86 protein-coding genes, 2 tRNA genes and 1 pseudogene are annotated in these 86,372 nt (G+C 70.3%); 51 read left to right on the top strand and 38 right to left on the bottom strand.

From position 1 onward, the window contains the following. Positions 1–78: 78 nt before the first annotated feature. From ACFV2X_RS26790 to ACFV2X_RS26815, 6 genes are all read right to left on the bottom strand, one after another. Entirely contained in the window at positions 79–1,272 is a 1,194-nt protein-coding gene (locus ACFV2X_RS26790; RefSeq protein WP_385620951.1) for an ABC transporter permease, read from the bottom strand. Continuing rightward, a complete protein-coding gene (locus ACFV2X_RS26795; protein ID WP_385620954.1) occupies positions 1,269–2,060 on the bottom strand; it encodes an ABC transporter ATP-binding protein in 792 nt (263 codons plus the stop codon). The genes ACFV2X_RS26790 and ACFV2X_RS26795 overlap by 4 nt, the downstream gene beginning before the upstream one ends. Beyond that, on the bottom strand, positions 2,057–3,193 hold the full coding sequence (locus ACFV2X_RS26800) for a peptidoglycan-binding protein (RefSeq protein WP_385620957.1): 1,137 nt from the start codon (positions 3,191–3,193) through the stop codon (positions 2,057–2,059). The genes ACFV2X_RS26795 and ACFV2X_RS26800 overlap by 4 nt, the downstream gene beginning before the upstream one ends. Beyond that, positions 3,193–3,801, bottom strand: a complete 609-nt coding sequence (locus tag ACFV2X_RS26805) for a hypothetical protein (protein ID WP_385620959.1) — start codon at positions 3,799–3,801, stop codon at positions 3,193–3,195. The genes ACFV2X_RS26800 and ACFV2X_RS26805 overlap by 1 nt, the downstream gene beginning before the upstream one ends. Before the next feature lie 161 nt (positions 3,802–3,962). Next, a complete protein-coding gene (locus tag ACFV2X_RS26810) occupies positions 3,963–4,586 on the bottom strand; it encodes a hypothetical protein (RefSeq protein ID WP_385620961.1) in 624 nt (207 codons plus the stop codon). A gap of 138 nt (positions 4,587–4,724) precedes the next feature. Next, a complete protein-coding gene (locus ACFV2X_RS26815) occupies positions 4,725–5,567 on the bottom strand; it encodes a DUF1963 domain-containing protein (RefSeq protein ID WP_385620963.1) in 843 nt (280 codons plus the stop codon). Between the two features lie 130 nt (positions 5,568–5,697). Between ACFV2X_RS26815 and ACFV2X_RS26820 the strand changes: the two genes are divergently transcribed. The 5 genes from ACFV2X_RS26820 (at position 5,698) to ACFV2X_RS26840 (ending at position 10,056) form a co-directional block, all read left to right on the top strand. Then, entirely contained in the window at positions 5,698–6,294 is a 597-nt protein-coding gene (locus ACFV2X_RS26820) for an RNA polymerase sigma factor (RefSeq protein ID WP_385620965.1), read from the top strand. Then, positions 6,291–7,280, top strand: a complete 990-nt coding sequence (locus ACFV2X_RS26825; protein WP_385620967.1) for a CU044_5270 family protein — start codon at positions 6,291–6,293, stop codon at positions 7,278–7,280. The genes ACFV2X_RS26820 and ACFV2X_RS26825 overlap by 4 nt, the downstream gene beginning before the upstream one ends. A gap of 175 nt (positions 7,281–7,455) precedes the next feature. Then, entirely contained in the window at positions 7,456–7,764 is a 309-nt protein-coding gene (locus tag ACFV2X_RS26830) for a hypothetical protein (protein ID WP_385620969.1), read from the top strand. A 55-nt stretch (positions 7,765–7,819) separates the two neighbouring features. Beyond that, entirely contained in the window at positions 7,820–8,764 is a 945-nt protein-coding gene (gene sigJ, locus ACFV2X_RS26835) for an RNA polymerase sigma factor SigJ (RefSeq protein WP_385620971.1), read from the top strand. A gap of 101 nt (positions 8,765–8,865) precedes the next feature. Next, the gene (locus tag ACFV2X_RS26840) at positions 8,866–10,056 is read left to right on the top strand and encodes an NAD(P)/FAD-dependent oxidoreductase (protein ID WP_385620973.1); all 1,191 of its coding nucleotides are present in this window, start codon (positions 8,866–8,868) and stop codon (positions 10,054–10,056) included. Between the two features lie 25 nt (positions 10,057–10,081). Here ACFV2X_RS26840 and ACFV2X_RS26845 read toward each other — a convergent pair whose 3' ends face one another. Together ACFV2X_RS26845 and ACFV2X_RS26850 are read right to left on the bottom strand one after the other, a co-directional pair. Further along, on the bottom strand, positions 10,082–11,017 hold the full coding sequence (locus tag ACFV2X_RS26845; protein ID WP_385620974.1) for a tetratricopeptide repeat protein: 936 nt from the start codon (positions 11,015–11,017) through the stop codon (positions 10,082–10,084). 11 nt (positions 11,018–11,028) lie between these two features. Next, positions 11,029–11,490, bottom strand: a complete 462-nt coding sequence (locus ACFV2X_RS26850) for a MarR family winged helix-turn-helix transcriptional regulator (protein WP_385621268.1) — start codon at positions 11,488–11,490, stop codon at positions 11,029–11,031. Positions 11,491–11,782: 292 nt separating this feature from the next. Here ACFV2X_RS26850 and ACFV2X_RS26855 point away from each other — a divergent pair, with 292 nt between their 5' ends. Further along, positions 11,783–12,853, top strand: coding sequence for an alkene reductase (locus ACFV2X_RS26855; protein WP_385620976.1), 1,071 nt, complete (start codon positions 11,783–11,785; stop codon positions 12,851–12,853). Between the two features lie 116 nt (positions 12,854–12,969). Here ACFV2X_RS26855 and ACFV2X_RS26860 read toward each other — a convergent pair whose 3' ends face one another. Then, positions 12,970–13,935 (bottom strand): tetratricopeptide repeat protein, encoded by a 966-nt coding sequence (locus ACFV2X_RS26860; RefSeq protein WP_385620978.1) that lies wholly within the window; start codon positions 13,933–13,935, stop codon positions 12,970–12,972. Positions 13,936–14,016: 81 nt separating this feature from the next. Between ACFV2X_RS26860 and ACFV2X_RS26865 the strand changes: the two are divergent. Next, positions 14,017–14,202: pseudogene (locus tag ACFV2X_RS26865) on the top strand (hypothetical protein); the annotation flags it as partial. Here ACFV2X_RS26865 and ACFV2X_RS26870 read toward each other — a convergent pair. Further along, positions 14,168–15,205 carry a LacI family DNA-binding transcriptional regulator gene (locus ACFV2X_RS26870; RefSeq protein ID WP_385620981.1) on the bottom strand — a complete coding sequence of 346 codons (1,038 nt, stop codon included), beginning with the start codon at positions 15,203–15,205 and terminating at the stop codon, positions 14,168–14,170. The pseudogene ACFV2X_RS26865 and the gene ACFV2X_RS26870 sit on opposite strands and share 35 nt — an antisense overlap. A 177-nt stretch (positions 15,206–15,382) precedes the next feature. On the opposite strand from ACFV2X_RS26870, the gene ACFV2X_RS26875 reads away from it, so the two are divergent. The 5 genes from ACFV2X_RS26875 (at position 15,383) to ACFV2X_RS26895 (ending at position 21,090) form a co-directional block, all read left to right on the top strand. After that, positions 15,383–16,684 carry an ABC transporter substrate-binding protein gene (locus ACFV2X_RS26875; RefSeq protein ID WP_385620983.1) on the top strand — a complete coding sequence of 434 codons (1,302 nt, stop codon included), beginning with the start codon at positions 15,383–15,385 and terminating at the stop codon, positions 16,682–16,684. Between the two features lie 105 nt (positions 16,685–16,789). Beyond that, positions 16,790–17,701, top strand: a complete 912-nt coding sequence (locus ACFV2X_RS26880) for a carbohydrate ABC transporter permease (protein WP_385621271.1) — start codon at positions 16,790–16,792, stop codon at positions 17,699–17,701. After that, on the top strand, positions 17,685–18,632 hold the full coding sequence (locus tag ACFV2X_RS26885; protein WP_385620985.1) for a carbohydrate ABC transporter permease: 948 nt from the start codon (positions 17,685–17,687) through the stop codon (positions 18,630–18,632). The genes ACFV2X_RS26880 and ACFV2X_RS26885 overlap by 17 nt, the downstream gene beginning before the upstream one ends. 146 nt (positions 18,633–18,778) lie before the next feature. Further along, a complete protein-coding gene (locus ACFV2X_RS26890; RefSeq protein WP_385620988.1) occupies positions 18,779–20,416 on the top strand; it encodes a beta-xylosidase in 1,638 nt (545 codons plus the stop codon). 260 nt (positions 20,417–20,676) lie between these two features. Continuing rightward, a complete protein-coding gene (locus ACFV2X_RS26895) occupies positions 20,677–21,090 on the top strand; it encodes a PPOX class F420-dependent oxidoreductase (protein ID WP_385620991.1) in 414 nt (137 codons plus the stop codon). Positions 21,091–21,114: 24 nt separating this feature from the next. Here ACFV2X_RS26895 and ACFV2X_RS26900 read toward each other — a convergent pair whose 3' ends face one another. Next, a complete protein-coding gene (locus ACFV2X_RS26900; protein ID WP_385620994.1) occupies positions 21,115–21,795 on the bottom strand; it encodes a VOC family protein in 681 nt (226 codons plus the stop codon). A gap of 140 nt (positions 21,796–21,935) precedes the next feature. Between ACFV2X_RS26900 and ACFV2X_RS26905 the strand changes: the two genes are divergently transcribed. Continuing rightward, positions 21,936–22,121 (top strand): hypothetical protein, encoded by a 186-nt coding sequence (locus ACFV2X_RS26905; protein ID WP_385620996.1) that lies wholly within the window; start codon positions 21,936–21,938, stop codon positions 22,119–22,121. 119 nt (positions 22,122–22,240) lie between these two features. Here ACFV2X_RS26905 and ACFV2X_RS26910 read toward each other — a convergent pair whose 3' ends face one another. Further along, complete coding sequence (locus tag ACFV2X_RS26910) at positions 22,241–23,095, bottom strand: class I SAM-dependent methyltransferase (protein WP_385620998.1); 855 nt, start codon at positions 23,093–23,095, stop codon at positions 22,241–22,243. Between the two features lie 76 nt (positions 23,096–23,171). On the opposite strand from ACFV2X_RS26910, the gene ACFV2X_RS26915 reads away from it, so the two are divergent. Next, positions 23,172–23,756, top strand: coding sequence for a TetR/AcrR family transcriptional regulator (locus tag ACFV2X_RS26915; RefSeq protein WP_385621001.1), 585 nt, complete (start codon positions 23,172–23,174; stop codon positions 23,754–23,756). Positions 23,757–23,789: 33 nt separating this feature from the next. Here the strand turns inward: ACFV2X_RS26915 and ACFV2X_RS26920 are convergent, their stop codons facing one another. Next, entirely contained in the window at positions 23,790–24,050 is a 261-nt protein-coding gene (locus tag ACFV2X_RS26920) for a YciI family protein (protein ID WP_385621003.1), read from the bottom strand. A gap of 291 nt (positions 24,051–24,341) precedes the next feature. Here ACFV2X_RS26920 and ACFV2X_RS26925 point away from each other — a divergent pair, with 291 nt between their 5' ends. The 3 genes from ACFV2X_RS26925 (at position 24,342) to ACFV2X_RS26935 (ending at position 28,050) form a co-directional block, all read left to right on the top strand. Then, positions 24,342–25,016: an L-2-amino-thiazoline-4-carboxylic acid hydrolase gene (locus ACFV2X_RS26925; protein WP_385621005.1), complete on the top strand. Its 675-nt coding sequence runs from the start codon at positions 24,342–24,344 to the stop codon at positions 25,014–25,016. Between the two features lie 116 nt (positions 25,017–25,132). Continuing rightward, positions 25,133–27,298, top strand: a complete 2,166-nt coding sequence (locus ACFV2X_RS26930; RefSeq protein WP_385621007.1) for a HelD family protein — start codon at positions 25,133–25,135, stop codon at positions 27,296–27,298. A gap of 17 nt (positions 27,299–27,315) precedes the next feature. Next, positions 27,316–28,050 (top strand): Crp/Fnr family transcriptional regulator, encoded by a 735-nt coding sequence (locus tag ACFV2X_RS26935; protein WP_385621009.1) that lies wholly within the window; start codon positions 27,316–27,318, stop codon positions 28,048–28,050. On the opposite strand, the gene ACFV2X_RS26940 is transcribed toward ACFV2X_RS26935, so the two are convergent. The 5 genes from ACFV2X_RS26940 to ACFV2X_RS26960 form a co-directional block, all read right to left on the bottom strand. Then, a complete protein-coding gene (locus ACFV2X_RS26940) occupies positions 28,038–28,838 on the bottom strand; it encodes a polysaccharide deacetylase family protein (RefSeq protein ID WP_385621011.1) in 801 nt (266 codons plus the stop codon). The genes ACFV2X_RS26935 and ACFV2X_RS26940 overlap by 13 nt on opposite strands. Before the next feature lie 75 nt (positions 28,839–28,913). After that, complete coding sequence (locus tag ACFV2X_RS26945) at positions 28,914–29,600, bottom strand: formylglycine-generating enzyme family protein (protein WP_385621013.1); 687 nt, start codon at positions 29,598–29,600, stop codon at positions 28,914–28,916. A 5-nt stretch (positions 29,601–29,605) separates the two neighbouring features. After that, positions 29,606–29,680 (bottom strand) — tRNA-Cys (locus tag ACFV2X_RS26950). Positions 29,681–29,820: 140 nt separating this feature from the next. Continuing rightward, positions 29,821–30,693, bottom strand: a complete 873-nt coding sequence (locus tag ACFV2X_RS26955) for an alpha/beta fold hydrolase (protein ID WP_385621015.1) — start codon at positions 30,691–30,693, stop codon at positions 29,821–29,823. A 123-nt stretch (positions 30,694–30,816) separates the two neighbouring features. Then, positions 30,817–31,563, bottom strand: a complete 747-nt coding sequence (locus tag ACFV2X_RS26960) for a Clp protease N-terminal domain-containing protein (protein WP_385621017.1) — start codon at positions 31,561–31,563, stop codon at positions 30,817–30,819. 125 nt (positions 31,564–31,688) lie between these two features. Here ACFV2X_RS26960 and ACFV2X_RS26965 point away from each other — a divergent pair, with 125 nt between their 5' ends. The 3 genes from ACFV2X_RS26965 (at position 31,689) to ACFV2X_RS26975 (ending at position 34,677) form a co-directional block, all read left to right on the top strand. Further along, positions 31,689–32,594 (top strand): LysR family transcriptional regulator, encoded by a 906-nt coding sequence (locus ACFV2X_RS26965; RefSeq protein ID WP_385621019.1) that lies wholly within the window; start codon positions 31,689–31,691, stop codon positions 32,592–32,594. 75 nt (positions 32,595–32,669) lie between these two features. Next, positions 32,670–33,302, top strand: coding sequence for a cysteine dioxygenase (locus ACFV2X_RS26970; RefSeq protein WP_385621022.1), 633 nt, complete (start codon positions 32,670–32,672; stop codon positions 33,300–33,302). A gap of 64 nt (positions 33,303–33,366) precedes the next feature. Next, positions 33,367–34,677, top strand: coding sequence for a putative sulfate exporter family transporter (locus ACFV2X_RS26975; RefSeq protein WP_385621025.1), 1,311 nt, complete (start codon positions 33,367–33,369; stop codon positions 34,675–34,677). A gap of 73 nt (positions 34,678–34,750) precedes the next feature. Here ACFV2X_RS26975 and ACFV2X_RS26980 read toward each other — a convergent pair whose 3' ends face one another. Then, the gene (locus ACFV2X_RS26980) at positions 34,751–35,296 is read right to left on the bottom strand and encodes a hypothetical protein (protein WP_385621027.1); all 546 of its coding nucleotides are present in this window, start codon (positions 35,294–35,296) and stop codon (positions 34,751–34,753) included. Positions 35,297–35,619: 323 nt separating this feature from the next. Here ACFV2X_RS26980 and ACFV2X_RS26985 point away from each other — a divergent pair, with 323 nt between their 5' ends. The 6 genes from ACFV2X_RS26985 (at position 35,620) to ACFV2X_RS27010 (ending at position 44,879) form a co-directional block, all read left to right on the top strand. Then, entirely contained in the window at positions 35,620–37,122 is a 1,503-nt protein-coding gene (locus ACFV2X_RS26985; RefSeq protein WP_385621029.1) for an MFS transporter, read from the top strand. 156 nt (positions 37,123–37,278) lie between these two features. Further along, positions 37,279–39,078 (top strand): DEAD/DEAH box helicase, encoded by a 1,800-nt coding sequence (locus ACFV2X_RS26990; RefSeq protein WP_385621031.1) that lies wholly within the window; start codon positions 37,279–37,281, stop codon positions 39,076–39,078. Positions 39,079–39,547: 469 nt separating this feature from the next. Continuing rightward, positions 39,548–40,189, top strand: coding sequence for an IclR family transcriptional regulator (locus tag ACFV2X_RS26995; protein ID WP_089512356.1), 642 nt, complete (start codon positions 39,548–39,550; stop codon positions 40,187–40,189). A gap of 86 nt (positions 40,190–40,275) precedes the next feature. Beyond that, positions 40,276–41,064: a S16 family serine protease gene (locus tag ACFV2X_RS27000; RefSeq protein WP_385621035.1), complete on the top strand. Its 789-nt coding sequence runs from the start codon at positions 40,276–40,278 to the stop codon at positions 41,062–41,064. Positions 41,065–41,167: 103 nt separating this feature from the next. Further along, positions 41,168–42,052, top strand: a complete 885-nt coding sequence (locus ACFV2X_RS27005; RefSeq protein ID WP_385621037.1) for a DUF4132 domain-containing protein — start codon at positions 41,168–41,170, stop codon at positions 42,050–42,052. Beyond that, positions 42,042–44,879, top strand: coding sequence for a hypothetical protein (locus ACFV2X_RS27010; RefSeq protein ID WP_385621040.1), 2,838 nt, complete (start codon positions 42,042–42,044; stop codon positions 44,877–44,879). Before ACFV2X_RS27005 ends, ACFV2X_RS27010 begins: the two co-directional genes overlap by 11 nt. A 23-nt stretch (positions 44,880–44,902) precedes the next feature. Here the strand turns inward: ACFV2X_RS27010 and ACFV2X_RS27015 are convergent, their stop codons facing one another. From ACFV2X_RS27015 to ACFV2X_RS27025, 3 genes are all read right to left on the bottom strand, one after another. Further along, complete coding sequence (locus ACFV2X_RS27015; protein ID WP_385621041.1) at positions 44,903–45,130, bottom strand: hypothetical protein; 228 nt, start codon at positions 45,128–45,130, stop codon at positions 44,903–44,905. A 22-nt stretch (positions 45,131–45,152) separates the two neighbouring features. Next, positions 45,153–45,749, bottom strand: coding sequence for an ArsR/SmtB family transcription factor (locus tag ACFV2X_RS27020; RefSeq protein ID WP_385621043.1), 597 nt, complete (start codon positions 45,747–45,749; stop codon positions 45,153–45,155). 94 nt (positions 45,750–45,843) lie between these two features. Continuing rightward, positions 45,844–46,311 (bottom strand): Lrp/AsnC family transcriptional regulator, encoded by a 468-nt coding sequence (locus tag ACFV2X_RS27025; protein WP_385621045.1) that lies wholly within the window; start codon positions 46,309–46,311, stop codon positions 45,844–45,846. Positions 46,312–46,453: 142 nt separating this feature from the next. Between ACFV2X_RS27025 and hppD the strand changes: the two genes are divergently transcribed. The 3 genes from hppD (at position 46,454) to ACFV2X_RS27040 (ending at position 49,441) form a co-directional block, all read left to right on the top strand. Then, positions 46,454–47,611 carry a 4-hydroxyphenylpyruvate dioxygenase gene (gene hppD, locus ACFV2X_RS27030; RefSeq protein WP_385621047.1) on the top strand — a complete coding sequence of 386 codons (1,158 nt, stop codon included), beginning with the start codon at positions 46,454–46,456 and terminating at the stop codon, positions 47,609–47,611. Between the two features lie 173 nt (positions 47,612–47,784). After that, positions 47,785–47,982, top strand: a complete 198-nt coding sequence (locus ACFV2X_RS27035) for a hypothetical protein (protein ID WP_385621049.1) — start codon at positions 47,785–47,787, stop codon at positions 47,980–47,982. Between the two features lie 88 nt (positions 47,983–48,070). Continuing rightward, positions 48,071–49,441, top strand: a complete 1,371-nt coding sequence (locus ACFV2X_RS27040) for an FAD-binding oxidoreductase (protein ID WP_385621051.1) — start codon at positions 48,071–48,073, stop codon at positions 49,439–49,441. Between the two features lie 16 nt (positions 49,442–49,457). Here the strand turns inward: ACFV2X_RS27040 and ACFV2X_RS27045 are convergent, their stop codons facing one another. Together ACFV2X_RS27045 and ACFV2X_RS27050 are read right to left on the bottom strand one after the other, a co-directional pair. After that, the gene (locus ACFV2X_RS27045; RefSeq protein WP_385621054.1) at positions 49,458–49,865 is read right to left on the bottom strand and encodes a hypothetical protein; all 408 of its coding nucleotides are present in this window, start codon (positions 49,863–49,865) and stop codon (positions 49,458–49,460) included. Continuing rightward, positions 49,862–54,562 (bottom strand): putative T7SS-secreted protein, encoded by a 4,701-nt coding sequence (locus ACFV2X_RS27050; protein ID WP_385621057.1) that lies wholly within the window; start codon positions 54,560–54,562, stop codon positions 49,862–49,864. The genes ACFV2X_RS27045 and ACFV2X_RS27050 overlap by 4 nt, the downstream gene beginning before the upstream one ends. A gap of 227 nt (positions 54,563–54,789) precedes the next feature. Here ACFV2X_RS27050 and ACFV2X_RS27055 point away from each other — a divergent pair, with 227 nt between their 5' ends. Then, positions 54,790–55,974, top strand: coding sequence for an epoxide hydrolase family protein (locus ACFV2X_RS27055; protein ID WP_385621059.1), 1,185 nt, complete (start codon positions 54,790–54,792; stop codon positions 55,972–55,974). Between the two features lie 104 nt (positions 55,975–56,078). Further along, positions 56,079–56,258, top strand: coding sequence for a hypothetical protein (locus ACFV2X_RS27060; RefSeq protein ID WP_385621062.1), 180 nt, complete (start codon positions 56,079–56,081; stop codon positions 56,256–56,258). Positions 56,259–56,267: 9 nt separating this feature from the next. Here the strand turns inward: ACFV2X_RS27060 and ACFV2X_RS27065 are convergent, their stop codons facing one another. After that, positions 56,268–56,702, bottom strand: a complete 435-nt coding sequence (locus ACFV2X_RS27065; RefSeq protein ID WP_385621064.1) for a hypothetical protein — start codon at positions 56,700–56,702, stop codon at positions 56,268–56,270. Between the two features lie 196 nt (positions 56,703–56,898). Between ACFV2X_RS27065 and ACFV2X_RS27070 the strand changes: the two genes are divergently transcribed. Together ACFV2X_RS27070 and ACFV2X_RS27075 are read left to right on the top strand one after the other, a co-directional pair. Then, positions 56,899–57,297, top strand: a complete 399-nt coding sequence (locus ACFV2X_RS27070) for an SseB family protein (protein WP_089512370.1) — start codon at positions 56,899–56,901, stop codon at positions 57,295–57,297. A gap of 25 nt (positions 57,298–57,322) precedes the next feature. Continuing rightward, positions 57,323–58,240 carry an endonuclease/exonuclease/phosphatase family protein gene (locus ACFV2X_RS27075; RefSeq protein WP_385621066.1) on the top strand — a complete coding sequence of 306 codons (918 nt, stop codon included), beginning with the start codon at positions 57,323–57,325 and terminating at the stop codon, positions 58,238–58,240. A gap of 45 nt (positions 58,241–58,285) precedes the next feature. Here ACFV2X_RS27075 and ACFV2X_RS27080 read toward each other — a convergent pair whose 3' ends face one another. The 4 genes from ACFV2X_RS27080 to ACFV2X_RS27095 form a co-directional block, all read right to left on the bottom strand. After that, on the bottom strand, positions 58,286–59,029 hold the full coding sequence (locus ACFV2X_RS27080) for a methyltransferase domain-containing protein (RefSeq protein ID WP_385621067.1): 744 nt from the start codon (positions 59,027–59,029) through the stop codon (positions 58,286–58,288). 45 nt (positions 59,030–59,074) lie between these two features. Next, positions 59,075–60,229, bottom strand: coding sequence for an abortive phage infection protein (locus ACFV2X_RS27085; protein WP_385621069.1), 1,155 nt, complete (start codon positions 60,227–60,229; stop codon positions 59,075–59,077). Between the two features lie 217 nt (positions 60,230–60,446). Beyond that, positions 60,447–61,496 carry an NAD(P)-dependent alcohol dehydrogenase gene (locus tag ACFV2X_RS27090; RefSeq protein ID WP_385621071.1) on the bottom strand — a complete coding sequence of 350 codons (1,050 nt, stop codon included), beginning with the start codon at positions 61,494–61,496 and terminating at the stop codon, positions 60,447–60,449. A 1-nt stretch (position 61,497) separates the two neighbouring features. Then, positions 61,498–62,442, bottom strand: a complete 945-nt coding sequence (locus ACFV2X_RS27095) for a helix-turn-helix transcriptional regulator (protein WP_385621074.1) — start codon at positions 62,440–62,442, stop codon at positions 61,498–61,500. A gap of 299 nt (positions 62,443–62,741) precedes the next feature. Here ACFV2X_RS27095 and ACFV2X_RS27100 point away from each other — a divergent pair, with 299 nt between their 5' ends. The 3 genes from ACFV2X_RS27100 (at position 62,742) to ACFV2X_RS27110 (ending at position 66,066) form a co-directional block, all read left to right on the top strand. Continuing rightward, positions 62,742–64,631, top strand: a complete 1,890-nt coding sequence (locus ACFV2X_RS27100; protein WP_385621077.1) for an RDD family protein — start codon at positions 62,742–62,744, stop codon at positions 64,629–64,631. Between the two features lie 148 nt (positions 64,632–64,779). Beyond that, positions 64,780–65,499, top strand: a complete 720-nt coding sequence (locus tag ACFV2X_RS27105) for an RDD family protein (RefSeq protein WP_385621080.1) — start codon at positions 64,780–64,782, stop codon at positions 65,497–65,499. 66 nt (positions 65,500–65,565) lie between these two features. Continuing rightward, positions 65,566–66,066: an RDD family protein gene (locus tag ACFV2X_RS27110; protein WP_055414011.1), complete on the top strand. Its 501-nt coding sequence runs from the start codon at positions 65,566–65,568 to the stop codon at positions 66,064–66,066. Between the two features lie 25 nt (positions 66,067–66,091). Here the strand turns inward: ACFV2X_RS27110 and ACFV2X_RS27115 are convergent, their stop codons facing one another. Further along, positions 66,092–66,424, bottom strand: coding sequence for a hypothetical protein (locus tag ACFV2X_RS27115; protein WP_385621083.1), 333 nt, complete (start codon positions 66,422–66,424; stop codon positions 66,092–66,094). A 331-nt stretch (positions 66,425–66,755) separates the two neighbouring features. Between ACFV2X_RS27115 and ACFV2X_RS27120 the strand changes: the two genes are divergently transcribed. Then, the gene (locus tag ACFV2X_RS27120) at positions 66,756–69,149 is read left to right on the top strand and encodes an immune inhibitor A domain-containing protein (RefSeq protein ID WP_385621085.1); all 2,394 of its coding nucleotides are present in this window, start codon (positions 66,756–66,758) and stop codon (positions 69,147–69,149) included. A gap of 131 nt (positions 69,150–69,280) precedes the next feature. Continuing rightward, positions 69,281–69,592: a hypothetical protein gene (locus ACFV2X_RS27125; protein ID WP_089512381.1), complete on the top strand. Its 312-nt coding sequence runs from the start codon at positions 69,281–69,283 to the stop codon at positions 69,590–69,592. Positions 69,593–69,635: 43 nt separating this feature from the next. On the opposite strand, the gene ACFV2X_RS27130 is transcribed toward ACFV2X_RS27125, so the two are convergent. Beyond that, a complete protein-coding gene (locus ACFV2X_RS27130) occupies positions 69,636–70,220 on the bottom strand; it encodes a nicotinamidase (protein ID WP_385621087.1) in 585 nt (194 codons plus the stop codon). A gap of 428 nt (positions 70,221–70,648) precedes the next feature. Next, positions 70,649–71,983, bottom strand: a complete 1,335-nt coding sequence (locus ACFV2X_RS27135) for a nicotinate phosphoribosyltransferase (RefSeq protein WP_385621090.1) — start codon at positions 71,981–71,983, stop codon at positions 70,649–70,651. Between the two features lie 83 nt (positions 71,984–72,066). Here ACFV2X_RS27135 and clpS point away from each other — a divergent pair, with 83 nt between their 5' ends. The 8 genes from clpS (at position 72,067) to ACFV2X_RS27175 (ending at position 77,777) form a co-directional block, all read left to right on the top strand. Then, positions 72,067–72,378, top strand: a complete 312-nt coding sequence (gene clpS, locus ACFV2X_RS27140; RefSeq protein ID WP_179285593.1) for an ATP-dependent Clp protease adapter ClpS — start codon at positions 72,067–72,069, stop codon at positions 72,376–72,378. Beyond that, entirely contained in the window at positions 72,378–73,031 is a 654-nt protein-coding gene (locus tag ACFV2X_RS27145) for a DUF2017 domain-containing protein (protein ID WP_385621092.1), read from the top strand. Before clpS ends, ACFV2X_RS27145 begins: the two co-directional genes overlap by 1 nt. A 198-nt stretch (positions 73,032–73,229) precedes the next feature. Further along, positions 73,230–74,687, top strand: coding sequence for an amino acid permease (locus ACFV2X_RS27150; protein WP_385621095.1), 1,458 nt, complete (start codon positions 73,230–73,232; stop codon positions 74,685–74,687). 80 nt (positions 74,688–74,767) lie between these two features. After that, a complete protein-coding gene (locus ACFV2X_RS27155) occupies positions 74,768–75,193 on the top strand; it encodes a Mov34/MPN/PAD-1 family protein (RefSeq protein ID WP_089512387.1) in 426 nt (141 codons plus the stop codon). Positions 75,194–75,284: 91 nt separating this feature from the next. After that, positions 75,285–75,398 (top strand): putative leader peptide, encoded by a 114-nt coding sequence (locus ACFV2X_RS27160; RefSeq protein WP_385621098.1) that lies wholly within the window; start codon positions 75,285–75,287, stop codon positions 75,396–75,398. 111 nt (positions 75,399–75,509) lie between these two features. Then, complete coding sequence (locus ACFV2X_RS27165) at positions 75,510–75,788, top strand: MoaD/ThiS family protein (RefSeq protein ID WP_358706574.1); 279 nt, start codon at positions 75,510–75,512, stop codon at positions 75,786–75,788. Next, on the top strand, positions 75,788–76,738 hold the full coding sequence (locus ACFV2X_RS27170) for a PLP-dependent cysteine synthase family protein (RefSeq protein WP_385621101.1): 951 nt from the start codon (positions 75,788–75,790) through the stop codon (positions 76,736–76,738). The genes ACFV2X_RS27165 and ACFV2X_RS27170 overlap by 1 nt, the downstream gene beginning before the upstream one ends. 286 nt (positions 76,739–77,024) lie before the next feature. After that, complete coding sequence (locus ACFV2X_RS27175; RefSeq protein WP_014179255.1) at positions 77,025–77,777, top strand: MBL fold metallo-hydrolase; 753 nt, start codon at positions 77,025–77,027, stop codon at positions 77,775–77,777. A 122-nt stretch (positions 77,778–77,899) separates the two neighbouring features. On the opposite strand, the gene ACFV2X_RS27180 is transcribed toward ACFV2X_RS27175, so the two are convergent. Next, complete coding sequence (locus ACFV2X_RS27180; protein WP_385621105.1) at positions 77,900–79,150, bottom strand: PTS transporter subunit EIIC; 1,251 nt, start codon at positions 79,148–79,150, stop codon at positions 77,900–77,902. 233 nt (positions 79,151–79,383) lie between these two features. Here ACFV2X_RS27180 and ACFV2X_RS27185 point away from each other — a divergent pair, with 233 nt between their 5' ends. From ACFV2X_RS27185 to rdgB, 4 genes are all read left to right on the top strand, one after another. Next, positions 79,384–79,623, top strand: a complete 240-nt coding sequence (locus tag ACFV2X_RS27185) for a glucose PTS transporter subunit EIIB (protein WP_089512391.1) — start codon at positions 79,384–79,386, stop codon at positions 79,621–79,623. Between the two features lie 63 nt (positions 79,624–79,686). Next, positions 79,687–80,418 (top strand): ribonuclease PH, encoded by a 732-nt coding sequence (gene rph / locus ACFV2X_RS27190; RefSeq protein ID WP_385621107.1) that lies wholly within the window; start codon positions 79,687–79,689, stop codon positions 80,416–80,418. Between the two features lie 137 nt (positions 80,419–80,555). Beyond that, positions 80,556–81,008: a hypothetical protein gene (locus ACFV2X_RS27195; RefSeq protein WP_385621109.1), complete on the top strand. Its 453-nt coding sequence runs from the start codon at positions 80,556–80,558 to the stop codon at positions 81,006–81,008. Between the two features lie 23 nt (positions 81,009–81,031). Then, complete coding sequence (gene rdgB / locus ACFV2X_RS27200) at positions 81,032–81,634, top strand: RdgB/HAM1 family non-canonical purine NTP pyrophosphatase (protein WP_385621112.1); 603 nt, start codon at positions 81,032–81,034, stop codon at positions 81,632–81,634. A gap of 50 nt (positions 81,635–81,684) precedes the next feature. On the opposite strand, the gene ACFV2X_RS27205 is transcribed toward rdgB, so the two are convergent. The 4 genes from ACFV2X_RS27205 to ACFV2X_RS27220 form a co-directional block, all read right to left on the bottom strand. After that, positions 81,685–81,768 (bottom strand) — tRNA-Leu (locus ACFV2X_RS27205). A 53-nt stretch (positions 81,769–81,821) separates the two neighbouring features. After that, entirely contained in the window at positions 81,822–82,835 is a 1,014-nt protein-coding gene (locus ACFV2X_RS27210) for an HNH endonuclease signature motif containing protein (RefSeq protein WP_385621114.1), read from the bottom strand. Between the two features lie 138 nt (positions 82,836–82,973). Continuing rightward, positions 82,974–83,738 (bottom strand): ABC transporter permease, encoded by a 765-nt coding sequence (locus tag ACFV2X_RS27215; RefSeq protein WP_385621116.1) that lies wholly within the window; start codon positions 83,736–83,738, stop codon positions 82,974–82,976. Continuing rightward, positions 83,722–84,600 carry an ABC transporter ATP-binding protein gene (locus tag ACFV2X_RS27220; protein ID WP_385621118.1) on the bottom strand — a complete coding sequence of 293 codons (879 nt, stop codon included), beginning with the start codon at positions 84,598–84,600 and terminating at the stop codon, positions 83,722–83,724. The genes ACFV2X_RS27215 and ACFV2X_RS27220 overlap by 17 nt, the downstream gene beginning before the upstream one ends. Before the next feature lie 92 nt (positions 84,601–84,692). On the opposite strand from ACFV2X_RS27220, the gene ACFV2X_RS27225 reads away from it, so the two are divergent. Continuing rightward, on the top strand, positions 84,693–85,361 hold the full coding sequence (locus tag ACFV2X_RS27225) for a TetR/AcrR family transcriptional regulator (protein WP_385621121.1): 669 nt from the start codon (positions 84,693–84,695) through the stop codon (positions 85,359–85,361). 30 nt (positions 85,362–85,391) lie between these two features. Here the strand turns inward: ACFV2X_RS27225 and ACFV2X_RS27230 are convergent, their stop codons facing one another. Next, the gene (locus tag ACFV2X_RS27230) at positions 85,392–86,207 is read right to left on the bottom strand and encodes an alpha/beta fold hydrolase (protein WP_385621124.1); all 816 of its coding nucleotides are present in this window, start codon (positions 86,205–86,207) and stop codon (positions 85,392–85,394) included. Between the last annotated feature and the right edge of the window lie 165 nt (positions 86,208–86,372).

The following is an 86,372-nucleotide window of genomic DNA, read 5'->3' on the forward strand; positions in this document are numbered from 1 at the left end:
GTATGGGACAGCTACACGCCGACGCTAACGCGTTTCTATGTCACAAACACACCGCAACCCAGGCTTCGGGCGCTCCGCTCAGGGCCCGGCGAGGGCCTGGGTCGGGGCCAGCCGTCCGGCCCGTATCGCCGGATACAGCCCGGCCAGGGCCCCGATGGCGAGCGTCACCCCGACCCCGGCCCCCGTGGCCCACAGCGGCACCTCGGTCGGCCAGCCCCGCACCCCCGCGTACACGGCGGTGATACCCGTACCCAGCACCGCCCCGGCCGCCCCGCCCAGCGCGCACAGCAGCAGCGATTCGGTGACGAACTGCCCCCGGATCTGCCCGCTGGTGGCGCCCAGCGCCCTGCGCAGCCCGATCTCCGGGCGGCGCTCCAGCACGGAGATGACCATGGTGTTGCCCACCCCCACGCCCCCCACGAGCAGAGCCACCCCGCCGAGCCCCAGCAGCAGCCCGGTCAGCGCCGACTCGGCCGCCTCGCGCGCGGCCAGCGCGTCCGAGGGCCGCGAGACCACCACCTGATTCGGATGCTCGGGGTTCGCGGTCGCCGCGAGCACGTCCCGTACGGCCGTCACCCGGTCTTCCTCCGTGCGGACATACACGGTCGACGGGTGGCCGTCGAAGCCCAGGTACCGCTGGGCCGCGGGCCAGCCGACCAGCGCCGCCTGGTCGATCTCGGGCGCGAGCGGCACCGGGTCCACGATGCCCACCAGCGAGAACCACGTGCCGCCCAGCCACAGCCGGGTGCCCGGGGTGTGCACGTCCAGCCGCCGGGCCGCCTGCCGGCCGAGCACCACCCCCGGGTACTCGGCGGTGGCCGAGTCCAGCCACCTGCCCGTACGGACCTTCCCGCCCACCGACGCGAGCAGCCGCGGTTCGGCCGCCAGCACCTCGATGCTGCCGGTGCGCCCGCTGGGCATGTGCTCGTTCCGGTACACCCTGGCGTCCTTGACCGCGCCCGTCGCCGCGACCTGTAGCACCGGGCCGATCCGCCGGATCATCGCCGTGGACTCCTCGGGCAGCTGGGAGCTTTGGCCCGTGGACTGGCTGGGGGAGACGCGCAGCAGATTGGTGCCGAGCCGGTCCAGACGGCGGTCCACCTCGGCCCGCCCGGACATGGAGATCCCGACGACCGCGAGCATCGCGGCCACGCCGATCGCGATGCCCAGCGCGGACAGGAGCACGCGCAGCGGGCGGGTGCGCAGACCGGTGCCACCCAGGCGGACGACGTCGGCGGGCCGCAGCCGGGCCGGTCGCAGTCCCCGGCTCATGGCCGCCTCCCGAAGACCGCCGGGTGGACCGGGCCCGCCGCGTCCATCCCGCCGGGCTCATCCGCCCCGCCGGGCTCATCCGCCCCGCCGGGCTCATCCGCCCCGCCGGGCTCATGTGCCCCGCTGTCGGCGACGATCCGCCCGTCGTGGATCTCCACCCGCCGGTCAAGCGCCGCGGCCAGCTCCCGATCGTGGGTGATCACCACCACCGTCGTACCGGCCGCGTGCAGCTCGCGCAGCAGCTCCAGCACCGCCGCGCCCGAGGCCGAGTCGAGATTGCCGGTCGGCTCGTCGGCCAGCAGCAGCGCCGGCTCCCCGATCACCGCCCGCGCCACGGCGGCCCGCTGGCGCTCGCCGCCGGACAGCTGATGGGGCAGATGGCCGGACCGGTGGGCCAGCCCCACCCGGGCCAGCGCCGCCGAGGCCCTGCGGCGGCGCTCGCGCAGGGGCACCCCGGCGTACAGCAGCCCGTCGGCGACCGTGTCGAGCACCGGCACGCCCACCGCCAGGTGGAACTGCTGGAACACAAAGCCGATCCGCTGCGCGCGCAGCGCGGACAGCTCCCGGTCGGACAGCCGCGCCACGTCGTGGCTGTCGATGGTGACCCGCCCGGCGGTCGGCCGGTCGAGCGTGCCCATCAGGTGCAGCAGACTCGACTTCCCGGAGCCGGACGGGCCCACGACGGCGACCAGTTCCCCGGAGCGGACGAGCAGATCGGCGTCACGGACCGCCGCGACCCCGCCGGGGTAGGTCTTCGTGACCCCCTCGAAGACGACGACGGGCCTCATTCGGGGATCCTCACCTTCAGGCCCTCGCGCACGGTGGACCCGCTCACCTCGACCTTGCCGTTCGCGAACAGACCGGTCTTGACGGCGACGAAGCGACCGCCCTTCCCGTCCCCGTCGGCACCCCCGGCGTCGGCGATTTCCAGCCCGTGGCCGCCCTCGGCGAGCGCCACCAGGGCGGCCACGGGAACGGTCAGGACGTTCTCGCGCTTGCGGCCGACGTAGCGGACGGTCACCGGGGCGCTGTTCAGCTGCCCCAGGGCCTCCTGGTCCTCGATGCGGATGAGGACCGGAACCTTGGCGTTCTTGGCCGCGTCCCCGTCGCCGCCCCCGTCTCCGCCCTCGCCGCCCCCGTCGCCCTGGGCTGGGGAGGCGTCCTGCCCGACCTCCGCCACCCGGCCCTTGACCGTATGCCCGTCCGGCAGCTCGACGGCCACCCGATTGCCGCGCTCCGCCCAGCCGGTCTCCCCGGCCGGTGCCTCGACGGTCACCGAGCGTGCGGTGCTCGTGTAGCTCAGCACATTCCCCGTGGCCTGGGCGCCCACCCGGACGCTCGTGCGGGCGATCCGGATCGGCCCGGACACGTACGCGATGTCCCCGGTCCCCACCTTGCCGGTCCTGGGTCTGCCCAGGTCCTTCTGCCAGCGCTTGACCGCATCGGCGGTCAGTTGAGAGTACGTGTCGTCCACCGTGAAGCCCGAGTAGCCGAGCATGGCCAGGTTGGACTCGAACTGCTTGACGTCCAGGCCCCGGAGGGGACGGTCCGGGTCCCGGCCGACTGCCAGCTCCCGGTACATCGGCAGGTCCCCGTACAGCGACACGACGGGCTTCTCGTCCACCCGCAGCAGCGTCTGGCCGCGCGTGACGGTCTTCCCGGCCTTCGGCAGCCAGGTGATGGTGCCCTCCGCCCGTGTCTCGAACGGCACCTCAGGACCGTGGTCCAGTGTCCCGTCGACCGCCGTCTCCTCGACCAGCGTGCCGCGGGTGACCCGTACCGTTCTGTCCCCGCGCCCGGAGTCCGGCCCGCCGGAGTCCGAGCCGTCCCCGCCGCCGAGCCCCAGCGCGCCGACCACCGCCACGGCGGTGACCGCCACGGCCCCCGCCGCCACCAGGACGGACCTGTGCCCGATGCCCATCAGCCCTTGCCCTTACCGGGGTTGACCGGGTCCCCGATGATCGGCGCACAGATGCGGATGGCCCGTTTGGCGCGGGCCGACGTCGGGTCCCACGACATCTTTCCGTCATTCTGGAAGTCCTCGTCGGAGTAGCCGTCGTCGCCCACGTCCGGGGCCTCGGGAACCCCGTTCTCCTGCATGCACTCCGCGTAGCGCTTCCTGGTCGCGATCTCCTTGGCGGACAGCTTCGGCCTCTCCTGCCGCTCCAGCTCCTCGGGCACCGGGAGCGAGAACTTCTCGCACTTCACCTGGGCCCGGGTGAACTTCGGGTCCGCCTTCAACTCCCGCGCGTCGCCGAAGTCGATATGGCCCTTCGCATCGGGGTCGGGGACCTCGAGCCCCTCCTCGCGCAGACATTTGACGAACCTGCGCTGCCCCTCGACGTACCGCGCGATCTCGCCGTCCCCGGCCTTCGACGAACCGGCCCTGGTCCTTCCGTCCCCCGCCGAGGCCACCTCGTCCCCGCCTCCGCCGCCCCCACCACACCCGCTCAGCCCCAGCGCCACCACCGACACCACCACGGCCGGCCACGCCCGAGCCGCGAACCGTCGCCGCGCACATGCCTTCATGGACACAGATCCCTCAATCACTCGTGACCGCCCGGACGCCGGTGCGGCCGGGCGGGCTCGAACGTATGAGGGGCCCTATGAAGAACCTATGAAGAAGCCATCAAGAACCGACGCGGGAGCCGCCACCGCCACGCGTCACCGCCGTACATCGCCGCCGTACATCACTGCATCCAGGCGCTGAAGGCATGCTGGGTCGCCGTGCGCAGCAGCTCGTCCTGCACCGCCCGCAGCCTGCTTTCGCCGGCCACCGGCGACGCCCCGTACGGCCGCCCCTTGGCGCGCCACAGCTCCTTGGCGTCCGGCGTGGCGACCAGGCACGCCGAGCGCAGGTCCCCGGCGATCCAGAGCATGCCGCGGCCGTCGGGCGTACCGTGCCATACGGTGTCGGGCACGGCCGAGTCCAGCTCCCGGGCGACGCTGCCGTCGGGCGCCAGCAGCAGGATCAGCCGCTGGTGGTCCTTCGTCTCCTCCAGCTGACACGGCCAGGCCTGGAAGGGGTGGCTGAGGGCGACGGTGAGCTTCGGCGCGGTCACGGCGAGGCCGACCGCACCGCCAAGACCGGAGAAGACCGCCAAGGTCCCCGCCAGGCCGGCCACGACCACGCCCGCGTTCAACGAGACCGGCACCACCCACTTCACGGCGGCGACGGTCACCGCCACCATCACCACGGCGAACAGCAGGACATTGCGGGCCGCGGTCTTCTCGCGCCGCAGCCGCTCGTAGACCCCCGGATAGGTCGCCGCCGTTCCGCCCGACACTTGGTATCCGTACTCGTCCGCCAGCATGATGCCCCTCCGTCCGCCGCCTTGCGGCCCTGGAGGGGATGTTGACGGGGCGCGGCGGCGCCCTGCCAGGTCTTCAGGCGTCCCGGACAGTCCCGGACGCCCTCCCGGACATCCCAAGACCTGTCAGGGCGCCTGGTGTCACCAGATGTCCGGGGTCGGGACCGCCTGGCCGAAGTCGCCGATCCGCAGCGCGTCGGTGGGTATCGCCCAGTGCATCCAGCCGCCGTCGCCGCCGATGGACCACTCTTCGTGCCCGGACAGCTGAAGCAGATGGTGGTAGCGGTTCGGGTCCTTGCCGAACGGCACCATCGGCGAGCTGCCGGTGGGGAACTGGGGCCTGCCGAAGGCCATGTCCTCGGAGTCGAGCGCGCCCGGCCGCTCCGACCACTCGGTGAGCTGATTCTCCACATGGTTGCCGGGCATGGCCCTGGCCATGTCGTCGGCGTCGGGCCCCACATCGAAGCCGTTCCAGGCAGGATCCCAGGTGTCGGGGAACGCGAACCCGGGCTTCGCCGCCCACGGGATCGGGTCGAAGACGCTCGACCGGGCGGGCGGGTCCGTCTCCACGGCGTGCGCGAAGCGGGCCGGGATGACGCTGCTCACCTCGGCCCCGTAGTGGCTGTATTTCTGCATCAGATCGTAGGAAACGGGATCGTGCTGTTCGGATTCGGTGTCGAGATAGAAGAAGTTGAGCAAGCCCGTCCCGGCGGGGAGGGCACCGCCGAGCCAGGGGGAGAGGGTGTCGGCGTCGAGGACGGCGATCAGGCTCAGCGGAAAGCCGTCACAGGTCGGCCAAGGAGCGCCCGGTTCGAGCATCGCTCTGCCCCCGAAGCGACTGTGCCCGGCGGCCTCCCCGGGGTTCTCGGCCGCGGTGAGCGCGAAACCCGGCCGGGCCAAGTCCACGTAGCGGGCGGCGAGTTCCGGGCCCAGGCGCTCGGCGCAGAAATCACGAAGGGCGGAGAGTGTGCTCTCTGGATCCATGGCCGCATTCAAACACCCGCCCCCGACAGGCCGCCCTCAACAGGCCGGTGTCCCGGCGCGAACGCTTTCGGCTCCGCCCGACAAGTAGGGGGTGTGACCGCCTACTTCGGCGGTCGGAGACGGAGGCCCTGTGACCAGGGAACAACATACGGACGATACGGACGGTGAGCTGCTGCGGCGCTCGCAGCGGGACCCGACGGCGTTCGAACCGCTGGTGGCCCGCCACTCGGCGGCGCTGCACGGCTATCTCGTACGGCGTGCCCCGGGCGCGGCGGACGACCTGCTGTCGGAGCTGTGGCTGCGCGCGTACGCGAGCCGGGACGGCTTCGACGCGGCGCGCGGGACGGCCAGAGCCTGGCTGTTCGGGGTGGCCCGACACGTCCTGGCGGCGCACTGGCGCCGACTGGAGACCGAGGCCCCGCCGGGCTCGGCGCGGTTCGCGGAGGGCATCGCCAGCGACCCGTGGCAGGCCGTCGACCAGCGGCTGGACGCCGCGGCGGTCGCGCCGGTGCTGCGCCACGCGCTGACCAAGCTGCCCGCCGCCGAACGGGAGTTGCTGCTGCTCATCGCCTGGGAGCAGCTCACTCCCACCGAGGCCGCCTCGGTCATCGGTGTCCCTCCGGGCACCGCCCGCTCCCGGCTGCACCGCGCCCGTACCCGGCTGCGCGAGCGGCTCGACGCCCTCGTCACCTCCGCCCAGATGTCCAAGACAGGAGAATCCGCATGACCCGCACCGACACCTTCAGCAGCGACCACCTCGACTTCCCCGGAGCGGAGACCCTGATGGCCGCCGGCCGGGTGGCGCCGCCGAAGGCCGAGACCGTGGCGGCGGCGCAGGCCGTCGTCCGCGCGGCGATCGAGCGGGACGCCGAGGTCGCCGCTCTCACTCCTGCCACCGCCCTCACCCCTGCCGCCGGCACCCCGTCGGCCGCGCGCCCCCGCCGCCGCGCGGGCTTCGCCGGGCTGTTCTTCCGCCCTCGCGTCGTGGCCACGGCGCTGGCCGCGGCCGTCGCCGCCGGAGTCATCGCGTACCCGGCCCTCACCACGACCGACAGCGCACCCTCGCAGCCCCCGCAGCCCCCGCGGGCCGTCTCGGCCAAGGCGTTCCTCAACGACATGGCACAGGTCGCGGCCGCCACCCCCGCCGCCAAGGCCCCGTACTGGAAGACCAGCCTCACCGTCACCGTCCCGGCGGACGGCGAGAAGGAGCGCACCCACACCAGGTATCTGGACCGGAAGGGGAAGTCCACCGAGGTGAACCCGGACGGGTCCACCCAGGTCGCCGTCAGGGCCCGCGCGTACGCCGTCGGTGACCGGACCCTCGGCTGGAACCAGCTCGACAAGCTCCCCACCGACCCCAAGGCCCTCGCCGCGCTGCTGCCTTCCCCCAACTCCGCCGACGGCAAGGCCAAGAGCACCTTCGACAACGCCACCGCCCTCCTCGGCGAGTCCCCGGCGCGCCCCGACCTGCGCGCCGCGCTCTACCGCGTCTTGGCCGGCCTTCCCGGCGTCGAGGTCGCCGGCCCCGCCAAGGACGCCACCGGCCGCACGGGCACGGCCCTGGAGTGGACCACCGACTCCGGCACCCTCCGCCTGATCGTCAACCCCAAGACCGGAGACCTCCTGGAGGAGACGGAGACCGCCCCCAGGACCGGCGCCCTCCAGGCCCGCTACACCTACCTGTCCAACGCCCCCGCGGACAGCATCGGCTGATCCTGGCCCGCCTGCCGCGCCGGGGGGCTCACAGCGCGGCGAGGTGCCCCTGGCCGGAGTCGGTGGATCGCGGGGGTATGCCACCGGCGACGGCCAGGGCGCGCCGCCGGCGTGACGTTCGTACGGGGCGCACCTGACCGCGCGGACGGACGCGCCGGCCGTGAGAATGTGCTCCATGCCGCCTCACCACCTGCGCTTCTTCTTCGAAGCCGGCGTCCCGCACACCCCGCTGTGGCCGGACGACGTCGACAGCCCGTACGGCTCCCCCTGTGAGCTGGAACGACTGCCGATCAGCCCGGCCATCCAGGCCGAATTGGCGAGGCTGTGCGAGTGGTACCAGTCGTCCATCGACTGGGACTACCCACCGGACCCGTCCCCATGGCCCCAAGAGGAACGGGAGAGGTTCACCCGGCAGGCGGACGCGGCATTGGCCGCCCTGCGCCGGGAGTTGGGCGCCGGATGGACGGTCGAGGACCGACGCTGACCGGCCGCCCGGGTCACCGGCGCCCGCTGGTGGGCCGCTAGTAGGATCGGGGCCCATGCCCCTGAGCATGAGCGACGTGGACCGGTTCGAGGCCTTCAGGTTCCGCCTGGAGGCCATCGCCTACCGCCTCCTCGGTTCCGCGAGCGAGGCCGAGGACGCCGTGCAGGAGGCGTTTCTGCGCTGGCAGGCTGCCGACGTCGACCGTATCGAGGTCCCCGAGGCATGGCTGACGAAGGTCCTGACCAACCTGTGCCTCAACCAGCTCACTTCGGCCCGCGCGCGGCGCGAGACCTATGTGGGCCAGTGGCTCCCCGAGCCGCTGCTCGCCGGGGACGTGATGCTCGGCCCGGCCGACACCGCCGAGCAGCGCGAGTCGGTTTCGTACGCCGTCCTCACCCTCATGGAGCGTCTGTCCCCCAACGAGCGGGCGGTGTACGTGCTGCGGGAGGCCTTCGACTACCCGCACCGGGAGATCGCCGAGATCCTCGACATCACCGAGGCGTCCAGCCAGCAGATCTTCCACCGCGCCAAGAAGCATGTCGCGGACGGCCAGGCCCGTACCGAGGTCGACGAGGCCACCGCCCGGCGGATCGTCGAGGAGTTCCTGGCGGCCGCCACCAGCGGCCGGCCCGAGCCGCTGGTGCGGCTGCTCACCCAGGACGCCGTCGCGATCGGCGACGGCGGCGGGAAGATCCCGGCCCGTGCCAAGGCGTTCGAGGGCGCCGTCGCGGTCGCGAAGTTCATGTGGGGCCTGTTCAAGCCCAGCAAGGCCAAGCGCGCCTTCGCCGGCGGCTCACCAGAGGTCTACGCCACGACCGCCAACGGCGACCCCGCCGTCGTGGCGGTCGTCGACGGCCGGGTCGTCGGCGTCGTGTGCCTGGAGGTCACGGCCGAGGGCATCGCCGCGTTCCGTAACCAGGTCAACCCCGACAAGCTCGAACGTGCGAGCGAGCAGTGGGCGGCCGTCGACCACGGAGAACCCCTGCTCCACGCCTTCTGATCCGATGTGAGCTGCTTCACATCGCCTTCCTGTCAGGAAACGGCGGGCCGCCCGGTTCAAGGGGCGACTCGCTGAAGACAGGAACAGACAGGAGCAAGGACATGCAGCACCGCATCATCGTCCTCGGAGCCGGATACACCGGAGCCAGCGCCGCCGGGCGCCTCGCCAAGCGGCTGCACCGCGAGGACGTCACCATCACCCTCGTCAACGCCGAGCCCGACTTCGTCGAACGCGTCCGGATGCACCAGCTGGCGGTCGGCCAGGACCTCAAGCCCCGGCCCTTCGGCGAGATGTTCGCGGGCACGGGCGTCGAACTGAAGCTCGCGAGGGTCACCGGTGTCGACGTCGACCGTAAGACCGTCGCCGTCATCGATGCGAACGGCGCCGAGGAAGGGGAGCTGGAGTACGACACCCTCGTATACGCCCTCGGCAGCGGCTGGAACGACCAGGGCGTCCCCGGCACCGCCGAGCACGCCCACGAGATCGCCAGTCGCCCCGGAGCGCTCCAGCTGCGCGAGCGCCTGGCCCGCCTGGACGCCGGACAGCCCGTGGTCGTCGTCGGTGGCGGCCTCACCGGTCTGGAGGCCGCGACCGAGATCGCCGAGGCCCGCCCGGAGCTCGATGTCGCCCTCGCCGCCCGTGGCGGCCTCGGCGACTGGCTCTCGCCCAAGGGCCGCGAGCACCTGCGGAAGGTCTGCGACAAGCTCGGCATCACCGTGCACGAGCACAGCGCCGTCACCGGCGTCGAGGCCGACCGCGTCGTCACCGCCGACGGCAAGGCCATCCCGGCCGCGGTCACCGTGTGGACCACCGGCTTCGCGGTCCACCCGATCGCGAAGGCCACCACCCTGGAGGCCACCGGCACCGGCCAGATCGTGGTCGACGCGACCATGCGCTCGGTCTCGCACCCGGATGTGTACGCCGTGGGTGACGCGGCCATGGTGATGGGCCCCGGCGACAAGCCGCTGCGGATGTCGTGCGCCTCGGGCGTCCCCACCGCGTGGCAGGCCGCCGACGCCATCGCGGCGCGCCTGACCGGCGGGAAGCTCCCGAACGTGTCGCCCCGCTACTTCAACCAGTGCATCTCGCTGGGCCGCAAGGAAGGCGTGATCCAGTACGTCACCGCCGACGACCGAGCCGTCCGGGCGGCCCTGACCGGACGGCTCGCCGCCGTCTACAAGGAGCTGGTCTGCAAAGGCGCGGCCTGGGGCGTCGCCAACCCGACGCTCGGGATGCCGAGCCGGCGCCGCCGCGTCGTACGGGAGCGGGCCCAGGCGGCATCGGCGGTCTGAAGGGTGGTGGTCCGAAGGCTCCCGGCTACCGAAGGGCGCCGTGGAAGCAGGTCTCGCCGTCGATCCGGACCGGCCGGCCGGGCGGCAGGGGCGGGTCCAGGGGCTCGCCCTCCGGAAGCCCCGACCAGTCGATGAGGAACGACGCGTCCAGGGGCTCGGCCGGGAAACGGGTGATGGGCTGTCCCGGTCGGTGGATCTCCAGGGTCAGCTTCAGCATGGTCGGGAGGTCTTCAGGGTCGAAGCCCCCGTTGTCGCAGGATTTCAGGGTCTCGTCGGCGTCGCGCCGCGCGGCGTCGACGGACCCGAAAACGCACGCTGTCGAGGACCACTCCGAGTTGCTGATCCGGGCCTCTTCGCGGACCAGGGCGAACGCGTAGCGGTCCGGGGACTCGGTGCCGTCGAAGTCGTCCTCCTCGGGTACCTCTTCGCCGAGTCCGCCGAGGCTGTCGCGTGCGACATGGTCCCCCGGGTCGCGCCGCAGCGCCTCGGCGTACGCGGCGACGGCGCCGTCCCGGTCGCCGGACCAGCACAGGGCGTGGCCCAGCTGAAGGGGTACGAGAGGGTCGCCGGGGTCGGCGTCCAGGGCGGCGCGGGCCGTCTCGACCGCCCGCGCGGTCAGCTCCTCGCTGAGGCCGTCCTCGTCGTACTCCTCCATGTCGCCCAGCCATGGCCCGTCCTCCCCGTCCGTCCAGGACCAGTCGCAGGACAGCTCCTCAAGGACGCACTGCTGCAGGGCCAGCCCCGCTGTCGTCGAGCGTCCCACGGCGACGGTGGCGGCGGTCTCCGCGTCGTCGGCGCTCAGCTGCCGCGCGACGGCGTCGTAGCAGCAGGTCGCCTCCGCGAGCAGGTGCGGGACCTTGTCCGTGTCCGTCTCGGCGCCGTACGTCAGCTGCTCACTGCTCTCGAGGAGCAGCGAACCGGCCTTGAGCAGCAGGGCGTTCGTCGCGTCATCGTCCTTCATGGACCGGCACGTTACTGCTCCGCGGAGGCGTGCCGTGCGGTGGCGTGGACGAGGCTGTGTTCGATCCGGGTCAGGGCGTCGATGGCCTCGGTCTGCTGGTCGGGGGTCAGGCTGTCGGCGACGGAGCTCTCGAGTTCGGCCCAGACCTCCTCGACCTGGCGGCGCAGGGCGAGGCTGGCGGTGGTGGGTTCGATGATGAAGGCGCGTTTGTCGGCGGCGCAGGGGTGGCGGCGGACGAAGCCGGCGTGTTCGAGGCGTCGGATGGTGCGGGTCATGGTGGCCGCGTCGGAGCCGAGCAGGCGCACCAGATCGGCCTGGCGCTGGGGGCCGAGGTCCCACAGCTGCATCATGACCAGTTCTTGGCCGGGGTGGAGGCCGACGCGGCGCAGCAGCTGCGCGGCGAGCATGCGGTGCAGCCGGGCGACGCGGAAGATCGCGTGGGTCATGGCGCCGGCCTGGACGGAGGGTGGCATCGGCATCTCGGCCGTTGCCGCGGCTTCAGCTTCGGCTGACCGGCTGCCGGCCGTGTCCTTCGGCTGACTCATACGTCCCTCGCTGCGATGTGTAGCTGCCCGAGCAGGAACGAGCCTATCGCGCTCGATGTCAATACGGCGGTGAGCCCATATGCGCTGCAGATCGCGGCGGAGCGGGGTGTGTGGTGACGCAGCTCACAGCGCAGCGGGAATGCCATGCCGCCATTTACTTGTTCGGACAGGTAATTGCGCCACGCCCCGTGGCGCTCCTCCGTGACCAAGGAATGTGATCATGGCGACGGCATTCGATCCGTACCACCTGGGCGGCAAGCCCCTGGCCAACCGCATCGTGATGGCCCCGATGACCCGCAGCCGTGCTTACGGTCCCGGGGCGACCCCCACGGACCTGATGGCGACCTACTACGCGCAGCGGGCCGGCGCCGGGCTGATCGTCACCGAGGGCACCCAGCCGTCGGTGGTCGGGCAGGGCTACCCCAACACCCCGGGCCTGCACTCCACGGGGCAGGTCGCGGCCTGGCGCAAGGTGACCGACGCCGTGCACGACGAGGGCGGGGTGATCTTCGCGCAGCTGATGCACACCGGCCGTATCGGCCACCCCAGCCTGCTGCCGGACGACCAGCTGCCGGTCGGCCCCTCCGCGGTGGCGCCGCAGGGGCAGGTGTTCACTCATGAGGGCCCCAAGGACTTCGTCACCCCCAAGGAGCTGACCGAGGCCGAGATCGCCCGGACCGTCGAGGACTTCGCCACCGCCGCGCGCAACGCGGTGGCCGCCGGGTTCGACGGCGTGGAGATCCACGGCGCCAACGGCTACCTGGTCCACCAGTTCCTCGCCCCCAACGCCAACCGGCGCACCGACGCCTGGGGCGGCTCGGTCGACGGCCGCATCCGCTTCGCCGTCGAGGTGGCCACCGCGGTGGCCCAGGCCATCGGCGGCGAGAAGGTGGGCTTCCGTATCTCGCCCGGCAACCCCTACAACGACATCGCCGAGGACGACCTCCAGGAGACCTACGGCGCCCTGGTGGCACGGCTGGCCCCGCTGGGCCTCGCCTATCTGCACCAGATGGAGGCCCCGGGCGTACGTGACCTGGTCCTCCGCCTGCGCAAGGAGTGGCCCGGCACCTTCATCCTCAACCCGTTCACCGGCACCGACCCGACCGGCCCGGAAGAGCTGGGTCTGGTGGAGGACGGCACGGCGGACCTGATCGCCTACGGCGCGCTGTACCTGGCCAACCCCGACCTCCCGGCCCGCCTCGCCGCCGGCGGCCCCTTCAACACCCCCGACCCGACCACCTCCTTCGGCGGCGACCACCGCGGCTACACCGACTACCCCGCCCTGGGCTGATACCTGCCCGAACAGCTAAGCGTGTCGTGCGCGGCGGGCGCCCGCTGGGTGGTCAGTCCCGGAGCGGAACACCCTCGGGCGCCCGTACTGCCGCGGCACGGCGCCGACGGACACGGCTACGGCTGTGGCCACACCGGACCGCCGTGGAAGCAGGTCCGGCCGTCGATCCGGACCGGCCGACCCGGCGGAAGGGGCGGGTCCAAGGGCTCGCCCTCCGGGATGCCCGACCGGTCGATGAGGAACGCCCCGCTGCGGGGCTCGGCCGGGACGTGGTCGATGAGGTCGAAGCGGGTGACGGGCTGGCCCGGGTGGTGGATTTCGAGGGTCAGCCTCAGCATCTCGGCAAGCTCTTCTCGGGTGAGATCCGCGTCGGCAAGGCTGCTGAGGACCCCGTCGGCGTCGCGCCGCGCGGCGGCGACCGTGCCGGAGGCGAGCGCGATCGAGGACCATCCCCAGCTCGCGTTCCCGGCCTCTGCACGGATCAAGGCGAACGCGTAGCGGCCCGGGGACGGGGACCCGGTGCCGCCAGAAGCGCCTTCCTCAGGCACCTCTTCCCCGAGCTCCGCGAGCCTGTCGCGCGCGACAAGGTCCCCCGGGTCGCGCCGCAGCACCTCCGCGTACGCGGCGACCGCGCCGTCCCGGTCGCCGGACCAGCACAGGGCGTGGCCCAGCTGAAGGGGCACCAGAGGGTCGCCGGGGTCGGCGTCCAGGGCCGTCCGAGCCGCCTCGATCGCCCGCGCGACGAGTGGTTCGCTGATGCCTTCCTCGTCGAACTCCCGCATGTGGCCCAGGTACGGCCCGTCGCTCTCGTCCTCCCACGACCAGTCGCAGTCCAGCTCATCCCAGGCGTACTGGTGCAGGGCCAGCGCCGCTGTCGTCGAGCGTCCGACGGCGACGGTGGCGGCGGTCTCCGCGTCGTCGGCGCCCAGCTGCCGCGCGACGGCGTCGTAACAGCGGGACGCCTCGGCGAGCAAGCGCGGGACCGCGTCCGTCTCGGCGTCGTCCATCAGCCGCTCGCCGCAGGCGCGGAGCAGCGCGCTTGCCTTGATCAGCAGGGCGGGCGTCGCGTCATCGTCCGTCATGGTCCGGCAGGTTACTGCTCTCCGGATGGAGCAGTTTGCCGAGGATCGCACTCAGTCGGCCGCGCTCGTCGGGTGTGAGGTATGCAGGCCGCCCGGGCGCGTGGCCTGGGCACGGTGTGGACCACCGCGCAGGGGCCGCTGGAGCGCGAGCCGGCCCAGGTGCTCGGCGTGCCGTACGAGGAGGTCATGCTGGCGGCGTTCATCCCGCTGGCCTTCACCATCGGCACCGCCTTCATGTGGCAGGGCCCGTGGAGTCACGGACGTTGAGGGTGGTCGCCAGCTGGAGGTGCCAGGAGGCGGGCTGGACGCCGTTCACCATGCCGAGGGCGGTCTCGACGGCCATCCGGCCCATGCCGACGAGAGGCTGCGCGACGGACGTCAGCCGGGGGGTTGTCCATTGGGCCTGCGGCGTGTCGTCGAACCCGGTAACCGATAGATCCCCCGGGACGGTGATCTGGAGTCCATTGGCCGCGGCGAGCACCCCGACAGCGATTTCGTCGTTGCCCGCGACGATCGCGGTTGGCTGCTCGTCGAGCGCCAGCATGTCATGGGCGTGCTGAAGTCCCGCTTCGACGGAGAACGCGCCGTGGCGGATCATCACGCCGTCCGGCGTGATGCCCGCCGAGTGCAGCGCGGCCTGGTACCCGTGGAAGCGCTCTGCCGAGGGAGAGGAACTCAGCGGGCCGCCGATCCAGGCGATCCTGCGGTGGCCCAGCCTGATGACGTGCTCGGTCGCCGAGCGACCCCCCGCCCAGTTGGTGGAACCGATGCTGACGACACGCGAGTCGGTGGTGTCGATCGGGTCGATCGTCACCACCGGCAGCTCCGCATCCTCCGCGGCGAGGAGCACCGAGTCGGGCACGGCCGCGGCGAGCACGATGATGCCAACGACGCCGGACGCTTGCAGGTCCGCGATCCAGGCACGGGCCGCTGTACGGCTTGTGTCGATCCAGTCTTCGGGCGGCAGGCGCAGGAGGAGCTCGGCCTGTGCGGCGGTCGCGGCCGCGAGGATCCCTTGGAGCACCGTCGCGGCGTAGCGGGACTCGACGATGTCGAGCACAGTGACGAGCGTGCCCTCCCGCCGCACATCCCGTCGCGCCGTCGTCGGCTTGTAGCCGAGCTCGGCGATGACGCCAAGGACACGGTCGCGCGTGTCCGCCGCCACGTCGCTGCGCCCGTTGAGGACCTTCGAGGCGGTCGCCGTCGAGACCCCGGCCAGCCGGGCGACATCCGCGAGGGTGGCTCGATCGGAACTGGATCGCCGACTCATCGTGACTCCGTTTCGTGGTCGAAACTTTTTCGAACTCAAGCATAAGTTACACATGTGCTGACCTTGGCATCGATTGCGTCCAAGTCCTTGACGTGAGCGGATCGCGCCGATTACGTTGCCGCGAGTTCCGAAAAGGTTCCGAAAAAGTTACGGGTCATCTCAAGGAGGAGGCGGCTCATGACGTTCCGCAAGAAGGCAAGGCTCTCTTCTGCGGCGCTCGTGCTGACGCTCGTACTGGGCGCCTGCTCGAGTGGGTCGGCGGACGGCGGCGGCGACGGTCGGGTGAATCTCACCGTCTGGAGCTGGGACGACACGGTCGCGAAGGCCGTGCCTGGTTTCGAGGCGGCGAACCCGAAAATCAAGGTCAAGGTGGTCAACGCCGGCTCGTCATTCGACGAGTACACGGCACTCGACAATGCGATCCAGGCCGGATCCGGCGTGCCGGACCTCGCGATGTTCGAGTACTTCGCGGTGCCCTACTTCGCCATTCCTGGCAAGCTCGACAATCTCGGGGGATTTGGCGCCGATAAGCTCAAGAAGGACTACGTCGAGGCCGCGTGGAATGACGTGACAGTCGATGGCAAGGTCTACGCGATGCCTTCTGATTACGGTCCGTCGGTCATGTTCTACAACCAGGCCACTCTCGGAAAGGCCGGGGTGAAGAAACCTCCGGCCACGTGGGACGAGTACTACGAGGACGCCAAGAAGGTTCGCGCGCTCGGTGGCGATCACTACATCGCCCAGGACACCGGGGACCTCTTCTTCCTGCTCTCGCTCATCTGGCAGGCAGGCGGTCGCCCCTTCCAGGTGGATGGCACCAAGGTGCACATCGACTTCACGGATCCTGGCACAACCAAAGCCGTGGCGTTCTGGCAGAAGATGCTCGACGAGGGCTTGCTCAACACCAAGGTCACGGCGTGGTCCGACGACTGGAACCGCACCCTCAACGACGGAACTCTTGCCTCGCAGATCATGGGCGGCTGGCTGACCTCGTCACTGCCTCAGCGTGCACCCAAGGTCGCCGGTGACTTCAGGGTCGCGTTGATGCCGCAGTGGAAGCAGGGCGACGAGGTCGGGGCTGAGAACGGCGGAAGCGGCTTCGGTATCCCCGCGGCTGCCGCGCACAAGGACGCGGCGTTCAAGTTCCTCGAGTACTTCACGCACGGTGGCGGCCTCTCTTCCCGCGTCGAAGCGGGCGCCTTCGTCCCGAACACGTCGGTGTTGGCGAGCACGGACTCCCCGAGCAAGGTCGACAAGTACTTCGGTGGTCAGAAGGTCGGCCCCGTGCTGGCAAAGGCCTCGAAGATCGTCGCGCGCGGCTGGCAGTACCCACCTTTCTTCGAGTGGGCACGATCGACCTACGCCGACCTCGTATCGAAGTACTACACCACAGGAAAGGGCTCACTCGCGGGAATCCTCGAGGAGTGGAGGAAGCGCATGACCAAGTACGGCAATGAGCAGGGTTTCGAGGTGGACTAGCGGTTCCCCGTCAGGGCAGCGTGAGGAAGCGAGCCCGGGCAAGGCAACGCACCGAAAGGAACACCGGGAATGGGCCACGCAGGCCGTCTCGACGTCACCGCTGTGATGTCGTCAGATACAAAGCAGCGCCGGAGACCGGCCAGAAAGCGCGGCAGGAAACAGATCGGACTGGCGTTCATCGCGCCTTTCGGGCTGTTGTTCATGTTCGTGTACATAGTGCCGATCGTCTACGCCGGCTACCTAAGCCTCTTCCAGCAGAAGCTTATCGGAGGCAACACGTTCACCGGGCTCGCCAACTACACCAAGCTGTTCCAAGATGCGCAGTTCTGGGACGGTGTGGGCCGGGTCTTCTGGTTCACACTCGTCCAGGTGCCGATCATGTTGATCCTCGCCATGGCGTTGGCGCTGGCGTTGGACTCCAGGCGTCTGCACGGCACCAAGTTCGTGCGGGTGTCGATCTTCCTCCCCTATGCGGTGCCGGGGGTCGTGTCGACTCTCATGTGGGGATTCATGCTGGGCGTCAAATACGGCCTGTTCGGCAGCCTCAACAATGCCCTGGGCACGGATCTCAACCCCTTCACCCCCAGTACCACGCTCATCTCCATCGGGATGATGGTGACCTGGGCCTTCACCGGCTTCAACATGCTCATCTTCTACGCCGTGCTCAAGGCCATCCCACGCGAGTTGTACGAGGCTGCGGCACTCGACGGGGCGAACGAGTTTCAAGTAATCCGCAGAATCAAGCTACCGGCACTGCGAAGGTCCCTGGTCATCGCGGTCATCTTCTCGATCATCGGCACGTTCCAGATTTTCAACGAGCCGCAGATCCTGCCGTCAATGGTAGCCAACAGCGGCATCACCAGCGACTACACGCCAAATCTGTACGCGTACAACCTGGCCTTCACCGGATCTCAGCAAGGCTATGCGGCAGCCCTCGCGCTCGTCATGGCTGCGATCACGATCGCGGTCGCCTACGCCGTCCAAATCAGAGGACTGAGGAATGCCTTCGATCGCTAGTACGCGAGCTGAATCCAGGGAAGTCGCGACCTCCGCTACATCTGTTCGTCATGACCGCAACCGCCGTCGCCTCTACAGCGTGGAAAACCCCAAGAAGAGCGTAACTCTCACCGTCATGGCAGGGTTGACCGCCCTGTACTGTCTGCTGCCGCTGGTGTGGCTGGTCATCAACGCAAGCAAGTCACAGGCCGACTTCGTCTCCACGTTCGGGCTCGCGCCCGGTCACAAGTTCGCCCTGTGGGACAACATCGTCGAGGTGTTCAGATACCAGGACGGCATTTTCTCCCGGTGGCTGCTCAACACCGTCATCTACGTCGTCGTGGGCGCGGTCGTGTCGACGTTTCTGGCGGCCCTCGGCGGATATGCCCTGGCGAAGCTCCACTTCAGCGGCAAGCGCGTGTTCCTGTTCGTCATCCTGGGATCGATCGCGGTGCCGGGCATCGCCCTGGCGATCCCACAGTTCTTGCTGTTCGCGCATCTCGGCATCACCAACACCCCGTGGGCCGTTCTCATACCGAGTTTCATCAACCCCTTCGGGCTGTACCTGATGTGGGTGTACACGGCCGAAGCCGTGCCGACGGACCTGCTGGATGCCGCAAAGGTCGACGGCGCCGGTGAGCTCAGGACCTTCATTCAGATTGCGCTCCCGATGCTCGCACCGGCAAGCGTGACGGTCCTGCTCTTCTCGTTCGTATCGATCTGGAACAACTACTTCCTACCGCTGGTCATGCTCAAGGATCCCAACTGGTATCCACTGACCATCGGACTCAACGGATGGAACAAGCTGGGATCGACTGCGGGGAACGGCGCTCTCGTCCAGAATCTCGTGCTCACAGCCTCGCTGCTGACGATCATCCCGCTGATCATCGCGTTCCTCAGTTTGCAGCGGTATTGGCAGTCAGGCGTGTCGCTCGGCGCCGTCAAGGGCTAGGGGCGACGCTTCAGCGGCCTGATATCGACCTCGGGCCGGCATTGAGAACCCGGCCGCGCGCGGCCTGGCGTTCAGACTGGCGCGGCCGTCGGCACCGCGGCGAAGTCGACCGTCTTCCATGAACGACTCTGCGAAGAAATGAGACCATGACAAACGATGCTCTGAGCGAACCTCGGTTCCGGATCGACGGCGACCTGCGCGACGAGAGCGCGCTGCCGCACATCTGGGCAGAGTGCGTCGGCGCCGGACGAGCGAATGAGGCATTGCGCGCGGACTGGCAACAGCAGTTCGGCGAGGCTGTCGATGCCTGCGGATTCCGTTACATCCGCTTCCACGGCATCTTTCACGACGACATGTTCGTGTACCGGGAGACCTATGGTCACGGGTTCGGCCCGAACACGCCCCTGGCCTCCCCGATGTACACCTTCAGCTACGTCGACAAGGTGTTCGACTTCATCCTGGAGTCCGGCGCCCGTCCCTTCGTCGAGCTGGGATTCATGCCACGCGAGTTGGCGACGGTACACGAGACGGTGTTCTGGTGGGGTGCTCACTGCAGCCCACCCAAGGACATGGCGCGCTGGGTCGAGCTGGTGACGCGTTCGGTCGAACACTGGATCGACCGGTACGGTCTCGCGGAGGTGCGCGAATGGCGATTCGAGGTGTGGAATGAACCCAACCTCGTTCCGCACTTTTGGACAGGAACGAAGACGGAGTACTTCGAACTCTACGAACATACTGTGACGGCGATCAAGAATATCGATCCCGAATTGAAGGTGGGCGGGCCCGCAACGAGCGTCTTCGTGCCCGACGACCGCTACAAGGGCGAAGTCGAGGACCGTTCGGCGACGCACGAAACGGCCATCGCGTCCGACGTGGACGCCCTCGACTGGCGCCCGGTATGGATCGAAGACTTCATCGACTGGTGCGCGAAGCGCCAACTTCCGATCGACTTCATCTCGACTCACCTGTACCCGACCGATTTTGCGTACGGCGCCGACGGCCAGGCGGTCCACATCTCCCGATACGTCGATGCGACGTTCGACGACCTGGTCCTCCTCCGCGATCTTGTGGCGAACAGTGCCTATCCGGATGCGGAGATCCATATCACGGAGTGGTCGACCTCGCCGTCTGCCCGCGACTTCATCCATGACACACTGTTCGCGGCGACGTACATCACGCGGGCGTACCTGAAATGTGCCACCCTCGCCGACTCGATCGCCTACTGGACCTTCACGGACGTGTTCGAGGAGGGAGGAGCCGGGCTCGGGCCGTTTCACGGCGGGTTCGGCCTAGTGAACGAGGCCGGAATTCACAAACCGACATTCCACGCGTTCACCATGCTCCGACGGCTGGGTGACCGACTGCTCCTCGCGACGTCCGACGGCGTCGTGACCCGGGACAGCCAGACATCGGCTGTGTCAGCGCTGTTCTTCAACTACCCCGATGAGATGGCCATGAGGGCTGTCGGCTCGGCGAACTCGTATCCAGCGACGCGCGCGCTGGCCGAGATGGGGCCGAACCGAAGGATCCGCCACTCGATCGGTGAACTCAAGCCGGGGACCACGTTCCTCGTCGAGATCATGGACTGGGAGCACGGGAACGTCGCCGAAGCTTGGCACCAGCTCGGATCTCCCCTCAATTTGTCTCGGGCCGACAGCAGTTACTTGAGGGCTGTCGCCGACGCACTCCGCACTTTCACGCTGACTGTGCCCGACAATGGCGTGCTCGAGATCGATGTGGACCTCTCGCCGTGGGCGGTGATGTCGGTGAGGCAGGCGGCGTGAGGTCCGCCCGCCGAGGGGGCACGGCAGGGACTGGCTTGCGTCGCCGCCGGTGCGGAGCTGGTCCAGCCACTCGTCCCGGGTGTAGGTGCCCTCCCAGTCGAACCGCCGCGACGCCGACGTCGAGGCCTTCACCATCGGCACCGACTTCGAGCCCGCGCCCCGCATCCCGCGCGAGGAGGTCCAGCACTGGCAACGCTGGTGAGCACATCGGCCGGGCAGCGCCCGAGGCGGACAGCTGAGTGGACAGCTAAGGTGAGGCCGTGGCCTCTCCTGACGCTGAACTCGCCCGGCTGGGCGCGAGCAAGTACGTGCTGGTCACCACCTATCGCAGGGACGGGCGTACCGTGCCGACCCCGGTGTGGGTTGTCCGTGACGGCGACACCTTGGGTGTGTGGACGCGGGCCGACTCCGGCAAGGTCAAGCGCATCCGCAATCGGGGCGATGTCCTGGTCGCGCCGTGTGATCTGCGCGGCAACCGACGCGGCGACGACATCCCCGGCCGTGCCGAGGTCCTGTGCGGGGCCGACGTCGAGCGCTATCGCGGGCTCCTGCGCCGCAAGTACGGCCTGACCGGGCGGCTCACCGTGTGGGGGAGCGTGCTGCGCCGTGGCCGGGAGGGCACGGTGGGCATCCGCATCACGCTCGGCGACGGCACCGGAGATCAACCCCGCTGAGCGCTGCGGTGAGCGCTGATTTCGTCAGGAGTTCTCATCGCGTCCCAGGGCGGTGCAGATACAGACCTTGTTGCCCTCTGGATCTGCGAGCACGGTGAACGACGGGGCCCCGGAATCGTCGATCAACGTCCCGCCTGCGGCGACGGCAGCCGAAATGCGCTCACCCGCGACCTCGGGAGCCAGCCACAGATCCATGTGCCAGCGTTGGCGTGGGGTCTGGTGCGTGCCGGTCCGCTGAAACCACACGCTGGGGACGCGGTTCATCGGGTCGAAGACCGTGTCGGACACGGTGTGGGCGGCGTTTCCCGTCAGCAACGCCGCCCAGAAGGGGCCTGCCGCCGAATCGTCAGCGGTGTCGAGGGCAAGCTCAAGCTGTGTCACCTCGCCGGGAACGGCAATGAGGTCGAGCTCGCGGGCAAGCCCGGTGATGACACCGGCCAGTTCGAGGTCCTTGGCGGTAACCCACCGGCCACCGGTCTCGTCGACGCTGAACAGGGTCACGTCGACGACTCCGTGCCCCAGCCGGATCTCCGGTACGTCGTAGCCGGCGGCGGCTGCCGCCCGCGCGACCGCTGCCACAAACGCGGCCCCGGCCACGGCATCCGTGGCGCGGTAGCGGGCAGCGAGAGGCTGAGCGAGCTTGCGCCAGTCGTCGAGCTCGCCCGCGATCTTCGCGAGGATCTCCGAGTTGCTGACCGTATCCATGATGCCCATGGTTCCAGCCATGGGGCCGCACAGCACTCGAAACGCGACGGGCCGTCAAAGCGGCCACGTCTCGGGCTGACAATGCCCCGCCCGACAGATGGGAGGATTGCGCGGACCGCAGGAGAGGGAGGGGCAAGGACATGACCGTGCTCGTTTTGTCCGGCATCGTCGTGCTCGCCGTCGGAGGGTGCGTCTGCGTCGTGTGGGCGGCGCGGGGCGGTCCGCGCTGGGTGCGCGCGGCGGCCACCACGACGCTGGCGGCGGGCGAGTTGGCGCGCCGGGCCGGCCGCCGGGACCGCGGCCCGAGCCGCAGTGGCGACGACTGAGCCGAAGGCCGGTCACTTTGCGGTGAGTTTGGGACACGGACACGCCGTGGCGTCGGCGTGTCCGTGTCCGTGTCCCAAACTCACCGCAAACTCAGGCGTCGTATGCCCAAGTCGCCGGGTCAGGCGGACCCGGTGCGCGCCGCGGTGACCACCACCGCGGCGTACCGCATCGTGAAGCCGCCTCCCATCGCGTCGATCGCGGCCCCGGTGCCCGTCAGCAGTTCCGCCAGCTCGGCCGGTGGCATCTGGCCCGCGTCGCCGCCGGTACGGAGCTGATCCAGCCACTCCTCCCGGGTGTAGCCGCGCTCCCAGTCGAACCGCCGCTGCTCCGGTTCGCCGAACGCGCCTGTTTGCCGTATCCCGTCGACCGCCCTGGTGAAGAGCGTCGAGTAGGGGTCGAGCGCGGGCTTCGCCCAGGGGTTGCGGGGCGAGTCGGGCAGGACCCGGCGGTAGACCTCGGCGAAGGCTTCCGCGATGTCGGGGGAGGGCTGGAACACGTTCCAGAACACGGCCAGTCGGCCGCCGGGCCGCAGCGCCTCGGCCGCCTTGACCGCTCCGGCGACCGGGTCGATCCAGTGCCAGGTCTGAGCGGCGATGACCGCGTCGAAGGTCCGGCCGGCCGGGTCCCAGGACTCGAAGGCCGCCACCTCGACCTCGAGCCCGCCGCCGTGGAGCCCGCCGCCGCGGCGGGCGAACTCGGCCATACGGGCGTCCACGTCGACGCCCAGCACCGTGCAGCCGGCCGCTTGGAACTGCCGGGCCGCGATGCCGGTCCCGACGCCGACGTCGAGGACGTCGGGCCTGGGGGTCGCAGTGGCGATCGCGGCGGTGATCGCTTCCACCATGGCGTCGGGGTAGCGGGGTCGGGCCCGGTCGTAGCGTTCGGCGTCGGAGCCGAACGACTCCGCCATCTCGCGGGCGTGATGGGGCTCGCGTTGCGCATGAGGGGCTTGCTCGGATTCGTTAGTGGGCATGCGCCCACTATGAGTGGGCGGTTGCCCACTCGTCAACCGGGTACAGTCCCCCGGAGGCGAGAAGGAGGTGCGGTCCATGCCGACCGGGGTGGCCCTGCGCGATGCGCGCGAGCAGCTGTTCGGCGCCGCCGAGCGCGTACTGCTGCGGGACGGGCCCAGCGCGCTGACCAGCCGGGCGGTCACCACGGAGGCGGGCTGCGCCAAGGGGGTCCTGCACCGGCACTTCGCCGACTTCGACGCCTTCCTCGCCGAGCTCGTGCTCGACCGCATCGCCCGGCTCGACCACCAGGCCGCCGCCCTGCGCGAGTCCGCCGGGACCGGCTCCGTCGCCGACAACCTCACCCGTGCGCTGACGGAGCTGTTCGAGTCGGTCGCCGTGGCCGTCGTCGGCCTCGTCATCTCCCGCGACGACCTGCGCGCCCGGCTGCGCGAGACCAGGCCGACGACCGGGCTCCCGGTGCTGACCGAGGCGGCGGCCATGGTCGCCGGCTACCTCGCCGCCGAGCGCGACCTGGGGCGTATCGCGGCGGACGCGGACCTCGACACGCTCGCCCCGATGCTGATCGGGGCCGCACATCTGCTGTTCGCCGACCGGAAGGGCACCCCTCCCGAGGCCGACGCCGTCCGCAAGGTCGTGACCACGGTCATCGCCGGGGCCTGAATCGCCCAGGCCCTGAACCCCCGCCCGGCGGCTCTACGGCCCGACCACCGGCGTCCACTCCCGCACCCGTACCACCTCGACCCCCGCCACGCCGTAGTACGGATCCGCCTCCAGGATCCCGTCCAGGCGCTCCCGCTCCACGTCAAAGACGAGGAGCGCGCCCGTGTCGTCCGCCCACGGCCCGGCCGCCACCAGTTCGCCCGCCTCGCGCAGGGCGGCGAGGCGTTCGCGGTGGGCGGGGCGGGCGGCCAGGCGTTCGGGGGCGGGGGTGAAGGCGAGTTCTGCGACCAGCATGGGGCCGTCCCTTCTCGGTGTTGTTCGGTGTCCGGCGGAACGTATCGTCGGCGCGGGCGGGCGGGCTGTATCAGCTGATACACGGGGCCTGACGAGAGGTGAATGACGCGTCGTTCGACACTCCGCCCGCGCCTGTGCGACGATCCCGGCGACAGAATCCATGAGGTTCGTCGACGCCAGGTAGGTCGGTGGAGCGCGTCGGCGTGCTCGCTCGTCGCGAGCACGGCCCGGCTCCGCCCTGCGCGTTGTCAGGTCGTTCTCGGGACTGAGCCCGTCCCGAAAGGGCTATTCGTGACCACCGACCAGTTCGAAATGGCCGACGGCGACTACGTTCCCGATCCCGAACACGACACAGCGCTGCTGATCGCCGGTTTCTTCGATCACATCTCCGCCACGCTGCAAAAGCAGGCGCTTCCCGGCGAACTAGTCTCCGCGATGCGTGAGCGGCACGCGGAGCTGGAAGCGGCGAACGCGCATATGGTCGTCGACGAGGCCTCGCGCTACAACCTCCGTATCACCCTCGCGGTGGTCGCGGCGTACGAGAAGCTGCTCCCGCGGCTGGGCCGCGACGCCGCCACCCGCGCCGTACGGGACGCGCTGGTCGAACCGCTCGGCGAGGCGGTGTACGCGAGCACCCGGGCCATGCTGGACGGCGCGCCGGATCCGTTCCGGGCGATGGTGGACGTGTCGAAGGCCCGTGAGGAGTACGCCTTCGGCAAGACCTTCACCTTTCAGCGCCCCGCCGACGACGATCAGCGATATCTGCTGGACATTCACCGCTGCTTTTACCACGACGTGCTCACGGCGAATTCCGCCGCGGAGCTGACCCCCGTCATGTGCGCGTTCGACGGGAACTGGATCGAGGCGATCGACCCGGAAAGGCACGGGTTCCGCTTCGACCGTGCCACCACCATCGGCCTGGGCGGCGCCACCTGCCCATTCCATTTCACCCGCACCGCGCCCTGAGCGACGTCCCGGGTCGGTAGCTTTTGAGGGCCGATCCGCCCAAGTAAGTCAAGACTTACTTTCTCGGGAATTCAGCCGCATAGTGGTGCGGCTGAATTCCCGAGAGGAGCCATGTGTTGTCGCAGGTCACCGATACCGCCGCGCGGTGCCAGGTCGAGTTGGAGCAGACCCATGTGTCCGCCCTGTACGGACTGATCAGCGAGCGGATTGCCGAGGCGCGGACGCAGTTGGCCGATGTGCTGAAGGCATCGGCCGGGCGGAGCGACAGCGCGGGCGAGGTGTACGAGCGCGAGGTCGCCGCCGGGCGGCTGGCGAGGGAGGTGCGCAGGCTGGAAGGGGCCGAGGAGGGGCTGGTCTTCGGCCGGATCGACGGTGTGGACGGCATGGCCCTGCGCATCGGACGTCTCGGCCTGCACACGGACGAGGACGATCTGCCGCTGCTCGTGGACTGGCGCGCGGACGCGGCGCGCCCCTTCTACGAGGCGACCCCGATCCATCCGATGAGCCTGCGGCGCCGCCGTCATCTGCGGCTGGAGGGGCGTGCGGTGGCGGCGGTGAGCGATGAGCTGCTGGACGGCTCCGCCCCCACTGCCGACGACATCGTCGGCGACGGCCCGCTGGCGGAGGCGCTGCAGGCGCGGCGTACGGGACGGATGCGGGCGGCGGTCGCGACGCTGCAGGCGGAGCAGGACGACGTCGTCCGGTCCCCGCACCGGGGGGTGACGGTGGTGCAGGGCGGCCCCGGCACCGGCAAGACGGTGGTGGCGCTGCACCGGGCGGCCTATGTGCTGTACGCGTTTCCGCGCGCCGCCGAGCGCGGGGTCCTGGTGCTCGGTCCCAACACGCGGTTCCTGGACTACATCTCCCAGGTCCTGCCCTCGCTCGGGGAGAACGATGTCGTCCTGGCGACCTGCCAGGAGCTCGCAAGGGCAGGGGTCGTTCCGGAGGCCGTGGAGCCGATCGACACGGCCCGCCTGAAGGGCAGCACCGCGCTGGCCGACGCCCTGGCGGGCCTGGTCCGCGCCAGGCAGGCGCCGGGCGGTGACTTCGCCGTGCGCGTGGGACAGGAATGGATCCGCCTGGAGGACGGGGATGTCGCCAGGGCACGCGACGCGGCCGTGGCAGCCGACGTGGGACACAACCGGGCGCGCCAGGTGTTCAAGGAGCTGTTGGCCGACGCCGTCACACACGCGCTGGAACGTGGCACGGCCGAGACCCTGGAGCGCATCGACGCCGAGGTCGCGCAGAGCACCGGCCTCGACCTCGACCGGGCCGCGGCGGCCGACCTGCGCCGGCTCGGCCTCGACGACGGACCGGCCGAGGGGCCGGCCGATGAGTTCGACGCGCGGGCCGTCCGGGCGAACCTCCTGGACGACGCCCACTTCGACGGTGCCGTGGAAGCGCTGTGGCCACGGCTCGCGCCCGACGACCTCGTACGGGCCCTCCTGACGGATCCCGACGCACTCGCCGAGCATCTGCCGCGGCTGACCGATGAGGAACGGTCCCGGCTGCTGCGCACTCCGCACACCGAGGGCCAGCGGCGGACCGACGCCTGGACCGACGTGCCGAGCGACGCGCGGTCCGACGCGTGGACCGACGCGGATGTGCCGCTGTTGGACGAGGCGGCGAGCCTGCTCGACGGCCCGCCGGAGCGGACGTACGGACACGTCGTCGTCGACGAGGCGCAGGAGCTGACCGCCATGCAGTGGCGGATGGTCGTGCGCCGCTGCCCGGCCAGGTCGATGACCCTGGTGGGCGACTTCGCCCAAGCGGGCCCGGCGTCGACCGCACACGACTGGCAGCAGGCCCTGAACCCCCATGTCGGCTCGCGGTTCAACCTGCACACCCTGACCGTCAGTTACCGCACCACGCAGGAGATCCTGGCCACCACCCGGGATCTGCTCGCACGTATCGCCCCCGGTCAGACCCTGAGCCGCTCGATCCGCCGCGGCGAGGTGCCCCGTACCCGCACCGCGCCCCCGCACACGCTGGCCGCCACCGTCGAGCAGGAGCTCCGGGCCCAGGTCGCGGCGCACCCCGGTGAACTGCTCGGGGTGATCTGCGCGGACACCAGGCTGGACGAGCTGACGTCCGCGGGGATCGCGCGGCAGGCGCGGCTCGTACCGGTATCCGAGGCGCGCGGTCTGGAGTTCGACGAGGTCGTCGTCGTGGACCCGGAGGAGATCATCGCGGCACGCTCCGGTGGCGAGCGGGACCTGTACGTCGCGCTCACCCGGGCGACGAAGCGGCTCTGCACGATCGCCGTCCGGTCCGATCAGTGACGTCGAGGGAGGTGGCCATGGCCATGGCCGGGGACGAGCCCGAGCCGTTGACGTGGCGCGCGCTGGGCGCCGTGCCGCTGTTCGCGTCGCTGCCCGAGGCGCGGCTGCGGGAGCTGTGGGCCGCGTCCGTGCCGCGCGGCCACCCCGTCGGCAGCGTGCTCAGGTCGGCGGGCGCCCCGGCCGACCACCTCCTGGTGCTGCTGCGCGGCCGGGTCGCGGCGACGGGCACGACCGGCGGCGGACGCGTGGTCCGGTACGGGCAGTGGGACGGCCCGTGCGCGTTGGACAAGGTCGCGCTGCTCGACGGCCGGGGGCATACCGCCACGTTCACCGCCCTGACGTGCTGCGCGGTGCGCAGTGTGCGGCGCGACAGGTTCCTCGGGCTCGTCGACGACACGGCCGCCGTCCGGGCCCATGTGTTCGCCGTGCTCGCCCGCCAGGCACGCGCGCAGCAGCAACGGCTCACCGAAACCGCCACCCTCCCGGCCGAGGCCCGGCTGGCCGGCTGGCTACTGGCGCAGGCCGCCGCCTCGGCCCCGGGAGTTGTGTCCGTACGGATCCCGGGTACGCAACAGGAGCTGGCGGACACCCTCGGCGTGACGAGGGTGACCGTCAACCGGGCACTGGCCCGGCTCCGGCGCGACGGGCTGATCCGCGTCGAGCGGGGCTGCGTCCACCTGCTCGCCCCGGAGTCCCTGGCGCTGCGCGCGGGGGACGAGCACGGGAACGAGAACGGAGCTCAGGGCTTGTAGACCTTGCCGGCCTCGGGCTTCCCGGGGGCCATCAGCTGGGAGACGGTGACGACCGTGTAGCCGCGCTTCTTGAGCCCTTCGAGGATCCCGGGAACGGCGGGCACGGTGCCCTTGTAGATGTCGTGCAGCAGGATGATGCCGTCGCGGTCCACCTGGTCGAGCACCCGCTTGGTGATGAGCGCGGAGTCGGTCGTCTGGTAGTCCTTCGCGGTCACGCTCCACAACACCTGCGCGATGCCGAGCTCGCGGCAGATCTTGGTGACCCGGTCATCGGTGCGGCCCTGCGGCGGACGCATCAGGAGGGGCTGCTTGGAGCCGGTGATCTTGGCGACGGCGTCCTGGGTGCGGGTGATCTCGTCGCGCACCTCGTCGTCGTCGGACTTGGTCAGGATCTTGTGCGTCCAGGTGTGGTTGGCCAGTTCATGGCCCTCCGCCGCGATGCGGCGCACCATGTCGGGGTGCTTGAGGACATGGTTCTTGCCGAGCATGAAGAAGGTCGCGTGCGCGTTCTCCTTCTTCAGGATGTCCAGCAGGCGGGGCGTGTTCTCGCTGGGCCCGGCGTCGAAGGTGAGGGCGACGCACTTGGCCTTCGAACAGTCGACGGCCCCCGCCTTGACCTCCTTCCCGTCAGCCGAGGCGCGCTCGCGGGCGCTGCTCGGCGCGGTCGCGTCGTACGAGGCGCCGCCGCAGCCACTGAGGGCGAGCGCGAGGGAGGCGGCGGTCAGAAGCCCGGCTATCGGCTTGGCCTTGCGCTTCCGGTCCGTCGATATGCTTTTACGTCTATACACGCGGTGTAGATGTCACGACCAGCACAAAGGTTCGCACCGTGACCAAAAAGCGATCAGGCAGCTACCTCCGCGACATCACAGTGTCAGCGACCGGGCCAGCCGGAAGCCGAGGTCGTCGATGCGCAGGGTCGGATGGCTCTTGCGGCGGCACGACGCCCGGCACCCCCGAGGCGGGTCGTACGCGCCTCCGCCGCGGAAGACCCGGTACGGGCCGTAGACGCCGGGGTCGTAGAGATCCCAGCACCACTCCCATACGTTGCCGATCATGTCGTGGAGACCCCAGGCGTTCGGCGCCTTGGCCGCGACCTCGTGCACCCGGTCGCCGGAGTTCCCGCGATACCAGGCGATCTCGTCGAGTTCGCCATAGCGCACACCGGAGTCCCCGGCCCGGCACGCGTACTCCCACTCCGCCTCGGAGGGAAGCCGATAGCCGTCGGCCGTCCAGTCGCAGTCCACGTCCCGCGCGTCGGGGTCCTGCTCGTCCTGCTCGCTGCCCAGCGAGTAGCAGGGCGTGAGCCCGCTCGCCTCCGACAGCAGATTGCAGAACCGGATCGCGTCCCGCCAGGAGACCTCGGTCACCGGCGTCCGCGCCCCCGCCGCCCCGCCCGCGGGCGCCTCGCCCCGTACGGCGCCGTACAGCTCGCGGGTCACGGGGTACGGCGCCAGCCGGAAGGACGCGACCTTCACCTGCCAGTCGGTCCGCGTGCCCTCGTCCCGCAGGACGATCTCCCCGGCGGGGATCTCCACCATGTCTGTGCTCATGTTCATGGAGGCCGTGGCGGGAATCGAACCCACGTAACTCGCTTTGCAGGCGAGCCCCTCAACCACTCGGGCACACGGCCGATGTCGTGCTCTCGTGCCTTCGACGATAGGGACGGGGCAGGAGGGGCACAACGGCCCGGCGGGCGCTGCCATGCGACTGACATACGGCGTTCATGATGCGTGTTCGTGTTGGGCGTTCGTGTTGGGCCGGGGGCCGGGTTCAGGTGTGGGTCAGGAACTCCTCGACCACCGGGCGGAAGAGCTCCGGCTCGTCGACCCACGGGTAGTGCCCCACGCCGTGCAGCGGCCGCACCCGCCCGTGGGGAAAGGACTCCGCGACCAGCTCACCGGCGCGCATACCGGTCACCGCGTCCCGGTCCCCGGTCACCACCAGCACCGGGCACCGCACCTCCCGCAGCCGCACCAGCACCGCCCGCCGCGCCGCCTCGTCCACGCCCTGCCAGAAGCCCGCGCGCGGCACCGGGCCCAGTTGTTCGCCCTCGCTCGCGGCGTGTGCGCGCTGGGGTTCGTCCCAGCGGCCGTACGCCATGGGGGCGGCCTGGAGCAGCAGTTTGCGCACCTCGGCCAGGTCCGTGGTGTCGGGCAGCAGCTGGACCGCGGCCGAGGCGTCGGGCCACCATGGCTCGGTGGCGCGGGCCTCGAAGATCTCGCGGGCGTCCTGGGGGAGTTCGCCCTGCATCCGCGCGCCGGGGCAGACCAGGATCAGGTGCGTCAGCCGCTCGGGGTGGGCGGCGGCGTACGCCTGAGCCGTCGCGGCGCCCGCGTCGTGGGCGAGCAGCGCGAACCGTTCGAGTCCGAGGTGGCCGCGGAGCGCTTCGAGGTCTTCGGCGAGGCTGGGGAAGGCGTAGCCGCTCGGTTCGGCGGCCGGCGGGGAGTCGCCGGTGCCCCGGCTGTCGGGGATGACCAGGGTGCGCTCGGCGTCGAGCCCGCCGAGGTCGCCCAGATACGCGGCGTTCCGCCCCGGCCCGCCGGCCAGGCAGACGAGCGGCGGCCGGGCGGCGCCGCCGCCGGTACGGGACTCAAGGAGGCGGTAGGCGAGTTCGGCGCCGTCGTACGAGGTGTAGTGGGGCATGGGGCCAGCTTGCCTGATTACGGCGGGCATACGGCGCCCGTCACGCGGCGTCGGCCCGTCGCGTGGCTTACGCGGCGCCGGGCGCCGCCGCGTCGAGCGGATCGCGGCGGCGGGGCGTGAGTTCTACGGTGCGTAAGTCGCCTGGCTCTCGGCGGGATTGGCCGCTGCGCTGAGGGTTTCCGCGCTCAGGCCCGCCTCGTCGAGCACCGTCGCGGCCACCCCGCGGCCGATCCGGGCGAGCCCCAGGAGCAGATGGTCGCAGTCGATGTGAGCCGAGCCCGCCTCCTCCGACCGCTCCTCCGACCGCTCCTCCGCCAGTTCCTCCGCGAGGGCGATGGCCTTGCGGGAGTAGGGGGTCCAGGCGATTCGTTCGGCCGCCTGTGACGCTCCCATGCTCAGCCGGTCGCCGACGGCCCTGTGCAGGGTCTCGGGCGATGCGCCGGCGGCGCTCAGGAGGCGGGTGGCGCTGTTGTCCTCGGCGGTGAGGCCCCAGAGCAGGTGCTCGGTCCCGATGTAGTTGTTGCGGTGCTGCACCGCGGCCCGTTTGACGTGCGTCATGGCCTGGCGGAGTTCTTCGCTCATCGTCTCGGGGCCGTAGCGCTTATGGGGCGCGTGGAAGCGCTGCTGCACGGCCTGCCGGGTCACGCCGAGGGCCGTACCGATGTCCGTCCATGAGCAGCCGTGCATCCGGCAGTGCTCGACATAGTCCTCGACCAGGTCGTCGGCGAGGGCCTGCAGCCGGCCGGCCAGGTCGGCCGCGGTGGTCAGGAGGGCCAGCCAGTCGGGCTGCTCCTGTCCACCCGGGCGGTGGGCGGTGGCGCAGGTCCGGTCGACTTCCGCGATGAGGTCGTCAAGATCGGGAATCGTCATGAGGCAAGTACGCCTTGACAGTTTGGATTTGTCAAGGCGTACTTGCGTAGGCGGGTTTCGTGGGTGATCCAAAAGCGAGGGAGGGGAGATGTGCCCGAACCCCAAGTTGCGCTTATGATTCGAGGGTGTTCGACTCCCGGCACATCAAGACGTTCCACGAGGTGGTCCGCGTCGGCTCGTACTCCGCCGCGGCCCGCTCCCTCGGCTATACGCAACCGGCGATCACGCAGCAGATGAAGGCGCTGGAACGAGAGGTCGGCAGCCCGCTCTTCGTCCGCGTCGGCCGTGGCATGCGGCTCACCGAGGCAGGGGAGACCCTGGCCCGCCACGCGGACGTCATCCTCGACTCCATCTCCGCCGCCCGGCAGCAGCTCAACGCCATCACCCGGCTGCGCGCCGGCCACGTACGCCTCTGCGGCTTCCCCAGCGCCAACGCCACCCTCATCCCCGAGGCCATGGCCCGCCTCGCCGCCGCCCACCCGGGCGTACGGGTGGAACTGCTCGAAGGCGAGCCGCCCGAGTCGCTGGGCCGGGTGGTGCGCGGCGAATGCGACATCACGCTCGCCTTCACCTATCCCGGCCTGCGCGAGCAGGCCCCCGCCGAACTGGTCGAGATCCCCCTGCTCGAAGACCAGCTGACCGTGCTGCTGCCCACCGGCCACCCGCTGGCCCGGCGGCGGGCCGTCAAGCTCACGGAGCTGAGCGGGGAGCGCTGGATAGCGGGGTGTCTGCGCTGCCGCGCCAACTTTCTGCACGAGTGCGCGGAGCAGGGCTTCGCCCCCGATATCGCCTTTACGACGGACGACAACCTGGTCATCCAGAGCATGGTCGCGGCGGGGCTCGGCGTGGCGATGATGCCCGGGCTCGTCCTGTCCTTCCTCTGCCACCAGAAGGTCACCGGCCGCGCCCTGGAGCCCGCCTCGCGCCGCCATGTCTCGGCGTATGTGCTGCGGGAACATCTGCGGGTGCCGGCGACGGAGATGGTGCTGGAGGAGCTGAAGGCGGTGGCGGCGAACCGGGTCGGCTGCTGACCCATAAGCAGCTGTTGAGGTTCGCGAAGAAACCGTCGTTGGACGTGATGGTTCCGGCGGCAGGACCCTGCGGCCATGACCACTCCGACCGCCTCCGCGCCGCCTGTCCCCGCGTCGCCTGTCCCTGCGTCGCCTGCCTCCGCGCTGTCTGCCCCCGCGTCGTCCGCCTTGCGCCGGACCGCGCGTATCAGCACGTTCGTCGACGAGGTGCGCGAGGCCGTCGGGCGTGGCCTGGCACCGGACCTGACCGCCCAGCTGGTCGCCGACCGCCTCGCCCCCCACCTCGGCGCGCCCGACCTGCTCACGGCGGCCCAACGGCAGGGCGACGCCGCGAGCTACCGCCAGCACCTCCTGCACGCCGAACCCGACGGCAGCTTCTCCGTCGTCGCCCTCGTCTGGCTGCCCGGCCAGCGCACCGCCATCCACGACCACGTCTCGTGGTGCGTGGCCGGCGTCCACGAGGGCCAGGAACGCGAGCGCCGCTACGACCTCGTCCCCGACGGCACCACCTCCCGCCTGGTCGCGGTGGCGGAGGTGACCAACCCGCTCGGCTCGGTGGCCGGGTTCGCGCCGCCGGGAGATATCCACAGGGTGTGGAACGCGGGTGCGGGCATGGCGATCTCCATCCACGTCTACGGCGCGGATGTCGCCCGGCTGGGCAGCAGCGTCCGGCGCGTGTACGCCGTGCCGGAGAGTGAGGACCTGTGAGCGCGTGGCGCCGCACCGGAATGGCTGTTATGTCTGGCCGAGGCCGATGCGGGTGGGCCGGTCCATGGCGCTGACGGATGCGCGCGGCGGCTCGCCGGGTGCCGACGGCGTGCCGGACGTCGGCGGCTCGCCGGGCGTGCGCGGCGCGGCCGCGGGGCCCGGGGCGACTGTGTGTCCTGCGGCGGGCGGCGCGGCGCCTGAGTACCCCGCGCCCGGCACTCCGACGCGGCCGTCGGGCGCGCCCGACGCGGGCACGGGACCGCACGGCACAGCGTCCGCGCCTTGCGCACCCGAGGCCGTGGCGCCTCCGGCGTCCCGCCGCGCGGCGCGGATCCGCGTCCTCTTGCCCGGGTTGGGGCTCGGCGGGCTTGGCGTGGCGGGGGCCTGGGCGGTGCACCTGGCGGTGCCTGGCGTGCCGATGCTGACCGTTGCCGTCGTGCTGGGCATCCTCGCCGCGCATCTGCCGGGCACGCGCGGGGTCGTACGGGGCGGTGGCCGGGCCGGGCTGTCGTTCGCGGGGAAGCGGCTGATGCGCCTGGGCGTGGTGCTGCTCGGGCTCAAGCTCAGCCTGGACGATGTGCTGGGCCTCGGCTGGGCGAGCGTGGCGATGGTGTGCGGCGTGGTCGCGGCCACGTTCTTCGGCACGTGGTGGCTCGGCCGCCGGATGGGTCTGCGCGGCGACCAGCCGCTGCTGGTCGCCACCGGCTACGCGATCTGCGGCGCGTCCGCGATCGGCGCGGTCAGCGAGGTGTCGGACAGCGATGAGCGCGACGTCGCGACGTCCGTGGCCCTGGTGACGCTGTGCGGGACGCTCGCCATCGCCGTACTGCCGCTGCTCCAGCACCCGCTGGGGCTCAGCGACGCGCGGTTCGGCCGGTGGGTCGGGGCGAGCGTGCACGATGTGGGGCAGGTCGTGGCCGCCGCGCAGACGGCCGGGCCGTCGGCGCTGGGCGAGGCGGTGCTCGTTAAGCTGATGCGGGTGGCGCTGCTGGCGCCGCTCGTCGCGGCGGTCGCCATCTCCGTACGGGCCCGGCGGGCGCGGGGGGCCGAGCGGGCCCGGTCGGCCCAGCTCGGTCTCGGCGAGGAGGCCGGACGTACCGCCCCCGCGACCCGGCGGCCACCCCTCGTGCCGCTGTTCGTCCTCGGCTTCCTGGCGATGGTCGCCGTGCGCAGTACGGACCGGCTGCCGTCCGCCGCGCTCGACACCGCCGCGACCGCCCAGGAGCTGCTGCTCGCCGCCGCCCTCTTCGGCCTCGGCAGCGCGGTGCACCTGCCCTCGCTGGCCCGTACGGGCGGGCGCGTGGCGGCGCTCGGGCTGTGTGCGTGGGTGGTGGTCGCGGGCGTCGGCTACGGCGGGGTGCTGCTCACGACGTAACGTCGCCCGAAGGACGGTGTGGGGCCCGGCGGCCGCTCCGGGCCCCGTCGCCCCATGCGCCTTACGACGCGTATTACGACGCGTAGATCTCGGTCATCTCCGTGATCTTGCCGTTGCCGTCGACCGTGATTTCGTAGAAGTTCCGGCCCCAGCAGTCGCTGGCGTCCACCTTCGACTGCCCGCCGTCGTACTGCTTGCCTGTCGGGTCCGCACACGTCTTGATGTGCGCGATGCCGCCGTTCTGGGCGGTCAGGGCCCGCTGTGTGGAGTCCTTCTTGCTGATGATCGTCACCTTGGCGCCGCCCGAGGCGACGGAGTAGGTGTGCAGCGCCCCGACCGCCCGGTACGCCTTGCCCTGGTGCGAGCTCGTGGTGCACTGCCGCTTGGCGTTCTTGGCGATGATGTTGTTCATCGCGCCTTCGACGTTGTTGACCCAGATGACCTTGCGGCCGTTGGCGGTCGTCGAGCAGCCGCCGTTGCCGTTCCCGCCCCCGTTCTTGATCTTCTTGCCGTACTTCTTCTTGTTGGCCTTCTTCGCGGCGTGGCTTCTCGAGGAGTGCGACTTGCCGCTGCTGCCACCGCTGCAGGCGGTGAGGGTGAGCGCTGCGGTGACAAGCACGGCGGTGGCGAAAAATGGGCGGATGGCTGGGCGGATGGAAGGCACGATTCCCCCGTGGTGCGGGCCTGGTCGTCCACGACCAGGCATGGAGTGAGGCTGGGGCCGAACGTCGCAGACAAGGCGGTGTGGCGACCTGGCCGAAAGTCTATGGGTGTGAGCATGGCGAACCGATGTCGCTTACCGAATCCTGGGTGAGCGGTTTCCAATCTGTGACGCCGTTCGGACGCCGATCGTGGCTGGTTGCCGAGCCTAGGACCGAGGGCCGAGGCCATATCCGCCCCGCGCCAGGTGTGTCCCCCGGAAACGCCTCTTACGCTGGCGTGATGACCGCAATCGACCCGCGCGACACCGACGTCGCGGACAGTCCCGCCGCACCAGCCGAAGCCGAAGACACAGCCAACGCCGAACACGTAGCCGAAGCCGAAGACGGCGGCGGCTCCGTACTCGCGCGGCGCTACCGCGCCCTCACCCTCGGCATCGTGTCCGTCGTCTCCCTCATCGCCTTCGAGGCGAGCGCGGTCAACACGGCGATGCCGGTCGCGGCCCGCGCCCTCGACGGGGTCGAGCTGTACGCGTACGCCTTCTCCGCGTACTTCACCGCGAGCCTGTTCGCGATGGCGCTGTCGGGCGAGTGGTGCGACCGCCGGGGGCCGCTCGCGCCGCTGTTCGCCGGGATCGCGGCCTTCGGGGCCGGTCTTGTGGTCTCCGGCTCGGCGCAGGACATGTGGACGTTCGTGGGCGGGCGCGCGGTGCAGGGGATCGGCGGCGGGCTGGTGATCGTCGCGCTGTACGTACTGGTCGGCCGCGCCTATCCACAGCGGCTGCAACCCGCCGTGCTGGCCTCCTTCTCCGCCGCCTGGGTGCTGCCGGTGATCGTCGGACCGCTGGTCGCGGGGACGGTCACCGAACAGGCCGGATGGCGCTGGGTCTTCCTGTCCATCCCGGTGCTGATACTGCTGCCGCTCGCGGTGATGCTCCCCGCCCTGCGCAAGGTGGACCGGGGCGAGCCCTCCCCGGCCATGAACCGCCGCCGCATCCTCCTCGCACTCGCCGTCGCGTCCGGCGCGGGCCTGCTGCAGTACGCGGGCCAGGACCTGGCCTGGATCTCCCTGATCCCCGCCGCGGCGGGCCTCGCGCTGCTCGTCCCCTGCGTCCTGCGGCTGCTGCCCCCGGGCACCTTCCGGGCCGCCCGCGGCCTGCCGTCCGTGGTGCTGCTGCGCGGCGTCGCGGCGGGCTCCTTCCTCGGCGCGGAGAGCTTCGTACCGCTGATGCTCGTCACCGAGCGCGGCCTGTCGGCCACCGCGGCCGGGTTCTCGCTCACCGGCGGCGGACTGACCTGGGCGCTCGGCTCGTACACCCAGAGCCGCCCGCGCCTGGAGCCCTACCGCGAGCGGCTGATGGCGGCGGGCATGCTGCTGATGGCGCTGTCCATCGGCATGGTCCCGCTGGCGCTCGTCGACTCCGTACCGGCGTGGCTGGTCGCCGTGGCGTGGGTGATCGGCGGCTACGGGATGGGGCTGGTCATCTCCAGCGGCAGCGTGCTGCTCCTCAAGCTCTCCGGCCCCAAGGAGGCGGGCAGCAACTCCGCCTCCCTCCAGGTCTCCGACGCGCTCGGCAACATCACGCTGGTGGGGCTGAGCGGAGTGCTGTTCGTGGGCTTCGGCGGCGGCTCGGTGGCCGCGGGCCATGTGGGGGAGGGGGCCACGGCGGGGACGGGGACGGGGCACGCGGGGGCGTTCGCGGCGGTGTACGTGGCGATGGCGGCGGTGGCGCTGATGGGGGCGGTGCTGACGACGCGGCTGCGGCCCGTGGCGGAGAGGCTGTAGTACCGAGTCGCGGAGGGGCTGTCCCGGTTCGTGGGGCCAGTGTGAGCTGAATCCCACCTCCGGGTGGACCCGGGGCGTAGCCCCCAAGCGTGAAGGATGGCACCGGTAGGCTGACGCGGTCCTCGAACCCCCTCGCCGATCAGCCCGACGGAGACCGTGACTACTACCGCCTCCTCCACCACCAGCCATCACCTCTCGCCCGCCTTCCCCGGGCGGGCCCCTTGGGGTACCGCGAGCAAGCTGCGCGCCTGGCAGCAGGGCGCGATGGAGAAGTACGTACAGGAGCAGCCCCGCGACTTCCTCGCGGTCGCCACACCCGGCGCCGGCAAGACAACCTTCGCGCTGACGCTCGCCTCCTGGTTGCTGCACCACCACGTCGTGCAACAGGTGACGGTCGTCGCACCGACCGAGCATCTGAAGAAGCAGTGGGCGGAGGCCGCGGCCCGGATAGGCATCAAGCTGGACCCCGAGTACAGCGCCGGACCCCTCGGGCGGGATTACCACGGTGTCGCCGTCACCTACGCGGGCGTCGGCGTGCGGCCGATGCTGCACCGCAACCGCTGCGAGCAGCGCAAGACGCTGGTCATCCTCGACGAGATCCACCACGCCGGCGACTCCAAGTCCTGGGGCGAGGCATGCCTGGAGGCGTTCGAGCCGGCCACCCGCCGGCTCGCGCTGACCGGCACCCCCTTCAGGTCCGACACCAACCCCATCCCCTTCGTCGCCTACGAGGAGGGGAACGACGGCATCCGGCGCTCGGCGGCCGACTACACGTACGGATACGGCAGCGCCCTGAACGACGGCGTCGTCCGGCCGGTCATCTTCCTCTCCTACAGCGGCAACATGCGCTGGCGGACCAAGGCCGGCGACGAACTCGAAGCGCGGCTCGGCGAGCCGATGACCAAGGACGCCGTCTCGCAGGCATGGCGCACCGCGCTCGACCCGCGCGGCGACTGGATGCCGAACGTGCTGCGCGCCGCCGACCAGCGGCTCACCGAGGTCCGCAAGTCCATCCCGGACGCGGGCGCGCTCGTGATCGCGACCGACCAGGACTCGGCGCGCGCGTACGCCAAGCTGATCCGCGAGATCACCGGCAGCAAAGCCACCATCGTGCTGTCCGACGACTCCGGGGCCTCACAGCGCATCGAGGACTTCAGCCACTCCGAAGACCGCTGGATGGTCGCGGTCCGCATGGTGTCGGAAGGCGTGGACGTGCCGCGCCTGGCCGTCGGCGTCTACGCGACCACGATCTCCACCCCGCTGTTCTTCGCGCAGGCCGTCGGCCGTTTCGTACGGTCCCGGCGGCGCGGCGAGACCGCCTCCGTCTTCCTGCCCACCATCCCCATGCTGCTCGGCTTCGCGAACGAGATGGAGGTCGAACGGGACCACGTCCTCGACAAGCCCAAGAAGGAGGGCGAGGAGGAGGACCCGTACGCCGAGGAGGAGAAGCTTCTCCAAGAGGCCGAGAAGCAGCAGGACGAGGACACCGGCGAGCAGGACATGCTGCCCTTCGAGGCGCTGGAGTCGGACGCGGTCTTCGACCGGGTGCTCTACGACGGCGCCGAATTCGGCATGCAGGCGCACCCGGGCAGCGAGGAGGAACAGGACTACCTCGGCATCCCCGGGCTCCTGGAGCCCGACCAGGTGCAGCTGCTGCTCCAGCGGCGGCAGGCACGGCAGATCGCGCACAGCCGCAAGAAGCCGGACACCGAGGCTGACCTGCTGGAACTCCCGGCGGAGCGGCGGCCGGTGGTCACCCACAAGGAACTACTCGAGCTGCGTAAGGAGCTCAACTCCTTGGTGGGGGCGTACGTCCACCAGAGCGGCAAGCCGCACGGGGTGATCCACACCGAACTGCGCCGGGTGTGCGGCGGGCCGCCGAGCGCGGAGGCGACGGCGGGGCAGATCCGGGAGCGGATCAAGAAGGTGCGGGAGTGGGCGACGCGGATGCGGTGACGGCGTACGCCGTGGCGTCGCCCGTGCCGACGCTGTAGGCGCGCCGCCCGCGCCGACGCCGTACGCCGTGACTGCCCGGCCGCGCCGACGCCGTACGCCGTACGGGCGCCCACGGCGCTGTGCGCCGTGACGCCCGTACGCGGCGCCCACGGCGCTGTAAGTCCGCGGAAGGGCTTCCCCGTAAGCCCTTCCGCCTTGTATATGTGCCCGTCATGGAATCGGGGCGAAAGCCCATCATCCCGGCGTACATGCGACCCTCTACAGGGCAGCTCCGCTCGGATTCTGGACAAACTCTTTCGCTCAGCGGACCAGCTCGCTACCGTTCCGGCCAACGCACACGCCCCGTGGCAGCGCCGCCGCGGAGCGCAGCCGGTGCGTGCGACCACGACCGGCGGCCTCTGGCGCGCCGTCGTCGGGACCGGCGGCGCCCTCTGCCAAGAGCCGCCACTCATACGGAGGAGGGGGCGTCGTGACCGCGGAGACCTCCCAGACGCTCGACCGAGGACTGCGCGTCCTCAAACTGCTCGCCGACACCGATCACGGGCTGACCGTGACCGAGCTGTCCAACAAGCTCGGCGTCAACCGCACCGTGGTGTACCGCCTGCTGGCCACGCTCGAACAGCACTCCCTCGTACGCCGCGACATCGGCGGCCGTGCGCGGGTCGGGCTCGGCGTGCTGCAGCTCGGCCGCCAGGTCCATCCGCTGCTGCGCGAGGCGGCGCTGCCCGCGCTGCGCGCCCTCGCCGACGACATCGGCGCCACCGCGCACCTCACCCTGGTCGACGGCGCCGAGGCGCTGGCGGTCGCGGTCGTCGAACCGACCTGGACCGACTACCACGTCGCCTACCGGGCCGGCTTCCGCCACTCCCTGGACCGCGGCGCCGCGGGCCGCGCCATCCTGTCCGCCCGCTCGGGCCGGGGCGGCGACCCCGGCTACGTCCTCACCCACGGCGAACTGGAAGCGGGCGCGAGCGGCGCGGCCGCGCCCCTGGTCGGGGTGACCGGGATCGAGGGCAGCGTGGGGGTGGTGATGCTCTGCGACGCGGTGCCGGAACGGGTCGGTCCGCGCGTAGTGGACGCGGCCCGCGAGGTCGCGGACGCCCTGCGCTGACGGTCTGCGGCCACGGCGGTGGGGCCGGGGCGGCCAGCCGACGGGGCGACGCACCTCGCACCCCGGGAGTCAACTAGATTCACACCATGCCTGCCGTCTCCCCGCGTGCCCGGATCGTCGCGATCTGCTCCGCGCCCGTCATCGCCCTCCTCGCGGTTGCCGCCTTCGCGCCGCTGCCTTTTTCCGTGGCGGAGCCCGGGACGACCGTGAATGTGCTCGGTTCGGACCACGGTGGGCCGGTGATCAAGATCTCCGAGGCGAAGGCTCGTAAGACCACCGGGCAGCTGCGGATGACGACGATCGCGGCGACCGGGCCGGACGCCACGGTTCGGCTGAAGGACGTCATCAGCGGCTGGTTCGACACTGACCGCGCCGTGATGCCGCGCGACTCCGTCTACCCCGTCGGCAACTCGACCAAGGAGATCGAGGCGCACAACGCCAAGGAGATGCAGGAGTCCCAGGACGACGCCACCAAGGCCGCGCTCGGCTATCTCCATCTCTCCTCCAAGGACGTCAAGGTGCGGCTGCGTCTCGCGGACGTGGGCGGGCCGAGTGCGGGGCTGCTCTTCTCGCTCGGGATCGTGGACAAGCTCGACGGGGACGGACGCGGTGGCGATCTCACTGGCGGCCGTACGATCGCCGGGACCGGCACGATCACGGCGGGCGGCAAGGTCGGCGCGGTGGGCGGGGTGCCGCTCAAGACGCAGGCGGCCCGGCGGGACGGGGCGACGGTGTTCCTGGTTCCGAAGGCGGAGTGTTCGGACGCCAAGGCCGAACTCCCCAAAGGGCTGCGGCTGATCCCCGTCACCACACTCAAGGGCGCCGTGAACTCGCTGGTGGCGCTGGAGTCCGGCGGCCAGGTGCCGCACTGCTGACTCAACACCGCTGACTCAACACTGCTTGACTCGCTGCCGCAGAGCGGCTGTTGAGCCGCTGCCGCGCGGTCGACTGTCGTAGGGGCCTGTCATAGTCGGCAGCATGTCCACACCCCTTGATCCGCTTGTCTGGGTTCCGACCGTGGGCGGTCATGAACTGGCCCTGGACGGGACCACTCTCACCTGCCGTAACAGCAGCGGCCGGGTCCTGAAGTCGGTCCCGAAGGCCGTGCGTACGAGCCCGGCGGGCGAAAAGCTGACGGAGTTGCGTGACCGGCTGTTGCGGCATGAGGCGGAGTGCCGGGCGACCGTGGAGTCATGGCTGCTGGCCGGCGTGCCGATACCCGCCGCGCTCCTGGCCCGCGTGTGGCCGGACCCGGGCTGGCGGTCGTGTCTGCGGCATCTGGTGGTGGTCGTGGACGGGCAGGTCGGGCTGTTGGAGGAGGTGAGCGAGGAGGGCCGTACGTGTCTGAGGGGCCCGGACGGCACCCCGTACGCCCCTCCCGTGGGCGTGGGCGTGGGCGTGGGCGTGGGCCCGGTGACCGTGTCGCACCCCGCCCTGCTGCCCGATGTCGCGGCATGGCAGGGCGCGCTGGACGCGGCCCAAATAGCCCAGGGGATCACGCAGTTGGCCCGAGATGTCCACCACCGCCCGGCAGACGTCGACCCCGAGGCCACGAGCGTCGACGACTACGCGGGCGGGTACTTCGAGGAGCTGCGCCACGCCACGGCGCGCGCGGCCCAGCACGGCTTCGTCATGCGCGGCGGCTTCGCGGTGGTGCGGACCGTCGGCCGGGGCGCTCCCGTCCAGGCCCGCTATTGGCTGGGCACCGACGACCCCGGTCTGCCCGCCGATACCGGGCGCCTGACCTGGGTCGACGAGGCCGAGCGCCCCGTCCCGCTCGGCGAGGTCGGCCCGGTGGCCTGGTCCGAAGGGGTTCGTATGGCCGCGTTGATCTACGGGGGAAGGCAGACCCATGACCAGTGACCACAGCGACGGCCGCCGCGGGGACGGCGACCACGACCCCGGCACCCCGATCGCGCTCGACGTGGGCCTGGCGCCCGTCGGCACCCCGGACGGCGAGCCGATCACCGCCCGCCGCTACGACCACCCGCTGCTCGGCGACCGGCCCGTCGTCCGGCTGATGGGGGAGGCCGCCGCGCCCGGCGAGGACCGGTTGCTGGCCGCCGCCGGGTTCGGCGCCCCCGACGTCGGCCCGCCGGTGGCGGCCGGGCGCCGCCGCGAGCTCGGCTATCCGGCCTGGGCCCTGATCCACGACCCCGGCAACGCGGATGTCGCGCTGGCGGTGGCGCCCGAGATGGAGCGGGCCGAGCGGCTGGTCAAGGCCAAACCCGGGCCCGCGCTCGAGATGTACCAGCGCATCAGTGAGAAGCTTCCGCACGACCACCACCCGGCCTACTGGGAACAGGCCGGCCGGGCGATGATCGCGGCCGGACGGCACAAACAGGCCGCGATCATGTTCGGCAGGGCCCGTGCGGCGGACCGTCACGCCACGGCGGTCGACCCCGCCCGGCGCCGCGCGGTCTTCTTGGAGTTCGCCCTCGCCGGGGCGCTGTCGGTCAAGGACATCAAGGCGTACGTAACCGAACTGGCCCGGGGAGCCAACCCCGTCGACTCCTACGGCGAGCTGCGCGAGCTGGCCGTCCGCCGTACCCTCGGCGGCCTGCCGCCGTGGCCCGACATGCTGCCGCAGCTCGCCAAGCTGGCCAAGGCCGCCGGTCTGGACGTCGTGGCCGAGTTCCGGCTGCTGCTGGAGACCCTGGTGGACGCGCCGGCGCTGTGGCGGGCGGCGGACGGATTCTGGACAGCGCCCGCTCAGCGCATCCACCTGGCGTCCGCGATCGCCGGGTCCGCGACGCTGCGGAAGCGGCTGCTGTGGCAACTGACCGACCTGCCGCGCTCGGACCTGGACGCCTGGTGGATCGAGCTGCTGGAAGAGACGGGCGCCTTCGGCGAGTTGACCGCCGACGCCAGTGCCAACGCCGCTGACTGGCTGACCGCGATGCTGGCCCGATACCGGGGGGAGGGTCCGCGCGGCTGCCCCAAGGTGCCCGAAGAGCTGCTGCGGCTGCTCCCCGGGCTCGCGGAACGCATCCGTGACGCCGACGGCCCGCCCGTACGGTTCGTCGGCCCCGACCCCGTACGGTCCGGCAGCGGCTCGTCGGACCGGCACTGGATCGACGCAGCCGTCCCCGGCCGCTGCCTGGCCGTCGGCATCCCGGTCGCGGACCCCGATCCACACCAGATGCTGGCCCATTGGCAGGACGCCACCCGCGTCGGGCTCGAAACGCTGACCGCCGATGCCCGGTTCGCCGCCGCGCTCACCCGGACCATCCAGTACGAGACCCGGTACGACGGCTTCGGCGACCTATGGACGAGCGAACCGCTGCGGCCCCTCCTGCGCGACATCGTCGACGCCTGGCTGTGCGATGCCCGGTCCGGCGGTCTGCAGGGCGCCCTCGACGCGCTCACCGCCCTCGACCGCGGCATCGGGCTCGGCCGGCGGGCGGTGGCGGCGATGCCGGACCTGCGCGCTGGGATCAAGGACATCGACCTGGTGGCCCCGCTGACCCGGTCGCTGCGCGCGGGCATCCTCGACGAGCTGGGCTGGCAGGCCCTGGACGAGGCCGCCGCCGAGCTCAAGGGGCAGACGTATTGCCGGGCGAGCTGGCCGGTCCTGACGGCGCACGACCGGAGCCGTGCCATCGCGGTGGGGCCCGGCGGCCGGATCGCGGAGCACCGGTACCGGGCGCCGCGCGGAGCGAACCAATTCGACTACGACGTCCATGTGTTCTTCTCCGGCGGACACTTCCTGGTGTGCCACTGGGTCAACGGCAAGTCCACGATCCACTGGTCCGACGCTCCGGACGACCAGTTCGAAGTGACGTATCAGATGTGGCGCTCGCTCGACCACGAGCCCCCGCGCCGCGGTTACACCTTCCTGGCCCCGGACGGCCGGCGGTTCATGGGCCACCGCCCCCTCGCCCCGGGCGACCGGCGCGTCGGGCCGAACGGCCATATGTTCCACGACGGCCGGACCTTCTGGTGGCACACCGAGACCGGCTCCGAGCCCCGCGTACGGCGCATCGACCCGGCCGCCGACGAACTCGGCGAGCCGGGACTGCCGGACTTCTTCGACCCGTCCGTGGTGGGCGAGGACGAGCACTGGGTCATCGAGTCCTCGTCGCTGGCACCGCTGCCCGAGGGCGTCACCACATCGCCGCTGGGCACCGACGGCACCCTCGTGGGTCTGCGGGTCGCCAGGGACCGGACGACCGGGCGGTTCCGCTACCACCGCATCGACGGTGTCGAGGGGGCGATCGACCTGCCGCCCGGCTCGAAAGGCGCCTGGGGCCTGCTCGACATACCGGGGGCGGCGCACCGCCTGCTGCTCGACGGGGACGGCGAAGTCACCGCCCGCGACCCGGAAACCGGCGCCCCCCACTGGCGGGTGGAGCTGAAGAACCGCCGCTCGATGGCCCCTGGACCATCCCCGATGGCCGCGGGTACGTCGCGTATGCCACCGCCCGCCTTCTGGCACTTCCTCACCCCCCGGGACCCCGCCGGGTCACGGGCCCTGAGGGAGATCCCCGAGGACACGGTCCGCCGACTGCTCGCGGCCGCGGCCACCTCGGAGCGGGCGCTGACGGCCGCCGTCCAGTCGCTGCTGCCCGAGGTGGGCCACCCGCTGCTGCTCCGGGGAGTCGTCGGATTCGTCCAGGAGGCCGCCTGGGGGATCCGCACCCGGGACAAGATCCTGTCGCGGCTCAAGAAGGCGGGGACGGGCGCCTGACCGATGGGCGTCCGACCGGACGCTCACAGCCGGGCCGCCAGGCCCGGTTGTTGTCCCGGCCGGGGGCGCGGCGTCGCGAGGCGCAGGCCCACCTCGACCAGCGTCCAGCCCAGCCGGCTCCGCAGCCGACGCGGGGGGCGGGGTTGGCGGGCCGGGCGGGGCCGGTGCCGTGCGCGGGCGCGCAGGGCCTCGCGGTGCAGCCGCTCGGCCCGGATGCGGTGCAGCCGCAGATGGATGTCGTCGCCGTACATGGTCGTTCCCCCCAGGGATCGGTCAGTCCTCGTCGCGCGGGAAAGCGTGCAGATGGACGCGGTAGCGGGCCGAGCCCTCGACGTCCTGACCCACTTCCTTCTCGCGGTAGCCAGCGATCACCTCATGCACCTTGTCGCGCATCTCGGCGGCGAGTTCGGGGGTGAGGCGGGTGGTCCAGTCGCTGATGTCCCAGGCGCGGCGCCACTCCTCGGGCCACTCGCGCCAGCTGCCGAGCCAGGTGGACATTTCCTCGCCATGGCTGGTGGCGAGTTCGTACAGCATGGTGCTCATCGCACCGCGCACCGACGGGTCGGCGTCGCGCAGCAACTCGTCCACGCCCATGCGGATGCTGCGCTGCGCGCTCTTCCACCACCGCTCGCGTCCCCTGCCGCGCTCCGGGTCCTCAACGACGAAGCCGTACCTGGCCAGCTGCCGGAGGTGATAGCTGGTGGCCCCGCTCGATTCGCCGAGGCGGTCGGCGAGTTGAGAGGCGGTCGCCGGGCCGTACTCGCGCAGCGCGTCGAGCAGACGCATCCGCAAGGGGTGCGCGAGCCCGCGCAGGGAGCGGGCATCCAGCACTCGTACGTCGTCGGGCAGCGGCTTCTCGTTCTCGGCCATGGTCGGCAGCGTAAGCATGCAAAGACTCCGTTGCAAGGCTTCCTTTGCGTGAAAATTTTTGCAACGAAGTCTTTGGAAGTTCGAGTGCCCCCGGTCAGTCCTCCGCCGCCTGCTTGACCAGCGGGATGATCCTCAGCGGTACCGCGTTCTCCATCACGATCGTCGTCGACGCCCGCACGATCCCCTCGAACCCCACCACCCGGTCGATCACCCGCTGCAGATCCGCGTTGGAGCGGGCGACCAGGCGGCAGAGCATGTCGCCGTGGCCGGTGGTGGTGTGCAGTTCGAGCACTTCCGGGACGCTCGCCAGGTGGCTCCGTACATCCGGGCCCTGGCCCTGCTTGATCTCCAGGGTCGCGAACGCCGTGACCGGATAGCCGATGGCCGCCGGGTCCACCTCGGGCCCGAAGCCCCGGATCACGCCCTGGGCCTGTAGCCGGTCCAGCCGCGCCTGCGCCGTGCCGCGCGCGACGCCGAGCCGGCGGGACGCCTCCAGCACGCCGATCCGGGGCTCCTCGGCGAGCAGTGTGATCAGTCGGGCGTCGAGCCGGTCGATTGCCACGGCGGTCCTCCTGCTGAGGGCGAGAGTATGAGGGTGGTCACTGTGTACAGAATGCCCGGCAAGTCACCGGCATAGCTATACGGAGTGTCCATCGAATCATCGAACTGTTGCGCATCCTGAGTCATGGAGTCACGGTGAAGACATGACTGAGACCTTGGATCACACCCTGGCCGTGACGGGAGAAGGCGCGCGTCGGGCGGACCCCTTCCCGGTGAAGGGGATGGACGCGGTCGTCTTCGCCGTCGGCAATGCCAAGCAGGCCGCGCACTACTACTCCACCGCGTTCGGCATGCGGCTCGTCGCCTATGCCGGGCCCGAGAACGGCAGCCGGGAGACCGCGAGCTATGTCCTCGTCTCCGGCGGCGCCCGCTTCGTGTTCACCTCCGTCATCAAGCCCGCCACCGGATGGGGCACCTTCCTCGCCGAGCATGTCGCGGCCCATGGCGACGGCGTCATCGACCTGGCCATCGAGGTGCCGGACGCGCGCGCCGCGTACGAGTACGCCATCGCTCACGGCGCCTCCGGTATCGAGGAGCCGCACGAGGTCAAGGACGAGTACGGCACGGTGGTGCTCGCCTCCATCGCCACGTACGGCGACACCCGCCACACCCTCGTCGACCGCTCCGGCTACACCGGCCCCTACCTCCCCGGCTTCGCCCCCGCCGCCCCGCTGGTCGAGCCGCCCGCCCGCCGTAACTTCCAGGCCGTCGACCACTGCGTGGGCAATGTCGAACTGGGCCGGATGAACGAGTGGGTGACCTTCTACAACGACGTCATGGGCTTCACCAACATGAAGGAGTTCGTGGGCGACGACATCGCCACCGAGTACTCCGCGCTGATGTCCAAGGTCGTCGCGGACGGCACCCGCAAGGTGAAGTTCCCGCTCAACGAGCCCGCCGTCGGCAAGAAGAAGTCCCAGATCGACGAGTATCTGGAGTTCTACGGCGGCCCCGGCGTCCAGCACATCGCGCTCGCCACGAACGACATCGTCGCGACCGTACGGGCCATGCGCGCGGCCGGTGTCCAGTTCCTGGACACTCCCGAGTCGTACTACGACACGCTCGGCGAGTGGGTCGGCGAGACCCGGGTGCCCCTGGAGACGCTGCGGGAGCTGAAGATCCTCGCCGACCGCGACGAGGACGGCTATCTGCTGCAGATCTTCACCAAGCCGGTGCAGGACCGCCCGACGGTCTTCTTCGAGCTGATCGAGCGGCACGGCTCGATGGGCTTCGGGAAGGGCAACTTCAAGGCGCTGTTCGAGGCGATCGAGCGCGAGCAGGCCAGGCGCGGCAACCTCTGACCTTTGCCTGGCCGCGGACCGTGCCCCCTTTGTCCCCGGCCCCTTGCGCGAAAGTACGAACTAAAGCTGTTACGAACTTCGGACCGTCTACACTCGGCGCGTTGCTATCCAGTACAACGCCGCGTGGTGTATGGGGAGTTGTTGAGGTTCGAATGGCGCAAGATGTGCAAGATATGTACGCCAAAGGGCGGCTGACCAGGAACAAGTTCGCCCTCGGGGGAGGGAAGGCCGCCGCCTCGGGCGCGCTGGGAGTGCTCTCCGTCCCCGCGCCCGACACGGCCGAGGACGAGGCGCCGGCCGGCGAGGGCGGCGCGCGGGAACTGCCGGCTCTGACGGCCCCGACGGCCCTGACGGCTCAGGAACAGCCGTAGCTCCGGCGCCGGCCCAGCCGCCGGCTCCCGCACCACCCGCCGCCGTGGCGATCTTCCCTCCCGGACGGTCGGGTGCGAGTCTGGAGCCATGGCTGATCTGATGGAGATGCTGCGGGAGGGCCTCCCCTCCGAGGCCGTCCTGACCGACCCCGACGTCATGAGCTCGTACGCCAACGACATGGCGAGCTTCTGCGAGGCGGGCACCCCGGCCGTCGTCGTCCTCCCGCGCAGCGTCGAGCAGGTGCAGCACGTGATGCGCACCGCGACCGTCTTTCGTGTCCCGGTCGTGCCGCAGGGAGCTCGTACGGGCCTGTCGGGGGCCGCCAACGCCTCCGACGGCTGCATCGTCCTCTCCCTGGTCAAGATGGACCGGATCCTGGAGATCAACCCGGTCGACCGGATCGCGGTCGTCGAGCCGGGCGTGGTCAACGCCGTTCTGTCGCGCGCCGTCATGGAGCATGGCCTCTACTACCCGCCGGACCCCTCCAGCTGGGAGGAGTGCACCATCGGCGGCAACATCGGCACCGCCTCCGGCGGCCTGTGCTGTGTGAAGTACGGCGTCACCGCCGAATACGTACTGGGCCTCGACGTCGTCCTCGCCGACGGCCGGCTGCTGAGGACCGGCCGCCGCACCGCCAAGGGCGTCGCGGGCTATGACATGACCCGGCTGTTCGTCGGCTCCGAAGGCAGCCTCGGCATCGTCGTCCGCGCCGTGCTCGCCCTCAAGCCCGCCCCGCCCCAGCAACTGGTCCTCGGCGCCGAGTTCCCGTCCACCGCGGCCGCCAGCGACGCCATCTGCAAGATCATGGAGAGCGGGCACACCCCCTCGCTCCTCGAACTCATGGACCGCACCAGCGTCCACGCGGTCAACACGATGACGAACATGGGCCTGCCGGACTCCACCGAGGCCCTTCTCCTGGCCGGTTTCGACACCCCGGACCCCGCCGCCGACCTCGCCGCCATCGGCGAGCTGTGCACCGCCGCGGGCGCCACCGAGGTCGTCCCCGCCGAGACCGCCGCCGAGTCCGACCTGCTGCTCCAGGCCCGCCGGCAGACCCTCCCGGCCCTGGAGGCGGTCAAGGGCGTCACGATGATCGACGACGTCTGCGTTCCGCGCTCGCAGCTCGGCGCGATGATCGACGGGGTCGCCGCGATCGCCGAGAAGTACAGCCTGACCATCGGTGTCGTCGCCCACGCCGGCGACGGCAACACCCACCCGACCGTCTGCTTCGACCCCTCCGACCCGGACGAGACGCGGCGCGCGCGGGAGTCCTTCGACGAGATCATGGCCCTGGGCCTCGAGCTGGGCGGCACGATCACGGGCGAGCACGGGGTGGGGGTCCTCAAGCGCGAGTGGCTGGCGCGGGAACTCGGCCCGGTGGGGGTTGAGTTGCAGCGAGGCATCAAGCAGGTCTTCGACCCGCTGGGGCTGCTGAACCCGGGCAAGCTCTTCGTATAGCCGTTGCCTCCGGCGGCTATTTCCTCTGTCGGCCCTGGTACGCGTCCCACGCCAGCCAGTGGAGGAGCTGGTCCCTGACCTTCGCTTTGGCCGGCGACAGCGAATTGAAGTCCTTTTCGGCGATGTCGAGCCTGGCGAAGTCGTAGCGCGGCTTCTCTCCGGCCTTCAACTCCATGGCATGCGGAATAGCCGCGATCAGGCACATCCAGCTCTTCACTGGTGAGGGCTCCGGAAGATAAGGGATCACCACGAAGAGCTGCCCCGACTCCAGGTCGAGGCCCTTGCCTTTCCTGCTGAAGCCGCTCGTCCGCGCGGTCTCCACAAGCTCTCGCATGCGGGACGGCGATGCCGTCATGACGGCGGCGGGGACGGGCCAGCCGAACCACGACCCGACTCGCCTGGATCTCCTCAGCCAGTTCATCATGGGACAACCCATACCTCTGTATCGGGAGTGATTCCTGGAGAGTACGGGTCGTGCACGCGATCCAGGGCCTCGCCTATGCGGTGGTTGCCGTTGACCACTTCTCCGTTGTCCAGGACGACACTGCCGCCCAGCTCATCCGGGTTGTTGATCGATTCCAGCAGGCGCTCGTCGTCCATTCCGCGTATAGCCGCCAGCTTCTCCGGGTCTCCGCGGTCGGGCAGTCTGACGTCTTCCAGATCGCCGAGTCGCATGGGCACCCGTTTGGCCCTCATCGCCGCGTCGGCCGCTTCCGCGGCGCTGGGTTGGCGGCCGAAGACCTTGCTGAGGAATTTCCCGATTCCGGAACGAGTTTCGCCGTCGGGGTACGGCCCGAGCCCCAGCGGGTCGCTCCAGGTGTGGGGGTTGTGGACATAGGTGGCGGGGTTGGGGGCGGGGATCAGGCCGAGGGGGTCGGAGGTGAGGTAGCGGGCGGTGGTGGGGTCGTAGTAGCGGTGGTGGTTGTAGTGGAGGCCGGTTTCCGGGTCGTAGTACTGGCCGGGGAAGCGGAGCGGGGTGTACGTGGTGCTGGTGGCGGCCCAGGTGGTGGTGCCCCAGAGGGTGGTGCGGGCGTGCCAGGCGATCTCGCCGGACTCGTCGATGAGGTGGGTGGGGGTGCCGACGAGGTCGGTGACGATGGCGTAGAACCGCTGGTCGACCTCGCGTTGGGAGGTTGCGTCGGTGATCCGCTCGGTCTGCGCGATGGGGTGGCCGCCCCGGTGGTCCCAGGTCAGGGAGATGGGGTGGGGGAGGCCCGGTGTGCTGGTGGTCTGTTCGACGAGGGTCGAGCCGTCCCAGGTGAAGTCCACCTGCTCCATGACCGTTTCGCCGTCGGCGGCGAGGCGTTGTTTGGCGGTGCGGCGGCCGAGAGGGTCGTAGAGGTAGCGCCAGATGGTGCCGTCGGGGGTGGTGACGGTGGTCAGGCGGTCCTCTGGGTCCCAGGTGTAGTGCCAGGTGTCGGGTTTGCGGGAGAGGCGGGTCTTCTGGCGGAGGGTGAGGCGGCCCGCGTCGTCGTGTTCGTAGCGGATGTCTCCGGCGCGGGTGACGCGGGTGCCGGTGTAGGTCCGGTCTCCTGTCGCATCGGCTTCAGGGTGTCGCTCCGGCCAGGTGGCGTGGGTCTGGTTGCCCGCCTCGTCGTACGCGTAGCTCTCCGTCCAGTTCCGGGCCCGGACCGTGGTGACGCGGCCCGCCGCGTCGAGGTCGAAGGTGCGGGGGCCGGTGAGCCGGTCGTCGATGGCGGTGAGGTGGCCGTCGGCGCGGTAGCTGTAGACGCGGTGGTGGAGAGGGGCGGTGGCGGCGGCTGGGCCGGTGAGGGTCTGTTCGGTGAGTCGGCCGAGGGGGTCCCGGACGGTGGCGAGGGTGAGGTCCCCGCTGATCCGGCGGCTGGTCTCGCGGCCCGCAGCGTCGTGGTCGAAGCCGAGGGTGTGGCCGGAGGCGGTGAGGGTAGTGCGGTTGCCCGCCGCGTCGTAGGTGTAGGTGGTGGTGGCCCCGGTGGGGGTGATGCGGCGGACGCGGCGGCCCAGCGCGTCGTACGTGTGGGTGAGGACCCGGCCGTTCACTATCTCGGATTTGACGCGGCCCATGCGGTCGCGCTGGTAGACCACCTCGACGTCGGGCCCGGTGGCCGAGGCCAGGCGCCCGGCGGGGTCGTAGTCGTAGGCGGTGGTGCGGCCGTCGGCGGTCTTGCGGACCGTACGGCCGAGCGCGTCGCGTTCGAAGGCCACCGTCTGGCCGAGGGGGTTGGTGCGGGCCGTGAGGTGTCCCGCCGCGTCGTGGGCGTAGGTGTGGGTGCGGTGGTCGAAGTCGGTCTCGGCGACCAGGCGTCCGGCCGGGTCGTAGTCGTAACTCCAGGTCAGGCCCTGGGGGTTGGTGACCTGGGTCAGGCGCAGGGTGGCGTCGTGGGCGAACTCGTAGCGCACCCCGTCCGGGCCGGTCCGGGCGGTGAGCAGATCGAAGTGGGTGTACTCGTAGGTGGTCGTGCCGCCGCCCGGGTCGGTGTGGCTGGTGCAGTTGCCCTCGCCGTCGTACGTCCAGCGCTCCTGGGACCCGTCGGGGTGGGTGCGGGCGGTGAGTTTGCCCTCCACCGTCCACTCCAGGTGGGTGGTGTGGCCGAGCGGATCGGTGATGGTGGTGGGGCGGCCGAAGGCGTCGCGCTGGTAGCGGGTGGTGGCGCCGAGTGGGTCCGTGATCTCCACCGGGAGGCCCGCCGGGTCACACATCACGCGTGTGGTGTGACCTAGCGCGTCCGTGGTGGCGATCAAGTGGCCGTGGTCGTCGTAGGCGTAGCGGGTGGTGTGGCCGGCGGGGTCGGTGAGGCTGGTGCGGCGGCCTGCCTCGTCGTAGGTCTGCCGCCAGGTGGCGCCGTCCGCGCCGGTCAGGGTGAGGGGGAGGCCGAGCGCGTCGTAGGTGGCGGAGGCCGTGTGGCCGTCGGGGTGGGTGACGGTGGTGAGGTGTCCGGCCTCGTCGTAGGTGTGGGTGGTGGTGTGGCCGAGGGGGTCGGTGTGGGTCAGGGGGCGGTGGTGGCGGTCGTAGGTGGTGCGGGTGGTGTGGCCCAGGGGGTCGGTCTGGGCGATGACCTGGCAGGCGTCGTCGATGACGTAGCGGGTGGTGTGGCCGTCGGGGGTGGTGACGGTGGTGATGCGGTGGCCGGTGGCGGGGTCGGCGTCGTGGTAGTCGATGCGGATCGATATGTGGCCCGCCTCGCCGCCCTCCGCGATACAGCGGTCGCGGTTGTCGTAGACGTAGTCGTAGCGGCGGTCGTTGGTGTCGGTCCAGGAGATGACCCGGCGTTCGTCGTCGTACGCGAACCGCAGGGGCAGACCGGAGGAGTTGATGACCTCGGTGAGGTTGCCGTCGGTGTAGCCGTAGCGGATCAGCTCCTGATCCGAACCGTCCTCGGCCGCGCCCGCCAGGTGGAGGGCGGTGATCCGGCCGTCTGCGGTGGTCAGCTTCAGGTGATAGCCGGCCGAGTGGACGACATCGGTGGGCGCTCCCTCGCTGTCGTGGTCGAAGGTGATGAAATGGCCGCTTCGGTCCATGACCTGCGCCAGCCTTGCGACCCCGTCGCCCCCGCCCTCCGGGCCGGTGAAGTGGCGGGTGTGCCCGGCGTCGGGGTCGGTGAGGGTGAAGTCGCCCTGCGCGTCCCGCTCCAGCGGCCAGCGCGGACCCGCCTCGGGGAGGGTCGGCAGGCCGGGGGCGGGGTGCGGATAGGACAGCAGCAGCCCGTCCTCGCTGATGAACACGACACCCTCGGCGTCGATCTCCAGCCGCTGGTCGGCCGTGCTCGACCATGACGGACCGAACCAGCCCCCCGCCGCATAGCCCGACTCCACCCGGCGGCGGAAGATCAGGGGCAGCTCGCCGGGCAGGGTCACATCCGTCTGGGGCAGGAACATCTTCCCGGTCGCCAGGTCCACCGGGTCCGTGCCCTTGCACGGCCTCCCGGCATCCTTGCGCGCGAACGGATGCGACCCCTCCTTGCGCAGCGCCGCACGCGCCGCATCCTCCCCACCCCGCGCATACCGGGCCGCCGCCATACCCTCACGCGCCGCACCCATGCCCGCCCGCGCCGCGCCGAGTCCCTTGGTGCCGATCAGCTCGGGCACCAGCCGGCCCAGGCCCTCCGACGGGTCCTTGGCGAAGGCGTCGAGCATGGTCTTGCCCGCCCCGACAGGATCGTTGGCCATCGTCACCAGCCCGGCCGCGGTGCTGTTCAGGTTGGTCACGTACTCGGCGGGGTGGGTGATGTTGTACGGGTCCAGCGGATTGAGCCCACGGGCGAAATTGACCAGCCCCGCCGTCCCTTTCACCACACCACCGAGGAAATGCGACGCGTCCAGCTGCAGACCCTCCAGCCCATCGGCGACCTGCTCGCTGTACGACGGCTTGGGCGGGGCGGCGTCCCGGGCCTGCGCCACCGCCTTGACCGCCGTCTCCTCCGCCCGGTCCCGCTGCCGCCGCGCCTCGTCCAGCTTCTCCTGCGCGGCCTGCGCCTTGCCCGGGCCCGGGTCGGCGAAATCCCCCGGCTTCTTCGGCTTCGCCCCCGGCTCCTTCCCGTCCTTCACCGCGGCGTTGTACGTGTCCACTGCCGTGTTGTACGCGTCGACCTTTCCGTTGTAGGCCGAACGCGCCTCCTCCGACGCCTTCTTCGCCGCCTTGTACGCGTCGATGGCCTCTTGCGCCTGGCCCTGCGCCCACTCCACGGTCCCCGCGAAGCCCTCCAGCGCCAGCGCGGCCTTCTCACACGCGTCCGCGGCCTTGAACCACTTCGCCGGCTCGTCCGCCACCGTCTTCCCGAACGCGTCCGCGCTCCGGCCCTTCAGCCGGGACGGATCCACTCCCTTCAGCCCACGCCCCACCTGGTCGAACGCCTTCTGGAAGTCCCGCAGATGTGTGGCCGTGGACCGGATCTTCCCGGCGCTGCCGAAGACCAGCTTCTTCGGGTCCTCGGTCTCGTCCAGCTGGAACTCGGCGACATCGGCGCCCAGGGCGTTCGCCGCCGAACGGGACTTGTCACGGACCCAGTCCGCCCCGCCCTCCCAGCCGACCTTGTCCAAACCCTCCGCGGACTTGTTGCCCAGCCACTCCACACCGTCCCCGACGGCCTCAGTGCCCGACTCAACCGCGTCATCGAGCCAATCGGGGGTCAGATCCCACCCCATCAACGGCACCCCCCGGATGTTTCGGACACCTGGAAGGGCCATCTATACCGAGATTCGGCCACACACTCCAGCAACGTCATGACGCCCCCGCCTCCCCGTCAACAACCGAGCGCTACCCGACAGTATTCACAGAAGGGGAGGTAACCGCCATCTTGAGGTGTTGCTAACCGAAGGTGGCCGCTTTAACTCGTTCGCTCCGCAAACCCGGCGGATCTACCATGCATCGGATGACGAACCTGGCCGAGATCATTCGCCCCTTCCGCATCGACATCCCGCAAGCCGAGCTGGACGATCTGCACGCACGGCTCGACCGCACCCGATGGCCCGATGAACTGCCGGGCGTGGGGTGGGCGTACGGCATTCCGCGCGACTATCTGCGGGAGCTCGTACGGCACTGGCGCCACACATACGACTGGCGGGCCGCCGAGGCCCGGCTGAACCAGTGGCCGCAGTTCACCACGACGATCGACGGGGCGAACATCCACTTCGCGCATATCCGCTCACCCGAGCCGGACGCGACCCCGCTGGTCATGACGCACGGTTGGCCGGGCTCCATCGTCGAATTCGCGCAGGTCGCCGGCCCGCTCACCGACCCACGTGCCCACGGCGGCGACCCCGCCGACGCGTTCCACCTCGTCCTGCCGAGCATCCCGGGGTTCGGCCTCTCGGGACCGACGCGGGAGACCGGCTGGGAGTACCACCGGGTCGGCGCCGCGTTCGCCGAGCTCATGGAGCGCCTCGGCTACCGGCGATACGGCGCCCAGGGCGGCGACTGGGGCTCCGCCATCTCCCGCGAGCTCGGCCGCATCAACCCCGACCGGATCATCGGCGTCCACCTCAACCACATCCCCGGCTCCTCCGCCACCGAGGAACCCGACCCCGCCCTCCTGGCCACCCTGCCCCCGGCCGAACGCGCCCGCACCCTCGCCTCCTGGGAGCTGAACCAGCAGTGGGCCCGCGACCGCCAGGGCTACGCCGACATCCAGTCCACCCGCCCCCAGACCCTGGCCTACGGGCTCACCGACTCACCGGTCGGCCAACTGGCCTGGATCGCCGAGAAGTTCAAGGAGTGGACCGACTCCCGCGACCGTCCCGAGGGCGCGGTCGACCGAGACCAGCTCCTCACCAACGTCATGCTCTACTGGCTGACCGGCACGGCCGGCTCCGCCGGCCGCATCTACTACGAACGCGCCCACTCCGCCTGGGGCGCGGCCCCCGAACCCTCCACCGCCCCGACCGCCCTCGCCGTCTTCCCCCGCGAGAACTTCATCGCGCTGCGGCATATCGCGGAGCGGACGAACAACATCGTGCGGTGGACGGAGTACGAGCGGGGCGGGCATTTCCCGGCCATGGAACAGCCGGATCTGCTGGTCGCGGACATCCGGGCGTTCTTCCGCGGCCTCGGGAGATGAGCGGAGCGGGGCCTCATGGTACGGCGCGGGTGGCTGAATCTGCCGCACCGTGACGTTCGGTACGAGGGTGACGCCGAGCCCGGAGGCCCGAGGCGGCCGCGCGCGTGGCCCCCCACATCGAGTACGAGGTCGTCCGGGACAGCCGCACCATGGTCCTCTGGCGTATCGACCCCGACGGCCTCACCACCGCGCTACGCGCCTTCGCCCCCGGTGTGCCGCTGCGCTTCCACCAGGAGTACTGGAAGGGGAGTTCGGGCGGGATCGACCTTGACGTGCTCCCGTGACCGGCAAGTTCACTTCGCTTCGCTGACCGGACGCCGTGGGTCGTCGATATCGACGGTTATTTCGACGGCTGAGGTCGAGACGAAGGACGCGATCTTGCCGTGTAGCCGAATCTCTTGGAACGGGTTCGATTCGGTGAGGAAGACAGCCCACATAAGTGAACGGTCGGGAGTCAAACGCGCTATGAATCCTTCCGAGCCGTAGGAACCCTCACCGCCCCAGAGGAAACCGCCATGAGCCAGCTCCACGGATTTGAGTCCATCGACCTCGGACGTCCAATCCGGTTCGCTTGTGATTACCTGATGCAGATCGAAGGCCCCAAGAAGCCTGAAGCCGTTCGGCGTGCCCGGTGAGAGGGCCGCGTCGTACGAATTTCCGTCCGTGAGATGGAGCGCATCCCGGATCGGGAGCCGGAAATCTCCCCATAGGAGTTGGATGTCAGTCATGTGCGTTTTTCGCTGCTGGGCTCGACATACTGGTCGATGATCCTCCTGCCGCGGTGGGTGTGGCATGTGCGCACGGGATGTCTCAACGCCACGGAGTCGGGTACTCGGCGGGCTTACGACCGACGGAAAACCGGTTCGGCTCGTTCGGATCGGCCGCTGACCTGCCCATATGCCACTCCGATCGCTGGAGAGAACCATGAGTGACCTCCCCGACGACAGCACCGTCCACGCCACCCAGCACGCCCTCGGCGAACTCGCGGCCAACCGGGCGGACGATACGGCGCTGGACACCCTCGCCAGTAGCGAGGTGCTGCTTCCCGCTCCCGAGGGCGTGGAGGATACGGACCCGCAGGCCGTGACGCTCCCCGTGCTCGAACAGGACGACGGTGCCCAGCTGGTGCCGGTCTTCACCACCCCGGACCGTATGCACCAGGCCCTGCCGCAGATCCACCGCTACCACCGGGTGCCGCTGGGCGCACTTGCCCAGGGCTGGCCCTCCGATGAGCTCTCGCTGGCCATCGACGCGGGCGCGCCCGAAGAGGTGACCCTCACCGGGGGCGGCGTACGCACCCTCCTCACGCGTCCCGGCCGCTGAGGCCGCTGAGCCCCGGGCGAGGGCGATGTGCACGGCCATCGCCGCCGCACTGGCCCTGCTGCTGTCCTCGGTGTCGGCTGTGGAGTCCGGGGCGTGTATGGCCACTACACCCGCACAGGTGATCGCTCCACCGCGGACGCAGGTGGATGGTTCCGCTACGGGGATTTCTTCGCCCGAGTGGAAGTCTTCGCCCGAGTGGAAGGCTGTCTTCCCGAATCGGGTCGCGAGCTTCAACGTGTGCAATCCGTGCCGCGTTTCCAACCCGCACTACCACGTTGACCAGATCGTGGACCAGATCGTCAAGTACAGGCCCCAAGTCATCGCACTGGAGGAGATCTGCGTCGGTGAGACACAACGCGTTATCAGTGAGCTGAGGGCAAAGGGCTACCGGTACTACGCCGCACACGGAAACACGATGAACACCCGGTGGAACTGCTACGAGTTCGGTTCCGCCTACGGGAACGCGATTCTGTCCGCCGCGCCGCTCACCAACAAGGTGAACCGCCATTACTCACAGGGCGGGAGTGAGCCCCGCGGATACGTGGCCGCCGATACGACTGTCTCGGGCAGGAAGGTGCGGGTCTTCGCGACCCACCTTGCCGCTCAGGCCGGGCGGGCCAATGTGCGTAAAGTGCAGGTCGGGGAACTCATCGCAGCCGTCCGGGCCTATCCGGACGTCATTGTGCTCGGGGACTTCAACACCGAGCCGAACGCCCGTGAACTGTCTCCCATGTGGTCGAAATTCCATGACGCCGACCCTGCCTGCGGTCCGACCCATTACCTTTTCCCCTGCAAGATGACAGAAGACTCCACCAGGCCCGGGGGAAAGAAGTACGACTACATCTTCCTGCGCAATGGCGGTGCCTTCAGTTCCTCCGGCGTCGGCGTCCACGAGAACTTCTCCGATCACAAACTCATCCACGCCGACCTGGCCACCAACTGACCGCTGGGTGAGTGCGGGGTTCCGGGTGCCCGACCACGAGATCGTTCAGAGGTCGGTCACCAGCAGCCGGTATCCGACGTCGATGGTGTCGAGCGCGAGCAGTTCGGCGTGGCGGGTGTGCCAGCGGCCGGTCGTCAGATCGTCCGCAAGCCGGGCCAGACCGGGTGCGATGGTGTCCTCGCCGGTCTGGGCGAGCAGGGAGATCCCCGCGCGCACCTGCGGGTCGAGATAGGCCTCGGGGCGGCGCCAGTATGCGGCACCGAATCCGTCCACGCAGTCGTGGGGGACCGGCACCGGCTCCTGGCGCGCCCCGCCGAGCAGGCCGATCAGTTGGTCGGTCGGGGTGGCACGGGTGTCGTCGAACGCGGCCGCCTCCGGGAGGTAGTCCCGGACGAGCCAGAACCGCTCACGGAAGACCTGCTGGTCCCACGTCAGGATGACGATGCGGCGGCGGGCGACCCTGCGCAGTTCGTCGATCCCGGCTGCCAGGTCGGTCCAGTGGTGGACGGTCAGCAGGGCCAACGCGGCATCGGCTGCGTCGTCACACAGCGGCAACCGTTCCGCGACGGCCTGCACGGCGGGCGCGGATCCCGGCGGACGCTGGGCGATCATGACCTGGCTGGGCTCGACCGCGAGGGCCGTCTGCGGCGGTTCATAGGAGCCGGTGCCCGCTCCGACGTTGATCACGTCGGTGACGTTCCCGAGCGCCGCGTGGATCTGCGCGGCGATCCGCGGATCCGGCTGTCGGGTGCGGGCGTACGTCGTGCCGAGTGTGTCATAAGTGGCCATGCTGGTCAGTATGCGAAGCGGGCACCGTCGTTGTCCTGCACATATCTACCGTACGTGGCGGCCGTAGTGCTGGGCCAGTGCGTGGAACGCTTCCTTCGGTTCCCAGTGCCAGTGGGGCGTCGGGTCCTCGAAGGTCTTCCAGATCGGCTTGACGATGCCGTAGCTCGCCAGGTCGAGGTCGTAGCGCGGGTTGGTCCGATGCGGGGCATCGGGGGTGACGAACTGGTACACCAGGGCCGCGTAGAGGTTCATTGACTCGAAGACATTGAGCAGATCGGTGAGGTACGCGGCCTGGGTCCGCTCGCTGCGGGCCAGATCGCCGACGATCTCCGGGGGGTCCTTGTCGTAGTCCACGACGTTCCAGCCCATGCCGCCCTGCTCCGGGGCGCCCTTGAAGGTGCAGGTGCCGAACTCGGAGATGACGACCGGCTTGCCCCAGCGCAGGAAGGGGGTGAGCTCGCGGACGTAGTCGGCCTTGTTCGGGAAGTACGAGTAGTAGTTGACGCTGACCATGTCGAACAGGTCCCAGTCGACCTCCTCGTCCTGCGCCGCGCCATACGTCATCCGGCCCTTGAAGACGGACCTGCCGACCTTCGCGGCCCGCGCGGTGAACTCGCGCAGCCTACGCACCATCTTCTCGGGGTCGAAGTTTCCGCTCAGCATGTTCTTCACGCGCTCAAGAGCGTTGTCACCCGGCACGATGCCCGGCACGAACAACACGAATTCGGCGCCCACGCTCAGGTGGACCCGCGTGCCCTGGCGCCGCAGTTGCTCGGCATGCCTGCCCGTCTCCGCCAAGTGGTCGAGGATGTCCTGGTGGGAGACATCCGCCAGACGCGGCTGGAGCCAGACGTGCAACCCCTGCTCCGCCGCCTCCGAGGATGTGGCCTTGAGCCGGTCGAGGCCATCGCCGAAGACCGACACCGAGCCGGCGTGCAGATCGTTCTTGATGACCTGGATGTCCTTGCGCATCCGCGTGGCGCTCCAACTCGTCGCCGGCGTCTCGCCGTCGATGACCTCGTACGACACGCCCCGATAGGTCAGGCCGCCCGGGCCGCCGCGACTTCGCTCCCCGGCCCGGCCCGGTGTCAGCGGCGCACCCGACGCACCCGACGCCGCAACGGTCGCAGCTGCCCCAACGGCTCCCAGGGCCCCCGCCCCTGCCAGAAAACGCGCCCGGCTGATTCCCCTGCCCCGCATGGTGGTTCCCCCTGGTGTCCTGGCCCGCGCTCTGCGACCCACCACCAGTTTCGGGAATAACGGCGCACCCCGTCGTCAGCCGATGGTCTGCGCCTGATTGACTTTAGTTGTACGGGGCCTGCACCTTTGGGATCGGCCTTCGTGACGATGGTCGGCCTTCGTGGCTATGGTCGGCCTTCGTGGCGACCATAGCCACGAAGACTGACCACACCACCTACTAGCCCTTCAGCGACGCGATGTCGATCACGAACCGGTACCGCACATCGCTGCTCACGACCCGGTCGTAAGCCTCGTTGATCTGGTCGGCCGGGATCACCTCGATCTCCGCGCCGAAGCCGTGCTCCGCGCAGAAGTCCAGCATCTCCTGCGTCTGCCGGATGCCGCCGATCTTCGAGCCCGCCATCGACTTACGGCCCATGATCAGCGAGAACTGGTTGAACGAGCTCGGGAACTCCGGGCCGCCCACGTGCACCATCGTGCCGTCGCGCTTGAGCAGCGAGAGGTACGCGTCCAGCGGGAGGTTCGCCGAGACCGTGTTGATGATGAGGTCGAAGGAGCCGGCCAGCTCGGCGAACGTCGACTCGTCGCTGGTCGCGTAGAAGTGGTCGGCGCCCAGCCGCAGCCCGTCGTCCTTCTTGCGGAGGGACTGGGACAGGACGGTGACCTCCGCGCCCATGGCGTGGGCGATCTTGACGCCCATGTGGCCGAGGCCGCCGAGGCCGACGATGGCGACCTTCTTGCCGGGGCCCGCGTTCCAGTGGTCCAGCGGGGAGTAGAGGGTGATGCCGGCGCACAGCAGCGGGGCGGCGACGTCGAGGGACAGGCCGTCGGGGATGCGCAGCGCGTAGTTCTCGTCGACGACGACGTGCGTGCTGTAGCCGCCGTAGGTGGGGGAGCCGTCGTACTGCCTGCCGTTGTACGTCGACACCTCGCCCTTGAGGCAGAACTGCTCCTCGCCCGCCAGGCAGTTCTCGCATTCGCGGCAGGAGTCGACGAAGCAGCCGACGCCGACCCGGTCGCCGACGGCGTACTTGGTGACGCCGGAGCCGACCTCGGTGACGATGCCCGCGATCTCATGGCCGGGGACCATCGGGAACAGGGCGCTGCCCCACTCCTCGCGGGCCTGGTGGATATCGGAGTGGCAGATGCCGGCGTACGCGATCTCGATCAGGATGTCGTGCTCGCCGACCGGGCGGCGCTCAATGGTGGTGCGCTCGAGCGGGGCCTTGGGGGCAGGGGCAGCGTACGCGGTGACGCTGGTGGTCATATCAGTGATCTCCGTGAACGGGGTTTCGGGGTATGGAGGGGGGACGGGAGGAGGGAGAGGGGGAAGAGGGAGAAGAGGACGAGGCGCGGTCGGGGGGCGCGGTCGCGGTCCAGTTCGCGAGTAGCTGCAGTGCCGCCTCGGAGGGGGATCCGGACTCGACCGTGTAAATGCACATCGCCTGATCGTCATCGCCGGGGAAGGTCACGTTCTCGTAGGCGAGCGTCATGTCCCCGACCACCGGGTGGTGGTAGAGCTTGACGCCGTGCGACTTCTCCCGCACGTTGTGATCGGCCCACCACGTACGGAACTCCGGGCTCTTGATCGTCAGCTCGCCGACGAGCTCGGTGAGGACCGGGTCATCGGCCTGGCGGCCCGCCTGGAGCCGCAGGGTGGCCACCATCTCCGACGCGTACTTGTCCCACTCGCGGTACAGCTCGCGGGCCGCCGGGTCGAGGAACATGAAGCGGGTCAGGTTCCGCTCGCGGTACGGCAGCGCATCGAAGTCGATGATCAGCGCGCGGGCCAGCCGGTTGGAGGCCAGCACATCGCCCCCGCGCCCGAGCACGAAGGCGGGCGAGACCCCCTCCAGCATCTGCAGCACGCGGTACACCCCGGGCCGCACCCGCTGGGGGCGGAGCGGCCGGCGGCGCTGGGTGCGGCGCGGCCGTGGCCTGGCCAGCTCGAAGAGGTACGCACGTTCGGTGTCGTTCAGATGCAGGGCGCGCGCGACGGCGTCCAGCACCGCCTCCGAGACATTCAGATGGCGGCCCTGTTCCAGCCGGGTGTAGTAGTCGGTGCTGACCCCGGCCAGATGTGCCAGCTCCTCGCGGCGCAGCCCCGGCACCCGGCGGGGGCCGGAGGTGGTTGCGTTCACGCCCGCGTCCTCAGGGCGCAGCCGGGCCCTGCGGGTCCGCAGGAACTCGCTGAGCTCGGTGTTGCGGTCCATGGATTCCAGTATTCGTGGCCGGAAAGGCTCGCGGCCGTGTCAACGTAGGTCTGCTGGACCTAGGCGGGCCGGACCCAGCCAGAGGCCCGCGGGTGTACGGCGGCGTCGCGCTCGCACGGGAGAGTGGTGCCCACCCAGGATGGGTACGGGCCTCGGGCCGGTCTGATAGACCTTGACAGCGCGCTCCGTGTTGCACTGCGGCTCTTGTACGGCAGACTGCTTGTCGCCCCCCACCGCGACGCACCGCACAGGCGCGGCGCAGCACAGCACGGCCGAGCAGATACGGGACATCGGAGATCATGAGCGCCCCTACCTCAGGATCCGCGGACGGCACCTCCTTTCCTGGTTTTTATCCTGATCCGTCCATCCCCGGCTACATCCGTTACTGGAACGGCGCCGCCTGGGTGCCCGGCACCAGTCGGCCCGCGCCGATCGAGGGCGAGGCCATGCCCGCGCCGCCGCCCGGGGTGACCCATACGCAGGTCACGGCCCCGGTGCCGGACGAGACCGGCCCCATGTATCTCGACGAGGCACCTGCTGCCGGTCCTGCTGCCGGTTCTGCCGGCCCTGTCGGAGACAGCGGCGGACGGGCGCTGCCGGAGCTGCGTCCGCGCGGTGAGATGGACGTACGGAGCGGGCCGGGGCCCGAGCCCGTGCCGCCTGCCCAGGGTGTGGGCGGCGCGGCTCCGGCCGGCATGGACTGGAACGATCCGCAGCGGCTGCACGGCACCCGGCCGGAGCCCGCGTCGGCCTGGCAGGCGGACGCGGCCCGGCAGTCCGGTTTCGGCGGGGAGCAGGACCGCCGCGTCTCCTGGGGCTCGAACCCGGCGGAGCCGGGAGCGGGGGCCGGAGGCCCGGCTTCCGGTGGGCCGGCCAGGCCCGGGGTGCCGGATCCGCGCCGGGCCGTCAGTGGTCCTGGTGGTTCTGGTGGTACCGGTGGCTCCGGCGGTCCCGCGGGCGCGCAGGCTCTGCCGCCCGCGCGGCGCGCTCCGGAGCTGCCCCCGGCGGAGCCGGGCCCCGGCGCGGGCGCGAGCGGTGATACGGATGCGCCCGGCGGCGGGCGTACGACAGGCGGGGACGGCACGATCTCCATCCGCGCGATCCGGCCCGGCCAGACCGGATCGGGGGCGGGCAGCGGCGCGCCCACGCGGGACGACGGCACGATGACGATGCGCGCCCTCGGGCGCGGTGCGCCGAAGCAGAGCGGCGGTACGGCGGCGCCCGGGCAGCAGCAGGGACAGCAGGGACAGCAGGGACAGCCGGGACAGCAGGGACAGCCTGGCTGGTCCGGGCAGGCCGGTGGGCAGCCCGGCGGGGCCGCTCCCGTGCAGGGCGCGGGTGCGCTGCCCCCGCAAGGCGGCGTTGTGCTTCCGGGCGGCGGTCCGGCCGCGCCCGGCCACGGCGTTCCCGCGCAGGGCCCGGTCGGGCTGCCCGACGGTGGTCCTGCCACACCCGGAGCCCGGCCCCAGCCTCAGCCCCAACCCCAACCCCAGCCCCAACCCCAGCCCCAACCCCAGCCTCAACCCCAATCCCAGCCCGGCTGGCAGCAGCAGGTGCGGCAGCTCGCCCAGCAGCCCGCGCCCGGTGCCGTCCCAGGCGCGGGCCCGGGCGGGGGCCCGGGCGCCCCCGGCGGTGCGCCTGAAGGCGTCATTCCGTGGAAGCCTCCCGTCGACAACCCCTTCCTTCAGGCCGCCCAGGCCCAGGGCCGGCCCGCCTCCCTCGGCCGTCGCCTCGTGGCCCGGCTCATCGACTCCGCCGTACTCCTCGGGGCCGTCGGCGCCGCCGCGTATCCCCTGTGGTCCAAGGCGAGCGAGCACTTCGACGAGAAGGTGGAGCGCGCCAAGCTGACCGGCGAGACCGTCACCGTCTACTGGCTGGATGGCACGACGGGCGCCTACCTCGGAGTGGTGCTCGGCCTGCTGCTCGTCGTCGGGCTGGTCTACGAGGCGTTCCCGACCGCGAAGTGGGGCGCCACGCTGGGCAAGAAGCTGTGCGGGGTGCGGGTCCTGGACATCGAGGGGCACGACACCCCTTCCTTCGGTGCCGCGCTGCGCCGCTGGTTGGTGTACTCGGTGCTCTGGCTGCTGGTGATCGGGGTCCTCAATGTGCTGTGGTGCCTGTTCGACCGGCCCTGGCGGCAGTGCTGGCACGACAAGGCGGCGCGCACCTTCGTGGCTGGTCGCGGCTGAGCCGCAGGGGCGTGGCTGAGCTGTACGCCGGTGCCGGGGCGGTGAGGCGGTAGGGGCTGTACGGGGCGCTGACTCGTACGGTCCATCCCGCTCGCCCGAACGGAGCGCGCCGGATGCGGCGGCTCCGGCTCCGGGTTCGACTCGGGCCATGAGCACCGACCAGCCGACCCCGGGGCCTGACGAACCCCGGCCCGACCAACCCCGGCCCGACCAACCCCGGCCCGACCAACCCCGGTCCGAGGAGCCCCCGTCCGAGGGGACCAGGCCCGAGGAACCCCGGCCAGGCGAGCCAGGGCCGGGCGAGCCGCGGGCCGAGGAGCAGCCGGAGGGCGACGCGTTCTCCAAGCAGCAGCCGCCTCCCTCCTTCGGCTCGCCGTACGGAGGCGAGTACGGCGGCGAGTACGGCGCCCCCGACCCGCTCGCGGGCATGCCCCCGCTTGCGAACCGCGGCCGCCGCCTCGTCGCCCGGATCATCGACGCGCTGATCGTGGGCATCCCGGTGGGTCTGGTGATGGCGGTGCTCGTGGGCGACTACGACCCGGTGAACAACAACGACGAGGCGACCGCCATAACGATCGTCTACGCCCTGGTGTACTTCCTCTACGAAGGGCTGATGCTGACCAAGTACGGCCAGACGGTGGGCAAGAAGGTGATGAAGATCCGCGTCGCCCTGCTGGAGAACGGGGAGATCCCGGCCGGTCAGCCGGGCTGGCTGCGCGCCGGTACGTATGCCCTGCCCGAGATCGTGCCGTGCTGTGGCTTCATCTTCTGGCTGATCAATGTGTTGTGGTGCACCTGGGACCAGCCGTACCACCAGTGTCTGCACGACAAGGTCGCCAAGACGGTCGTGGTCGCCGTGCCTTCATGATCCGCTGCCCCGAAATCGCAGCCCCCGAGCTACCTGCCGCCCGCGCGCTGCTGGTGTAATCGGGGCATGAGCCCCGACCAGCTGTCGTATCCGCAGCACCACCCCCCTGTGGGCATGCCGCCGCCCGCCACCCCCGGCCAGCGCTTCGTCGCCCGGCTGGTCGACACCCTGATCCTCGGGTTCATCTGGACCGTGGCGCTCGCCTCGACCGGCGCGCTCAAGTACGCCTACGACCACCCCGGCGAGCAGGACATGGGCAAGGTGACCCTGTCGCTGGTGATCACCATGGCCGTCTACTTCGTCTACGAGGGCGTGATGCTGGCCCGCAGCGGCCAGACGCTCGGCAAGAAGGCGCTGCGCATCCGCGTGGCGATGCTGTCCGACGGCGATGTGCCGGGCCGCCAGGGCTGGCTGCGGGCCGTGGTGTACGTACTGCCCGGGATGCTGATCCCGCTGCTGGTGGGCACCCTGTTCTGGCTGCTCAACGTCCTGTGGTGCACCTGGGACCAGCCGCTGCGCCAGTGTCTGCACGACAAGGCGGCGAAAACCGTAGTGGTGGCGGCCTAGCAGTACCGCCCAGCGCGCGGCGGCGTCAGCCGTGGAGCGAGTGCTGGCTGACCCGCGGCTCCACCGGCTCGGCGTGGGCGTGGGCCGGGGTGGCGGCGGGAGTGGCGGGGGCGGGGGTCCGCGGCGCGCGGACCAGGACGGTCCGCCGGTTCGTACGCGCCGCCGCCGAACGGCCCGCGCGCGGGGTGCCGGGCATCGGCACCGTGACGGCGACGAGGAGCCCGAGCGCCAGCCCGGCCACGGCTATCACCGCGACTCCCAGGCCCGATCGCGTCTGGGTCAGCAGCAGCATGGCGAAGGTCGAGAAGACGACGGTGGCCGAACCGTAGGCGAACTGTGCAGGAGTCGGACGCGGCATGGCTGGATCCGTCCTCAAGGCATCGACTATGCGGGGGGCATGAGTCACAGGGGTGTGCACCGGCAAAATGACTCTACGGTGCTGAATGCCCGACGGGAAACGCAAGTAAGCGTGACCTGACCCACGGGGCCGTTGCATTGGGGGCGCAGGGGCGCACATGGCCCCGCGCCGTCCCAACTGGTGAGATTCGCACGCCCGTTGGTGTCCGGAATCCGGTAAAGGTGGGTCGCGAAACGTACTTGTCCCCTGTATCCAAGTCAAGGTCTGTTTTTTCTCCTGCCTCTCCGGTCAAATGTCCCGCACTGGTGTCACTGGGGAGGACTGGAGAAGCGTGAGCAGTCAACGGAGGGCCGCGAGAACGGCCGCCATCGCCACCGTGGTCGCCGCGCTCGGCGCGGCGGGGCTGTCGACAGGCATAGCCCAGGCGGACAATGGGTCATCTACGCGCGTTGAGCGACGCGACCCCGCGCCCGCGAAGACCGACGTCGAACACGACCTGGCCGGGCCTTACAGCAAGCAGCAGGAGGCGCAGCGGCAAGAGGCGCTGCAACAGGTCATATCCGGGGACGCGAAGGCGGATCGGCGGGGCGCGTCCTCGGTGGTGAAACTCGGCAAGGGCAAGTACGTCGAATTGGCCCGGGAGAAGACCGACAAGATCTTCACCATCCTGGTCGAGTTCGGCGACAAGGTCGACGACACCACCATGTACGACCCCGACGGCGCGGACGGCCCCGAGCCGCCGGTCAAGAAGTACGGCGGCGCGCCGGGCCCGGCGCACAACACGATCGCCGAGCCGGACCGCGCGAACGACAACAGCACGGCCTGGCAGAAGGACTACAACCGCCAGCACTTCCAGGACCTCTACTTCTCCGCTGACAAGGGGAAGGAGTCGCTGAAGAAGTACTACGAGAAGCAGTCCTCGGGCCGCTACTCGGTGGACGGCGAGGTCTCCGACTGGGTCAAGGTCGACTGGAACGAGGCCCGTTACGGCTCCAACTACTGCGGCGACACCAACTGCGCCAACGCCTGGGACCTGATCCGCGACGGCGTCAACCAGTGGGCCAAGGACCAGAAGGCGGCCGGCCGCACCGACGCCGAGATCAAGGCGGACCTGGCCAAGTACGACCAGTGGGACCGCTACGACTACGACGGCGACGGCAACTTCAACGAGCCCGACGGCTATATCGACCACTTCCAGATCGTCCACGCCGGTGAGGACGAGTCGGCGGGCGGCGGCGCGCAGGGCACGGACGCGATCTGGGCCCACCGCTGGTACGCGTACGGCACCGACGCGGGCCGTACCGGCCCCGGCGACAACAAGTCCGGCGGTGCGCAGATCGGCGACACCGGCATCTGGGTCGGCGACTACACCATGCAGCCGGAGAACGGCGGACTCGGCGTCTTCGCCCATGAGTACGGCCATGACCTGGGCCTGCCGGACGAGTACGACACCACCGGCAAGGGCGAATCGTCCGTGGCCTTCTGGTCGCTGATGTCCTCCGGCTCCTGGCTGGGCACCGGCAAGGACGCGATCGGCGATCTGCCCGGCGATATGAGCGCCTGGGACAAGCTGCAGCTCGGCTGGCTGAACTACGACACGGCGAAGGCCGCCACGAAGTCCCGGCACACCCTCGGGCCGGCCGAGTACAACACCAAGAACCCGCAGGCGCTGGTGGTCGAGCTGCCCGACAAGGCCAAGACCACCAAGATCACGCAGCCCGCAGAAGGCTCCAAGCAGTGGTGGAGCGGCATGGGTGACGATCTCAAGAACACCCTGACCCGGTCCGTGGACCTGACCGGCAAGTCCAAGGCGAGCCTGGACCTTCAGGGTTGGTGGGACATCGAGGAGAACTTCGACTACCTCTACGCCGAGGTGTCCACGGACGGCGGCGCCAACTGGACGCCGGTGGACGGCACCGCGGACGGCAAGGCCATCCCGCGCGACGCCGGCGACAAGCCCGCGCTGACCGGGACCTCGGGCGCGTACAAGAAGCTCTCCTTCCCGCTCGACGCCTACGCGGGCAAGAAGATCGACCTGCGCTTCCGCTACCAGACGGACGGCGGTGTCGCCCAGGCGGGCTTCGCGGCCGACGCGATCACCCTGACGGCTGACGGCGCGCCGGTGCTGACCGACGGCGCCGAGGGTGACGACAACGGCTGGACCACGAACGGCTTCTCGCGCATCGGGGCGTCCTTCACCAAGGACTACCCGCAGTACTACATCGCGGAGAACCGCCAGTACGTGTCGTACGACAAGACCCTCAAGGTCGGCCCGTACAACTTCGGCTGGGCGGGCAGTCGGCCCGACTGGGTCGAGCACTTCCCGTACCAGAACGGTCTGCTGATCTGGCTGTGGGACACCTCGGAGCCGGACAACAACGTCGGCGTCCACCCCGGCTCCGGCCAGATCCTGCCGATCGACGCGCACGCCACCGCGCACACCTGGGCGGACGGCACGCTGATGCGCAACCGCATCCAGGCGTACGACTCGCCCTTCAGCTGGTACCCGACGGACGGCTTCACGCTCCACAAGAACGGGGCCGCCGCGAAGGTCCCGGCAAAGCGGGGCGCACCGGTCTTCGACGACCGTAAGGGGACTTACTGGTACGAGTCGAATCCGACGGGTGGAGTGAAGGTTGCTGACAACAACACCAAGATCAGCATCCTGAAGGAGCTTCCCGGCGCCTCCACGCTGACCGTCCAGGTCTCTCCGTCCGCTTCCTAGATCAATAGATCTGCCGTCGTCGCAGGTCAGAGCGGCATCGGCCGTCGCCCCCTAGCGGGCGGCGGCCGTTCGCGTTTAGATGCCCCTAGACCTTTCTTGCTGACACGACGTCTCACGGGGGACATGAACAGATGGCCGACGGAGGATTCACCAAGCTGCCGGGAGGCAGCGTGGTCGTGGCACTGACCCTGCCGCGACCACTGGGCGAGGGCGGCGTACGGGTGCTGGTGCACGCCGCGAACCGGCAGCGCGCCCTGACCAGGCTGCGCAACCTCGGACTGCGGGCGGTGTACCTGCGGGGGAACAGCGCGCCGCCGACACCGGACGAGGTCACGGCGGTGCTGCACCATCCGGACGGGCTGGTGTGGCGCACGGCGCCGTACGGGGTCGGGGAGCTGTGGCACCCCATCGCGGCACTGCTGCGACCGCCCGCGACGGCGTAGCCCGGCTGTCGCCCGATATGGCGCGGACCCGATGTAGCGCGGATCAGACGACCGGCTTGCCGGAGAGCTCCACGCCCGCCGCGCGAAGCTCCTCCAGGGCCCGCTCCGTGGTCGCCTCGGCGACCCCGGCGGTCAGATCCAGCAGGACGTGCGTCGCGAACCCCTCGCGGCGCGCGTCCAGGGCCGTGGCCCGGACGCAGTGGTCGGTGGCGATGCCGACCACGTCCACCTCGGTCACCCCGCGCTCGCGCAGCCACCGCGCCAGCGGCATCCCGTTCTCGTTGGCCCCCTCGAAACCGCTGTACGCCGCCTCGTACGCGCCCTTGTCGAAGACCGCGTCGATGGCGCCGGAGGCGACGGCGGGGGCGAAGTTCGGGTGGAAGCCGCTGCCCTCGGTGCCCGCCACGCAGTGCGGCGGCCAGGTGCGCTCGTAATCCGGGTGGTCCGAGAAGTGGTCCCCGGGGTCGATGTGGTGGTCCCGGGTGGCGACGACATGGCGGTAACCGGGCGTCGCCTCCCCGATCAGATCGGTGATGGCGGCGGCGACATCCGCGCCGCCCTGGACCGCGAGGCTGCCGCCCTCGCAGAAGTCGTTCTGGACGTCGACGACGATCAGTGCCCGGTGCATGGCGTGCGCCTTCCGGCTGGGATCTGTGTGCTGGTGATCTACTGACTGTGGCGGATGTCACCGAGGGTAGACACTCGGCCAGGTTTGCGGGAGTGGGCCGGGGCCGGACGCCGGACTGGCGGGATCGCGCTCCGGCACGATACGGCGGCCGGGCGCGAGGCCGGGCGCACGCGCCGCATCGGCCGGTGCGCACGCCGTCTCGGCGCGCCGCGTTGCGCCCTGATGTGCGCCCTAACCGTGCGCCGTACTCATGCGTCGTGCGCGGCATCACGCCCCGTCGGCAGCGGTCCCACCGGCGGCCGTGCCGCGTACGGCCCTCGCACGTACGGCCACTCTACGTAGCGCCGCTCCGGACATGGCTGCCCCGCGGGCGGCTGCCCCACGCATGGCCGCACGGGGCCCGGGGGTCCCGGGCCCCGGTCTTGGGCTCACCGCATCGAGTACTCCGTCGGGATGACCGGCTCGCCGCGCGAGAGCTGCGTCGCCGACAACGGCAGCCCGGCCCGCGCCGTCACATGCCGCTCGCGTGCCGCGTCCAGCGGCTCGCGGGCCACGACCTCGCCGCCGCGCACCAGCTGGACCAGCAGCTGCCGGTCGTCGAGGCCCGGCGGGACCGTACCGCTGCCGACCACCTCGGCCTCGGCCACGCCGTCCTCGTCCAGCCGCCGGGCGGCCCACTTGCGGCCGCCGACCGAGATCTTGGACCCCATGGACTTCTTCGCCACGGGGCGCAGCGGCGCCTCCGGGGCGTCGGAGTCGGCCCTGGCGACCAGTTTGTAGACCATCGCACAAGTCGGGTGACCGCTGCCGGTGACCAGCTGGGTGCCGACCCCGTACGCGTCCACGGGCGCGGCCGCGAGCGAGGCGATGGCGTATTCGTCGAGGTCGCTGGTGACCACGATCTTGGTGTTCTTCGCGCCGAGCTCGTCGAGCTGGTGGCGCACCCGGTGGGCGAGCAGCAGCAGGTCCCCGGAGTCGATCCGTACCGAGCCCAGCTCGGTGCCCGCGACCTCGACGGCGGTGCGCACCGCCGAGGCGACGTCGAAGGTGTCGACCAGGAGGGTGGTGGCGCTGCCGAGGGAGTCGACCTGCGCGGTGAAGGCGTCGCGCTCGGTGTCGTGCAGCAGGGTGAAGGCGTGCGCGCTGGTGCCCACGGTGGGGATGTTGTAGCGGAACCCGGCGGCCAGGTCGGAGGTGGAGGAGAAGCCTCCGACGTACGCGGCGCGGGCCGAGGCGACAGCGGACAGCTCGTGGGTGCGGCGGGCGCCCATCTCGATCAGCGGCCGGCCGCCGGCGGCGACGGACATCCGGGAGGCCGCGGCGGCGACCGCGGAGTCGTGGTTGAGGATGGAGAGGATCACCGTCTCCAGCAGGACGGCCTCGCCGAAGCTGCCTTCGACGCGCATGATCGGCGAGCCGGGGAAGTAGACCTCGCCCTCCGGGTAGCCCCAGATGTCGCCGCGGAAGCGGTAGTCGGCGAGCCATGCCAGCGTGGGCTCGTCGACGATGTGCTGGTCGGCGAGGAAGTCCAGGACGCCGCTGTCGAAGCGGAAGTTCTCCACGGCGTCCAGCACCCGGCCGGTGCCCGCGACGACACCGTACCGCCGCCCCTCGGGGAGGCGGCGGGTGAAGACCTCGAAGACCGAGCGTCGGTCGGCGGTGCCGGCGTGCAGGGCGGCCTGCAGCATGGTCAGTTCGTACCGGTCGGTGAACAGCGCTGTCGAGGGCACGTCCACCGGCAGTCCGAGTTGAGCGGTGTTCATAGACGATGATGCTACCCCCGATACTCGTCAAAGTGACGATTTCTGGGTGCCGGTTTATGCGACGCGCCATGCCGGGTGGCAGCATGGGGGTTGTGAGTGCGACACCGGTGGAGATCGAACGTCCCCAGTCCAGCGAGGCGCCCTCGGCGGTTCCCGAGCCCGATGTTCCCTGGGTCACCGTCGTGCACAACGACCCGGTCAATCTCATGAGCTATGTCACGTATGTCTTCCAGACGTACTTCGGCTATTCAAAGGACAAGGCGCACCGACTGATGCTGGACGTCCACCACAAGGGTCGCGCGGTCGTCTCGAGTGGCAGCCGCGAGGAGATGGAGCGCGACGTGCAGGCGATGCACGGGTACGGACTGTGGGCGACCCTCACGCAGGACCGCTGATGGCGGGGCACTTCGAGCCGCTGCCCGGCGGCGGGGCCATGGTGGCCCTGGATGACGTGGAGATCTCCATCCTGCGCAGCCTGGCGGTTCAGCTGCTCGAGCTGATCGGTCCCGGTGCGGAGCCGGTGGAGGGGCACGACCCGCTGGACGCGCTTTTCGCCGAGGGGCCCACCAAGCCGCCCGCGGACCCGGCGCTGGCCCGGCTCTTCCCGGACGCGTACGGCGGCCCCGGCCAGAAGCTGGGGGCCGACGAGGAGGCCACGGCGCAGGCCGCCTCGGCCGAGTTCCGCCGCTACACGGAGAACGACCTTCGGGCCCGTAAGCGCGAGGACGCGCTCGCGGTGGTGCGCGGGCTGGACGCCATCGCGGGATCGAGAGCGGGAGCGGAAGCCGGCGCGGAGCGCGAGTCCGAGGCTGAAGGTGTGGAGGCCGGGACGGGGGTCCTGGAGCTGTCGCCCGAGCAGTCCCGGCAGTGGCTCGGCGCGCTGAACGACCTGCGGCTGGCCATCGGCACCCGGCTGGAGGTCACCGACGAGGACGACGGCGGCGAGCTGCTGCGGCTGCCGGACTCGGATCCGCGTAAGCCCATGGTGATGGCGTACTTCTGGCTCGGCGGACTCCAGGAGACCCTCGTCGAAACCCTGATGCCCTGATCACTGAGTGTTCGTTTAGAGGATGCTCAAGTCCGGATAACGATCGTGTCACCTCGGCCGAGGTTTTTGCCGGTTGAGGTGGCTTTTGTCTGCTTCTTCCTGTGGTGTGCCGCACATCTACCCGTGTTGATCTGCGTTGCGGCCGTGGTAAATCTTCACGATCGCCAGCCCCCCCACTGCAAGAAGGGCGAAGAAACCATGACCTCAGCGCGGGTCGAACGACCTGGAGACGACGCCGTCGGCAATGCGGCCGTGGGCACCACTTCCGAAGAGGGCTACGAACGGGGCCTGGGCAGTCGCCAGGTCCAGATGATCGCCATCGGCGGCGCCATCGGCGTCGGGCTCTTCATGAAGGCCGGGGCGAACATCGCCAAGGCCGGGCCCAGCATCATCCTGATGTACGCCCTCGCCGGCGTGGTCATCTTCTTCATCATGCGAGCGCTCGGCGAGCTGCTGCTCTACCGGCCGGTCACCGGCTCCTTCTCGGAGTACGCCCGGGAGTTCCTCGGCCCGTTCTTCGGCTATGTCACCGGCTGGACGTACTGGCTGATGTGGGTGGTCACCGGCATGGCCGAACTCACCGCGGCCGCCATCTACATCCACTTCTGGTTCCCCTCGATCCCCCAGTGGGTCAGCGCCCTGGTCTTCCTGGTGGTGCTGTTCGGGGTCAACCTGATCTCGGTGAAGATCTTCGGCGAGGTCGAGTTCTGGTTCTCGATGGTCAAGGTCACCGCGATCATCGGCATGATCGTGATCGGTCTCGGCGTGCTCACCCTCGGCTTCTCCGACGCCGGTGACACCGCCTCCGCCTCCAACCTCTGGTCGCACCACGGCGTCTTCCCGAACGGCATCGGCGACAGCCTGATGACCCTGCAAGGTGTGATGTTCGCCTACCTGGCCGTCGAGCTGGTCGGCGTCACCGCGGGCGAGTCCGAGGACCCGGAGAAGACCCTGCCCAAGGCGATCAACACCCTGCCCTGGCGCATCCTCATCTTCTATGTGGGTGCCCTGCTGGTGCTGCTCTCCGTCGTCAAGTGGACCGAGTTCTCGGCGGGCGAGAGCCCCTTCGTCCACGCCTTCTCGGTGATCGGCATCCCCTTCGCCGCGGGCATCGTCAACTTCGTGGTGCTCACCGCCGCCCTGTCGTCCTGCAACTCCGGTATGTACTCCACCGGCCGGATGCTGCGCGACCTGGCCGCCAACGGCGAGGCCCCGGCCGCGCTGGGCAAGCTCAGCGCCCGTAAGACCCCGGCGATCGGCATCACCCTGTCCGTCGCCCTCATGGGCATCGGCGTGATCCTGAACTACCTGGTCCCGGAGAAGGCCTTCGAGTACGTCACCTCGGTCGCCACCGCCGCGGGCATCTGGGCCTGGTCGATGATCCTGGTCAGCCACATCCGCTACCGCGCCGCGCTGCGCGCCGGCCGGGTCCGGGCCTCGTCCTTCCCGGCCCCCGGCGGCGCGATCTTCAGCTGGGTCGCGCTGATCTTCCTGATCTTCGTCACCGGCCTGATCGCGTACGACAAGGACGCCCGGATCTCGCTGTACGTCGGCGCCGCCTGGGCCGTGTGCCTGGCCATCGGCTGGGCGGTCCTCAAGGGCCGCGGCCCGCGGGCGGCCGACGCGGCACCGGAGCGGGAGTACGCCGCCAAGTAACGGCCACACCGTCTCGCTGGGCGGGCTCCGGATCTCAGGGTCCGGAGCCCGCCGCGTTTTGCGCGTCTTATTCTTTGGCCATGCTGACCATCACGCAGGCCCTCCATGACCAGATCGTCGCGCACGCCCGCGCCGACCACCCCGACGAGGCGTGCGGCGTGATCGCCGGTCCGGCCGGCAGCGGCCGCCCCGAGCGGTTCATACCGATGCTCAACGCGGCCCGCTCGCCCACGTTCTACGAGTTCGACTCGACCGACCTGCTCAAGCTCTACCGCGAGATGGACGACCGGGACGAGGAGCCCGTGGTCATCTACCACTCGCACACCGCCACCGAGGCATACCCGTCCCGCACCGACATCTCGTACGCCAACGAGCCCGGCGCGCACTACGTCCTGGTCTCCACCGCCGAGTGCGGCAACGACGAGGGCCCGTTCCAGTTCCGGTCGTTCCGGATCGTGGACGGCGAGATCACAGAGGAAGAGGTCAAGGTCGTCGAGGCGTACTAGACAAGCCCCGTATCTCGTATCGTGGTCGCGATCCGCCCGAATCGTGGGACGGCCCTCTGGGGGCGGGACGGGGAATCGATACGATGACTCCATGGTTGTCGATGATGTGAGCGAGAAGACGCCGGGCATGCTGCTCGTGGCGCGCCTCCACGTCGACCTGTGCCGGCTCTCCAGCGCGATGTGTCCGCGCCGGGCCGCCGCCTGACCGCCGCGGAGCCACGTCCCTACGCCCGCGCGCTGCCGTGCGCACCGACCCTCCCCCCGGACGCCGTCCGGGAGGGGCCCTGATTCCCCGCCCTCCGACAGGAGCCCACACATGGCCATCGAGGTCCGCATCCCGACCATCCTCCGCACCTACACCGACGGCCAGAAGGCGGTCGAGGCCAGCGGGAACACGATCGCCGAGCTCTTCGCCGACCTTGAGACCCGGCACACCGGGATCCAGGCGCGCCTGGTCAACGACGGTGAGCTGCGCCGCTTCGTCAACGTCTACCTGAACGACGAGGACGTGCGCTTCCTCGACGGCGTCTCCACCAAGCTCACCGACGGCGACAGCGTCACCATCCTTCCGGCCGTCGCGGGCGGCGGGGTCTGATGCGGTACGACAGCCCTCTGGCAGCGGTCGGCAACACGCCGCTCGTCAGGCTGCCGCGGCTCTCCCCCTCCGCCGACGTCCGTATCTGGGCGAAGCTGGAGGACCGCAACCCGACCGGCTCGATCAAGGACCGCCCCGCGCTCTACATGATCGAACAGGCCGAGAAGGACGGCCGGCTGACACCGGGCTGCACCATCCTGGAGCCGACCTCCGGCAACACCGGCATCTCGCTCGCCATGGCGGCCAAGCTCAAGGGCTACCGCATCGTCTGCGTCATGCCGGAGAACACCAGCGAGGAGCGGCGCCAGCTGCTCACCATGTGGGGCGCGGAGATCATCTCCTCGCCCGCCGCCGGGGGCTCCAACACCGCCGTACGCGTCGCCAAGGAGCTCAAGTCCGAGCACCCGGACTGGGTGATGCTCTACCAGTACGGCAACGCGGACAACGCGGGCGCCCACTACGCCACCACCGGCCCCGAGATCCTGGCCGACCTGCCGTCGATCACCCACTTCGTCGCCGGGCTCGGCACCACCGGCACGCTGATGGGCGTCGGCCGCTATCTGCGCGAGCACGTCCCCGGCATCCAGATCGTCGCCGCCGAGCCGCGCTACGACGACGTCGTCTACGGCCTGCGCAACCTCGACGAGGGCTTCGTCCCCGAGCTCTACGACGAGACCGTGCTGACCACCCGCTTCTCGGTCGGCTCCGAGGACGCGGTGGCCCGCACCCGGCAACTCCTCGCCGAGGAGGGCATCTTCGCCGGCGTCTCGACGGGGGCCGCGCTGCACGCCGCGCTCGGCGTCGCCCGCAAGGCTGTCAAGGCCGGGGAGAGCGCCGATGTGGTCTTCGTGGTCGCCGACGGTGGCTGGAAGTATCTGTCGACGGGCGTCTACACCGCCGCCACCACGGAGGAGGCCATCGCGACGCTGCACGGCCAGCTCTGGGCGTAGCCCGGGGGCCGGGGCTCTGGGGTGAGCCGGGGGCCGGGCCATGGGCTCTGAGGTGAGCCCGGGCCGGGGGCAGGGGGTGAGCCCGGGGTTTGGGGCTGTGGGGGCGTGCGGACCGGACTGGGGCCGCCGGGGGCCGAGTTCCCGGCCGTCCTGGTGATTCCGCCCACAACGCGGGCCTGTAGAGGAGCGACCAGGGCTTTAGCGCTTTACGCTCGTGGGCACCGCATGACCCCCGCACCCGCCCATGGCCTTCGGCATGGGGACCCCCCGAGGAGGTTCCTGCTTCATGAAGCTCACCGTCGTCGGATGCTCAGGGTCGTTCCCGTCCGCGGAATCGGCCTGCTCGAGCTACCTCGTAGAGGCCGACGGCTACCGGCTGCTGCTCGACATGGGCAATGGCGCCCTGGGCGAGCTGCAGCGCCACTGCGGTCTCTACGACCTCGACTCCGTATTTCTCTCCCATCTGCACCCCGATCACTGCATCGACATGTGCGCGTACTTCGTCGCCCGCTACTACCGGCACGACGGCGGCCGCGCCGAGGCGATCCCCGTCTACGGCCCCGAGGGCACCGAGCGCCGGCTCGTCCGCGCCTACGAGGACGTGCCCGACGAGAAGTCCATGCAGGAGGTCTTCGACTTCCGCACGCTGACCCCGGGCACCTTCACCCTCGGCCCCTTCACGATCCGCACCGCCCGGGTCTGCCACCCCGTGGAGGCGTTCGGCTTCCGCATCGAGCACGAGGGGCGCTCACTGGTCTACTCCGGCGACACCGGCCCCTGTGAGGCGCTGGTGGATCTCGCCCGGGGCGCCGATCTGTTCCTGTGCGAGGCGGCGTTCACCCACGGCAAGGAAGACATCCCCGAGCTGCACCTCAACGGGCGGCAGGCGGGGGAGCACGCGCGCCGCGCCGGGGTCGGCACCCTGGTGCTGACGCATATCCCGCCGTGGACGGACCCCCAGATCAACCAGCGGGACGCACAGGCGGTCTTCGGCGGGCCGGTGGAGCTGGCGAAGGCGGGCGCGGTCTACGAGATTTGAGCGCAGAGGCCGTCGTACACGGCTGTCGTCCAGACCGTCGTACGTGACGAGGCCCCCGGAACCGAAGGAGCGGTTCCGGGGGCCTCGGCCGTGCTCGGCAAGCTTCTACGCCTTCTGAGCGGCTACGCCTTGGTCAGGTCCTCGATCTCCTCCTCGGGCTCGCGGCCCGGGGTGGGGAGATTGAATCTGACGATCGCGAAGCGGAAGATCGCGTAGTAGATCACCGCGAAGGCCAGTCCGACCGGGATGATCAGCCAGGGTTTGGTGGCCTGTCCCCAGTTGAGCGCGAAGTCGATGAAGCCCGCGGAGAAGTTGAAGCCCGCGTGTACGCCCAGGGCCCAGGTGATCGCCATGGACGCGGCGGTCAGCAGCGCGTGGATCACATACAGCAACGGCGCGATGAACATGAACGAGAACTCGATCGGCTCGGTCACCCCGGTGACGAACGAGGTCAGCGCCAGCGAGACCATCATGCCCAGCACGGCCTTGCGGCGCTCGGGGCGGGCGGTGTGGGCCATGGCCAGGGCGGCGGCCGGAAGGCCGAACATCATGATCGGGAAGAAGCCGGACATGAACATTCCGGCGGTCGGGTCGCCCGCCAGGAAGCGGTTGTAGTCGCCGTGTACGACCTGGCCGGCCGCGTTGGTGAAGTCGCCGAGCTGGAACCAGGCCACGGTGTTCACGAACTGGTGCATACCGATGGGGATCAGCGCGCGGTTGACGGCGCCGAAGAGCGCCGAGCCCGCGGAACCCAGGCCCGTCATCCACTCGCCGAAGTTGCCGATGCCCTCGCCGATGGGCTCCCAGATCAGGCCGAAGAAGACGCCCACCGCGATCCCCACGAAGGCCATGATGATCGGCACCAGCCGGCGGCCGTTGAAGAAGCCGAGCCAGTCCACCAGCCGGGTGCGGTGGAAGCGCTGCCACAGCACCGCGGTCAGCAGCCCCATGACGATGCCGCCGAGCACCCCGGGGTCATTGAACTTGGCCGGGATGTCCTGGCCTTTCTGGATGACCGCGTCGGCGACCGGGAACGCCTCCAGGACCTTGCTGTAGACCAGGAAGCCGACCACGGCGGCCAGCGCGGTGGAGCCGTCCGACTTCTTCGCGAACCCGATGGCCACACCCACGCAGAACAGCAGCGGCAGGGCGCCGGTGAGCGCACCGCCGGCGTTGCTGAACACGGCGGCGACCTTGTTCCAGCCGAGGCCGTCGGCGCCAAAGACGTCCGGCTGGCCGAGTCGCACCATGATTCCGGCGGCGGGCAGGACCGCGATGGGCAGCTGCAGGCTGCGGCCGACCTTCTGCAGTCCCTGGAACAAACCGGCGCGCCGCTTTCTGGCGGGCGCGGCCGTAGCGGTGGCCGTACTCATCGGATTCCTCCTGGTGAGGCGGGCGCTCAGGGGAGAGGGGACGGCCCGCATATGGTCTACACCACAGTGGTGTAGACCTGTTTTTAGCACGTAAGGGCGGGATAACGGAATCTATCGTTCCGCTATGGTCTGAACCACTGGAGGGTGGGGTGTCGCGGCTGCGGCGGCGGACATGGCCGAGCGAACCAGGACTAAACGTGGTTAACGTATGAAAACCCACACGGACAACGGGAGTGGACATGGCCAGCAAGGCTGAGAAGATCGTCGCCGGGCTCGGCGGTATCGACAACATCATCGAGGTCGAGGGCTGTATCACCCGGCTCCGCACCGAGGTCAAGGACGCCGCCCTCGTCAACGAGGCCCTGCTCAAGGCCGCCGGGGCGCATGGCGTGGTGAAGATGGGCACCGCCATCCAGGTCGTCATCGGCACGGACGCGGACCCCGTGGCAGCCGAGATCGAAGACCTGATGTGAGCTGTTGAACCGGCCCGAACGGACCGTGGGATTGCCGACCGATATTGCCGATAGGCTCCACCCATGTCTCGTATCGACGGCCGCACGCCCGACCAGCTCCGCCCCGTGACCATCGAGCGCGCATGGAGCAAGCACGCCGAGGGCTCCGTCCTCGTCTCCTTCGGCGACACCCGCGTTCTGTGCACGGCCAGCTTCACCGAAGGCGTGCCGCGCTGGCGCAAGGGCAGCGGCGAGGGCTGGGTCACCGCGGAGTACGCCATGCTGCCGCGCGCCACCAACACCCGCGGCGACCGCGAGTCCGTCCGCGGCAAGATCGGCGGCCGTACGCACGAGATCTCCCGCCTGATCGGCCGCTCGCTGCGCGCCGTCATCGACTACAAGGCCCTCGGCGAGAACACCGTCGTCCTGGACTGCGACGTCCTCCAGGCCGACGGCGGCACCCGCACCGCAGCCATCACCGGCGCGTATGTGGCCCTCGCCGACGCCCTGACCTGGGGCCAGGGCAAGAAGCTCATCAAGGCCGGCCGCCAGCCGCTGACCGGGACCGTCTCAGCCGTCAGCGTCGGCATCGTCGGCGGCATCCCGCTGCTCGACCTGTGCTACGAGGAGGACGTGCGCGCCGAGACCGACATGAACGTCGTCTGCACGGGCGACGGACGCTTCGTCGAGGTCCAGGGCACGGCCGAGGGCGAGCCCTTCGCGCGCGAGGAGTTGAACGGACTGCTCGACCTGGCCGTCGCGGGCTGCGGCGAACTGGCCGAGATCCAGCGCGCGGCGCTCGCCGGCGAGCAGTGAGCCAAACATCAAAAAGCAACCCGGCGGCGGCCGGTGGCGTGTAGTCAGGTACCGATGCTCGGGTACTGAGATCGGGTACTGACAATCGGGTACGGGCGCGTGCGCCCGCACCCGCCGCCAGGGGAGGGGACCCGTCCATGGCACTGCGCCACCACCGCATAGGCCGCCTTGGCCGCTTCGGCCGCTTCGGTCAAAGCCGCCATAGCCGCCGCTACCGCCGCGCGAGCGCGTTCACCGCTCTCGCCGCCGTCGCCATCGCGATGCCCATCACCGCGGGCTGCAGCGCGGTCGAGAAGGCGATCGACTGCGCGCAGCTCGCCGTGGACATCTCCACCGACGTGGACGACCTCCAGGACGCGGTGGGCGGCGCCGTGGTCGACCCGCAGGACGCCGACAACATCCTCGACGCCCTCGACAAGGACATCGACAAAATCAAGGACAAGACCGACAACGCGGATGTCGGCAAGGCCGTCGACGACCTCCAAAAGGCCGTGGACAACGTCCAGACCGCCATCGACAAGGGGCAGGACCCCGACCTGACCCCCGTCAAGGACGCGGCCGGAGAGCTGACCAAGGTCTGCAGCCCCTGAGACCACCGCGATAATCAGGTCCCATGAAGCGCCTGATCCTCGCCACCCGCAACACCTACAAGATCGTCGAGCTGCGCTCGATCCTGAGCGACGCCGGCCTCGACGTCGAACTCGTGGGCGCCGACGCCTATCCGGAGGTCCCCGACGTCAAGGAGACCGGGGTGACCTTCGCCGAGAACGCCCTCCTCAAGGCCCACGCCCTGGCCCGCGCCACCGGCCACCCCGCCGTCGCCGACGACTCCGGGCTGTGCGTCGACGTCCTCGGCGGCGCCCCCGGCATCTTCTCGGCCCGCTGGTCGGGCCGCCACGGTGACGACCGGGCCAACCTCGACCTGCTGCTCGCCCAACTCGGCGACGTCCCCGACGAACACCGCGCCGCCCACTTCGAATGCGCCGCCGCCCTGACCCTCCCCGACGGCACCGAACGCGTCGTCACCGGCCGCCTGCCCGGTACTCTCCGCCGCGAGCCTGTCGGCGGCGGCGGCTTCGGCTACGACCCCATCCTCCAGCCCGACGGCGAGACCCGCACCTGCGCCGAGCTGACCCCCGAGGAGAAGAACGCGATCAGCCACCGGGGGAGGGCGTTCCGGGCGCTTGCGCCGTTGGTGCGGGATCTGCTGGGGTGAGCGACGCCGAAGGGCGGCCCGCTTGTGCAGCGGGCCGCCCTGATATTCGGTGCGGCCGGTGGGACTCGAACCCACACGGGATTTCTCCCACGGCGACCTAAACGCCGCGCGGCTGCCAATTACGCCACGGCCGCCAGTCCGACGCCATGCTACCGGCCAGGTGACGGTGACGGTATCTGGGTGAGCGCTAGGTGGTGGTGCTCTTCTTCCCGCGCCGACACCAGGTGTCGGTAAGGGCGTGGCAGTTCGGGCAGAGGTAGCGCAAATTCTCCGCCCGATTGTCGAGCCAGTCGCCGTTGACGTGGTCGATCTGCAGAGTCATCGGCCTGCCCAGCCACTCGCCGGAGTTGCCGCAGGACGTGCAGGAGTACGGCACGCCGACCTCTTGGAGCGCCTGATGCAGACGGCGGCGGTTCACGCGCGGCGACCCTTCCGGGAGCAGCCGTAGCACGTCATCGGCTACGGATCTCGGCTTCCTGGCCGGGACTGTGCCCCAGGTCTTCCGCGTGAAGTGGGAAGTGTCGAGGCCTAATTGAACCGCTTGCTGCCGCACCCGTCGGTGGTTCGCGTAGCCCACCCGAAGCCCGAGCAGCCGCATGACCTCGGCGAAGCTCGTCGCGCCGAGAACTGCCTCCCGAAGGGAGTCCTCCGGGATAGCGAGGCGCGAGTTTCGGAAGTGACTCGTGTCGACGCCTGACTCCTTGAGTAGCCGCCCCAGTGCGGCGCGTGATCGGCCGTTATCCGGGACGTAGAGTGCGCGGGCCACGTCCCGGATGCTCCGCGCTGACGAGACGGCTTCGCGGAGTTCCTCAGCGGTGAACGGCAAGTCGGGCTGTCGGCGGTTGAGGCCGGGGAAGTGGGCGATATCGATTCCCGCAGCTTCGATCCGGCGTCTGAGGTGCGACAACGTGCCAGTCGCCGGTGTGGCGCCTAGCTTGACCGCGACCTCGCGGAGGGTGGCCGAAGACGCAACCGCCTGGGCTATTGCTTCATTGGAGAACTTGTGCCATGGGTTCCCCCTCTCGAAATGGCTGGTATCGAGCCCGTACTCGGCCGCTCTGCGCTGAAGGGCACGTCGTCGGCCGCCGCTCACTGTGACGCCGAGGCGGCGCATCAGGTCGGTCCACCCGCTGGACTCGGCGACCGCAGCCGTCAACCGTTCCCGTTCGTAGGGGCCCGGCACGACCTGTCCGACCCGCATGGTTCCCCCTCCCCGTGCGACCATATGTCGCACCATCGCACTGAGTAACGATTCCGTCGCCACAGAGTTACGCCCCTGCCTCCTCCCATCCCGACATGGACAACCGATGACCTCCGATGACCGGCCGACGGCGGGCGCTCAGAGAGGCACCAGCCGTCCACCGCGGCCTTGCAGGCGGAGCGCGGCCAAGGTGGCGCAAGTCAGCGCTACGGCCAGCAGTACGCAGCAGGCCGTCGTCACGGTGCGCGCGTCGTTCGCGAGGGCGGCACGCAGGCCGCGGGCGGCCCAATAGCCGGGGGAGAGCGGGGCTGTCTGCGCGACCCAGTGCGGCAGGGTGCCGAGTGGGACGAGCGCGCCGCCGATGCTGCTCAGCAGCATGCCGCCGATGTCGTACGCGGCCGAGAGCTCACCCATGCTGCGGGCCAGTACGCCGAGCAGCGCACCCAGGGCCAGTAGGGCGCAGGTCCAGCTGAGCAGGACGCCCAGCAGCGGGAGCGGATGGGGAACGCTCATCCCGAGGGCGTACACGCCGAAGCCGACGATCAGTAGCTGCTGGGCGAGCAGGGCCGCGAAGACGGGCGCGGCCTTGCCGACGAGCAGTTCCGCGGGATGGAGGGGCGTGCCGCGCAGCCGGTCCCAGGTGCGGCCGAGCCGTTCGGTGAGAATCGCGCTCCCGGAGATGCTGAGCGCGAGCAGCGAGAATGTGACCAGTGTGCCCACGACCGCCTGTTCGGTGCCCGCCGTTTGGCCCTGTGTGCCCAGGTAGAGAGGGCGCAGCAGAGTGACGAAGACGAGCGGCAGAATCATCCGGCTCAGCAGTGGGCCCGGTTCACGCAGCATCAGCAGCAGGTTGTGGCGGATCAGGACGCCCGTACGGAGGGCGGATTCACGCGGTGTCATCATGGCTTGCCCCGTCCTCCCGTGGGGCCGCGGCTTCGAGGGAGTGGTAGAGGTCGTCCAGGCTGGGGTGGTGCACCTCGACGGAGACGGGCGTGCGGCCGGAGGCGAGCAGGGCCGCGAGGTCGGCGCCGGGATCCGTCGTCGGCAGCCGCAGTTCGGGTTCGGCCGGGTCGGCGAAGGCCACCCTGAGCTCGCCGGGCAGTTGGCGGGTGAGCTCGCTCTGGGTCCCGCGCGCGATGACGCGCCCGGCGCGGGCGAGTGCCAGAGTGGCGTCGAGATCGACGAGTTCCGGCAGGTAGTGGGTGGTGTAGAGGATGGCGGCGCCGGCTTCGGCGCGGGTCCTGACGGCGGTCAGCAGGGCGGAACGGGATTCCGGGTCGGCACCGGCGGTCACCTCGTCCAGCAGCAGCGGTGGTGAGGCGACCATGGCGGTGGCCACCTGTGCGCGCCGACGCTGTCCGCCGGAGAGGGTGCCGACGAGCCGGTCCGCGAGCGCGGTCAGCCGCAGCTCGTCCAAGACGCGGGCGATCTCGGTGTCCCGGCGCCGCCCGCGCAGCCCGGCCAGACCGGCGAACAGCCGCAAGTTCTCCCGGATGGTGACGCGGTGGTACAGCGCCAACTCCTGGGGGGCCACGCCGAGCAGCCGGCGCGCGGCCCGGCCGGCCCGCAGCGCGTCATGTCCGCCGATGTGCAGCCGGCCCGCGTCGGGGCGCACCAGGCCGGTGATGATTTCGACGAAAGTGGTCTTGCCCGCGCCGTTGTGACCGATCAGGCCCACGATTTCGCCGGGCGCGACCTCGAGGTCGAAGCCGTCGAGGGCCCGGCGCGGGCCGTATCGCTTCACCATGCCTTCCGCGATGAGCATCCTTCCCCCTGTGACGTCTACGGCGTATACGTCTACACCGTATGCGTCGGCGCCGCCCGTGTCTACGGCGTATACGTCTACGCTGTACACCTATGGGTGGCAGGCGGGAAGAGATTCTGGACGCGGCACTGGCGATCGCCGACGAGCAGGGCCTCGAAGCGGTCTCGATGCGCGCGGTGGCCGATCGCGTCGGAGTGACACCGATGGCGCTGTACCGGCATGTCAGCGACAAGGCGGCGCTGTTGGACGGCATCGCCGGACGTCTGCTCGCCGCGCTCCTGCCGCCGGACGAAAGGGAAGTTCGGGCCGGCGAAGGCGAAGGGCGGGCCGCTGAACCGCGGGCCTGGGACGAACGGCTCAGGGGTCTCGCGTACGCCTGCCGGGAGGTGGCCCGGCGTCACCCCTGGGTGGCGCATCTGCTCTTCTCGCGGCCTGCCGTCACACCGGACGCCGTGCGCGCGGTGGACGTCATCTACACCGCGCTCGTCGACGCCGGGGTCCCGGATCGCGAAGTGCCCCGGCTGGAGCGCCTGATCAGCACCTTTGTGATCGGGTTCGCGGCCTCCGAGGCCTCGGGCCGCTTCGCCCCCGGCACTCTGGATCCGCGCGGCCGCCGTGGTCGGCTCCCGGAGGGCGAACTGCCCGGCCACGGCAGGCTCGCGCCGTGGCTGGACCTGCCCGTCGACCTCGACGCCGAGTTCGAGGCCGACTTGGAGGACATCCGGAGGCTCGTCGAGGCGGTTGCGCGGCGAGCGGAGTGAGGGGGCAGTGAGGGGGCACTGTCAGCGGCGTCAGGACTTGATGAAGTCGAGGATGTCGGCGTTGAGCTGATCCTTGTGGGTGATGTAGAGGCCGTGCCCGGCGGCCGGGTACTCCTTGTAGACGGCGCCGGGGATCAGCGCCGCGGTGCGGCGGCCGGTCACCTCGAGCGGTGCGGAGAAGTCCGCGTCGCCGTGCACGATCAGGGCCGGGATGGTCAGCCCGCGCAGCTGCTCGCGGTTGTCGGCGTGGAAGACCGTCTGCTGGACCTGCAACGTCGCCCAGGGCGAGGCGGACAGGCACATCCGGAGCTTCCAGTCGATCATGGCGGGGGAGGCTTCGGTGCCCAACTGGGTGGCGAAGTAGGCCTGTGACTGGGTGGCGAGCCACTTGGGGCGGTCGGTGCGGAGGGCGGTGAGCAGCCCGTCAAGGGCGGCCTCGGGGATGCCCTCGGGGTTGTCGTCGGTCTGCTTGAGGAACGGCAGCATGGCGCCGACGAACACGGCGCGCTCGACGTGGTCCTCGCCGTGGCGGCCGAGGTAGCGGGCCACCTCGGCGCCGCCGAGCGAGTGGGCGACGAAGGTCACGTCGCGCAGGTCGAGATGGTCGAGGAACGCGGCGAGGTCGTCGGCCAGGGTGTCGATGTCGTAGCCGGCCGAGGGGCGGTCGGAGCGGCCGTGGCCGCGCCGGTCGAACGAGAGGCAGCGGAAGCCCTGCTCGACGAAGAACGGGATCTGGTACTCCCACATCTCGGTGTTGAGCATGGAGCTGGTGACGAAGACGATCGGGCGGCCCTGTCCGTAGTCCTCGTAGGCCAGGCGGGTCCCATCGGCGGTCGTAAAGAACATCTCGGCTCCTCGGCTGGTGGTTTCGACGTGTTCAGGATGTCCGAGCCGCCGAGGAGGGTCGATTACGTGCCGGGTAATGGCAGTGGTGCGGGACGGCGCTGCGGGGCCCGGCCCCGCAGCGCCCCGAAGGAAGATGCCCACATAGATGAGGATTATGGCGCCATT

The sequence above is a fragment of the Streptomyces sp. NPDC059679 genome (assembly GCF_042734105.1).
Taxonomy (GTDB): domain Bacteria; phylum Actinomycetota; class Actinomycetes; order Streptomycetales; family Streptomycetaceae; genus Streptomyces.

What these genes read in the sequence shown, in the direction of transcription:
- ACFV2X_RS26790 (WP_385620951.1), bottom strand. Translation starts at nt 1,272, where the DNA reads ATGAGCCGGGGACTGCGACCGGCCCGGCTGCGGCCCGCCGACGTCGTC.
- ACFV2X_RS26795 (WP_385620954.1), bottom strand. Translation starts at nt 2,060, where the DNA reads ATGAGGCCCGTCGTCGTCTTCGAGGGGGTCACGAAGACCTACCCCGGC.
- ACFV2X_RS26800 (WP_385620957.1), bottom strand. Translation starts at nt 3,193, where the DNA reads ATGGGCATCGGGCACAGGTCCGTCCTGGTGGCGGCGGGGGCCGTGGCG.
- ACFV2X_RS26805 (WP_385620959.1), bottom strand. Translation starts at nt 3,801, where the DNA reads ATGAAGGCATGTGCGCGGCGACGGTTCGCGGCTCGGGCGTGGCCGGCC.
- ACFV2X_RS26810 (WP_385620961.1), bottom strand. Translation starts at nt 4,586, where the DNA reads ATGCTGGCGGACGAGTACGGATACCAAGTGTCGGGCGGAACGGCGGCG.
- ACFV2X_RS26815 (WP_385620963.1), bottom strand. Translation starts at nt 5,567, where the DNA reads ATGGATCCAGAGAGCACACTCTCCGCCCTTCGTGATTTCTGCGCCGAG.
- ACFV2X_RS26825 (WP_385620967.1), top strand. Translation starts at nt 6,291, where the DNA reads ATGACCCGCACCGACACCTTCAGCAGCGACCACCTCGACTTCCCCGGA.
- ACFV2X_RS26830 (WP_385620969.1), top strand. Translation starts at nt 7,456, where the DNA reads ATGCCGCCTCACCACCTGCGCTTCTTCTTCGAAGCCGGCGTCCCGCAC.
- sigJ (WP_385620971.1), top strand. Translation starts at nt 7,820, where the DNA reads ATGCCCCTGAGCATGAGCGACGTGGACCGGTTCGAGGCCTTCAGGTTC.
- ACFV2X_RS26840 (WP_385620973.1), top strand. Translation starts at nt 8,866, where the DNA reads ATGCAGCACCGCATCATCGTCCTCGGAGCCGGATACACCGGAGCCAGC.
- ACFV2X_RS26845 (WP_385620974.1), bottom strand. Translation starts at nt 11,017, where the DNA reads ATGAAGGACGATGACGCGACGAACGCCCTGCTGCTCAAGGCCGGTTCG.
- ACFV2X_RS26850 (WP_385621268.1), bottom strand. Translation starts at nt 11,490, where the DNA reads ATGCCACCCTCCGTCCAGGCCGGCGCCATGACCCACGCGATCTTCCGC.
- ACFV2X_RS26855 (WP_385620976.1), top strand. Translation starts at nt 11,783, where the DNA reads ATGGCGACGGCATTCGATCCGTACCACCTGGGCGGCAAGCCCCTGGCC.
- ACFV2X_RS26860 (WP_385620978.1), bottom strand. Translation starts at nt 13,935, where the DNA reads ATGACGGACGATGACGCGACGCCCGCCCTGCTGATCAAGGCAAGCGCG.
- ACFV2X_RS26870 (WP_385620981.1), bottom strand. Translation starts at nt 15,205, where the DNA reads ATGAGTCGGCGATCCAGTTCCGATCGAGCCACCCTCGCGGATGTCGCC.
- ACFV2X_RS26875 (WP_385620983.1), top strand. Translation starts at nt 15,383, where the DNA reads ATGACGTTCCGCAAGAAGGCAAGGCTCTCTTCTGCGGCGCTCGTGCTG.
- ACFV2X_RS26880 (WP_385621271.1), top strand. Translation starts at nt 16,790, where the DNA reads ATGTCGTCAGATACAAAGCAGCGCCGGAGACCGGCCAGAAAGCGCGGC.
- ACFV2X_RS26885 (WP_385620985.1), top strand. Translation starts at nt 17,685, where the DNA reads ATGCCTTCGATCGCTAGTACGCGAGCTGAATCCAGGGAAGTCGCGACC.
- ACFV2X_RS26890 (WP_385620988.1), top strand. Translation starts at nt 18,779, where the DNA reads ATGACAAACGATGCTCTGAGCGAACCTCGGTTCCGGATCGACGGCGAC.
- ACFV2X_RS26900 (WP_385620994.1), bottom strand. Translation starts at nt 21,795, where the DNA reads ATGGATACGGTCAGCAACTCGGAGATCCTCGCGAAGATCGCGGGCGAG.
- ACFV2X_RS26905 (WP_385620996.1), top strand. Translation starts at nt 21,936, where the DNA reads ATGACCGTGCTCGTTTTGTCCGGCATCGTCGTGCTCGCCGTCGGAGGG.
- ACFV2X_RS26910 (WP_385620998.1), bottom strand. Translation starts at nt 23,095, where the DNA reads ATGCCCACTAACGAATCCGAGCAAGCCCCTCATGCGCAACGCGAGCCC.
- ACFV2X_RS26915 (WP_385621001.1), top strand. Translation starts at nt 23,172, where the DNA reads ATGCCGACCGGGGTGGCCCTGCGCGATGCGCGCGAGCAGCTGTTCGGC.
- ACFV2X_RS26920 (WP_385621003.1), bottom strand. Translation starts at nt 24,050, where the DNA reads ATGCTGGTCGCAGAACTCGCCTTCACCCCCGCCCCCGAACGCCTGGCC.
- ACFV2X_RS26935 (WP_385621009.1), top strand. Translation starts at nt 27,316, where the DNA reads ATGGCCATGGCCGGGGACGAGCCCGAGCCGTTGACGTGGCGCGCGCTG.
- ACFV2X_RS26945 (WP_385621013.1), bottom strand. Translation starts at nt 29,600, where the DNA reads ATGAGCACAGACATGGTGGAGATCCCCGCCGGGGAGATCGTCCTGCGG.
- ACFV2X_RS26955 (WP_385621015.1), bottom strand. Translation starts at nt 30,693, where the DNA reads ATGCCCCACTACACCTCGTACGACGGCGCCGAACTCGCCTACCGCCTC.
- ACFV2X_RS26960 (WP_385621017.1), bottom strand. Translation starts at nt 31,563, where the DNA reads ATGACGATTCCCGATCTTGACGACCTCATCGCGGAAGTCGACCGGACC.
- ACFV2X_RS26970 (WP_385621022.1), top strand. Translation starts at nt 32,670, where the DNA reads ATGACCACTCCGACCGCCTCCGCGCCGCCTGTCCCCGCGTCGCCTGTC.
- ACFV2X_RS26975 (WP_385621025.1), top strand. Translation starts at nt 33,367, where the DNA reads ATGGCGCTGACGGATGCGCGCGGCGGCTCGCCGGGTGCCGACGGCGTG.
- ACFV2X_RS26985 (WP_385621029.1), top strand. Translation starts at nt 35,620, where the DNA reads ATGACCGCAATCGACCCGCGCGACACCGACGTCGCGGACAGTCCCGCC.
- ACFV2X_RS27000 (WP_385621035.1), top strand. Translation starts at nt 40,276, where the DNA reads ATGCCTGCCGTCTCCCCGCGTGCCCGGATCGTCGCGATCTGCTCCGCG.
- ACFV2X_RS27005 (WP_385621037.1), top strand. Translation starts at nt 41,168, where the DNA reads ATGTCCACACCCCTTGATCCGCTTGTCTGGGTTCCGACCGTGGGCGGT.
- ACFV2X_RS27010 (WP_385621040.1), top strand. Translation starts at nt 42,042, where the DNA reads ATGACCAGTGACCACAGCGACGGCCGCCGCGGGGACGGCGACCACGAC.
- ACFV2X_RS27015 (WP_385621041.1), bottom strand. Translation starts at nt 45,130, where the DNA reads ATGTACGGCGACGACATCCATCTGCGGCTGCACCGCATCCGGGCCGAG.
- ACFV2X_RS27020 (WP_385621043.1), bottom strand. Translation starts at nt 45,749, where the DNA reads ATGGCCGAGAACGAGAAGCCGCTGCCCGACGACGTACGAGTGCTGGAT.
- hppD (WP_385621047.1), top strand. Translation starts at nt 46,454, where the DNA reads ATGACTGAGACCTTGGATCACACCCTGGCCGTGACGGGAGAAGGCGCG.
- ACFV2X_RS27035 (WP_385621049.1), top strand. Translation starts at nt 47,785, where the DNA reads ATGTACGCCAAAGGGCGGCTGACCAGGAACAAGTTCGCCCTCGGGGGA.
- ACFV2X_RS27040 (WP_385621051.1), top strand. Translation starts at nt 48,071, where the DNA reads ATGGCTGATCTGATGGAGATGCTGCGGGAGGGCCTCCCCTCCGAGGCC.
- ACFV2X_RS27045 (WP_385621054.1), bottom strand. Translation starts at nt 49,865, where the DNA reads ATGATGAACTGGCTGAGGAGATCCAGGCGAGTCGGGTCGTGGTTCGGC.
- ACFV2X_RS27050 (WP_385621057.1), bottom strand. Translation starts at nt 54,562, where the DNA reads ATGGGGTGGGATCTGACCCCCGATTGGCTCGATGACGCGGTTGAGTCG.
- ACFV2X_RS27055 (WP_385621059.1), top strand. Translation starts at nt 54,790, where the DNA reads ATGACGAACCTGGCCGAGATCATTCGCCCCTTCCGCATCGACATCCCG.
- ACFV2X_RS27065 (WP_385621064.1), bottom strand. Translation starts at nt 56,702, where the DNA reads ATGACTGACATCCAACTCCTATGGGGAGATTTCCGGCTCCCGATCCGG.
- ACFV2X_RS27070 (WP_089512370.1), top strand. Translation starts at nt 56,899, where the DNA reads ATGAGTGACCTCCCCGACGACAGCACCGTCCACGCCACCCAGCACGCC.
- ACFV2X_RS27075 (WP_385621066.1), top strand. Translation starts at nt 57,323, where the DNA reads ATGTGCACGGCCATCGCCGCCGCACTGGCCCTGCTGCTGTCCTCGGTG.
- ACFV2X_RS27080 (WP_385621067.1), bottom strand. Translation starts at nt 59,029, where the DNA reads ATGGCCACTTATGACACACTCGGCACGACGTACGCCCGCACCCGACAG.
- ACFV2X_RS27085 (WP_385621069.1), bottom strand. Translation starts at nt 60,229, where the DNA reads ATGCGGGGCAGGGGAATCAGCCGGGCGCGTTTTCTGGCAGGGGCGGGG.
- ACFV2X_RS27090 (WP_385621071.1), bottom strand. Translation starts at nt 61,496, where the DNA reads ATGACCACCAGCGTCACCGCGTACGCTGCCCCTGCCCCCAAGGCCCCG.
- ACFV2X_RS27095 (WP_385621074.1), bottom strand. Translation starts at nt 62,442, where the DNA reads ATGGACCGCAACACCGAGCTCAGCGAGTTCCTGCGGACCCGCAGGGCC.
- ACFV2X_RS27100 (WP_385621077.1), top strand. Translation starts at nt 62,742, where the DNA reads ATGAGCGCCCCTACCTCAGGATCCGCGGACGGCACCTCCTTTCCTGGT.
- ACFV2X_RS27105 (WP_385621080.1), top strand. Translation starts at nt 64,780, where the DNA reads ATGAGCACCGACCAGCCGACCCCGGGGCCTGACGAACCCCGGCCCGAC.
- ACFV2X_RS27110 (WP_055414011.1), top strand. Translation starts at nt 65,566, where the DNA reads ATGAGCCCCGACCAGCTGTCGTATCCGCAGCACCACCCCCCTGTGGGC.
- ACFV2X_RS27115 (WP_385621083.1), bottom strand. Translation starts at nt 66,424, where the DNA reads ATGCCGCGTCCGACTCCTGCACAGTTCGCCTACGGTTCGGCCACCGTC.
- ACFV2X_RS27125 (WP_089512381.1), top strand. Translation starts at nt 69,281, where the DNA reads ATGGCCGACGGAGGATTCACCAAGCTGCCGGGAGGCAGCGTGGTCGTG.
- ACFV2X_RS27130 (WP_385621087.1), bottom strand. Translation starts at nt 70,220, where the DNA reads ATGCACCGGGCACTGATCGTCGTCGACGTCCAGAACGACTTCTGCGAG.
- ACFV2X_RS27135 (WP_385621090.1), bottom strand. Translation starts at nt 71,983, where the DNA reads ATGAACACCGCTCAACTCGGACTGCCGGTGGACGTGCCCTCGACAGCG.
- clpS (WP_179285593.1), top strand. Translation starts at nt 72,067, where the DNA reads ATGGGGGTTGTGAGTGCGACACCGGTGGAGATCGAACGTCCCCAGTCC.
- ACFV2X_RS27145 (WP_385621092.1), top strand. Translation starts at nt 72,378, where the DNA reads ATGGCGGGGCACTTCGAGCCGCTGCCCGGCGGCGGGGCCATGGTGGCC.
- ACFV2X_RS27150 (WP_385621095.1), top strand. Translation starts at nt 73,230, where the DNA reads ATGACCTCAGCGCGGGTCGAACGACCTGGAGACGACGCCGTCGGCAAT.
- ACFV2X_RS27155 (WP_089512387.1), top strand. Translation starts at nt 74,768, where the DNA reads ATGCTGACCATCACGCAGGCCCTCCATGACCAGATCGTCGCGCACGCC.
- ACFV2X_RS27160 (WP_385621098.1), top strand. Translation starts at nt 75,285, where the DNA reads ATGGTTGTCGATGATGTGAGCGAGAAGACGCCGGGCATGCTGCTCGTG.
- ACFV2X_RS27165 (WP_358706574.1), top strand. Translation starts at nt 75,510, where the DNA reads ATGGCCATCGAGGTCCGCATCCCGACCATCCTCCGCACCTACACCGAC.
- ACFV2X_RS27170 (WP_385621101.1), top strand. Translation starts at nt 75,788, where the DNA reads ATGCGGTACGACAGCCCTCTGGCAGCGGTCGGCAACACGCCGCTCGTC.
- ACFV2X_RS27175 (WP_014179255.1), top strand. Translation starts at nt 77,025, where the DNA reads ATGAAGCTCACCGTCGTCGGATGCTCAGGGTCGTTCCCGTCCGCGGAA.
- ACFV2X_RS27180 (WP_385621105.1), bottom strand. Translation starts at nt 79,150, where the DNA reads ATGAGTACGGCCACCGCTACGGCCGCGCCCGCCAGAAAGCGGCGCGCC.
- rph (WP_385621107.1), top strand. Translation starts at nt 79,687, where the DNA reads ATGTCTCGTATCGACGGCCGCACGCCCGACCAGCTCCGCCCCGTGACC.
- ACFV2X_RS27195 (WP_385621109.1), top strand. Translation starts at nt 80,556, where the DNA reads ATGGCACTGCGCCACCACCGCATAGGCCGCCTTGGCCGCTTCGGCCGC.
- rdgB (WP_385621112.1), top strand. Translation starts at nt 81,032, where the DNA reads ATGAAGCGCCTGATCCTCGCCACCCGCAACACCTACAAGATCGTCGAG.
- ACFV2X_RS27210 (WP_385621114.1), bottom strand. Translation starts at nt 82,835, where the DNA reads ATGCGGGTCGGACAGGTCGTGCCGGGCCCCTACGAACGGGAACGGTTG.
- ACFV2X_RS27215 (WP_385621116.1), bottom strand. Translation starts at nt 83,738, where the DNA reads ATGATGACACCGCGTGAATCCGCCCTCCGTACGGGCGTCCTGATCCGC.
- ACFV2X_RS27220 (WP_385621118.1), bottom strand. Translation starts at nt 84,600, where the DNA reads ATGCTCATCGCGGAAGGCATGGTGAAGCGATACGGCCCGCGCCGGGCC.
- ACFV2X_RS27225 (WP_385621121.1), top strand. Translation starts at nt 84,693, where the DNA reads ATGGGTGGCAGGCGGGAAGAGATTCTGGACGCGGCACTGGCGATCGCC.
- ACFV2X_RS27230 (WP_385621124.1), bottom strand. Translation starts at nt 86,207, where the DNA reads ATGTTCTTTACGACCGCCGATGGGACCCGCCTGGCCTACGAGGACTAC.